This is a genomic window from Aeromonas sp. FDAARGOS 1402, from assembly GCF_019046925.1.
Classification (GTDB): Bacteria; Pseudomonadota; Gammaproteobacteria; order Enterobacterales; family Aeromonadaceae; genus Aeromonas; species Aeromonas caviae.
The window spans coordinates 2609240-2724582 of record NZ_CP077201.1 but is presented as its reverse complement, the minus strand read 5'-3'; the positions used below and the strand labels follow the sequence as shown (position 1 = coordinate 2724582).

At 61.7% G+C, this 115343-nt stretch carries 104 protein-coding genes, 9 tRNA genes and 2 pseudogenes (2 of these 115 running past the window's edge); 55 read left to right on the top strand and 60 right to left on the bottom strand.

Going from position 1 to position 115343, the window contains the following annotated elements; all coding sequences use genetic code 11:
• The 32 genes from I6L32_RS13070 to I6L32_RS12915 all read right to left on the bottom strand — a co-directional run.
• On the bottom strand, positions 1 to 37 hold the 5' end (the start) of the coding sequence (locus I6L32_RS13070; RefSeq protein ID WP_010673940.1) for a ParA family protein. It extends 758 nt beyond the left edge of the window; 37 of the gene's 795 nt are visible here — the first part of the coding sequence; its start codon is at positions 35 to 37; the stop codon falls past the left edge of the window.
• 4 nt (positions 38 to 41) lie between these two features.
• Positions 42 to 950, bottom strand: a complete 909-nt coding sequence (locus I6L32_RS13065) for an OmpA family protein (protein WP_010673939.1) — start codon at positions 948 to 950, stop codon at positions 42 to 44.
• A gap of 2 nt (positions 951 to 952) precedes the next feature.
• Complete coding sequence (locus I6L32_RS13060; protein WP_216943992.1) at positions 953 to 1690, bottom strand: flagellar motor protein; 738 nt, start codon at positions 1688 to 1690, stop codon at positions 953 to 955.
• Positions 1691 to 1692: 2 nt separating this feature from the next.
• On the bottom strand, positions 1693 to 2808 hold the full coding sequence (locus I6L32_RS13055) for a chemotaxis response regulator protein-glutamate methylesterase (protein ID WP_042865170.1): 1116 nt from the start codon (positions 2806 to 2808) through the stop codon (positions 1693 to 1695).
• Positions 2809 to 2839: 31 nt separating this feature from the next.
• A complete protein-coding gene (locus tag I6L32_RS13050) occupies positions 2840 to 4987 on the bottom strand; it encodes a chemotaxis protein CheA (RefSeq protein ID WP_216943991.1) in 2148 nt (715 codons plus the stop codon).
• An 11-nt stretch (positions 4988 to 4998) separates the two neighbouring features.
• Entirely contained in the window at positions 4999 to 5739 is a 741-nt protein-coding gene (locus tag I6L32_RS13045) for a protein phosphatase CheZ (protein WP_041212633.1), read from the bottom strand.
• Between the two features lie 12 nt (positions 5740 to 5751).
• Positions 5752 to 6135, bottom strand: coding sequence for a chemotaxis response regulator CheY (gene cheY, locus I6L32_RS13040; protein ID WP_010673934.1), 384 nt, complete (start codon positions 6133 to 6135; stop codon positions 5752 to 5754).
• A gap of 110 nt (positions 6136 to 6245) precedes the next feature.
• The gene (locus I6L32_RS13035) at positions 6246 to 6965 is read right to left on the bottom strand and encodes an RNA polymerase sigma factor FliA (RefSeq protein ID WP_041212632.1); all 720 of its coding nucleotides are present in this window, start codon (positions 6963 to 6965) and stop codon (positions 6246 to 6248) included.
• A complete protein-coding gene (locus tag I6L32_RS13030; RefSeq protein ID WP_041212631.1) occupies positions 6958 to 7833 on the bottom strand; it encodes a MinD/ParA family protein in 876 nt (291 codons plus the stop codon). Before I6L32_RS13030 ends, I6L32_RS13035 begins: the two co-directional genes overlap by 8 nt.
• 1 nt (position 7834) lies before the next feature.
• Positions 7835 to 9334, bottom strand: coding sequence for a flagellar biosynthesis protein FlhF (flhF, locus tag I6L32_RS13025; protein WP_216943990.1), 1500 nt, complete (start codon positions 9332 to 9334; stop codon positions 7835 to 7837).
• Between the two features lie 16 nt (positions 9335 to 9350).
• A complete protein-coding gene (gene flhA, locus I6L32_RS13020) occupies positions 9351 to 11453 on the bottom strand; it encodes a flagellar biosynthesis protein FlhA (RefSeq protein ID WP_010673930.1) in 2103 nt (700 codons plus the stop codon).
• A gap of 329 nt (positions 11454 to 11782) precedes the next feature.
• The gene (gene flhB, locus I6L32_RS13015) at positions 11783 to 12913 is read right to left on the bottom strand and encodes a flagellar biosynthesis protein FlhB (protein WP_041212629.1); all 1131 of its coding nucleotides are present in this window, start codon (positions 12911 to 12913) and stop codon (positions 11783 to 11785) included.
• A gap of 74 nt (positions 12914 to 12987) precedes the next feature.
• Positions 12988 to 13785, bottom strand: a complete 798-nt coding sequence (gene fliR, locus I6L32_RS13010) for a flagellar biosynthetic protein FliR (protein ID WP_010673928.1) — start codon at positions 13783 to 13785, stop codon at positions 12988 to 12990.
• Between the two features lie 85 nt (positions 13786 to 13870).
• On the bottom strand, positions 13871 to 14140 hold the full coding sequence (gene fliQ / locus I6L32_RS13005; protein ID WP_010673927.1) for a flagellar biosynthesis protein FliQ: 270 nt from the start codon (positions 14138 to 14140) through the stop codon (positions 13871 to 13873).
• Positions 14141 to 14263: 123 nt separating this feature from the next.
• The gene (fliP, locus tag I6L32_RS13000; protein WP_048207230.1) at positions 14264 to 15022 is read right to left on the bottom strand and encodes a flagellar type III secretion system pore protein FliP; all 759 of its coding nucleotides are present in this window, start codon (positions 15020 to 15022) and stop codon (positions 14264 to 14266) included.
• Positions 15009 to 15392 (bottom strand): flagellar biosynthetic protein FliO, encoded by a 384-nt coding sequence (gene fliO, locus I6L32_RS12995; protein WP_010673925.1) that lies wholly within the window; start codon positions 15390 to 15392, stop codon positions 15009 to 15011. The genes fliP and fliO overlap by 14 nt, the downstream gene beginning before the upstream one ends.
• Positions 15389 to 15784: a flagellar motor switch protein FliN gene (gene fliN / locus I6L32_RS12990; protein ID WP_010673924.1), complete on the bottom strand. Its 396-nt coding sequence runs from the start codon at positions 15782 to 15784 to the stop codon at positions 15389 to 15391. Before fliN ends, fliO begins: the two co-directional genes overlap by 4 nt.
• A 42-nt stretch (positions 15785 to 15826) precedes the next feature.
• Positions 15827 to 16900 carry a flagellar motor switch protein FliM gene (fliM, locus tag I6L32_RS12985; protein ID WP_010673923.1) on the bottom strand — a complete coding sequence of 358 codons (1074 nt, stop codon included), beginning with the start codon at positions 16898 to 16900 and terminating at the stop codon, positions 15827 to 15829.
• A 10-nt stretch (positions 16901 to 16910) separates the two neighbouring features.
• Positions 16911 to 17417 carry a flagellar basal body-associated protein FliL gene (gene fliL, locus I6L32_RS12980; RefSeq protein ID WP_010673922.1) on the bottom strand — a complete coding sequence of 169 codons (507 nt, stop codon included), beginning with the start codon at positions 17415 to 17417 and terminating at the stop codon, positions 16911 to 16913.
• Between the two features lie 57 nt (positions 17418 to 17474).
• A complete protein-coding gene (locus tag I6L32_RS12975; protein WP_216943989.1) occupies positions 17475 to 19394 on the bottom strand; it encodes a flagellar hook-length control protein FliK in 1920 nt (639 codons plus the stop codon).
• Between the two features lie 87 nt (positions 19395 to 19481).
• Complete coding sequence (gene fliJ / locus I6L32_RS12970) at positions 19482 to 19922, bottom strand: flagellar export protein FliJ (protein ID WP_039039911.1); 441 nt, start codon at positions 19920 to 19922, stop codon at positions 19482 to 19484.
• 16 nt (positions 19923 to 19938) lie between these two features.
• On the bottom strand, positions 19939 to 21270 hold the full coding sequence (gene fliI / locus I6L32_RS12965; RefSeq protein WP_029314163.1) for a flagellar protein export ATPase FliI: 1332 nt from the start codon (positions 21268 to 21270) through the stop codon (positions 19939 to 19941).
• 74 nt (positions 21271 to 21344) lie between these two features.
• On the bottom strand, positions 21345 to 22148 hold the full coding sequence (gene fliH, locus I6L32_RS12960; protein ID WP_010673918.1) for a flagellar assembly protein FliH: 804 nt from the start codon (positions 22146 to 22148) through the stop codon (positions 21345 to 21347).
• Between the two features lie 70 nt (positions 22149 to 22218).
• A complete protein-coding gene (gene fliG / locus I6L32_RS12955; protein ID WP_010673917.1) occupies positions 22219 to 23280 on the bottom strand; it encodes a flagellar motor switch protein FliG in 1062 nt (353 codons plus the stop codon).
• Entirely contained in the window at positions 23273 to 24973 is a 1701-nt protein-coding gene (gene fliF, locus I6L32_RS12950) for a flagellar basal-body MS-ring/collar protein FliF (protein WP_041212623.1), read from the bottom strand. Before fliF ends, fliG begins: the two co-directional genes overlap by 8 nt.
• Before the next feature lie 55 nt (positions 24974 to 25028).
• Positions 25029 to 25346 (bottom strand): flagellar hook-basal body complex protein FliE, encoded by a 318-nt coding sequence (fliE, locus tag I6L32_RS12945; RefSeq protein ID WP_216943988.1) that lies wholly within the window; start codon positions 25344 to 25346, stop codon positions 25029 to 25031.
• Positions 25347 to 25475: 129 nt separating this feature from the next.
• Entirely contained in the window at positions 25476 to 25862 is a 387-nt protein-coding gene (locus tag I6L32_RS12940; RefSeq protein WP_042865168.1) for a hypothetical protein, read from the bottom strand.
• Positions 25863 to 26001: 139 nt separating this feature from the next.
• The gene (locus I6L32_RS12935) at positions 26002 to 26778 is read right to left on the bottom strand and encodes a lipoprotein (RefSeq protein ID WP_041212621.1); all 777 of its coding nucleotides are present in this window, start codon (positions 26776 to 26778) and stop codon (positions 26002 to 26004) included.
• 103 nt (positions 26779 to 26881) lie between these two features.
• Positions 26882 to 27307 carry a glutaredoxin-dependent arsenate reductase gene (gene arsC, locus I6L32_RS12930; protein ID WP_216943987.1) on the bottom strand — a complete coding sequence of 142 codons (426 nt, stop codon included), beginning with the start codon at positions 27305 to 27307 and terminating at the stop codon, positions 26882 to 26884.
• Between the two features lie 51 nt (positions 27308 to 27358).
• Positions 27359 to 28423, bottom strand: a complete 1065-nt coding sequence (gene arsB, locus I6L32_RS12925) for an ACR3 family arsenite efflux transporter (RefSeq protein ID WP_201889850.1) — start codon at positions 28421 to 28423, stop codon at positions 27359 to 27361.
• Positions 28424 to 28507: 84 nt separating this feature from the next.
• Positions 28508 to 28876 carry a helix-turn-helix transcriptional regulator gene (locus I6L32_RS12920; protein ID WP_039039917.1) on the bottom strand — a complete coding sequence of 123 codons (369 nt, stop codon included), beginning with the start codon at positions 28874 to 28876 and terminating at the stop codon, positions 28508 to 28510.
• A gap of 392 nt (positions 28877 to 29268) precedes the next feature.
• Positions 29269 to 30360, bottom strand: coding sequence for an HD domain-containing phosphohydrolase (locus I6L32_RS12915; protein ID WP_216943986.1), 1092 nt, complete (start codon positions 30358 to 30360; stop codon positions 29269 to 29271).
• 267 nt (positions 30361 to 30627) lie between these two features.
• Between I6L32_RS12915 and rimO the strand changes: the two genes are divergently transcribed.
• The 11 genes from rimO (at position 30628) to I6L32_RS12860 (ending at position 45121) form a co-directional block, all read left to right on the top strand.
• The gene (rimO, locus tag I6L32_RS12910) at positions 30628 to 31956 is read left to right on the top strand and encodes a 30S ribosomal protein S12 methylthiotransferase RimO (RefSeq protein ID WP_010673908.1); all 1329 of its coding nucleotides are present in this window, start codon (positions 30628 to 30630) and stop codon (positions 31954 to 31956) included.
• Between the two features lie 545 nt (positions 31957 to 32501).
• A complete protein-coding gene (locus I6L32_RS12905) occupies positions 32502 to 34184 on the top strand; it encodes an ABC transporter substrate-binding protein (RefSeq protein WP_010673906.1) in 1683 nt (560 codons plus the stop codon).
• Between the two features lie 117 nt (positions 34185 to 34301).
• Positions 34302 to 35285, top strand: coding sequence for an ABC transporter permease (locus tag I6L32_RS12900; protein WP_010673905.1), 984 nt, complete (start codon positions 34302 to 34304; stop codon positions 35283 to 35285).
• 1 nt (position 35286) lies between these two features.
• On the top strand, positions 35287 to 36192 hold the full coding sequence (locus I6L32_RS12895; protein ID WP_010673904.1) for an ABC transporter permease: 906 nt from the start codon (positions 35287 to 35289) through the stop codon (positions 36190 to 36192).
• Entirely contained in the window at positions 36189 to 37211 is a 1023-nt protein-coding gene (locus tag I6L32_RS12890) for an ABC transporter ATP-binding protein (protein WP_042015838.1), read from the top strand. Before I6L32_RS12895 ends, I6L32_RS12890 begins: the two co-directional genes overlap by 4 nt.
• A gap of 11 nt (positions 37212 to 37222) precedes the next feature.
• Positions 37223 to 38221: an ABC transporter ATP-binding protein gene (locus I6L32_RS12885; protein WP_039040529.1), complete on the top strand. Its 999-nt coding sequence runs from the start codon at positions 37223 to 37225 to the stop codon at positions 38219 to 38221.
• Between the two features lie 107 nt (positions 38222 to 38328).
• Positions 38329 to 40056, top strand: a complete 1728-nt coding sequence (locus I6L32_RS12880) for a glycoside hydrolase family 9 protein (RefSeq protein WP_069784480.1) — start codon at positions 38329 to 38331, stop codon at positions 40054 to 40056.
• A gap of 104 nt (positions 40057 to 40160) precedes the next feature.
• On the top strand, positions 40161 to 41033 hold the full coding sequence (locus I6L32_RS12875; RefSeq protein ID WP_069784479.1) for a BadF/BadG/BcrA/BcrD ATPase family protein: 873 nt from the start codon (positions 40161 to 40163) through the stop codon (positions 41031 to 41033).
• Positions 41034 to 41101: 68 nt separating this feature from the next.
• Positions 41102 to 42958: a beta-N-acetylhexosaminidase gene (locus tag I6L32_RS12870; RefSeq protein WP_216943985.1), complete on the top strand. Its 1857-nt coding sequence runs from the start codon at positions 41102 to 41104 to the stop codon at positions 42956 to 42958.
• 192 nt (positions 42959 to 43150) lie between these two features.
• Complete coding sequence (locus tag I6L32_RS12865) at positions 43151 to 44704, top strand: PAS domain-containing methyl-accepting chemotaxis protein (protein ID WP_216943984.1); 1554 nt, start codon at positions 43151 to 43153, stop codon at positions 44702 to 44704.
• A gap of 66 nt (positions 44705 to 44770) precedes the next feature.
• Positions 44771 to 45121 (top strand): MGMT family protein, encoded by a 351-nt coding sequence (locus I6L32_RS12860; protein ID WP_039040524.1) that lies wholly within the window; start codon positions 44771 to 44773, stop codon positions 45119 to 45121.
• Between the two features lie 83 nt (positions 45122 to 45204).
• Here I6L32_RS12860 and I6L32_RS12855 read toward each other — a convergent pair whose 3' ends face one another.
• A complete protein-coding gene (locus tag I6L32_RS12855; protein WP_164882955.1) occupies positions 45205 to 45375 on the bottom strand; it encodes a hypothetical protein in 171 nt (56 codons plus the stop codon).
• A 115-nt stretch (positions 45376 to 45490) separates the two neighbouring features.
• A complete protein-coding gene (gene topA, locus I6L32_RS12850; protein ID WP_039040523.1) occupies positions 45491 to 48112 on the bottom strand; it encodes a type I DNA topoisomerase in 2622 nt (873 codons plus the stop codon).
• Between the two features lie 360 nt (positions 48113 to 48472).
• Here topA and astB point away from each other — a divergent pair, with 360 nt between their 5' ends.
• Positions 48473 to 49810, top strand: coding sequence for an N-succinylarginine dihydrolase (astB, locus tag I6L32_RS12845; RefSeq protein WP_216943983.1), 1338 nt, complete (start codon positions 48473 to 48475; stop codon positions 49808 to 49810).
• A 163-nt stretch (positions 49811 to 49973) separates the two neighbouring features.
• Here the strand turns inward: astB and sohB are convergent, their stop codons facing one another.
• Positions 49974 to 50981 carry a protease SohB gene (gene sohB / locus I6L32_RS12840; RefSeq protein ID WP_216943982.1) on the bottom strand — a complete coding sequence of 336 codons (1008 nt, stop codon included), beginning with the start codon at positions 50979 to 50981 and terminating at the stop codon, positions 49974 to 49976.
• 224 nt (positions 50982 to 51205) lie between these two features.
• Between sohB and I6L32_RS12835 the strand changes: the two genes are divergently transcribed.
• Entirely contained in the window at positions 51206 to 51961 is a 756-nt protein-coding gene (locus I6L32_RS12835; protein WP_049637265.1) for a YciK family oxidoreductase, read from the top strand.
• 89 nt (positions 51962 to 52050) lie between these two features.
• Positions 52051 to 52935, top strand: coding sequence for a LysR family transcriptional regulator (locus I6L32_RS12830; protein WP_049637266.1), 885 nt, complete (start codon positions 52051 to 52053; stop codon positions 52933 to 52935).
• Between the two features lie 71 nt (positions 52936 to 53006).
• On the opposite strand, the gene I6L32_RS12825 is transcribed toward I6L32_RS12830, so the two are convergent.
• A complete protein-coding gene (locus tag I6L32_RS12825) occupies positions 53007 to 54179 on the bottom strand; it encodes an MFS transporter (protein ID WP_069652864.1) in 1173 nt (390 codons plus the stop codon).
• Positions 54180 to 54343: 164 nt separating this feature from the next.
• On the opposite strand from I6L32_RS12825, the gene I6L32_RS12820 reads away from it, so the two are divergent.
• Positions 54344 to 55483, top strand: coding sequence for a MalY/PatB family protein (locus tag I6L32_RS12820; protein ID WP_216943981.1), 1140 nt, complete (start codon positions 54344 to 54346; stop codon positions 55481 to 55483).
• Positions 55484 to 55631: 148 nt separating this feature from the next.
• A complete protein-coding gene (locus I6L32_RS12815; protein WP_216943980.1) occupies positions 55632 to 56987 on the top strand; it encodes a TAXI family TRAP transporter solute-binding subunit in 1356 nt (451 codons plus the stop codon).
• 63 nt (positions 56988 to 57050) lie between these two features.
• Here I6L32_RS12815 and I6L32_RS12810 read toward each other — a convergent pair whose 3' ends face one another.
• Positions 57051 to 57953: a LysR family transcriptional regulator gene (locus tag I6L32_RS12810; RefSeq protein ID WP_041212603.1), complete on the bottom strand. Its 903-nt coding sequence runs from the start codon at positions 57951 to 57953 to the stop codon at positions 57051 to 57053.
• A 190-nt stretch (positions 57954 to 58143) separates the two neighbouring features.
• On the opposite strand from I6L32_RS12810, the gene I6L32_RS12805 reads away from it, so the two are divergent.
• The 4 genes from I6L32_RS12805 to ygjK all read left to right on the top strand — a co-directional run bounded on the left by I6L32_RS12805 (position 58144) and on the right by ygjK (position 63601).
• Positions 58144 to 59400: an adenylosuccinate synthetase gene (locus I6L32_RS12805; protein WP_010673886.1), complete on the top strand. Its 1257-nt coding sequence runs from the start codon at positions 58144 to 58146 to the stop codon at positions 59398 to 59400.
• A gap of 178 nt (positions 59401 to 59578) precedes the next feature.
• A complete protein-coding gene (locus tag I6L32_RS12800; protein ID WP_049637270.1) occupies positions 59579 to 60112 on the top strand; it encodes a YbhB/YbcL family Raf kinase inhibitor-like protein in 534 nt (177 codons plus the stop codon).
• An 11-nt stretch (positions 60113 to 60123) separates the two neighbouring features.
• Positions 60124 to 60936: an AraC family transcriptional regulator gene (locus I6L32_RS12795; protein ID WP_048207195.1), complete on the top strand. Its 813-nt coding sequence runs from the start codon at positions 60124 to 60126 to the stop codon at positions 60934 to 60936.
• A gap of 184 nt (positions 60937 to 61120) precedes the next feature.
• On the top strand, positions 61121 to 63601 hold the full coding sequence (gene ygjK / locus I6L32_RS12790) for an alpha-glucosidase (protein WP_216943979.1): 2481 nt from the start codon (positions 61121 to 61123) through the stop codon (positions 63599 to 63601).
• Positions 63602 to 63679: 78 nt separating this feature from the next.
• Here the strand turns inward: ygjK and tyrS are convergent, their stop codons facing one another.
• Entirely contained in the window at positions 63680 to 64879 is a 1200-nt protein-coding gene (gene tyrS / locus I6L32_RS12785) for a tyrosine--tRNA ligase (protein ID WP_216943978.1), read from the bottom strand.
• A gap of 114 nt (positions 64880 to 64993) precedes the next feature.
• On the opposite strand from tyrS, the gene I6L32_RS12780 reads away from it, so the two are divergent.
• Positions 64994 to 66304 (top strand): peptidoglycan DD-metalloendopeptidase family protein, encoded by a 1311-nt coding sequence (locus I6L32_RS12780; protein ID WP_069784477.1) that lies wholly within the window; start codon positions 64994 to 64996, stop codon positions 66302 to 66304.
• Positions 66305 to 66458: 154 nt separating this feature from the next.
• Positions 66459 to 67583: an anhydro-N-acetylmuramic acid kinase gene (locus I6L32_RS12775; RefSeq protein ID WP_216943977.1), complete on the top strand. Its 1125-nt coding sequence runs from the start codon at positions 66459 to 66461 to the stop codon at positions 67581 to 67583.
• A gap of 112 nt (positions 67584 to 67695) precedes the next feature.
• Here I6L32_RS12775 and I6L32_RS12770 read toward each other — a convergent pair whose 3' ends face one another.
• Together I6L32_RS12770 and I6L32_RS12765 are read right to left on the bottom strand one after the other, a co-directional pair.
• Positions 67696 to 68097 carry a hypothetical protein gene (locus I6L32_RS12770; RefSeq protein ID WP_254203825.1) on the bottom strand — a complete coding sequence of 134 codons (402 nt, stop codon included), beginning with the start codon at positions 68095 to 68097 and terminating at the stop codon, positions 67696 to 67698.
• A gap of 375 nt (positions 68098 to 68472) precedes the next feature.
• Positions 68473 to 69345, bottom strand: coding sequence for a hypothetical protein (locus tag I6L32_RS12765; RefSeq protein ID WP_216943976.1), 873 nt, complete (start codon positions 69343 to 69345; stop codon positions 68473 to 68475).
• A 1070-nt stretch (positions 69346 to 70415) separates the two neighbouring features.
• On the opposite strand from I6L32_RS12765, the gene I6L32_RS12760 reads away from it, so the two are divergent.
• Positions 70416 to 71681 (top strand): RidA family protein, encoded by a 1266-nt coding sequence (locus tag I6L32_RS12760; RefSeq protein ID WP_216943975.1) that lies wholly within the window; start codon positions 70416 to 70418, stop codon positions 71679 to 71681.
• Between the two features lie 291 nt (positions 71682 to 71972).
• Positions 71973 to 72497 (top strand): hypothetical protein, encoded by a 525-nt coding sequence (locus I6L32_RS12755; protein ID WP_216943974.1) that lies wholly within the window; start codon positions 71973 to 71975, stop codon positions 72495 to 72497.
• 103 nt (positions 72498 to 72600) lie between these two features.
• Here the strand turns inward: I6L32_RS12755 and tkt are convergent, their stop codons facing one another.
• Entirely contained in the window at positions 72601 to 74592 is a 1992-nt protein-coding gene (gene tkt, locus I6L32_RS12750) for a transketolase (RefSeq protein ID WP_216943973.1), read from the bottom strand.
• A gap of 340 nt (positions 74593 to 74932) precedes the next feature.
• Here tkt and metK point away from each other — a divergent pair, with 340 nt between their 5' ends.
• The 7 genes from metK (at position 74933) to ruvX (ending at position 80622) form a co-directional block, all read left to right on the top strand.
• Positions 74933 to 76084, top strand: a complete 1152-nt coding sequence (gene metK, locus I6L32_RS12745) for a methionine adenosyltransferase (RefSeq protein ID WP_216943972.1) — start codon at positions 74933 to 74935, stop codon at positions 76082 to 76084.
• 67 nt (positions 76085 to 76151) lie between these two features.
• On the top strand, positions 76152 to 76691 hold the full coding sequence (locus I6L32_RS12740; protein ID WP_041212594.1) for a SprT family zinc-dependent metalloprotease: 540 nt from the start codon (positions 76152 to 76154) through the stop codon (positions 76689 to 76691).
• A 73-nt stretch (positions 76692 to 76764) separates the two neighbouring features.
• The gene (locus I6L32_RS12735; protein ID WP_039040144.1) at positions 76765 to 77457 is read left to right on the top strand and encodes an endonuclease; all 693 of its coding nucleotides are present in this window, start codon (positions 76765 to 76767) and stop codon (positions 77455 to 77457) included.
• 129 nt (positions 77458 to 77586) lie between these two features.
• On the top strand, positions 77587 to 78318 hold the full coding sequence (gene rsmE / locus I6L32_RS12730) for a 16S rRNA (uracil(1498)-N(3))-methyltransferase (protein ID WP_216943971.1): 732 nt from the start codon (positions 77587 to 77589) through the stop codon (positions 78316 to 78318).
• Between the two features lie 119 nt (positions 78319 to 78437).
• The gene (gshB, locus tag I6L32_RS12725) at positions 78438 to 79388 is read left to right on the top strand and encodes a glutathione synthase (protein WP_104452499.1); all 951 of its coding nucleotides are present in this window, start codon (positions 78438 to 78440) and stop codon (positions 79386 to 79388) included.
• 154 nt (positions 79389 to 79542) lie between these two features.
• Positions 79543 to 80097 (top strand): YqgE/AlgH family protein, encoded by a 555-nt coding sequence (locus tag I6L32_RS12720; protein WP_010673864.1) that lies wholly within the window; start codon positions 79543 to 79545, stop codon positions 80095 to 80097.
• Positions 80098 to 80199: 102 nt separating this feature from the next.
• Positions 80200 to 80622, top strand: a complete 423-nt coding sequence (ruvX, locus tag I6L32_RS12715; RefSeq protein ID WP_010673863.1) for a Holliday junction resolvase RuvX — start codon at positions 80200 to 80202, stop codon at positions 80620 to 80622.
• Here the strand turns inward: ruvX and yidZ are convergent.
• From yidZ to I6L32_RS12695, 4 genes are all read right to left on the bottom strand, one after another.
• Positions 80619 to 81659, bottom strand: a complete 1041-nt coding sequence (yidZ, locus tag I6L32_RS12710; RefSeq protein WP_216943970.1) for an HTH-type transcriptional regulator YidZ — start codon at positions 81657 to 81659, stop codon at positions 80619 to 80621. The two genes, ruvX and yidZ, sit on opposite strands and share 4 nt — an antisense overlap.
• A gap of 10 nt (positions 81660 to 81669) precedes the next feature.
• The gene (locus tag I6L32_RS12705; RefSeq protein WP_216943969.1) at positions 81670 to 82836 is read right to left on the bottom strand and encodes an MdtL family multidrug efflux MFS transporter; all 1167 of its coding nucleotides are present in this window, start codon (positions 82834 to 82836) and stop codon (positions 81670 to 81672) included.
• A 292-nt stretch (positions 82837 to 83128) separates the two neighbouring features.
• The gene (locus I6L32_RS12700; protein ID WP_128343957.1) at positions 83129 to 84280 is read right to left on the bottom strand and encodes a CMY-1/MOX family class C beta-lactamase MOX-25; all 1152 of its coding nucleotides are present in this window, start codon (positions 84278 to 84280) and stop codon (positions 83129 to 83131) included.
• A 179-nt stretch (positions 84281 to 84459) separates the two neighbouring features.
• Positions 84460 to 85890 carry a sodium:alanine symporter family protein gene (locus I6L32_RS12695; RefSeq protein WP_043155782.1) on the bottom strand — a complete coding sequence of 477 codons (1431 nt, stop codon included), beginning with the start codon at positions 85888 to 85890 and terminating at the stop codon, positions 84460 to 84462.
• Between the two features lie 724 nt (positions 85891 to 86614).
• Between I6L32_RS12695 and tal the strand changes: the two genes are divergently transcribed.
• Positions 86615 to 87565, top strand: coding sequence for a transaldolase (tal, locus tag I6L32_RS12690; RefSeq protein ID WP_216943968.1), 951 nt, complete (start codon positions 86615 to 86617; stop codon positions 87563 to 87565).
• A 180-nt stretch (positions 87566 to 87745) separates the two neighbouring features.
• Positions 87746 to 87925: a DUF3545 family protein gene (locus tag I6L32_RS12685; protein WP_010673858.1), complete on the top strand. Its 180-nt coding sequence runs from the start codon at positions 87746 to 87748 to the stop codon at positions 87923 to 87925.
• Positions 87926 to 88021: 96 nt separating this feature from the next.
• Here I6L32_RS12685 and I6L32_RS12680 read toward each other — a convergent pair whose 3' ends face one another.
• Both I6L32_RS12680 and ung read right to left on the bottom strand, forming a co-directional pair.
• Positions 88022 to 88567, bottom strand: coding sequence for a hemerythrin domain-containing protein (locus I6L32_RS12680; protein WP_041212588.1), 546 nt, complete (start codon positions 88565 to 88567; stop codon positions 88022 to 88024).
• Positions 88568 to 88727: 160 nt separating this feature from the next.
• A complete protein-coding gene (gene ung / locus I6L32_RS12675) occupies positions 88728 to 89408 on the bottom strand; it encodes a uracil-DNA glycosylase (protein WP_010673856.1) in 681 nt (226 codons plus the stop codon).
• 614 nt (positions 89409 to 90022) lie between these two features.
• Between ung and grcA the strand changes: the two genes are divergently transcribed.
• Positions 90023 to 90403: an autonomous glycyl radical cofactor GrcA gene (grcA, locus tag I6L32_RS12670; protein WP_010673855.1), complete on the top strand. Its 381-nt coding sequence runs from the start codon at positions 90023 to 90025 to the stop codon at positions 90401 to 90403.
• A gap of 79 nt (positions 90404 to 90482) precedes the next feature.
• Here the strand turns inward: grcA and I6L32_RS12665 are convergent, their stop codons facing one another.
• The 7 genes from I6L32_RS12665 to hemA all read right to left on the bottom strand — a co-directional run bounded on the left by I6L32_RS12665 (position 90483) and on the right by hemA (position 97391).
• Positions 90483 to 91766 (bottom strand): dicarboxylate/amino acid:cation symporter, encoded by a 1284-nt coding sequence (locus I6L32_RS12665; protein ID WP_216943967.1) that lies wholly within the window; start codon positions 91764 to 91766, stop codon positions 90483 to 90485.
• A gap of 289 nt (positions 91767 to 92055) precedes the next feature.
• Positions 92056 to 92910, bottom strand: a complete 855-nt coding sequence (kdsA, locus tag I6L32_RS12660; protein ID WP_039039605.1) for a 3-deoxy-8-phosphooctulonate synthase — start codon at positions 92908 to 92910, stop codon at positions 92056 to 92058.
• Between the two features lie 11 nt (positions 92911 to 92921).
• Entirely contained in the window at positions 92922 to 93722 is an 801-nt protein-coding gene (locus tag I6L32_RS12655) for a SirB1 family protein (protein ID WP_041212584.1), read from the bottom strand.
• A gap of 11 nt (positions 93723 to 93733) precedes the next feature.
• On the bottom strand, positions 93734 to 94117 hold the full coding sequence (locus tag I6L32_RS12650) for a SirB2 family protein (RefSeq protein WP_042880800.1): 384 nt from the start codon (positions 94115 to 94117) through the stop codon (positions 93734 to 93736).
• Between the two features lie 42 nt (positions 94118 to 94159).
• Positions 94160 to 94993: a peptide chain release factor N(5)-glutamine methyltransferase gene (gene prmC / locus I6L32_RS12645; RefSeq protein ID WP_216943966.1), complete on the bottom strand. Its 834-nt coding sequence runs from the start codon at positions 94991 to 94993 to the stop codon at positions 94160 to 94162.
• A complete protein-coding gene (prfA, locus tag I6L32_RS12640) occupies positions 94993 to 96081 on the bottom strand; it encodes a peptide chain release factor 1 (protein ID WP_039039601.1) in 1089 nt (362 codons plus the stop codon). Before prfA ends, prmC begins: the two co-directional genes overlap by 1 nt.
• A 50-nt stretch (positions 96082 to 96131) precedes the next feature.
• Complete coding sequence (hemA, locus tag I6L32_RS12635; RefSeq protein ID WP_216943965.1) at positions 96132 to 97391, bottom strand: glutamyl-tRNA reductase; 1260 nt, start codon at positions 97389 to 97391, stop codon at positions 96132 to 96134.
• A 125-nt stretch (positions 97392 to 97516) separates the two neighbouring features.
• On the opposite strand from hemA, the gene lolB reads away from it, so the two are divergent.
• From lolB to I6L32_RS12565, 14 genes are all read left to right on the top strand, one after another.
• Positions 97517 to 98095 (top strand): lipoprotein insertase outer membrane protein LolB, encoded by a 579-nt coding sequence (gene lolB, locus I6L32_RS12630; RefSeq protein WP_042015579.1) that lies wholly within the window; start codon positions 97517 to 97519, stop codon positions 98093 to 98095.
• The gene (gene ispE / locus I6L32_RS12625) at positions 98095 to 98973 is read left to right on the top strand and encodes a 4-(cytidine 5'-diphospho)-2-C-methyl-D-erythritol kinase (protein ID WP_216945170.1); all 879 of its coding nucleotides are present in this window, start codon (positions 98095 to 98097) and stop codon (positions 98971 to 98973) included. Before lolB ends, ispE begins: the two co-directional genes overlap by 1 nt.
• Positions 98953 to 99027, top strand: a tRNA-Gln gene (locus I6L32_RS12620). The genes ispE and I6L32_RS12620 overlap by 21 nt, the downstream gene beginning before the upstream one ends.
• 239 nt (positions 99028 to 99266) lie before the next feature.
• Entirely contained in the window at positions 99267 to 100214 is a 948-nt protein-coding gene (locus I6L32_RS12615) for a ribose-phosphate pyrophosphokinase (RefSeq protein WP_010673845.1), read from the top strand.
• A gap of 249 nt (positions 100215 to 100463) precedes the next feature.
• On the top strand, positions 100464 to 101060 hold the full coding sequence (gene pth / locus I6L32_RS12610; RefSeq protein WP_139736738.1) for an aminoacyl-tRNA hydrolase: 597 nt from the start codon (positions 100464 to 100466) through the stop codon (positions 101058 to 101060).
• Between the two features lie 132 nt (positions 101061 to 101192).
• A complete protein-coding gene (ychF, locus tag I6L32_RS12605) occupies positions 101193 to 102284 on the top strand; it encodes a redox-regulated ATPase YchF (RefSeq protein WP_010673843.1) in 1092 nt (363 codons plus the stop codon).
• A 235-nt stretch (positions 102285 to 102519) separates the two neighbouring features.
• Positions 102520 to 102596, top strand: a tRNA-Met gene (locus tag I6L32_RS12600).
• 8 nt (positions 102597 to 102604) lie between these two features.
• Positions 102605 to 102679: transfer RNA gene (locus I6L32_RS12595), tRNA-Gln, on the top strand.
• A gap of 42 nt (positions 102680 to 102721) precedes the next feature.
• A tRNA-Gln gene (locus tag I6L32_RS12590) sits at positions 102722 to 102796 on the top strand.
• Positions 102797 to 102837: 41 nt separating this feature from the next.
• Positions 102838 to 102912, top strand: a tRNA-Gln gene (locus I6L32_RS12585).
• A gap of 39 nt (positions 102913 to 102951) precedes the next feature.
• Positions 102952 to 103028, top strand: a tRNA-Met gene (locus I6L32_RS12580).
• 46 nt (positions 103029 to 103074) lie between these two features.
• Positions 103075 to 103149: transfer RNA gene (locus I6L32_RS12575), tRNA-Gln, on the top strand.
• 36 nt (positions 103150 to 103185) lie between these two features.
• Positions 103186 to 103262 (top strand) — tRNA-Met (locus tag I6L32_RS12570).
• Between the two features lie 8 nt (positions 103263 to 103270).
• A tRNA-Leu gene (locus tag I6L32_RS12565) sits at positions 103271 to 103354 on the top strand.
• Between the two features lie 232 nt (positions 103355 to 103586).
• Here I6L32_RS12565 and I6L32_RS12560 read toward each other — a convergent pair.
• Positions 103587 to 105419: an SLC13 family permease gene (locus tag I6L32_RS12560; RefSeq protein ID WP_216943964.1), complete on the bottom strand. Its 1833-nt coding sequence runs from the start codon at positions 105417 to 105419 to the stop codon at positions 103587 to 103589.
• Between the two features lie 270 nt (positions 105420 to 105689).
• On the opposite strand from I6L32_RS12560, the gene yqfB reads away from it, so the two are divergent.
• From yqfB to I6L32_RS12545, 3 genes are all read left to right on the top strand, one after another.
• Entirely contained in the window at positions 105690 to 106022 is a 333-nt protein-coding gene (gene yqfB / locus I6L32_RS12555; protein WP_042014549.1) for a N(4)-acetylcytidine aminohydrolase, read from the top strand.
• Positions 106023 to 106109: 87 nt separating this feature from the next.
• Entirely contained in the window at positions 106110 to 107030 is a 921-nt protein-coding gene (locus tag I6L32_RS12550) for an alpha/beta hydrolase (RefSeq protein ID WP_216943963.1), read from the top strand.
• A gap of 61 nt (positions 107031 to 107091) precedes the next feature.
• On the top strand, positions 107092 to 107478 hold the full coding sequence (locus I6L32_RS12545) for a DUF1622 domain-containing protein (RefSeq protein ID WP_010673839.1): 387 nt from the start codon (positions 107092 to 107094) through the stop codon (positions 107476 to 107478).
• 104 nt (positions 107479 to 107582) lie between these two features.
• Here I6L32_RS12545 and I6L32_RS12540 read toward each other — a convergent pair whose 3' ends face one another.
• Complete coding sequence (locus I6L32_RS12540) at positions 107583 to 108947, bottom strand: MDR family MFS transporter (RefSeq protein ID WP_216943962.1); 1365 nt, start codon at positions 108945 to 108947, stop codon at positions 107583 to 107585.
• Between the two features lie 164 nt (positions 108948 to 109111).
• Between I6L32_RS12540 and I6L32_RS12535 the strand changes: the two genes are divergently transcribed.
• From I6L32_RS12535 to I6L32_RS12520, 4 genes and pseudogenes are all read left to right on the top strand, one after another.
• Complete coding sequence (locus I6L32_RS12535) at positions 109112 to 109738, top strand: HAD family phosphatase (protein ID WP_216943961.1); 627 nt, start codon at positions 109112 to 109114, stop codon at positions 109736 to 109738.
• A 120-nt stretch (positions 109739 to 109858) separates the two neighbouring features.
• Positions 109859 to 110338 (top strand): annotated as a pseudogene (locus I6L32_RS12530) (IS481-like element ISAs19 family transposase); the annotation flags it as partial.
• 66 nt (positions 110339 to 110404) lie between these two features.
• Positions 110405 to 111258, top strand: a protein-coding gene (locus I6L32_RS12525) for an IS5 family transposase (RefSeq protein ID WP_103261584.1) whose coding sequence is annotated in 2 segments (ribosomal slippage) — positions 110405 to 110747 and positions 110747 to 111258 — 855 coding nt in all. Because the reading frame shifts where the segments join, the coding sequence is not laid out codon by codon here.
• 10 nt (positions 111259 to 111268) lie between these two features.
• A pseudogene (locus I6L32_RS12520) lies at positions 111269 to 111829 on the top strand (integrase core domain-containing protein); the annotation flags it as partial.
• Positions 111830 to 112221: 392 nt separating this feature from the next.
• Here the strand turns inward: I6L32_RS12520 and I6L32_RS12515 are convergent.
• The 4 genes from I6L32_RS12515 to I6L32_RS12500 all read right to left on the bottom strand — a co-directional run.
• The gene (locus I6L32_RS12515; protein ID WP_201900723.1) at positions 112222 to 112572 is read right to left on the bottom strand and encodes a hypothetical protein; all 351 of its coding nucleotides are present in this window, start codon (positions 112570 to 112572) and stop codon (positions 112222 to 112224) included.
• 292 nt (positions 112573 to 112864) lie between these two features.
• On the bottom strand, positions 112865 to 113512 hold the full coding sequence (locus tag I6L32_RS12510; RefSeq protein WP_201900722.1) for a hypothetical protein: 648 nt from the start codon (positions 113510 to 113512) through the stop codon (positions 112865 to 112867).
• A 421-nt stretch (positions 113513 to 113933) separates the two neighbouring features.
• Complete coding sequence (locus tag I6L32_RS12505; protein ID WP_216943960.1) at positions 113934 to 114179, bottom strand: hypothetical protein; 246 nt, start codon at positions 114177 to 114179, stop codon at positions 113934 to 113936.
• 615 nt (positions 114180 to 114794) lie between these two features.
• Positions 114795 to 115343: the 3' portion of a hypothetical protein gene (locus I6L32_RS12500; protein WP_216943959.1), read on the bottom strand. Its footprint extends 111 nt past the window's final position; only the last 549 of its 660 coding nucleotides appear in the window; the start codon falls outside the window, past its right edge; the stop codon is at positions 114795 to 114797.

Here is a 115343-nt window from a genome sequence, read left to right as displayed (position 1 = left end):
CTCCACCTTTCTGATTGGCAACCGTCCAAACAATCACTGTATCAATCCTGCCTTGTTGTTATGCGTATGCCCCCACCGGGCAGCGCGATCACCCTGATCTTTTCACTGTCGACACTCTGCGGTGCGTCCTGCACCGGTGCCCCCGTCAGCGGTTTGACGGGGGCTGGCGGCACCCAGGCGAACCTGGATATGGCGACCACCACCTTGCGATTCTGTAATCGTCCCTGCTCGGTGCCATTGTCGACGAAGGGGGAAAACTCTCCGTACGCCTCGTAGGCGAGCCGACCGGGAGCCACCCCCTTGCCCACCAGGGCATTGAGCACTGCCTCGGCGCGGGCCGCTGACAATGTCCAGTTGGAGCGGAAAATTTCGTTGTTTATCGGTTGGTTATCCGTGTAGCCCCGCACCCTGACATAGTTATCGACCGGTTTGAGAATACCTGAAAGCGTATCGAGCACGGGTGCGGCATTGTTCCCCAGAAAAGCGCTGCCACTGTTGAACAGGAGACCTGAACTCAGCTCCACCGTCAGCCAGTTGTCATCCTGCGCAAGCTTCACCACCCCCGCATCGACCAGGGCGCCCATGGACTCCTGGATCTGCATGTCGATCTGCGCAAGAGCCGTGCCATCTTGCGAGACGGGCGTACCCGTGATGGGGGCACGCGAGGGGGACGCAGAGGCCTGGCTCTCCAGCAGGCTGGGGGCGGCCGAGACCGGGTTGTCCAGCAAGGAATTGCCCCGCCCTTCCAGCAGGCCGTCGCTGCGCGGCGCCTGGTTGAAGGCCTGGGTCATGCCCTCGATGACGGCGCGGTACTCCTCCTTGTTGACGATGGCAACGGAGTAGAGCACCACGAAAAGGGCGAAGATGAGCGTCATGTAATCGGCATAGGAGACCAGCCAGCGATCGAGATGCTCTCGCCCTTGCAGGTGCAAACGATAGCGCTTGCGCATGGCTACTCCCCTTTCAGATAAGCCCGTAACCGCCTTTCAACCTGCAGGCCGTTCTCCCCGTGGGCGATGGCCAGAAGCCCCTCCAGGGTCATCTCCTGATAGAGGCCGTAATGGTAGTGGAAGGCGCGCAACCGATTCGCAATCGGCAGATAGAGCAAGTTGGCAAAGCCCACCCCGTAGATGGTGGCGACGAAGGCCACGGCAATGCCCGCCCCCAGGGTGCCTGGCTCCTCCAGATGAAACATGGCCTGGATGAGGCCAATCACGGCCCCGATGATGCCGATGGTGGGACTGTACCCCCCCATGGACTCGAACACCCTGGCCGAGTGCTCGTTGCGCTCCTGCTCGATGTCGATGTCCGCCTCCAGCAGGCTGCGGATATCCTCGATGGAGACGCCATCCACAATCATGGAAAGCCCCTGGCGGGTGAAGGGATCGGGCTCGGCCTCGGCCTGGTTTTCCAGCGCCAGCAAGCCTTGCTGGCGGGCGAACTGGGCCCACGCCTTCAGGCGCTCGGCCTGCTCCGCAAGATCCAGCTGCGGCGGAAACAGCATCCAGGTTGCCTGCCTCAGGGCACTGAGCAGGTACCTGCGGGGAGTCTGCAAGATCACCGCCCCCCAGGTTCCCCCGACGACGATGACAAAGGCCGGGCCATCCAGCAGGGTCAGCAGGCTCCCGCCATGCCACCACTGGGCGATGGCGACGGCCCCCAGCGCCAGCACCAGGCCGAGCATGCCCATGGTCAGCGACCCAACTCGACCAGAATGCGCTGGGCCACCCGATCCAGCGGCAGGGATTCGCTTGCTATGCCCGCCTTGGCAACGGCCTGGGGCATGCCATAGACCACGCAGGAGGCTTCATCCTGCGCCCAGATGGTCGCCCCCTGCTCCTTGAGCAGACGGGCACCATCGCGGCCATCCGCACCCATGCCGGTCAGGACGATGGCCAGCACCTTGTCGCCATAGGTCTTGGCAGCGGAGGCGAAGGTGATGTCCACGCAGGGTTTGTAGTTGACCTTGTCATTGCCATCGATGATGCGAAGACGGGCACCGGGCCCACGCCCTTCCAGCAGCATCTGCTTGCCACCGGGGGCAAGATAGGCCTGACCCGGCTTGAGCACGTCGCCATCCTGCGCCTCCTTGACCCCTATCTGGCACAGCCCGTTGAGGCGGGCGGCAAAGGCAGCGGTGAAGGTGGCCGGCATGTGCTGGATCAGCAGAATGGGATGAGGGAAATCCCCCGGCAGCTTGGTCAGCACGTTCTGCAGTGCCACAGGCCCGCCGGTGGAGGTACCGATGGCAACCAGCTGGTAACTCTTGCCACTGCGCTTGAACGCGGCGGGAGCCGCCGCGGCTCGCGCAGGCTCGGGCTGGCGTTCGGCCAAGGGACGATTCAGGGCCCCCGTGACGGCGGGCCGGGCGGCAGGCTCGGGGGCACGGGGCCGGGTCGCCATCAGGAAGCGTTTGCGAGCGATCTCCTTGACCCGCTGCTGCAGCAGGTTGACGGCTTCGTCCTTGTCGCGGGCGATGTCTTCAAACTTCTTGGGCAGAAAATCGAGGGCGCCCGCATCCAGCGCATCCAGGGTTGCCTTGGCTCCCTCGTGGGTCAGGGAGGAGAACATCAGGATGGGGGTCGGACACTTGGCCATGATCTCGCGCACGGCGCTGATGCCGTCGAGCACCGGCATTTCAATGTCCATGGTAATGACGTCGGGCCGCAACTGCTGCGCCTTGTCTACCGCCTCCCGCCCGTTCTGGGCCGTGTCGATCACCGTCATCAGGGGATCCTGATTGATTATTTCGCTGACCCGACGGCGGAAGAAACTCGAATCGTCGACCACTAATACCTTGACTGCCATTGTTATTCTTTTAACTCCTTGAGCCTGGCGCTCAGTGGCGACGGGCATAGGCCTTGAGCAGGCTGGGCACATCCAGAATAAGGGCGATGCCGCCGTCGCTGGTAATGGTAGCGCCGGCCATGCCAGGGGTACCTTGCAGCAGGTTGTCCAGGGGCTTTATCACCACCTCTTCCTGACCGATGAGGTTGTCTACCACGAAGCCCACCTGCTGGGTGCCGATCTGGACGATGACCACGTGGCCCTGGTCCTGGCGGGCCGTCTTGCCGGCACCGCGTACCAGCCACTTGTGCAGGTAGAAGAGCGGAATCGCCTTGTCACGGACGATGATGGTGAGCTGGCCATCCACCACGTTGGCCTTTTTCAGATCCAGGTGGAAAATTTCATTCACGCAACCGAGGGGCAGGGCGAAGGTCTGCTGACCCACCTCCACCATCAGGGTCGGCAGAATGGCCAGGGTCAGGGGAACCTTGATCTCGAGACGGGTGCCCTTGCCCCAGGTGGAATCGATGTGCACCGAGCCATTGAGGCTGACGATGCTGGTCTTCACCACGTCCATGCCTACTCCACGGCCGGAGATGTCGGAGATCTCCGACTTGGTGGAGAAGCCGGGGGCGAAGATCAGGTTGTAGGCATCGTTGTCGCTCATGCGCGCCGCGCTGTCAGCATCGAGCACGCCACGGCTGATGGCGATGGACTTGAGCTTCTCCGGGTCCATCCCTGCGCCGTCATCCTCGATGCAGAGCAGAATGTGGTCCCCTTGCTGGGAGGCGCTCAGGGTGATGGTGCCCTGACGGGGCTTGCCCGCCTTCTCGCGCACGTCCGGCATCTCGACGCCATGGTCGCAGGAGTTGCGCACCAGGTGAACCAGGGGGTCGGCCAGGGCCTCCACCAGGTTCTTGTCCAGATCCGTGTCCTCACCCACCATCACCAGCTCGATCTCCTTCTTGAGGGTACGAGCCAGATCGCGCACCACGCGCGGGAAGCGGCCGAATACTTTCTTGATAGGCTGCATGCGGGTCTTCATGACCGCGCCCTGCAGATCGGCGGTCACGACGTCGAGGTTCGCGACAGCCTTGGACATCTCTTCGTCATTGCTGGCGATGCCGAGGCTCACCAGGCGGTTTCTCACCAGCACCAGTTCGCCCACCATGTTCATGATGACGTCCAGGGTCTTGGTATCCACCCGCACCGTGGTATCGCTCTGTACCGCGCTGCTCTCGGCGGGAGCGGCCTGCTTGGCAGGGGCGGCCTTGGCTGGCGCTGGGGGCTCTGCCGGCGCGGGTTTGGCGGCCACCGGCGCCTTGGGCGGCGTCACCGGGGCTGCGGGTGCCGGGGCCTTGGGTTCGGGAGCGGGCGTAGGAGCAGATGCCAGACTGTGCTGGGGCCCCTGCCCACGGCCGTGCAGTTCATCCAGCAGGCGCTCGAACTCATCGTCGTCGATGAGCTCGTCCACCTCTTTCTGGACCGACTGCAAAGGTGCCAGATCGGGGGCACCACCGTGCTGGCCCTGACCATGGAGCTGGTCGAGCAGGGCTTCGAATTCGTCGTCTGTGATGTCACCTGAACCGCTCAGCACGGGGGCGGCAGAGACCGTCGGCGCTTTGCCGACACCGTGCAGCTCATCGAGCAGGCGTTCAAATTCGTCGGCGGAGATCTCGTCGATGGAGCCACCGCCATTGACGGCGACAGGCGCCACCTCGGCGATGACCTCGGGTTCTGGTACGGGTTCGGGCTCAGGCTCGGGTGCTGGCTGGGCCGCCACGCTGGCGGTACGCAGCTGCTCCTGCCCTTCCGGCTTGCACAGCTCGTGCAGATCGTGCAGCAGATCGGGAGAGGCGGGGCTTATCTCTTCGCGGTTCTGGACCTGGGCAAACATGACGTTGATGGCATCCAGCGCCTGCAAGATGACATCCATCAGCTCGGCACTGAGGGTCCGCTTGCCGTTGCGCAGCATGTCGAACAGGTTCTCGGCACCGTGACAGACATCCACCAGTTCGGTGAGAGAGAGGAAACCCGCTCCCCCCTTGACGGTGTGGAAGCCGCGGAAGATGGCGTTCAACAGGTTCTTGTCATCGGGCCGCTTTTCCAAGTCGACCAGTTGTTCAGACAACTGTTCCAATATTTCTGATGCTTCGACCAAAAAGTCTTGCAGTATGTCTTCATCAACTTCGAAGGCCATGCGTCACTCCATTAGAATCCCAGGCTAGACAGCAGATCGTCCACATCATCTTGACCATTGACCACATCTGAGCGGGTCTGCGGGTTCATGATGGGGCCTTCCGCCTCGATGCCGCTCACTGGCAGGCTACGTGCCGAATTGTCGCTAACGCCCTCACCGAACATGGTCAGCATCTCTATCAACTTCGTTTCAACTTCCTGCACCAGTTTGATCACCTTGCGGATCATCTGACCGGTCAGGTCCTGGAAATCCTGAGCCATCAGAATTTCCGTCAGCAGTTGTCGTAACTTATCGGCATCCGTCTCAGAAGCCTTAATAAAATCATTCAGTTGATGGCACAGCGCCTTGAATTGACCCAGCTCGAGATCCCGGCTCATCAGGGCATTCCAGTTGGGCATGACCAGCTGAATGTTGTCGTTGAGTCGATCGGCGATGGGAAGGCTTGCCTCGACCGCATCCATGGTGCGATTGGCCGCCTTGTCCGTCATGTCGATGACATAGCTCAGACGCTCCCGGGCATCCGGGATCTCATGGGTGGCCAGGTCGGGGATCCTGGGATCCAGGCGAAAATCCTGCAATGAGTTGTGCAATTGGCGGGTCAGCTGCCCCACCTTGTCAAACAGGGCCGCCGCATTGGGGGCGCACACATCGGCGAGGATGGTATCGGCCTGTTCAAACTCTTCCCGCTCCAGGTGGGCAACCAGCATCCTTGCCTGGTCAAGCGAGATCATGGCACTCGTTTTGGCCTTCATCCCTGCCGCTCCTTAGCCGATACGTTCAAAGATTTTGTCGAGCTTCTCTTTGAGGGTGGCAGCGGTGAACGGCTTGACGATATAGCCATTGACCCCGGCCTGGGCGGCTTCGATGATCTGCTCGCGTTTGGCTTCGGCAGTGACCATCAGAACCGGCAGGTGCTTGAGCTTGTCGTCGAGGCGAATCGCCTTGAGCAGGTCGATGCCCTGCATGCCGGGCATGTTCCAGTCGGTGACCACGAACTGGAAGTCGCCATTTTTCAGCATCGGCAACGCCGTGTTGCCATCGTCTGCTTCATGGGTATTGTTGTATCCCAGGTCACGCAGCAAGTTCTTGATAATCCGGCGCATCGTTGAAAAGTCATCGACGATGAGGATTTTCATGTTCTTGTCCAAAGTTCCTCCTAAATAGCCGCCAAGACGGCTCACTTACATGATGCAGATCGCAGGTTTTATGGTGCGGATTATGCCTTAGAGTTGTGCTCCAGTGTAGCCAGTACAACCACTTATAAATTCCAATCTCGCAAACGGGCGCGCAGCCTGTGCATGGCCTGACTATGAATCTGGCTCACGCGAGACTCACTCACACTCAATACTTCACCGATCTCGCGCAGATTCAGCTCTTCATCGTAATAAAGGGACAGCACCAGCGCCTCCCGCTCCGGCAGGCGGGCGATGTGCTCCGCCAGGGCCCCCTGGAAGCGCTCGGCCGCCAGATCGTCGAATCCTCCCTGACCGTTGCCGTCATCGGGATGACCGATGACATCTTCGCTGACGCCCAGATCCTCGATGCCGATGATCTTGCCGCAGGAAACATCCTGCAGCATGGCATGGTACTCCCCGAGGGACACCCCCATATTGGCGGCCACCTCGGTGTCTCTGGCATCCCGGCCATGGGCCTGCTCCACGTTCTCGATCGCTTCTGCGATGGCACGGCTGTTGCGGTGCACCGAACGGGGCACCCAGTCCCCACGGCGGATCTCGTCGAGCATGGCACCACGGATGCGGATGCCGGCATAGGTTTCAAAGCTGGCGCCCTTGCTGCCGTCAAAGTTGCGGGAAGCTTCGAGCAGCCCAATCATACCTGCCTGGATCAGGTCATCCAGCAAGACACTGCTTGGCAGGCGAGCCAATAAATGCTGGGCAATCCGCTTGACCAGCGGAGCGTGTCGCTCAACCAGCACGTAGGAATCCTGATGACGCAAGTATGCTTGGGCTTTATTCACGGGAGTCTTCCTGTGTTATGACCGGCTTTTGCAACAAGTTTTCCAGGAAAAATTCGAGGTGGCCGCCCGGCTGATTCGGGATGGGCCAGCTCGCCGCCTTGTTCGCCAGGGCACGAAATGCCAGGGCGGCAGGGGATTTTGGAAACGCTTCAACTATCAGTTTCTGCTTGCGCACCGCGGCCCGCAGATTGGTGTCGTAAGGCACGCAGGCCACCAGTTCCAGGGAGGTATCCAGGAAGCGGTCGGTGACCCGGGTCAGCTTGGCGAACAGCTCCTGCCCCTCGCGCAGGGAGCGGACCATGTTGGCCACCACCTTGAAGCGGAACACACCGTGATCCTTGGAGAGGATCTTGATGAGCGCGTAGGCATCCGTGATGGAGGTGGGTTCATCGCACACCACCACCATGATGTCCTGGGCGGCACGGGTGAAACTCAGCACCATGTCGGAAATCCCCGCCGCCGTGTCCACCAGCAACACGTCCACCTGGGTCTTCATCTCGCTGAAGGCGCGGATGAGCTCGGCATGTTGTACCGGGGAGAGCTCGACCATGGACTGAGTGCCCGAGGTGGCCGGCACTATCATCATGCCGTAGGGCCCCTCGACGATGATGTCGTCTATGGTGCACTCCCCGGCCAGCACATGGGAGAGGTTGCGATGCACCCTCAGCCCCAGCATGACGTCGACGTTGGCCAGACCAAGGTCGGCGTCCAGCACCAACACCCGCTTGCCCTGGGCGGCCATGGCTCCCGCCACGTTCAGGGTCACGTTGGTCTTGCCGACGCCCCCCTTGCCTCCGGACACGGCGATCACTTTCACTCGATTGTTTTGACGCATTTTGCGCAGACCACTCGCCTGATCCATATACATGTTACTCATAAAACTCCGAATCTTCGGATTCGCCAAAACCCGATCCCCAGAAATAGGGATCTTCTGCTTCCCGTTCCAGCGACCCCATGGCGGCACCGACCAGCAGCGCCGCGTTGGCAACTTGAATATCTTCCGGCACCCGTTGCCCGTCGGTGATGTAACTGATGGGCAGGGCGTTTTGAATGCACACGTTGATCACTTCACCCAGATTCAGGCTCTCGTCGAGCTTGGTCAGAATGCAGCCAGAGAGCGGAATGCGCCGGAAGTGATCCACCGCCTCCTGCATCACCCGTCGCTGGGAGGTGGCCGACATGACCAGATAACTGCGGATGCGCACCTTGGCATTCTTCACCAGGGTGTCGAGCTGTTCGGTCAGGCGGATATCCCGCTGACCCACCCCGGCGGTGTCGATGAGCACCAGCCGGCGATGGCGGAACTGATAGAGGGCACTGGCCAGCTCTTCGGCGTCCCGCACCTGACGCACCGGGCAACCCATGATGCGACCATAGGTCTGCAACTGTTCGTGGGCACCGATCCGGTAGTTGTCCGTAGTAATGAGCGCCACCTGCTCGGCGCCATACTTCATGGCAAAGCGGGCCGCCAGCTTGGCGATGGTGGTAGTCTTGCCCACCCCGGTCGGTCCGAGCAGGGCCACCGCCCCCCCCTGACGCAGGATCTCGTCCTCGCTGATCTTGAGCTGGGCCGTCAGCACCTCGGCCAGCTGGGCCATGGCCTGATGGATCGGCATGTCTTCGGGGATGAGGCCCGCCAGCTGATCGGCGAAGGCATCGTCGAACCCCATCTTCTTGAGTTCCTTGATGAGCAGGGCGCGCATGGGTTCGCGGCGCTCCACCTCCTGCCACATCAGGCCGGAGATCTGGTGCTCCAGCAGCTTGCGGATGCTGGCCATCTCCTTGCGCATCCCCTCCATCTCCTGATCCCGCTGGGCGGACTGGGCCTGGCGCGGGGCGGCGGCAGGACGGGCCTTGGGCTTGGCGGGCTCGGGAGCGGCGCCCCACTGGCCCTGTTCGGCCAGGGTTCTGGGAGCACTGGCCGCGCCCGCCAGTCCGGCGGACTGGGTGCCGGCAGCGCTATTGGCGGGCCAGGAGGCCGAGGCTGGCTGACCGTTGCCCGCTCCGCTGCCAGACCATGATCCCGGGGCGCCATTGCCACCCGCCGGGTTGGCCGGATTGAGCTTCTGCTGGCGTGCCAGCAGGGCCGCCAGGGTATCGGCGTAGTATTCGTTCTGTTCCTTGGGTGGCGCCGACCTCGTCATCTGTTTGCCCGCAGACGAGATATTGACGCTCTCTTCATTCAACTGACGGCGAACCGGCGCGTCTTTGGGCCCCGGTACCTGGGATTGATAATCGACGGCCGCGACTATCTCCACCCCACCGGTGACCTTTTTGTTGGACATGATGACGGCATCGGGTCCGAGAGTCTCCTTGACCTCGGCCAGCGCCGTGCGCATGTCTTTGGCAAAAAACCGCTTAATCTTCACCCGTCATCTCCGCTAACTAGCCCTGTCCCACCGCACTGACGATGCGGATCTGCTTGTCGTCAGGCACTTCCTGATAGGACAGCACGCGTAATCCAGGAATGGCATTCTTGACAAATTTCGCCAGGGTATTGCGCAATATCCCCGATGTCAGAAGCACGGCCGGCTGGCCTTCCAGTTCTTGTCGTTGAGTGGCTTCCACCAGGGAGCGTTGCATCCGCTCCGCCAGTCCCGGTTCGATACCGGCGCCATCTCCCCCACCTGCTTGCAGGGATTGATGCAATATACGTTCCAGTTCTGGTGACAAGGTGATCACCGGCAGCTCGGGCTCGGGGCCGGCAATCTCCTGCACAATCAATCTGCGCAGGGCTATCCGGCAGGCTGCGGTCAGCACTTCCGGGTCCGGGCTGCGGGGCGCATATTCCACGAGGGTCTGCAGGATAGTGCGCATATCGCGAATTGGCACGCCTTCATTGAGCAAATTCTGCAATACCTTCACCAGGTTGCCCATGCTGATCACCTCGGGAACCAGTCCTTCCACCAGCTTGCTCTGATGCTTCCCTATCATGTCGAGCAGTTGTTGCACCTCGTCATGACCCAGCAGCAGCGCCGCATGGTTGGAGAGGATCTGGCTCAGGTGGGTAGCCACCACGGTGGCCGCATCGACCACGGTGTAGCCAAGGGTCTGGGCCTGGGAGACCTGCTCCTTGGCGACCCAGACCGCCTCCAGCCCGAACGCCGGGTCCTGGGTGGCGATACCGTGGATCTGGCCGAACACCTGCCCCGGGTTGATGGCCATCTCCTTGTCGTGATAGACGGTGGCTTCCCCCGTGCTCACGCCCATCAGGGTGATGCGGTACTGGTTGGGGGCAAGATCCAGGTTGTCGCGAATGTGGACGGCAGGCACCAGAAAGCCCAGCTCCTGGGAGAGCTTCTTGCGCACCCCCTTGATCCGGTTGAGCAGCTCTCCCCCCTGGTTCTTGTCCACCAGAGGTATCAGCTGATAACCCACCTCCAGGCCGATGATGTCCACCGGCATGACGTCGTCCCAGCTGAGATCCTTCTGCTCCACCGGGGCATCCCCCTGGGCCGGCATGAGTTCGCCGCTCGCCGCCTTCGCCTTGTTCTGCTTCTCGCGGCGCAGCAGCCACCAGGCGCCCGCCGCCGCCACCGCCCCCAGGCTCAGGAAAGCCAGGTGCGGCATGCCGGGTACGCTGCCCATCATCAGCAGGATGCCGGCGGAGATCACCAGCGCCTTGGGATTTTCGAACAGTTGGCCGAGTACCGCTGTCCCCATGTCCTGGTCGGTATTCTGACGGGTAACGATGATGGCCGCGGCAATGGAGAGCAGGAGCGAGGGGATCTGGGCGACCAGACCGTCACCGATGGCGAGCAGGGTATAGACCTGGGCCGCTTCGCCGAAGGTGAGCTGGTGCTGCATCATGCCGATGATGAAGCCGCCGATGATGTTGATGAAGAGGATCATGATGCCGGCGATGGCATCCCCCTTCACGAATTTGGAGGCACCGTCCATGGAGCCGTAGAAGTCCGCTTCCTGAGTCACGTCCTGACGGCGCTTCTTGGCCTCTTCCTGGTTGATGAGACCGGCGTTCAGGTCCGCATCGATGGCCATCTGCTTGCCGGGCATGGCGTCAAGGGTGAAGCGGGCGCTCACCTCGGAGATCCGGCCCGCACCCTTGGTGACCACCACGAAGTTGATGATCACCAGGATCATGAAGACGATGATGCCCACGGCATAGTTGCCGCCGATCACCACGTTGCCGAACGCCTCGATCACATGGCCTGCCGCCGCGCTGCCGTTGTGGCCTTCCAGCAACACCACCCGGGTGGAGGCGACGTTGAGGGCGAGCCGCAGCAGAGTGGCGATCAGCAAGACGGTGGGGAAGGCGGCAAATTCCAGGGGGCGGCGGGTATAGACCGCCACCAGCAGCACCACGATGGAGAGGGCGATGTTGAAGGAAAAGAGGATATCCAGCATCAGGGGCGGAATGGGGAGTACCACCATCCCCAGAGAGGCCAATACCAGCAGCGGCGTCCCTACCCCTCTGCTGAGCAGCCACTTGTACTCTTTGAAACGGCCCAGTCCCGCTTTGAATCCCATCGTGCATCTCAATGATAAACTGCCAATAGCGGATTAAAGCAAATATCAAGCCAAGGATTCAATGCATTGATCTATATGGTTTTTATTTTAACGCTGTCAGAAGTCCGTCGTTGGCGTCACGGGGAATGGTGACAGGGGGGAAGCTGCCTTCACCAAGCCGGCCAAAGGCCAGCCCAGGCCATGGGGCGAGGCGCCGCGCCTCGACAGGGAGATTGCGGCCTTGTTTGCGACACAGGGAGAGACCGGATGGTGGGGCCATCCCACCGCTTTATTTGCGAAACGCGGGGGGCACAAGGGAGAGCACCCGGGATCAGGCTGCCACCACTGCGTTATTTGCGAAACTCGGGGGGAATGGGCAGATCCTTGGCGATGGGGGTCGGGCGCCGGCCGCGGCCACGGCGGAACTTCTTGAGCTGATAGACATAGGCCAGCACCTGGGCGACGGCGGCGAAGAGCCCCTCCGGGATCTCCTGGCCAATCTCGGTGGCGTGGTAAAGGGCCCGGGTGAGCGGCGGGGAGGACATGACGGGGATGTCGTATTCGCGCCCGATCTCCCGGATCTTCATCGCCACCTCGTCGACCCCCTTGGCCAGTACCTTGGGCGCCGCCCCCGGCTTGCCCGCATCGTATTTGAGCGCCACCGAGTAGTGGGTCGGGTTGGTGATGATCACATCGGCCTTGGGGACATCCCCCATCATGCGGCGCATGGCCATCTGCATCTGCAACTGGCGTATCCGCCCCTTGACCTCGGGCTTGCCTTCGCTGTCCTTGAACTCGTCCTTGATCTCCTGCTTGGTCATCTTGAGCTGGCGATTGTGGTTCCAGCTCTGGAACGGCACATCGATGGCGACAATGGGGATCAGGGCGCAGCAGAGGATGATCAGCATCCAGAGCAGCAGGTCCAGGGCATCGACGATGCCGCCGGGAAAGCCCTCAAGAGAGAGATTCAGCAGATGGTTGAACTGGCTTGACAGCATCCACCAGGCGAACAGACTGATAAACACCACTTTCGCGATGGATTTGACAAGTTCCACCAGGGATTGCACCCCGAACATCCTTTTGATGCCGCTCAGGGGGCTCAGCTTGCTCCACTTGGGCAGCATGGCCTCGGAGGAAAAGTTCATCCCGCCGAGCAGGGTGTTGCCGACGAAGGCGGCGATGATCACCAGCATGAACAGCAGCCCCAGAGGCTGGATCAGCTCCCCCAGCAGGGCAGGCACCATGGCCCCCATGGCATTGGGGTCGAACGCCTGATCCCGGTCCAGGGTAAAGCCCATGGTGAGCACCTTGATCATGGCCCCTGCCAGACTCTCCTTGATCATCAGGAGGCCGAACACGGTCGCCAACAGGACGCTGGCGGTACCCAGCTCCTTGGAACGTGCAATCTGCCCTTTTTCCCGGGCTTGTTGCAGTCGTTTGCCCGTGGGTTGTTCTGTGCGTTCCTGATCGGTATCAGCCATGCTGGCCTCCTGCCGGCATCAGCCGACTGGCGGCCCGCCAGAGTGGCGGCAAAAGGACCGCAACCGGGAGGGCCTCAGTCATGCTGGCCCCCGAAGCACTGAACGTTGATGAGCTCGCAACTGGTCTCCTGCACCCGCTCCCAGAGCGCGTCGAAGTGTCCCATGAAGCCACCGATGGTGAGCCAGAGGATGAACAGGCCCGACATCATGCTGACCGCAAAGCCGATGCTGAAGATGTTGAGCTGGGGGGCCGCACGGGTCATCACCCCGAACGCGAAGTTGATCAGCAGCAGGGCGATGATGGCCGAGAGCGCCATCACCAGAGAAGCCTGATACATGACCCCGAGAAAGCTCACCAGGCTGCGGATGGCTGGCAGGGTGAGTCCGCTGTCAGATACCGGCAGGGTTTCGAAACTCAACACCACCATGCGCAACATCAGCAGGTGGCCGTCCACCGCGAGAAACACCAGGGTCGCCAGCATCAGGTAGAACTGGCCCACCACGGGAGCCGACTGGCCGTTCATGGGGTCCACCAGGGTGGCAAAGCCCAGGCTGGTCTGCATGGCGATGACCTGACCCGCCATCACGAAGGTCTCCAGCAGGAACTGGGTCATGAGGCCGAGCGCGATGCCGATGAGCAGTTGCTGCCCCAGCACCAGGAAGCTGCCGAGGGAGAAGAGCTCGATCTTCGGCATGGGGGGCAGCAGGGGGGCGATGATGAGGGTGATCGCCAGCGCCAGGCCGATACGGATATGAGCGGGAGCGAGCCGGCTGCCAAAGACCGCCATCACCATCAGGAGACTGCTTACCCGGGCCAGGGGCCAGAGGATGGAGGAGAGCCACTCCATGATGAGCGCCGTGGTGTAGGTCATGACAGCGGCACTCCCGGCAGGGGCAGGCCAACGGGAGGACGCAGGCACCGATCTGCCAGAGCGAAAGGGTGGCCCTTGGCTGGCATCAGCCCACCACCTCGGGGATCTGGCTCACCATCAGCTGGAAGAAGTCCATCAGACTCTGCAATCCCCAGTGAGCCCCCGCCCCCAAGGCCAGCAGGGTGACCACCAGACGGGGCAGGAAGCTCAAGGTCTGTTCGTTGATGGAGGTGGCGGCCTGGAAGATGGCGACCACCAACCCCACCATCAGGCTCGGCAGGATCACGGCGCACACCATGATGGTCACCAGCCAAAGCGCCTCGCGAAAGACGTCGACGAAGGTTTCAGGACTCATTGCTCGCTCCTTTTGATGGGTTTGCCCAGGGCCGCATCCTCCCGGCCTCCTCCTTCGAGAGAAAGAGAGGCCTCGCGCCCTCCCCGAGTGAAGGGGAGAGCCAGGGGGAGGGTCTGCCCTCCCCTAACCACCCGAGCCCAGCCCGAAGCTGGTGGCCAGGGAGCCCAGAATGAGGTTCCAGCCATCTACCATGACGAACAGCATCAGCTTGAACGGCAGGGAGACCAGCATGGGGGAGAGCATCATCATCCCCATGGCCATCAGGATACTGGCGACCACCAGATCGATGACCAGGAAGGGCAGAAACAGCATGAAGCCTATCTGGAAGGCGGTCTTGAGCTCGCTGGTGACAAAGGCCGGGATCAGCACCCGTAGCGGCACGTCAGCAGGCTCGGCCACCTGCACGTTCGCTATCTCCATGAAAGTATTGAGATCCTTGACCCTGGTCTGGGCCAGCATGAACTGGTGAATGGGCAGCTCCGCCTTCTCCAGGGCCTCCTTGGCCCCGATGGTCTCGGCCAGATAGGGCTGCAACGCCTCGTTGTTGATGCGATCCAGCACCGGCGACATGATGAAAAACGACATGAAGAGGGCGATGCCGATCAGCACCTGGTTGGAGGGGCTCTGCTGCAGACCGATGGCCTGGCGCAGGATGCCGAGCACCACGATGATCCGGGTGAAGGAGGTCATCATGATCACCATGGCCGGCAGGAAGGAGAGCGCGGTCATCAGCGCCAGTACCTGCAGGGTCAGGCTGTACTCCTGACTGCCATCCGCCATGGTCTTGACGGTGAGTGCCGACATGCCGTCCTGGGCCATCGCCAGGGGCGAGAGCACCAGAGAGAGCAGTGCCAGCCACCCGGTCCAGTTAACGTTTTTCATGCTTGCCCATCAGTTTGCCCAGTTGCTCGGAGAACGCCTGGGGCTGGCTCTCGTCCAGCGGCTCCTCCAGGCGATAGAGGAAGTTGACCTGCTGCGGCGTCACCCCGACCAGCAGTTGCTGGCCGCCCACCTTGACCACCATCAGCTTCTCCTTGTAGCCAAGGGGCAGGGTGGCGATGACCTTCATCTGGCCCCCTCCCATCACCTGGGAAAGCTTGCTCTTCTTGAGCAGGAAGCCGAGCACCAGGATGAGGCCGATCACCATCAGGCTGGAGAGCAGCCAGGAGGTGAGGCTGGGGGGATTGGCCCCTACCCCCGGGTTGGCCAGGGCTGGCAGGGAAAACAGCCACAACGGGAGCACACGGATCATTTGAGCTTCTTGATCCTTTCAATCTGGCTGATGACGTCGGTGAGGCGGATACCGAACTTGTCGTTCACCACCACCACCTCGCCGTGGGCGATCAGGGTACCGTTGACCAGCACATCCAGGGGCTCACCCGCCACCCGATCCAGCTCCACCACCGAGCCCTGGTTCAGTTGCAGCAGGTTGCGAATGCTGATCTGGCTGCGGCCCACTTCCATGGCGATGGTCACCGGGATGTCCAGAATGGTGTCCAGCTTGCGCCGCTCTTCAGCGCTGATGGGGGCTTCGTCCTTCAACTCCTCCAGGGGGGCAGGCTTGGCTTCGGCCGTGACCTGCTCCTCCAGTGCGGCCGCCCAGGCGTCAGCCATCAAATCCTGCTCGTCATCGGTTCCGCTCATCTTCAATTCCTCAGTGTTGCAACACCTCCCCCGGGGGGAGGATCAATCAGGGTGTTTGTCAGAGATGCTTCGCTCGAGCTCTTCCAGCTCGGCTTCGCCATCAATGCGCACGCCCCCGCGGGTCACCAGATGCATCTCTGTCTTGACCCCGTCAGGGCGCTTGATTTTGTCGGTGATCTTGAGCGCCACGTTCTCCTTGGTGCGCCCCATCTTGGCGTGGAAGGTGGGCAAGTCCTCCACAAAGACCAGCAGGTTCTCCGGCATCTCCACCGGGATGATGTCCCCGGGTCTGAGCTCCATCAGCTCACGCAAGGAGAGCTCGGTCTCCAGCAGCTTGGCCTTGAGCTCCACCTTGACGTCCATGATCTCGTCGCGCAGGGCCTTGCTCCAGCGCACGTCGGTATCCCCCTTGTCGCTCTGCACCCCCGCATCCAGCAATTCGCGGATGGGTTCCAGCATGGAGTAGGGCATGGCCACGTGGAAGTCGCCGCCACCGCCGTCCAGCTCGATGTGGAAGGAGCTCACCACGATCACCTCGGTGGGGCTGACGATGTTCGCCATGGCCGGGTTCACTTCGGAGTCGAGGTATTCAAAGCCCACGTCCATCACCGGCGCCCAGGCATCCTTGTAGTCCTCGAACACCAGCTTGAGCAGCATCTGGATGATGCGCCGCTCGGTGGGGGTGAATTCCCGCCCCTCGATCTTGGCGTGGTAGCGGCCATCACCGCCAAAGAAGTTCTCCACCAGGATGAAGACGAGCCGCGCCTCCATGGTGATGAGCGCCGTCCCCTTGAGGGGGCGGAAACGCACCATGTTCAGGCTGGTGGGCACGAACAGGGTGTGGACATATTCGCCGAACTTGAGCATCTGCACGCCGTTGATGGAGACCTCGGCAGTGCGCCGCATCATGTTGAACAGGCTGATCCGCATGTGGCGGGCAAACCGTTCGTTCACCAGCTCCAGGGTCGGCATGCGGCCGCGGACGATGCGGTCCTGGGAGGAGAAGTCGAACTGGGCGATACCGGGATCCCCAGCAGCTCCCAGCTCCTCCTCCTCGACATCGTCGACGCCGTGCAGCAGGGCATCAATCTCGTCCTGACTTAACAGATCGCTCACGCTTCACCTTTCATTGCATGACAAAGCCGGTAAACAGCACTTGTTCGATTACGGGAGAAGAGACCAGGTCGTTCAGCACCCGGCGGCACTCTTCCAGCGAATCCTGACGCAGCTTCTCCTTACCCTCGAAGGTCATCAGCTGTTCGGCGGTCGCCGAGCTGAAGACCCGCAGCAAGGTGCCTTCGATCAGGGGAATGTTCTGTTTGGCCAGGGTTTCGTCGGCGGTGCCACGCACCATCAGCTGGATCTTGATCTGCACCAGCCGATCCCGCTGGCCTCCCGCCACGTTGAACACGAAGGGACGGGGCATGCCCACATAGAGCGAGGGCTGGGGCGTGTTCGCCTCCGGCTTGGCCTCGCTTTTTTCGGCGGCGGGCTCATCCCCACCGGCGAGCATGAACCAGGCGCCGGCGCCACCCCCACCAAGGAGCACGACGGCCAGGGCGACTATCATGATCAGCTTCTTTTTCTTGCCTGCCGCCGGATCCTTCAGCGTCAGTTCGTTATCGTCTGCCATCCCTTGTCCACCCTAGTCTCAAACTTGTTCGGTATCATAAACTTACTTAAGAATGCATCAAGCATAGAAATCGATTCCGGCATCGTTTGCCGATTCCACCAGCAGCGTGAGGTTGCGAGCGCTCCCCTCGGCCTCTCTGCCATCGCTGCCGCCACCATTTCCCCCCTGTCGCCCCTGGTCACCGAAACCGGACTGACCCTGGGAGGATGACTGCCCCTGCTGCTGGAAGGCTTGCTGCTGCGCCTGTTGTTGCACCACGGTCTGGCCGAGCTGGATCCCCTGCCCTGCCAGCATGTCGCGCAGGCGCGGCATGGCCTGCTCCAGCATCTCACGGGTCTGGCCATGCTGCACCACGAAGTGCACGCTGGCCTGGCTGGAGGCATCCATCTGGATTTGGATCTTCATCTTGCCAAGCCCCAGGGGGTCTAGCTGGATCTCCGCCTGCTGCAGCTTGTCCGCCAGCATCAGGTTCACCTTGTGGTGCAGCTGCTCGGGGGCCTCAGGGGTCGCCAGCTTGAGGTGGGGCAGGCTCTGAGGCTCCCGTCTGACGGTCGCCTCGGCCAGCGGTCTGTTCTCGCCGACCTGGCTCTGTGCCTGATGCAAAGGCTGGCTCACCTCGGCGGGTTCACTGCCCTTGACCTCCATCCCCGACTGTTTACCCAGCTCATCGAGCCGGGACTTGTCCACCTCGGGCTTCACCGACACGGCAGCGCCGGCGGCCACCACGGGGGCGCTCTCCATCTGGTCCAGGCCCGCCGAGAGGGCCGTCAGGGGAGCCTGTGCCCCCTGGGATTCATGACGAGCCAGGATCTGCGGCGCCACCTGCAAGGGGGCCGGGTCCTCCGTCGTCACGGGCTGGCTGCTCCCTGCATTCACCGCAGGCTCGGCCCCTGCACGGGCTCCCTGCCCGCTCGCGGCCTCGGCCTGTCTGGCCTCACCGGCGACAGGGGCCTCCTTCTCTGCCCCTGCCGCCGTCGCGGGCGGGGCGGACTCCGGTGTGGCCGCAGGGGCCGGCCCCTGCGCCACCGTCCGGATCACGCCATCGCCATAGGCGCTGGTGGCACGGGAAGCGGTTGTCCCCTGTCCGGCCGACGCCAGGGGATCGGTCACCTGTGCCTCTTGCGATGAGTCAGCCCGGGTGACAGTGGGAGCCTGGGCGTTTTCTCCGGCCACCACTTTGGCGAGCAGGGCGGCACGCTCCTGACCCGAGAGAGGGGGCTCCCCCCCCTTGGCATCCGGCTCCGCTCCCTTGCCTGCCATGGGCTGGCGGGTCACCCCGCCCTGGTCGGCCACGGCGGTGTCATCGGCCAAGGGGTGCTCTTCTGCCCCCAGCGGCAGAGCCCCCTGACCGCTCGGCACGGCGCTGGCGCCTTGGGCCGCACCGGGGATGGCCTTCGTTTTGTTCCCTTCCTGCTGACGCTCTGGCGTCATCTGCGACAGGGAGGCGCTCCCCTCTGCCGCCTCCACGCCCTCTGCCATCCCCACGTCCTCTGCCATTCCCACCCCCTCTGCCATCCCAGGCGCAGCGGCGCCAGGCGGCAAGGGGTTGCCGTCCACAGGCGCCGCCGCCTCACCGGCCATGGCGGGCGATGTCGGGGGCACCACCAGGCTCACATCCTGGCGCAGGGAGGCTTGCAACTGTTGCAGGAAGTCGTCGGGAGGCAGCTCCCCCTCGTCGTCCGCCCCCTTCGAGGAAGACGCGGACTCGGTGGCGGGCTCGTCAGACGCCAAAGATTTGGCAGCCGGGGCAAGCCCCTCCCGGGCGCCCTCGGCGGGCCCCTGGAGCGCTGGATTGCCCTGACTGGCTGGCGCCTTGCCCATCAGCTGGGCCATGGCCATGGCTTGCGAGAAGGCGGCCTTGCCCTCGCCTGACGGCTGCACGCCCCCTTCGCCCCCGACGGTGGGAGCCAGCAGGGTGGCGCTGCCATCGGCAGAAGGCGCCTGGGGGAGAGTGCTAATCAAGGGGGTCTGTATCATGCTGGGATCCCTGACGACGATTCGGTGACGGCCGCACGTGCGGTCATGGCTTGGCCCATCGGCCTCGCATGACTGGAAGAAAGCAAATTACAGGCCAGATTGGTGATAACGACGCAGGATGGCGTAGTCATCCAGCATCTTCTGCTCCTGGCGCTGGGCCTTCTGGCGCACCTTGTCCGCCTTCTTCTCCAGCAGCAGCTCGACCGCCTTGCGCCGCTGCTGGGCTTCGAGCCACTGGGTGCGGCACTCGGCCAGCGCCTCGCGCACTTGCAACACCCCTTGGTACTGCTGGGTCGCCGCGTTTTCGAGCTTGTTGATGAAGGCGTGATACTGGCTGTTCTGCTGGGGGCTGATCCCCTGCAGACCGCGCTCCGTCCACTGCTGGTGGTAGATCTGGCGGTACTGGTTGAGGGCGTTTTGCTGATCCATGAACAGCTTGAGATCCTGCTGGGCCTTGGCCAGCGCCATGGCGGCCTGCTGTTCGGCCTCCTCCAGCCGACTCGCCAGCAACGTCAATCCTTTACTCATAAGGGCTCTCCACCGGTCAACGCATCAGGGGCATGGCCACCAGTTGCAGGGATTGCAGGCCTTCATCGTAGTGAATGACCTCGCGCATTTTCTGCTGCAAGAACTGATCCAGATAGGGTTTCTGGATGATGGCCCGGTCGATGCGCGGATCCGATCCCTGGCTATAGGCGCCGATGGTGATGAGATCCCGGTTCTGCTGGTAGAGGGAGTAGAACTGCTTGAAGGTGCGCGCCAGCTCCATGTGCTCCGGTGAGGTCACCATGGGCATGACCCGGCTGATGGATTTTTCGATGTCGATGGCCGGATAGTGGCCCGCATCCGCCAGCTCTCGCGCCAGCACGATGTGGCCATCGAGGATGGCTCGGGCCGCGTCGGCGATGGGATCCTGCAGATCGTCCCCCTCCGTCAGCACGGTGAAAAAGGCGGTGATGGAGCCCTGGCCGTCACTGCCGTTGCCGGCCCGCTCCACCAGCGCCGGCAATTTGGCAAACACCGAGGGGGGATAGCCCTTGGTGGCCGGCGGCTCCCCCACCGCCAGTGCAATTTCCCGCTGTGCCTGGGCGTAGCGGGTGAGGGAGTCCATCAGCAGCAGCACATTGAGCCCCTGCTCCCGAAAATACTCGGCGATGGCGAGCGCCGTCTCGCACCCCTTGAGGCGCATCAGCGGCGAGGCATCCGCAGGGGCGGCCACCACCACGGCGCGCTCGCGCCCCTCGGCGCCGAGGATCTCCTCGATGAACTCCTTCACCTCCCGGCCCCGCTCGCCGATGAGACCCACCACGACGACATCCGCCACCGAGCCCCGGGTCATCATGCCAAGCAGCACGGATTTGCCGACACCGGAGCCGGCGAACAGCCCCATTCGCTGACCCCGGCCCACGGTGAGCACGGCATTGATGGCCCGTACCCCCACGTCCATGGGTTGATGGATGGGGCGACGGGCCAGGGGATTGATGCGGTGCTGGGCGAACTGCACCGTCTGGGACGAGAGGATGGGGCCGAGCCCGTCCAGGGGCTGGCCGATGCCGTCGATGACCCGGCCAAGCAGACTCATGCCCACCGGGATGCCGTGATCTTCGGTGACGGGCACCACCCGGGCGCCGGGAATGACCCCCTTGAGCTGCTCGCTCGGCATCAAGAACAGGCGATCCCCGGCAAACCCCACCACCTCGGCCTCCAGGGCCCCATCCTGGGTATCGATGCGGCACAGGGAGCCGATGGCGGCGCGGCAGCCAATGGCTTCCAGGGTCAACCCCACCACCCGGGTGAGCTTGCCTGCCACCGGCGGTATGGGGGCCTGCTCGCGAACCCGGTAGCCTTTAAGCCGATCAAGAAGGGGTGCCGTCATGTCGCCTCCGACGATGAGTGCCTGATGATGCCGTCAGCAGGGCGCTGCACGACGGGTTCGAACCGGGCCATGGCTCAGCTCGCGTTGTCACGCAGGAAATTGCGCAGCAGTTGATCGATGCGCCCACAGAGGGTGAGATCAATGCTGGAAAGCTCGGTGGCCAATTGCAGATCGCCGGGGGAGAAGGTGGGCTCGCTTTGCAGCCGCCAGTGGCGCCTGGCGCACTCCTCGGCGCCAAAGGCGGCCTCTACCCGGGTCACATCCTCCGGGTGCAGCATCAGGGTGACCCCCTGCTCGGCGGCAGGGAGCAGGGCCAACCCCTGCTTGAGTGCCTCCAGCAACAGCGTGGGGGAGGTTTGCGCCTCATGGCGGATGAGGGCGCGGGCGAGCTGCTGCACCAGGGCGATGAGCTGCTGCTCCACCGCCTCGTCCATCTCGCCAAGGGGAGTGGCCAGGCGTGAGACCAGGGCTTGCCAGCGGGCTATCTCCAGCTCCACCTGCTCCCGCCCCATGGCGAGGCCCTCTTCCCTGCCCTGCTCCAGCCCGGCCTGGTGGCCCTGCTGCAAGCCTTCGAGCTTGCCCTCTTCCAGCCCCTTGGCAAAACCGGCCTCGCGCCCATCGCGCATCCCCTCTTCCCAGGCGGCCTGACGAATCGCCTCCACCTCTTCGGCGGTGATGCTGGGGGCGGGTTCTTCGGGTTGTTCTTCCGGCAGGGCCGCATCGGCCTGCTCCTGACGGTACCAGTCAGGAGCCAGCCCCAGGGCATTGGTCTCGACCTCGGCTTCGGTCTCCATCTCTGGCCAGCCCCAGGTCTCAATCTGCGCCGTGTCGGACTCGGGCCTCAGATAGCCGCGCAGTTTGCTGTTCTTGTCATTCATGTGCCGAAGAGACTCCTATCGAGGGCCGGGTACAGGGGCCGACATCATCGCACATTCCATGGCCCATGGCTTAGAGGAACTCTTCGCCACCACCCGCTCCCAACATGATCTCGCCCGCATCCGCCAGGCGGCGCGCCGTGGAGAGGATCTCCTTCTGGGCGGCTTCCACCTCGGAGACCCGGATCGGCCCCATGGCCTCGAGGTCGTCCGCCAGCATCTCGGCGGCCCGCTTGGACATGTTCTTGAATACTTTTTCCCGCATCTGGTCGTCCGACCCCTTGAGGGCCCGTTGCAGCAGATCCCCGGGCACTTCCCGCAGCAGGGTCTGGATGCCCCGATCGTCCACGTCGATGAGGTTTTCGAACACGAACATCAGATCCTGGATCTGCTGGCTCATCTCCTCGTCCGACTCGCGGATGGAGTCCATCAGCTGCCCTTCGATGTTGGTGTCCAGGTAGTTCATGATGTTGGCCGCCGCCTTCAGGCCGCCCATCTTGGCCGCCTGGGCACCGGCCGCACCGGCGAACTGTTTCTCCATGATGTCGTTGAGCTCCTGCAGCGCCGCCGGTTGCACCTCTTCGAGGTTGGCGATGCGCATCACCAGATCCAGGCGCACCTGCTCCGGGAACTGGCTCAGGATCTCGGCGGACTGCTCCGGCTCCAGATAGGAGAGGACGATGGTCTGGATCTGCGGGTGCTCGTTCTGGATGATGCTGGCCACCTGGCGGGCATCCATCCACTTGAGGGAGTCGAGGCCGCGGGCGCCTGACCCCAGGATGATCTGATCCACCAGGTTGCTGGCCTTGTCCTCCCCGAGCGCCGCCACCAGGGCCTTGCGCACGAAGTCTTCACTGCCGATGCCGATGTTGGTGTACTTCTGGATGTCGTCGATAAATTGACGATGCACCGCCGCCACCCGATCGTGGCTGAAATCCGACATGGAGGCCATGGACATGCCGAGCCGCTGCACCTGCTTGGGCTCGAGGTGGCGGAAGATCTGGGCCGCGTCCTCCTCGTTGAGGCTCAGCATCAGTACCGCCGCCATCTCCATGCCCCCCATCTGATCCAGGATCAGACGCTGGCTTTCGGTGATGTCGTTGCCGGTGACCTGGCTTTTATTCTCTTCAGGCATCTTTGGTTACCCATTCTTTGATGACCTGGGCGGCCAGGTCAGGTTCGTTCGCTACCAGGGCGCGCACGGCCTTGAGCAGATCCTCGTCACGGTGCAGGTCAGGCAGCTTGAGCTGACCATCCCGCAGACCGAATACCGGTTCGGCCTCGGCCTGGGCGGCCAGCAGGCTCAGTTCGTCGTCGCCACCCAGCACGGTGTGGTTGTCGAAGTCCAGCTCCCCTTCCGGCTTGGCGTCCGGGTAGAGCAGGCGCTTGAGCATGGGTCGCACCACGGTGACGATGAGCACTATGATGACCAGCACGGAGGCGGCGATGCGCACCGCGCGCCAGAACCAGGGCTGCTCGTAGAGGGGGATGTCGGCCACGGTCTCGAGTTCCGGGCGGTTGAACGGAATGGCGACCACCTCCAGGGTATCCCCCCGGGTCACGTCAAAGCCCAGACCGCCGCTCAGCAGACGGCGCAGGGTATCGAGTTCGGCCTGGCTGCGGGCTTCCCGGGTCACGGCACCGTCGGCGCCGGGGATGGCCTTGTAATCTACCGCCACCGACACCGTCATGCGGCGAATGCCGCCCTGCTGGCGCCGGATGTGGCTGACGGTGGTGTCCAGTTCGAAGTTGCGGGTCGCTTCCTTGCGGGAACGGCCGGAAGAGGCGGTTCCTTCCCCGCCGGCTGCCTGCTCGGGAATGTTGGACGCGGCGGGCGGCTGGTTGGAGAGGGCGCCGGGTACCCCGCCGTTGCTGCCGCTGGCGCTGTTCTCTTCCATGGTCATTTCGGAGCGCACCGCCGGCAGGTCCGGGTTGTAGGTCTTGCGGGTCTGCTCCTGCTGGGAGAAGTCGAGGGAGAGATCCACCTCCGCCGTATAGTTGTCGGCCCCCAGCACCGGGATCAGGATGGCGTCAATTTTTTGTTTGTATTCGAGCTCCTGCTTCTGCTGCATCGCAAACTCCTTGCGGGTCTGGGCAGAGAGGGGATCCTGGGAGCCGGAGTTGAGCAGGCGACCGTTCTGGTCGGTCACGGTGACGCGGGTCGGCTCCAGACCGTGAACGGCGGAGGCGACCATGTCGACGATGGAGTCCACCTCACCCTGGCCCAGGGCGTTGCCCTTGAGGCTCAGGACCACGGTGGCGCTGGGCTTGCGTTCGTTGCGGGCAAACACGTTGTCTTTCGGGATGGCCAGCAGCACCTGGGCCTTGGCGACGTTCTGGAACTGCTCGATGGCGCTCGCCAGCTGACGCTCGCGGCTCAGTTTCAGGCGCTCGCTCTCCATGCGCTGGCTGACGCCGAAGCTGGAGTCCTTGAGCAGGATGGCTTCGCCGTCGTTGCTGGCGTCGCTGTTGTTGGCCAGACCGGCGCGGGTCAGGCGCAACCGGATGTCCGCATAGTTTTCAGCACTGACCAGCACGCTCTTGCCATCCACCTGATAGGGGATCTTCTGCTGATCCAGGTAATCCAGGGTGGAGACCAGCTCCTGGGTGGTGAAGGTGCCGAGGGGACGCATCTCCGGCTCCTTGCCCCACAAGAGGATGAAGACGGCGATGGCCAGACAGATGGTCAGCCCCAGGATCAGGGTGATCTGGCGCAACACATCGGTGTTGGACAGGAAGCCCAGCGCCGAGCTCTTCTGCTCGTGCTCGTCGAGGGCGGCCGCCCCCTCGTTGTTGATCAGCAGATCGCCGTTTTGATCAGTTGCCACGGTTTATGTCCTTGTTGCTGACATGTTCATGATGCTCGGTCGCCATGGGCCCGAGTTACACCGGCATGTTCATGATGGTCTTGTAGGCATCGACCATCTTGTTGCGCACCTGCACCGTCGCCTCGAAGGCGATGGAGGATTTCTGGCCGGCGATCATCACCTGGGAGAGATCCACCGACTTGTCGCCGAGATCGAAGCGGGTACGCAGATCGTTGGCGGTGCCCTGCAACTCGTTGACGTTGTCCAGGGCCTGTTGCAGCATCTGGCCGAAATTCGAGCTGACCGGACGACCGGGCTGGGTCAACGGCGTGGCACCGGCTTCCACCTTGAGGGCCTGCATCTCTTGCATCAGGCTGCTTGCGCTAATTTCCATCTTCCCTTCCCAGACAAATCATTGACACTGACTGGCTTGAAGCAATAAAGGTGCCAACCAGAGCGAGATCTCGAGATCAGGGATAAAAGAGGGGCGCGATCAGGCCGGCGGGCACCGGCCATCCGGCGATCAGGTTGCAGAGCCGGGGGGATCGCCCAGCAGCAGCCGCAGGTAACTCAGGTGCAGATCGTAGTGCTCGCCTGCAGGCAGCTTGGCCAGCACCTCGTCGCGCAGGTAGCGGGCCTTCTCCCCCGCCTGCTCGGGGGCCACCAGCCCCACGCTCACCAGCCTGGCGATGATGGCATGGGAAAGCGCCAGGCTGGCCTCGTCGGCCTCCCCCCAACCGAAGGATGCCCCCTGATCACTCTGTGTCAGGCAGGGCTCGAGCGGTGCTACCAGATCCCCCCAGACCCAGAACGCGGCCGGGATCCCCTCCTGCAGTCGCAGATAGATGCTCTGCTTGTCCCACTCCCGGCGGTGGGCAGCCATCCGCTCCTGTTCGGCCTCATGGGTCATCTTGCTCTCCTTGTCGCTGGACTCTGTGCGGCGCCCATGAAAAAGAGGGCCCAAGGCCCTCTTTTTACTGCAAGTCCCGACAATTAAACAGAGTGCACCTCGATCTCCTCCAAGAAAAAACGAGTCAGATCGGCAGGGATCACTTGTTCAGGTCATCATCCAGCCAATACTTGGAGCCCGAGATGTTGGCGTCAAGCAACAGCCCCTTCTCGCCAATCTGGTAGATGGCCATGCCGCCATTGTACTTGGCGGTGAGCTCGGCGCTCTCCTTGCCCGCCACGGCGCCCACCTCGGAGGTGGCTTCCCACCCCTTGCTGACGAAGGCATCGAACCTCGCCTTGTCCTCGAACAGGATCACCTGCTGGTAGAACTTGCCGCCGATCCCGGCCGCAAGACCGGCACCGAACATCTTCATGTAGGTGTGCTTGCCACTGGTGCGATTGACGGCGACCCCGGCCCCCTGATTGGTGTGGATCATCAGGGAGAACTTGCGCGAGTCGAACACCGCATAGCCATAAGCCTTGTCAAACAGCAACTTGGCCGAGGGCTGTTCGTTGAACAGCCGCACCAGGGCGGTATCGGCCATGGTATCGAGGGCGGTTCTCGCCTCCTCCGGGGTCTTGGGCTCGAGCATGGTGTCGAGCTTCTTGTCGGCGGCGGTCAGCCACTCCTTGCCGGTGGCCGCGCTCTCTGCCGTCCAGGCCCCCGCCTTGTTGTAGGCTTCGGCCCCCCAGCTGGACACCGACTCCCAGGTTTCCTTGGAAAAATCGGTGATCCCCTTCCACGCCTCCTTGCTGGTATCGCTCACCGCGGTACCGAGTTCGGAGGCGGCCTCCTTCAGCTTTGCCCAGTCGGCCAGACCGGGGGTTGAGGCCAGCGCCAGTGCCGTGGCTATCACCAGGAATCGAATCTTCATTGTTTCCACCCTCTGTGATGAGTCGAAGGTCACAGTAGCAGATCTGGCGCCTGCCCGTTAAGGGCATCCCCCCGGCGCGGGTCAGACGCTGACGCGCAGGGGCTCAACGAAGCCGTTTGCCCTGACCGTCCACCACCTGCTCGCCATCCTCCTTGGCAAAGGCCCCTTGCTGCGGGTCGGGCAGGATATCGAGCACCACCTCCGACGGGCGGCACAGCCGGGTGCCGAGGGGGGTGACCACGATGGGCCGGTTGATGAGGATGGGGTGGGCCAGCATGGCGTCGATCAGTTCGTCATCGCTGAAGCGATCGTCTGCCAGCCCCAGCGCCTCGTAGGGGGGCACGTTCTTGCGCAGCAGATCGCGCACCGGCATGCCCATGGCGGCGATCAGGGCCACCAGCTCGTCGCGGGAGGGGGGTGTCTCCAGATAGTGAATGATGGTGGGCTCCACACCGCTGTTGCGAATCAGCGCGAGGGTGTTGCGGGAGGTGCCGCACTCCGGGTTGTGATAGAGGGTGATTGCACTCATTTGCCTGTCTCTCATGACTCAAGTGAATAGAAATGGGTTAGTGGCCATCCGTTAGCGCTTTAGTCCCGCCTCGTACCAGGGTTTGCTGGCGTTGACCACGCGCACCACCAGCAGCATGACCGGCACCTCGATGAGCACCCCGACCACGGTGGCGAGCGCCGCGCCCGAATGAAAGCCGAACAGGCTGATGGCGGCGGCCACCGCCAGCTCGAAGAAGTTGGAGGCCCCGATCAGGGCGGAAGGGCAGGCCACCGAGTGCTTCTCCCCCACCTTGCGGTTGAGCCAGTAGGCGAGCCCGGAGTTGAACAGCACCTGGATCAGGATGGGCACCGCCAGGAGAGCGATGACCAGCGGCTGCTCCATGATGGCGTTGCCCTGGAAGGCGAACAGCAGCACCAGGGTGAGCAGCAGGGCCGCCACCGACCAGGGCTGGATGCGGGTCATGATGCCGTCAAAATGGGCCTGCCCCTTTCTCAGCAAGGCCTTGCGCAGCAGCTGGGCGAGGATGACAGGGATGACGATGTAGAGCACCACCGAGGTGAGCAGGGTATCCCAGGGCACGACTATGCTGGAGACCCCGAGCAGCAGCGCCACCAGCGGGGCAAAGGCAAACACCATGATGAGGTCGTTCACCGCCACCTGCGACAGGGTGAAGTAGGGATCGCCGTTGGTGAGGCGACTCCAGACAAACACCATGGCGGTGCAGGGGGCCGCCGCCAGCAGGATGAGGCCCGCCACGTAGCTGTCCAGCTGATCCGCCGGCAGCCAGTCGGCAAACAGCACCCGGATGAAGAGCCAGCCGAGGAAGGCCATGGAGAAGGGCTTGACCAGCCAGTTGATGAAGAGGGTGACCCCGATTCCCTTGAGGTGCCCCTTCACCTGGTGCAGGGCGCCAAAGTCGATCTTGAGCAGCATGGGGATGATCATCACCCAGATAAGCAGCCCCACCGGCAGGTTGACCCTGGCCACCTCCATGGCGCCGATGGCCTTGAAGAGACTCGGCAACCCCTGCCCGAGGCCAATGCCCACCAGGATGCAGAGGGCGACCCAGGCGGTCAGATAACGTTCAAAAAAGCCGATGGCAGGGGCTGCCTTGGCCTCACAGCTTGCAGACATGATGACTCCCGGTGCGATCCACGCTCGCACCCCAGGTTGAATAGATGAATGACACGGCACATGGGCATCGACAGCCCTGGCCCGTTACGACTCGCCGCAGCAGGGCGACGACCCCTCGGCGCGGGAGGCGCTGCCGGGCCCGGCGGGCAGCAGGCCGCACGCCTCGGGATGGCCGGCGCAGCACTCCTCGGTGAGGTAGGCGATCACCCCCAGCATCAGGGGGATGTTGGCGCGATAGCGCAGAAAACGCCCCTCCTGCTCCACCGACAGCAACCCGGCGTTGAGCATCCCCTTGAGGTGAAACGAGAGGGTATTGGGAGCGATGTCGAGCTCGCCGGCCAGCTCCCCCGCGACCCGCCCCTCCAGCCCGGCCTTGACCAGCAGCCGCCACACCTCGAGCCGGATCCCGGAAGCCAGCGATTCAAAGACCTTGGTGGCCGTCTCTTTGTTCATGGGTCTCCCCCCTTGGATGCTTCATTTCAACTATACAAGAATTATTGAAATGATCAAAGTGTCACCACCGAGCCGACATCGCGACGGGACGGGCCGCCAGAGGCGCCGCCCCGGCCATGTCGTGCCCACTAGCGGCCTCATGTCAGTCATACGGCTAATATCTGGCCTCTCTTTATAAGGCACTCTTATGACCATACCCCGGACAATCCTCCCGTTGGCCGCCCCGCTCACCGCGGCGCCCTGCCCCGCCGCAAAGCCGCAATGCAGCAGAACAACCCCGGCGCCGGATGCACCAAAAGGCGATGAAACGAGAAATGGCCCCAGGGCCCTGCCGTCAGATGACGGGGCCTGGGGAATCCGGGAGAAGCCGGGGAGGAGAGAGGGGGGCGCAATCAGGTGATCACGGGATCCCGATATTGCCGGTGGATGGCACAAAACGCCTCCCGGCTTTGCAGCGCCGCCGCGACGCAGACAGGGTCGAACTGGCTGCCGGCATGGGTCTTGAGGTATTCAAAAGCCGTTTCGAGGGGCCAGGCCTGCTTGTAGGGTCGCTCGCTGGTAAGGGCGTCAAACACATCCGCCACCGCGACGATGCGGGCTTCCAGGGGGATCGCCTCCCCCGCCAGTCCTTCCGGGTAACCCTGACCGTCGAAACGCTCGTGGTGGTAGGCGATGATGTTCTTCAGCATGTCGGTGTGATGGATGCCGTCGAGGCCGAACTCGCGGATCATCAGGGCGATCATCTCCCGCCCCTTGAAGGGGTGGGTCTTCATCACCCCGTACTCCTCGGCCGTGAGCTTGCCCGGCTTGAGCAGGATGGCGTCGGGCACCGCAATCTTGCCGATATCGTGCAGCTCGGAGAAGAGGTGAATGAACTCCACCTCCTCGTCACTCAAGGGGTAATGGGCCGCCACCTCCCGGGCGATGAGCCGCGAATAGGCCGACATGCGGTGCAGGTGATTGGCGGTCTCCTCGTCCCGGTAGCGGCTGAACTCCCGCGCCGTGGTCAGGGCCCCGTTCAGGGTCTGGATGGAGAAGAACTCCACCGCGATGATGGCCGCCAGGATCTGGGCATAGGCCGCCAGCTCACCGCAAATGGCGCCATCGAAGTAACCGGGCTCTTTGGCATCGCAAAACAGAAAGCCGAACAAGCGACTGTTGAGCAGCAGCGGCTCGGTATAGCTCGACGCGTACCCGGCCGCCAGCACTTTGCGGCTGTGCTCGGAGGGGGAGCCCAGCAGGGAATCCAGGGTATCGAGCACCCTGGGCTGCTGGTGCTCGGCCAGGTAGCGCAGGGAAGGCACCTCGCTCAGCCTGACCTCGTACTGCAACAGCGGCGAGCCCCCGTCCGTGCTGTGGGCAAAGGTCTTGAGCTGGTCCGTCTGCGGGTCATAGATGGCGATCGCCACCCGGCTCAACTTGTCAAAGCGCAACCTGAGGGTGGCGTGCACGTTCTGCACTTTCTCACCAAATGAACTCTCCATCCCGCACATCCTTCTGATAGGCCTGTTGGGAGTATAGTGACACCCGTTTTGCCCCTCCTGCCAAATGGTGACGGTGCACAGGGATCGTGATCCCGCCCGCACTGGCGACGGCCCCCTCCCTGCCCGTGGTCATGTCACGCCCGCCCCACCCCGCGTCCCCGGACAAAGAGATTGTTCGCTTCCGACGTGTCGGCTGTATAGTTTTTGGTTAGCCATTCCGGTAAAATCCGCGCCCTTGAATAAGAGCCACCTAAGAGTGATTGAGCGATGTCCAACACAAAACAGGCCCCCAAAGTAGGATTCGTCTCCTTGGGTTGCCCCAAAAACCTGGTCGATTCCGAACGCATCCTGACCCAGCTGCGTACCGAAGGGTACGACGTGGTGCCCAGCTATGACGATGCGGAGCTGGTGGTGGTCAACACCTGCGGCTTCATCGACAGCGCGGTGCAGGAGTCCCTGGAAGCCATCGGTGAAGCCCTGGCCGAGAACGGCAAGGTGATCGTCACCGGCTGCCTGGGTGCCAAAGAGAACCAGATCCGCGAGATCCACCCCAAGGTGCTCGAGATCACCGGTCCCCACGCCTATGAAGAGGTGCTGGGCCACGTCCACAAATACGTGGAAAAACCCACCCACAACCCCTTCACCAGCCTGGTGCCGGCCCAGGGCGTCAAGCTGACCCCGCGCCACTACGCCTATCTCAAGATTTCCGAAGGCTGCAACCACCGCTGCACCTTCTGCATCATTCCCTCCATGCGCGGGGATCTGGTGAGCCGCCCCATCGGCGAAGTACTGGCCGAGGCCAAGCGCCTGAAAGAGGCCGGCGTGAAGGAGATCCTGGTGATCTCCCAGGACACCTCCGCCTACGGCGTGGACGTCAAGCACCGCACCGGTTTCTACGACGGCATGCCGGTCAAGACCAGCATGGTGGCCCTGTGCGAAGAGCTGGCCAAGCTCGGTATGTGGGTGCGCCTGCACTACGTCTACCCGTACCCGCACGTGGATGACGTCATCCCCCTGATGCGCGACGGCAAGATCCTCCCCTACCTCGACATCCCGCTGCAGCACGCCAGCCCGCGCATCCTCAAATTGATGAAGCGCCCCGGCTCCGTCGAGCGCACCCTGGAGCGCATCCAGAAGTGGCGCGAGATCTGCCCCGAGATCACCCTGCGCTCCACCTTCATCGTCGGCTTCCCCGGCGAGACCGAGGAAGAGTTCCAGATGCTGCTGGACTTCATCGACAAGGCGGAACTGGACAGGGTTGGCTGCTTCAAATACAGCCCGGTCGAGGGGGCCAAGGCCAACGAGCTGCCGGATCCGGTGCCGGCCGAGGTGCAGGAAGAACGCTTCCAGCGCTTCATGGAGCTGCAACAGCAGGTCTCCATCCGCAAGCTGGCCCGTAAAGTGGGCAAAGAGATGCTGGTGCTGATCGACGAGGTGGACGAAGAGGGTGCCACCGGCCGCTCCGCCGCCGATGCCCCCGAGATCGACGGCCTGGTCTACCTGAACGGTGAAACCGGCCTCAAGCCCGGCGACATGGTCAAGGTCCGCATCGACGAAGCGGACGAGTACGACCTCTGGGCCAGCCTGGTGGAATAATCACGCCACTCCCCCTCAAAGCCAGTCGGTCTCACCGACTGGCTTTTTTAATGTCCGCCGCCCGTCAGGCTCTTGCATGTCCCCCTGTCATTCCCTGTCCCACCCCTCATCACCGGTCTCCCTCCCCTTGCTCTTTTCGCACGCGCCCGTGAACCAGCGCACACTTCTCTCCTGCCACATGAGCCGCTTGTTTCCTGCGCAAAAATAAGCCGTGTCAACGGGGAAAAAACGAGCACGATCCAGCTCACATTATCGTTGTCACAGGGAGTGGCAAGGTGACTTTTTACTTTGTGAGAATTAATGCAACTGTATAATTTAAAAGGATTAAAAATACATTTTGACGATAATGACGTGCGCCGTGCAATTTTTACGATATCGACGAAATGAAGAGTTGTTGTTTTCCTGTTAATTCTGCTTTTCTAAGGGCGTTGGACGACACAACTACAAGGGTGCAAAACCTGACCAACAGCGAGGGCCGGTATCCAAGCATGCGATGTCGGTGCTCCATTCCAAAACCATGGAAGACCAATAAGAAAGGAAAAAATATGCTTGCCAAAGTATCCAAAATCGCAACCTCAGTCATGCTGGGAACTCTGCTTGCCGGTGCCACCGGCACAGCCATGGCCGCCGACAACAAGACGGTGCTGACCCTGGTTGCCCAGCAGGAAACCGCATGGGTCAAGAACTTCAACCCCTTCCTGCAAGCGGGTCTGCTCCACACCACCCGTCACTTCATCTATGAGCCGCTGGTGATCTTCAACGATATGCAGGGTGGCAAACCCGTCTATCGTCTGGCCACCCACTACGCCTTCAGCGATGATCTGAAATCCGTCACCTTCGACCTGCGCGAAGGGGTCAAGTGGTCCGATGGTGAAGCCTTCACCGCCGACGACATCCTCTTCTCCTTCAACCTGGTCAAGGCCAACAAGGCGCTGGACGAGCGCTCCATCTGGACCCAGATCAAGGGTGTCGAGAAGCTGGGTGACCACAAGGTCAAATTCGACCTGGCCGAGATCAACACCAACGTGGTGAACGACCTGGTGCTGGTGCCCATCGTGCCGGAGCACCAGTGGAAGTCGGTGAAAGACCCGGTGGCCTTCACCAACGACAAGCCGGTCGGGACCGGTCCCTTCACCGAAGTGGACAACTTCTCCGCCCAGCTCTACACCCAGTGCCGCAACCCGCACTACTGGGACAACGCCAGCCTCTCCATCGACTGCCTGCGCATGCCGCAGATGGCCACCAACGACCAGGTACTGGCCGCCGTGATGAAGGGTGACGTGGACTGGTTCGGCTCCTTCGTACCGGACATCGAGCGCCTCTACGTCGGCAACGATCCCAAGAACAACAAGTACTGGTTCCCCGCCTCCGGCACAGTGGCGTTCAACGTCAACTTCCAGAGCAAGAACCCGGGCAACCACGAAGCCTTCAACGACATCAACTTCCGCCGTGCCTTCTCCATGGCCATGGACCGCCAGTCCATGGTGGACATCGCAGGCTACGGCTACCCCACCGTCAACGAGTACCCGTCAGGACTTGGCAAGGCATTCGCCTCCTGGGACAACCCGGACGTCGAGAAGAAGTACGGCAAGTACAACAAGTTCGACCTGGAAGGGGCCAAGGCCCTGCTGAAACAGGCGGGCTACAAGGACTGTGACGGCGACAAGTTCCTCGACACCCCGAGCTGCAAAAAGATCGAGTTCAAGGTGCTGGTACCGAACGGCTGGACCGACTGGGTCAACACCGTCCAGATCGGGGTCGAAGGCCTGCAGGCCCTGGGCCTGAACGCCAAGACCGCCACCCCGGAAGCCACCGTCTGGACCGAGTCCCTGATCACCGGTGACTTCGACGTCGCCCTGCAGGGTTACTTTGCCGGTGCCAACCCGCACAAGTACTTCGAGACCGCCTTCCACTCCCGCAACATGGGTGAGCGCGGCAACCGCTTCGCGGCGCCCCGCTACAAGGATCCCGAGCTCGACAAGCTGATCGACGACTTCACCCAGACCGCCGATGCGGCCAAGCAGAAGGAGATCATGTTCGCCATCCAGGAGCGTGTCGGGGCCAACCAGACCATCATCCCGGTGTTCAACAACCCGACCTGGTACGAATACAGCACCAAGCGTTTCAACGGCTGGTTCAGTGCCGACAACCCGGTCGCCAAGCCGCAGGTTCACCCGGACACTCCGGAGCGTCTGCTGCACGTGCTGTCACTCAAGCCAAACAGCTAATCACCCCGGCCCCCTGCGGGGGGCCCTCTTCCCCGCCATGTCTTCCATCCCCCGCACCTGCCGGGGTTGGGGGGGCTTTGCCCGGCGCGGGGCAGGCTTGCAGTAAAAGGTATCACCATGGGATTTATACTTAGACGCTTCTCCTTCTATCTGGTCGCCTTCCTGGTGGCCGCCACCATCAACTTCCTGCTACCCAGAGCCATGCCGGGGGACCCCGTCTCCGTCATGTTTGCCCGGGCCGGCGCCATGATGGAACCCGCCGCGCTGGAAGCCCTCAAAGCCACCTTCGGTTTCGTGGACGGCCCCATCGGCACCCAGTTTCTCACCTATGTGAAGAGCGTCTTCACCTGGGATCTCGGCACCTCGGTGCGCTACTACCCCCAACCGGTTGCCGACGTCCTCGGCCGCGCCATCGGCTGGACCCTGTTCCTGGTGGGCACCTCCACCATTCTGAGCTTCTCCATCGGCTCCATCGTCGGCATCTTCGCCGCCTGGTACCGGGGCGGACGCATGGACAGCATCCTCTCCCCGCTCACCCTGGTGATGCAGGCCATCCCCCCCGTGGTGGTCTCCCTGCTCGCCCTCTTCCTGTTCGGCGTGAGCCTCGGCTGGCTGCCCATCGGCTACGCCTACAGCCCCGAGATCCCCGCCGATTTTGGCTGGGAACACATCAAGAGCATCCTGCTGCACGCCATCATGCCGGTGGGCACCCTGGCCGCGGTGCAGGTAGGGGGCTTTCTCATCACCATGCGCAACAACATGATCAACCTCCTGGGCGAGGACTACATCACCATGGCCAAGGCCAAGGGGCTCTCCAGCAACCGGGTGATCTTCAACTACGGCGCCCGCAACGCCGTGCTGCCCAGCGTCACCGCCCTCTCCATGGCGCTCGGTTTCGTCATCGGCGGATCCCTCATCACCGAGGTGATCTTCAACTACCCCGGCCTGGGACTGACCCTCTATCAGGGCATCCTGGCCCGTGACTACCCCCTCATCCAGGGGCAACTGCTCATCATGACCATCACCATGCTCAGCTTCAATTTCCTGGCGGACGTGCTCTACGTCTTCCTGGATCCCCGTCTGCGTACAGGAGGCAAATAAGATGCGTATGCCGACTATCTTGAAAATCCTGCTGGGCAACAAGAAGGCCGCCTTCGGCCTCGCCATCGTGGTCACCTTCGTGCTGATGGCCCTGTTCGCCCCGCTGCTCGCCAGCAACGAACCCACCAAGCGGGTCGCCCGCCCCCACCAGCCCCCCAGCGTGGAGCTGGTAATGGGTTCCAACCGCATGGGCCACGATCTCTGGGCCCAGTTCACCAACGGCGCCCGCATCTCCCTGATGGTGGGCTTCGGGGCAGGCCTGCTGGTGTGCGCCCTGGCCATCACGGTGGGCATCACCGCCGGCTACTTCGGCGGCGTGGTGGACGAGTGCCTCACCTTCTTGATGAACGTGGTGTTGGTGATCCCGAACCTCCCCTTGTTGCTGGTGCTGGCAAGCTTCATCGGAGAGGCCTCCCCCATGGTGATCGCCCTTATCATAGGGTTGACCTCCTGGGCCTATGGCGCCCGGGTCATCCGCGCCCAGACCCTGGCCCTGCGGGAGAAGGAGTTCGTCATCGCCGCCGAGGTGCTGGGTGAACCGGCCTGGCGCATCATCCTGGTGGAGATACTGCCGAACCTCATCTCCATCATCGGGGTGAGCTTCATCGGGTCCATCATCTACGCCATCGTCACCGAGGCGACCCTGGAGTTCCTGGGCCTTGGCGATCCGACCGTGGTGAGCTGGGGCATCATGCTCTACAACGCCCAGACCTCGAGCGCCATCCTGGTGGGCGCCTGGTGGGAGATCCTGGCCCCCTGCTTCGCCATCGCCACCCTGGGGGCGGGCCTCGCCATGCTCAACTTCGCCATCGACGAAATCGCCAACCCGCAGCTTCGTTCCCACAAGGGCCTGCGCCGCTGGAAGCAGCTTGCCACTCCCATCACTGCTCAGGAGAAGACAGCATGAAGCCGCAACAACCCCTGCTGTCGGTGCGCCAGCTCTGCGTCGACTACATCACCGAGAGCGGCGACGTGCGCGCCGTCAATTCGGTCAGTTTTGACATCATGCCGGGTGAGGTGTTCGGCCTCGCCGGCGAGTCCGGCTGCGGCAAGTCCACGGTCGCCTTCTCGGTGGCGCGCCTGCACAAACCGCCCGCCTACATCAGCGGCGGCGAGATCCTGTTCAAGGGAGAGAACATCCTCGGCTTCGATGACGAGCGGTTGCGCAGCTACCGCTGGCGCCAGGCAAGCGTGGTGTTCCAGTCCGCCATGAATGCGCTCAACCCCGTGCTGCGCATGGAGGAGCAGTTCTGCGACGTGCTCTTGGCCCACAACCCCGGCATGACCCGCTATGAAGCGATCAAGCGCGCCCAGGAGCTGCTGGAGATCGTCGACATCCACCCGAGCCGGCTCAAGGACTACCCGCACCAGTTCTCCGGCGGCATGCGCCAGCGGCTGGTGATCGCCATCGCCATGGCCCTCAACCCCGAGCTGCTCATCATGGACGAACCCACCACGGCGCTCGATGTGGTGGTGCAGCGGGAGATCCTGCAGAAGGTCTATGCCCTGAAAGAGAAGTTCAACTTCTCCATCCTCTTCATCACCCATGACCTCTCGCTCATGGTCGAGTTCTGCGATCGCATCGGCATCATGTACGCGGGAGAGCTGGTGGAGGTGGCGCCGGCCAAGGCGATCCTGACCGCGCCTCTGCACCCCTACACCCGGGGCCTTGGCAACTCCTTCCCCCCCCTGCACGGGCCCAAGACCGTGCTGGAGGGGATCCCTGGCAGCCCACTCAATCTGCTGGAGGTGCCGGTGGGCTGCCGCTTCCAGGCACGCTGCGCCAAGGTGCACGAGCGCTGCCGCCAGGAATACACCCGGCTGGCCGAGATCCGGCCCGGCCAACAGGCTGCCTGTCACCTTCATGAGGCAGCAGAGGAACAACCGGATCTTCCGATCCATCTGGACAAGGCCGCTGGCTGTTAAGGATGTCTGTCATGCAAATCGCCCAAACCGACGCGCCCATCATCGAGGTCCAGCACCTCTACAAGGACTTCGCCGTCAACTCCAACGCCATCAAGAGCGGCAAGATGCGGGCGCTGTCCGACATCACCTTCAACCTGCACCGGGGCCGCGCCCTGGCAGTGGTGGGGGAATCCGGCTCCGGCAAGAGCACCATCGCCAAGATCATCGCCAAGATGTACAAGCTCTCCAACGGCCGCATCCTCTACCGTGGCCGCGACCTCGAGGAGTTCAACAAGGGCACCGCCCTGCTGGACTATCGCCAGAGCGTACAGATGGTGTGGCAGGATCCGTTCGGTTCACTGAATCCGACCCACACCATTTACCACCACATCGCCCGCCCCCTGCTGCTGCACAGCAAGGTGAGCGACAAGCGGGATCTGCCCGACATGGTCTATGGCCTCCTTGAAAAGGTGGGACTGACTCCCGCCAAGGCGACCGCGGCCAAGTACCCGCACCAGCTCTCCGGCGGCCAGCGCCAGCGGGTCAACATCGCCCGCAACCTGGCGGTGGAGGCGGAAGTGGTGCTGGCGGACGAACCCACCTCCATGCTCGACGTCTCCATTCGCATCGGCATCCTCAACCTGATGGAGCAGATGAAGAACGAGCTCGGCGTCTCCATGCTCTACATCACCCACGACATCGCCACCGCCCGCTACGTGGCGGAAGATCTGGCGGTGATGTACGTGGGTCACATGGTGGAGTGGGGAGAGGTGGACGAGATCCTGCACCACCCCCAGCACCCCTACACCCAGTTGCTCATCTCGGCGGTGCCGGATCCCGAGAAGAGCATCCACGCCGAGCTGGAGGGAGGCCGCAAGGGGGAGATCCCGCTCTGGACCCCGGAATCCCGTGGCTGCCCCTTTGCCGGGCGCTGCCATCAGGCCATGCCCCGCTGCAAGGAGAGCCTGCCCCCGGTGACCCGGCTCGCCGACAACCACTTCGTGCGCTGCTACCTCCACGAACAGGGGTAAGCAGGCCCGCGGCCGGGCACCGTCGCCCGGCCATGCCTCGCGTCGGGGCCGCAAGGCCCCGCAATGAGCCTCGCCCGCCAGGGGCGAGCCTTCGGAGTAAGACCTTGATGGAACTTTTGATCAACCAGGTGGGTTACGAATGTGACGGGGAGAAGAGAGCCCTGCTGCAGTGCGGCGCCGACCTCGATATCCGCGGCCACGTCAGGTTGCTGCGCCAGGAAGACGACCACCTCCTGCTGGAGACGCCGCTGGTGGCGGCGGGAAGTGTCCCCGGCTGGCAGGGGCGCCACTACTGGCGGGCCGATTTCTCCGCCTTCACCGAGCCCGGCCACTACCGACTGGAGGCCGTCGTGACTACGGGAGCGCAGGAGCGCCTGGTGCGCTCCACCCCCTTTGCCATCGGCCGGGGGCTGCTGGCACGCCGCTGCCTCTCCGATGTCATCCACTACTTCAAGGGACAACGCGCCAGCGGCACCTTCGACCGGGCGGACCGCAGGGCACGCCTCTTTGGCACCGATCAGCGCCGGGACGTACATGGCGGCTGGTTCGACGCCAGCGGCGACATGAGCAAGTACCTGAGTCACCTATCCTACGCCAACTACCTCAATCCCCAGCAGACCCCCATGGTGGTCTGGTCCCTGCTCAAGTGCAGGGAACTCCTGGCGACACGTCGCGACATCGACGGGATGAACCTGTGCAAACGGCTCAATGACGAGGGGCTGCACGGGGCAGATTTTCTCTGCCGGATGCAGGACGAGAGCGGCTTTTTCTACATGACCCTGTTCGACAAGTGGAGCAAGGATCCCGAGCAGCGGGAGCTGTGCGCCTATTCGACCCAGCAGGGGATCAAGTCCGCCCACTGGCAGGCGGGCTTTCGCCAGGGGGGTGGCATGGCCATCGCCGCCCTGGCCCGCGCCGCCCGGGAACCGATTGGCGGCGACCTTGACACAAGCCAGTACGCCGACGCGGCCAGACGCGGCTACCTGCACCTGCGCGAGCACAACCTCGCCTACCTGGATGACGGGGTCGAGAACATCATCGACGACTATTGCGCCCTGCTGGCGGCGGTCGAGCTCACCAGAACGCTGGGCGCCGAGTGGCTCGCCGAGGCGCGGGATCGGGCCGGCCGGCTGTGCGCCCGCCAGCGCGCCCACCCCGATCTCGGCCACCATTGGGCCGCCAACGACGATGGCTCTCGCCCCTACTACCACGCCGCCGAAGCGGGCCTGCCGGTGCTGGCGCTGCTGGAGTATCTCGCCATCGAGCCGGATCCGGCGCGCCAGTGGGCGGCCAGGACCGTCGCCGAGCAGGCCCTGGCGGCCGAGCTGGCCCTCGCGGCCCGGGCAGGCAATCCCTTCGCTCTCGCCCGCCAGTATGTGAAAGGGGTCGATGAGGCACCCCGGGTGAGCTTTTTCATGCCCCACCACAACGAATCCGGTTACTGGTGGCAGGGGGAGAACGCCCGGCTGGCATCGCTCGCCACCATGGCGTTTGCTGCCGCACAGCACCTGCCCGGGCAGAGCGCACTGCTGCGCACCTTCGGCCAGCAGCAGCTCGACTGGATCCTGGGGAGAAACCCCTTCAACGCCTGCATGCTGGCGGGTCAGGGCATCAACAACCCGGAATACACCGCCGGCTACCCCAATGCACAGGGGGGGATCTGCAACGGCATCACCGCCGGCTTCGATGACGAAAATGACGTGGCCTTTATTCCAGAGGCGTACAAGGATCGACTGGATCAGAACTGGCGCTGGGGGGAGCAATGGATCCCGCACGCCGCCTGGTTCGCCCTGGCCATCACCTGGCAGAGCGCACAAGGAGGCCACCATGATTGAGAGCGGTTCACACATCACTGGCACCGGGGAGAGCCCTGGATCCTCCATACCGCCAGCCAGGTTTACCCTGGCCATCACCTGGCAAAGCGCGCAGGGAGGCCCCCATGATTGAGTTCTGGGTCGGGGTGGATGGCGGCGGCACCCACACCCGGGCCCGCATTCGCAACAACGCAGGCAAGCTGCTCGGCGAGGGGCGCGCCGCCGGCTCCAATCTGGAGCTGGGCATCGCCCTCGCCCACGGCCATGTGCTGGCTGCCATCGATCAGGCCCGCATCGAAGCGGGTCTGCCCAGAGAGAGCGTACAGCGGATGGGAGTCGGGCTCGCACTCGCCTCCGCCGAGCTCGCCGACTGCTACCACGCCATGCTGACCATGCCCTTCCCGTTTACGCGGGTGAAGCTCACCTCCGATGCCTTTGGTGCCTGCCTCGGCGCCTTCGACGGCCAGGAGGGGGCCATCCTGATCGCGGGCACCGGCTCGGCGGGACTCATCTACCGGGAGGGACGCCTTCGCACCTGCTCGGGTCGCGGCTTCCCCGTCTCGGATCTCGGCAGCGGCGCCTGGCTCGGGCTGCGCGCCATCCAGCAGTCCCTGCTCTGCCACGACGGCATCCTGCCCCCCAGCACCCTGGCGGTGCGCCTGATGGATCACTTCAAGCGGGATCAGGCCGAGGTGGTGCGCTGGGCCGCCCGCGCCATCCCGGCCGACTATGGCCGCTTCGCCCCCTGGGTCTTCGATGCCGCGAGCGACGGGGACGAGCTCGCCACCGCCCTGCTGGATGAGACCTGTGCCCAGCTCGGCATGCTGCTGGAGGGCATGACCCAGCTCGGGGCAGACCGGATCGCCCTGCTGGGCGGCATTGGCACGCGCCTCGCCCCCCGTCTGGGCCACTTCCATCTGGTCACCCCCAAGCGCGACGCGCTGGAGGGGGCCATCCTGTTTGCCAGGACGGAGGCGCTGCCATGTCTGCATCCCTGATGCTTGGTCGGGCCGACAACACCTGCGGGACAGGTTCCCGTTTCCTTCACCCCATCAGAGGAATTCCCATGTCCGCACCCCTGATCCACACCCGGGTCGATCACCGTGACGGTGACGATATCTGGTTTCGCTTCACCCTGAGCCAACTCCCGGCCACTCCCTGGAAACTCCACTTCTGCCTCGCCCGCCAGATCGATCCCCACTCGATCGAAGGGGGCGCTCTGGAGCGCCAGAGCGGCAGTTACAAGGTCATGGTGCCCCACGAGGGGGTGAGCGAGCTGCGCTTCTGCTGTCGCAACACCCCGCTCAAGCATGACTCCGATATGCCCAAGGGTTTCTTCCTGAGCCTGGAGAGCAAGGGACAGCTGCAACCCCTGGTGCTGGAGGGGGAAGACCTTGGCCTGACCAACCCGCCCTCCCCGGGCCCCGACCTGCCACAGGTGGAGGCCGTCAACGGCCTCGTGCCCCAGCCCGCCCACCTGATTTATACAGAAGGCAACTTCCGGCTGGCCGAGCGGGCCCACGTCGACGGCCCCGTTCCCCTCGCCTCACTGCTCGCCCATTTCAACGAGCTGACAGGCCTGGCCCTGACCCAGGATCACGATGCGGAGATCCACCTCGTCGAGGCGACACTTCCCCCCGAGGGGTATGAGCTCACCATCACCCCTGAGGAGATCATCATCCGGGCCGCCGGCGAGGCGGGCTGGCGACACGGACTGGTGAGCCTGGCCCAGTGGGCGCTGCAACACGGAGAGAGCCTGCCCTGCCTGACGGTGCGGGATGCACCGCGCTTCGGTTTTCGCGGCATCTTCCTCGACTGTGCCCGCCACTTCCACTCCCTCGCCACCCTCAAGCGCCTGCTCAAGCAGATGAGCCTCTACAAGTTCAACCGCTTCCACTGGCACCTGACCGATGACGAGGGGTGGCGCCTTGAGATCAAGGCCTTCCCCCAGCTGACCGCCGTGGGTGCCTGGCGCGGCCATGGCCTGGCGGTGGGGCCTCAGCTGAGCGGCGGCCCCGATCCCTACGGCGGCTACTACACCCAGAGCGAGGTGCGCGAGCTGGTCGCCTACGCCGCCGGGCTTGGCATCACCATCATTCCGGAAATAGACATCCCGGGGCACTGTCACGCCGCCATCAAGGCGCTGCCCGAGCTGCTGGTGGAAGAGGCAGACCGCTCCCGCTACCTCTCGGTGCAATATTTCGACGACAACGTGCTCAACCCGGCCCTGCCCGGCACCTACCGGTTCCTGGACGCCGTGATGGACGAGGTGTGCGATCTCTTCCCAGGGAGTCAGGTTCACATGGGGGGGGACGAAGTGCCCACCGGCGTCTGGACCGACAGTCCCGCCTGCCAGCAGCTGATGGCCGAGCAGGGGTATCAGGATTGCCGCGAGCTGCAGGGGCACCTGCTGCGCCACTGCCAGCAATACCTGGCCAGCAAGGGCAAGCAGATGCTGGGGTGGGAAGAGATACTGCACGGTGACAAGGTGAGCCGGGAGGCCACCGTCTTCGCCTGGACCAGCTTCCAGGCCGGCCTGGATGCCGCCGCATCCGGTTACCCCGTGGTGATGGCGCCTGCCCAGCACCTCTATCTGGATCTCGCCTGGAGTCAGGACATCCACGAGCCGGGACTCTACTGGGCGGGTACCCTCAACCTGGCGCAGGTGCATGCATGCGATCCTGCCCCGACCGATTTCCATGCCAACGATAACATCCTGGGGGTGCTGAGCCCCTTGTGGTCGGAACTGATCACCTCTCGCGATCGTCTCGACTACATGTTGTTCCCGCGCATGCTGGCCACGGCAGAGGTGGCCTGGAGCACTCCCGCCCGCAAGGTGTGGGAGCACTTCGTCGCCCGTCTACCCGGCCAGCTGCACATCCTCGACCAGTTGCAAGTGCGTTACCGGGTGCCACAGAGGTAGTGTTATCTTTTTCTTTTCGGCGACCTTTTGGTCGCCGTTTTTTTACCCATCAACAACAAAAACCCAACCTAGCCCCTACTTTTCATCTGCCTTTGTTGGCAAAATAAGGCCCCCGATGAAACCAGACAGGGGATGCACCTCCCTGCGGTTCCGCCACAATAACAATCAGCAAACAGATCGGAGCTTACCCTTATGGCCCGCAAACACGCCCAGGTCGTGGACAGTGAAGTGGAATTTCCCGCCGACGTGCAACTCGTCTCCACCACGGATCTGCGCGGCGTCATTACCTACGCCAACCCCGCCTTCTGCCGCATCGCCGGTTATCAGGTCGATGAACTGGTCGGCCACAACCACAACCTGGTTCGCCACCCCGACATGCCCAAGGCCGCCTTCGCCGACCTCTGGGATCGCCTCAAGGAGGGCAACCCCTGGCGGGGAGTGGTGAAAAACCGCTGCAAGGATGGCCGCTATTACTGGGTCGACGCCTACGTCACCCCCATCTACGAGCACGGCAAGATAAGCGGCTACCAGTCGGTGCGCTGCAAGCCCGACCCCCAGCTCAAGCAGGCAGCCGCCCAGGCCTATCGGGTCCTGCTTCAGGCCGAGCAACGGGGCACCCCGGCCCGCCCCTCGCTGCGCCGTTTCAGGCCGCTGATGCTCGGCCTGCCGCTGCTGGCGCTGCTGGTCTGGGCCGCCCTCATCCAGGGCCCCCTCACCGCGCTGCTGATGCTGCTTCCCCCCCTCGCCATTGCGGGCGCCTACTGGCGCGAACTCATCGCCCTGCCCCGCTATCTCAGGCAGCTCGGTCAGCAATATGACAGCCTGACCCGGCTGGTCTATTCGGGGGATGCCCCGGGTGCCATCGCCGATTTTCACCTGAAGATGCTGCAGGCCCGAATCCGCACCGTGCTGGGGCGGGTCGACGATGCCACTCATCCGCTTCAGGCCCTGGCAACCGATCTGCAGGACTCCTCACACCGCGCCTTCCTCGACATCAACGAGCAGGATGCCCAGACCCAGCAGATGGCGGCCGCCATGACCCAGATGGCCAGCACCGCCCACGAGATTGCCCGCAATATCCAGGACACCAACGGCCAGGTGACCGAGGCACGCAGCAGTTGCCAGAGCACGGTGGAACAGCTGGATCAGACCCAGCAGCAGATGACCAGGCTGGCCAGCCAGGCGGAGCAGGCCTTCCACTCTGCGGTGGAGCTCGCCAGCGAGTCGGAGCGCATTGGCAGCGTGATGGGTGAAATCCAGGGCATCGCCGAGCAGACCAACCTGCTGGCCCTCAACGCCGCCATCGAGGCCGCCCGTGCTGGCGAGCAAGGGCGCGGCTTTGCGGTGGTGGCGGACGAGGTGCGCACCCTGTCGACCCGTACCCACAAGGCGACCGAGCAGATTCAGGGCAGCATCAGCCAAATCCAGCACACCCTGGAGCGCTGGCAGGGCATGATGCAGGACAACCTGGCCCAGACCCGGGAATGCGTCGAGATGACCCGCCAGGGATCAGGCAACCTGCACCTGGTGCTGGGTGAAATCGATCAGGTGACCGAATTCTCCACCCAGATCGCCGCCGCTGCGGAGCAGCAGCAGGTGGTGGTGGAGGAGATCAGCCGCAACATCCACCAGATCTCCGAATACTCCCGCGCCAACAGCCAGAAGATCCAGGCGGTGGACGACTCCAGCCAGGAGCTGCTCAGGCGGGCCTGCGAGCTCAGGGGACTGAGCCAGACCTTCGGCTGACAGATTGCAAGCCCCATGACAGAAGCGCCACAATGGCGCTTCTGCTGTTTTTGACGAGCCATCATCATGAGAACGAACGCGCCCCCCCTGGACAAGACGGCCCGCATCGAGGCGATCCTGGCCCTGATCCCCCCCGGCCGCGTGGTGAGCTACGGCCAGGTGGCGGATCTCGCGGGCCTGCCCGGACGAGCACGACTGGTGGGCAAGGTGTTGCGGGAAACCGACAAGGTGCTGCCCTGGCACCGGGTGCTGGGGGCGGCAGGCACCATTTCGCTGCCAAAAGGATCCGCAGGCTTTGACAAGCAAGCGGGGCTGCTGCAGGAGGAGGGGGTGCCCGTGATTGGCGGGCGGGTCAGGATGCGGGAGTGGCAGTGGCAGCCCGACCTGGCCGAGCTGCTCTTTCTGGTTCCCTTCTGACGAGGCTGGCACGCCCCGAAGGGATGGGGGCTCTTGCAACAAAGGGAGGGCCTCTGTGATCGCCCTCCGTCACGTTCTCTTCCCTAGTCGCCGGCAATGGGTCCCAGAATGTCATCGCTGCGCACCTGTACCGGGATGGTCTCATCCTCCCGTTGCAAGAGCACCAGCAGACTCTGTCTGTCCACCTCCAGCACATAGGCCGTCCCTTCACGGGTCAGGCAGGTCATGCCCGGCCGTATTTCATGTATCTCCATGACAACTCCCTGTCTTGCGCTGCCATCCATGCAGCCATTCCAGTATATCGCCATCCACCAACAAAGAAGCCCCTCGCAAGGGGCCTCTTTCATCATGCGGTGAGCGGCGTCGCCATCAGGCTTTCTTCGCCTTGGGCAGGCTCTCCTGCCATTTTCCGTTGTCGTAATGGGCTGTCCAGCCGGTCGCCTTGCCGTTGACCTCGGTCATCACGTACTGCTCCTTGGTCTTGCGGCTGAAGCGCACCACGGAGGCGTTTCCGTCAGGATCTGACGCCGGGGCGTCCGCCAGGTACTGGTGCTTGGGAGAGAGGCGATCGCGGAAGCGCTTGAGCTCCTCCACCAGGGGCGCACGGGTCTCGCGGGATTTGGGGAAGTTGCTGGCGGCCAGGAAGAGGCCGGCGGCGCCATCCCGCAGCACGAAGTGGGCGTCGGACTGGGTGCATTTCAGCTCGGGCAGGGGTACCGGATCCTCTTTCGGCGGTGCAATGTCGCCATTTTTCAGGATCTTGCGGGTGTTCTTGCAGCTCTCGTTGGTGCAACCCATGTATTTGCCGAAGCGGCCGTTCTTGAGCTGCATCTCGGAGCCGCAGCGATCGCACTCGATGCTCGGCCCTTCGTAGCCCTTGAGCTTGAACTGCCCCTGCTCCACCTCGTAACCATCGCAATCCGGGTTGCGACCGCAGACGTGCAGCTTGCGGCTGTCGTCGATGATGTAGGCGTCCATGGCGGTGCCGCAGATCCCGCAGCGATGCTTGGCACGCAGCGCATCGGTTTCCGCCTCGTCCCCGTCGGTGGCGGAGACGAACTCGTCCGCACTGACCAGGTTGATGGTCTTCTTGCAGCGCTCCTTGGGCGGCAGGGCATAGCCGGAGCAGCCGAGGAAGACGCCGGTGGTGGCGGTACGGATACCCATCTTGCGGCCACAATCCGGGCAGTCGATATCGGTCAACACCATCTGGTTGGCACGCATGCCTCCCTCTTCATGGGGCTTGTCGGCCTGCTCCAGCTCCTGGGTGAACTCGGCGTAGAAGGCGTCGAGCACCTTCTTCCACTCCAGGCTCCCCTCGGCGATGCCGTCGAGCTTGTCTTCCATCTTGGCGGTGAACTCGTAGTTCATCAGCTCGACGAAGTTTTCCACCAGGCGGTCGGTGACGATCTCCCCCATCTTCTCGGCGAAGAAGCGGCGGCTCTCGACCCGCACATACCCACGGTCGACGATGGTGGAGATGATGGAGGCGTAAGTGGATGGACGGCCGATGCCGCGCTTTTCCAGCTCGCGCACCAGGGCCGCTTCGGTGAAGCGGGCGGGCGGCTTGGTGAAGTGCTGGCGCGGATCCAGCTTGACCAGTTTCAGCACCTCGCCGACGGTCACCGCCGGCAGCTGGCTGTCTTCACCCTTGCGGCCCATGGGCGGCAGGGCCTTGGTCCAGCCGGCGAAGCGCAGGGTGCGACCGCGCGCCTTGAGCTCGAACTCCCCTGCCTTGACGGTCAGGGTGGAGGAGTCGTACTGGGCCGGGGTCATCTGGCAGGCGACAAACTGGCGCCAGATGAGGTCATAGAGCCGCATGGCATCGGGCTCCATCCCTTCCAGCATTTCGGCAGTCACCTGGACGCTGGAGGGGCGGATCGCCTCGTGGGCCTCCTGGGCATTGGCCTTGGCGCCGTAGAGGTTCGGATCGCTCGGCAGGTAGGCGGCACCATACTGCTCGCCGATGTATTCCCGCACCGCGTCCACCGCCTCTTTGCTGAGGTTGGTGGAGTCGGTACGCATATAGGTGATGTAACCCGCTTCATAGAGACGCTGGGCCATCATCATGGTCTTCTTGACCCCGAAGCTCAGACGAGTAGAAGCGGCCTGCTGCAGGGTGGACGTGATGAAGGGAGCGGAGGGCTTGGAGCCGGTCGGCTTGTCTTCCCGGTTGACCACCTTGTAGTCGACCCCTTCCAGGGCCGCCACGGCGGCGAAGGTCTCGGCCTGGGTCACCGGCTTGAAGTCGGCACCATTGCGGCTGACCACCTCCATGCGCAGCTCGCTCTTCTCGGCGGTGAGCAGGTCGGCGTTGAGATCCCAGAACTCCACCGGCACGAACGCCTTGATCTCCCGCTCCTTGTCGACGATGAGGCGCACCGCGACGGATTGCACCCGACCGGCGGAGAGGCCGCGGGCCAGCTTCTTCCACAAGAGCGGGGAGACCATGTAGCCCACCACCCGGTCGAGGAAACGACGGGCCTGCTGGGCGTTGACGCGATGAATGTTCAACTCGGACGGCTGGGCGAACGCCTCCTGGATGGCGCTCTTGGTGATCTCGTTGAACACCACGCGCTTGTAGCGGCTGTCGTCGCCACCGATGATCTCGCGCAGGTGCCAGGCGATCGCTTCCCCCTCTCTATCCAAGTCGGTTGCGAGATAGATGGTGTCGGCCTTGGCGGCCAGACTTTGCAACTCGCTGACCACTTTTTCCTTGCCGGGCAAAATCTGGTAGTTGGCCTGCCAGCCTGCGGTCGGGTTGATGCCCATCCTTGAGAACAGGGCGTTGCGATCCTTGGCCGCCTTCTCGGATTCGCTGAGCTTGATGCCGCGAATGACAGGTTTTTTGGGCTCGGTGCTGGCGCTGCCGCTGGTCGGCAGATCGCGCACGTGGCCTACGCTGGATTTCACCACGTAGTCCTTGCCCAAATATTTGTTGATGGTCTTGGCCTTGGCCGGAGACTCCACGATGACCAGTGATTTGCCCATGCTGTAACTATTATCCTCATTGCACCCGACGGGGTTGGCGTGCGGTTTTGTGGGGCTGTATAAGAGATTTGACGGGAAAAAGCAATCTTGCGGGTCAATTTGCCCGACAGCCCGAACCGCACTGCTTCTTTATTTATTAATGCGAAGCCGGGGCGCGGGAAGCAACCGCTTTTTTGTTTTTATGCTATATCCCCCCCTTTTTTAGATTGGAAATGACATATCCAGCCACCCTTGTGACATAAAAACCCATTCTGGTTATCAGCTTGTTACAAAGGATGAAATCTCTTTATAATGGCCGCACACCGCAGCTTTGTGCGCGGAAGGAACCGCTCCCCATATAAAAATCGAAAGGATGTGATCATGAAGCACTTCGAGGTCAACTTCGACGGCCTGGTCGGCCCCACCCACAACTATGCCGGCCTCTCCTATGGCAACGTCGCCTCCCAGAGCAACGCCAAAGAGGCCTCCAACCCCAAGGAAGCGGCCAAGCAGGGGCTGCGCAAGATGAAGGCGCTGACCGACCTCGGCATGGTGCAGGGCGTGCTGGCCCCCCAGGAGAGGCCGGATCTCGCGACCCTGCGCCGCCTGGGCTTCACCGGCAACGATGCCAGCGTCCTGGCCCAGGCCGCCAGACAGGCCCCCGCCGTGCTGGCCGCCTGCTACTCCGCCTCCAGCATGTGGACTGCCAACGCCGCCACCGTCTCCCCGAGCGCCGACACCCAGGATGGCCGCATCCACTTCACCCCCGCCAACCTGACCAACAAGTTCCACCGCTCCCTGGAGCCCGAGGTGACCGGGCGCATCCTGCGGGCCGTGTTCAACAACGATCGCCACTTCTATCACCACCAGCATCTGCCGGAGAACGACCACTTCGGTGACGAAGGCGCCGCCAACCACACCCGGCTGTGCCGCGCCTATGGCGAAGCGGGGGTCGAGCTGTTCGTCTATGGCCGCAGCGCCTTCGACGTCTCCCAGCCCGCCCCCAAACGCTATCCGGCCCGCCAGACCCTGGAAGCGAGCCAGGCCATCGCCCGCCTGCATGGCCTGGGGGATGAGAGTGCGGTCTTCATCCAGCAGAACCCGGACGTGATCGATCAGGGGGTGTTCCACAACGATGTCATCGCGGTGGGCAACCAGAACGTGCTCTTCTTCCACCAGCAGGCGTTCCTCCATACCGAGGCGGCGCTGGCCGAGGTGCGTACCAAGTTCGGCGACGGGGAACTGCACTTCATCGAGGTGCCGACTGCAGAGGTGTCGGTGCAGGATGCGGTGAAGTCCTACCTGTTCAACACCCAGATCCTCACCCTGCCATCCGGCGAGATGGCGATCATCGCCCCCACCGAATGCCGCGACAACCCGGCGGTGTCCGCCTATCTGGCCAGGCTGGTGACCCTGGGCACCCCCATCAAGGACGTCCACTACATGGACGTGAAGCAGAGCATGAGAAACGGCGGCGGCCCCGCCTGCCTGCGCCTGCGGGTCGCCATGAACGACACCGAGCTCGCCGCGGTCAACCCGGCCTGCCTCATCACCGACAGCCAGTTTGCCCGCCTGGATCAGTGGGTCGAGAAGCACTATCGCGACAGCCTGGCGCTGGACGATCTGCGCGACCCCTCCCTGGTGCTGGAGACCCGCACCGCTCTGGACGAGCTGACCCAGATCCTGAAACTCGGCTCCGTCTACCCCTTCCAGTGCTGAGGATCTGTCACGATCTGACTGCCAGGTCGCGTTCAAGACTCCTGCACTGCTCTTTGCCTTGCTGACGACCTCTCGCGACAGCTCGTAGACAGGTGCCAAACCGCAACAAAGCCATCAAAAAGCCGGGCAATGCCCGGCTCTCTTTTTTCTTCAACAAGACGCCTCAGCGCCAGGGGCTTTGTTGCCACAGCCGACCAAGGCCGGCCTCCAGCCCCAGTGCCGCCTGCTTGCCAAGCTTCTGGGTCAGGCTCCTGGGTTTGCTGTAGCGGATGCCGACCACCTTGTGATGGCTGGCCTGGGCCAGCAGGTAGTCATCGCTGGTGCAAAGCGCATCCACCAGACCGAGCTGCTTGGCCTGGCTCGCAAGCCAATGCTCGCCGGTGGTCACCTTGTCGATGTCGAGACCGGGTCTGTGCTCGGCCACGAAGGCCTTGAACTGTTCGTGGATGGCCCCCAGCTCCTCGCGAAACTTCTCCCGCCCCAGATCGTCGTTCTCGCCGAACATGGTGATGGTGCGCTTGTACTGGCCTGCGGTGTGCATCTCGAATTCGATGTCGTGCTTCTTGAGCAGCTTGTTGAAGTTCGGCATCTGGGCAATGACACCAATGGATCCGACGATGGCGAACGGCGCCGCCAGGATCTTGTCCGCGACGCAGGCCATCATGTAGCCACCGCTCGCCGCCACCTTGTCGATGGCCACGGTCAGCGTGATGTCCTTGTCCCGCAGCCGCTGCAACTGGGAGGCGGCCAGGCCGTAGCCATGCACCACACCGCCGCCGGATTCGAGGCGCAGCAGCACCTCGTCCCCGGGCCGGGCCACGCCTATCACGGCACTCACCTCTTCCCGCAGGGAGGCCACTTCCTTGGCATCCATGCTGCCGTTGAAGTCGATGACGAACAGCCGGCTGCGCTCATCCTCCCCCTTGGCTTTGGCCTTGTGCTCGGCCTTGCGGGTCTTCTCCATCTGCTTGCGCTCGGCCTTGCCCGCCAGGGCTGCCTGCAGTTGATGGCGCCCCTGCTCCAGCTCGCCGGAGAGATCGGTCACCACCAGCTCCCCCTTGCGGGATTTGGGCTGGCGGCTGCTCACCACCATCAGGATGACGGCGCCGATGGCCAGCAGGAAGGTGAGGGTCTTGGCCAGAAACAGGCCGTATTCGGTCAAAAATGCCACTTGATGCTCCGCTCAATGTCCGGTTTTTTCACATAGTAAGGAGTTTGCCCCCCTCGCGCAAAAACTCTGCCATCTCCCGTGCCAAGGGCGGAGGGATCGACGCTATCGCCCTGTTTTATTCACATTTTTGCCGTCTCATACTGGTCAACTGCCGGGCCGGATCAGTACACTTGCCCACTCGATTCGTTGCGCCAAGCCGCCAGGCATTGTTAACAGGAGTCCACATGCTCGACTATCAGGCCCCCCGTGATCTGCTCAAGGACAAGGTCATTCTGGTGACGGGTGCCGGTGACGGCATCGGCCGCGAAGCGGCCCTCACCTATGCGGCCCACGGTGCCACCGTGATCCTGCTCGGGCGTACCAGTGCCAAGCTGGAGGCGGTCTACGACCAGATTGAAGCGGCCGGTCACCCCCTGCCCGCCATCGTGCCGGTGGACTTGAAAGGAGCTACTGCCGCCCACTACCGCGGCATGGCGGAGACCTTCGCCCAGCAGTTCGGCCGCCTCGACGGCGTGCTGTTCAACGCCGGGCTGCTCGGCACCCTGTCGCCGTTCGAACACATTCAGGAGCAGGAGTGGGACGAGGTGATGCAGGTCAACGTCAAATCCGAATTCCTGCTGACCCAGGCGCTGCTGCCCCTCATTCGCCAGACCGCCAAGGAGCGCGGCGAGGCCTCCATCGTCTACACCTCCTCCAGCGTGGGCCGCAAAGGGCGCGCCTACTGGGGCACCTATGCCATTTCCAAGTTCGCCATCGAGGGGATGATGGAGGTGCTGGCGGACGAGCTGGAGAACACCAGGGTGCGGGTCAACACCCTGAACCCGGGCGGCACCCGCACCAGGATGCGAGCCAGCGCCTTCCCGGCGGAAGATCCGCAAACCCTCAAGACCCCGGCCGATCTGATGCCCCTCTATCTCTACCTGATGGGGCGTGACAGTCAGGGCCAGAGCGGCAAGACCTTCGTGGCCCAGCCCAAATAAATCAACAAATCAACCAGATGGGATTACAGTGAAGAGGGGGTGCCAAGGCGCGCCCTGTTGAATCCCATCGGCCCCAGACAGGTTGCACTATGTTTCGTCCCAAGAGCACGTTTGAGCAATGGCGGATCTTTCAGGCAGTGGTGGACTGCGGCGGTTATGCCCAGGCTGCCGAGGCGCTGAACAAGAGCCAATCCTCCCTCAATCATGCGGTTGCCAAGCTGCAACAGAGTCTGGGGGTGGCCCTGCTGGAGGTGCGGGGACGCAAGGCGGTGCTGACGCCGGCGGGGGAGATCTTCCTCAAGCGGGCGCGCCAGCTCAGCCAGCAGGTGGAAGAGCTGGAGAACCTGGCCAACAACCTGGAGCGGCAGTGGGAGCCGCAGATCAACCTCTATGTGTCCGTGGTGCAGCCGCGGGAGCGCCTCTACCGGGCGCTGGCCCACTTCTATCCCCGCAGCCGCGGTTGCCGCATCAACCTGCATGAGCGGATCCACTGCCACTTCAATGCGCTGCAGGCAGGAGATCTGATGCTCTCCGAGCACCTGCCCCAGGATCGCACCGGCCTGCCGCTGGACGAAGTCTGTCTGCTTCCTCTGTGCGCAGCGGGCCACCCTCTTGCGGAGCAGGGAGAGCCCATCACCGCCGAGGTGCTGGCCAGCCACAACCAGATAAGCCTGCATCCCCCCATCCACCGCTCGGTGGACTGGAACGATGCGGACGACACCGGCTGGAAGGCGACCCACTATCATGAGGTGCTCAACATGGTGCGCCTTGGCATGGGTTACGCCTGGGTGCCCCGCCACCTGGTGCAGGAGGAGCTCGCCGAGGGCTCGCTGGTGCAGCTCGATCTCACCGGCGGCAGCGAGCGCTATCTCTACACCTACCTGCTCACCCCCTCGGTGGAGGCGCTGGGACCGGCGGCCGAGCTGCTGCTGCGCTGCCTGCGCATCGAATACCAGGGAGACAACCCCAGGTAAGGCCGCTTCTTCCCCGCACGACCGGGGCACAGGTGCCGGCACCTCCGGGCATCGGCTCCCCTTTGCATCCCCTATACGTTGGGGACCCGCCAGCAGGCGGCCAGCGCCATCAGCGCCAGGGCCGCCGCCACCATGAAGACCCCGTGGAAGCTCCAGAGCTCCGCCACCGTCCCCGCGATGGCCCCCGCCATGATGGAGCCGGTGCGGATGCTGTTGGAAAAGAGCGTGGTCGCCACTCCGGCGCGCCCCGGCATCAAGTCCTGGAAATAGGACATGCCGATGCCGGCCACGATGCCGATGAAGATGGCATTGAGCAGTTGCAGCGCAATGAGGGCATGCTGGCTAGACAGGGTCACGAGACCGCCATAGAAACCGACCCCGGCCAGCACCGCCAGCAGCATCATGGGCCGCTTGCCGAAGCGCCGGGTGTAGTAGCCCGCCAGCAGCATGAAGGGGATCTCCAGGGCCGCCGCCGTGCCCATCAGCAAACCGGCCAGCTTCTCCTCCAGCCCCAGCTCGCGGGTGATGTAGAGGGGCATGTTGATGAGGTACATGCTGTTGCAGGTCCACATCAGGGTGGAGGCGATGAAGAGCGCCCGCACCGACGGGTCCCGCCAGCTGCTCACCCGCTCCACCTCGCTGTCCATCACCGGCAGCGGCAGGGAGGGAAGCCAGCGCCACACCACAAAGGCGCAGATGACATAGGCCAGCGCCGAGGCCAGATACATCACCTTGAAGCCGTAGCCGATGGCGAGCGCGAAGGCGATGGGCGGCCCTATCACCCAGGCCAGGGAGAACTGGGCCCGCAGCACCGAGCTGAACATGTCGGCCTGTTTGTTGCGGCTGTCGGCGTATTCCCGCGCCAGGGCGAACAGCTGCGGGCTGGCGGTGGCGGTCAGGCTCGCCAGCAGCACCCCCAGGCTCACCAGCAACCAGTACTGCCGGTTCCAGGCAAACAGCAGGGAGAGCACGATGCCGGCAAAGCAGCAGCGCAGGATCAGCTGCTTGCGATCCCCCTTGTTGTCGGAGCGGTGGCCGAGCCACTGGCTGATGAGGATGCCGATCACCGCGTTCACCGTGTAGAAGAGCCCCACCAGGAAGGGGCGCACCTGCACCTCCTCGGCCAGAAACAGGCTCAAGGTCGGCACCTGCAGCGCCACCGCCACCCCGGTCATGAAGGTCACGGCGAGAAACGAGAGAGAGACGGGATCCGGCCTCTTGCGGGCAACAGACAGCAAACTCATAGAGATACCATTGACATGGAAGAAAAAAAGGAGCCAGATGCGGGCGGGCTTGGCGTATGGCGGCGGCTATTTTATGTCATTATCAACAGCCACCTCAAGGGTTGCGGGGGGGCGTCCAAGTCCGTACATTGGAAGCCCATCCAGCGCCAGTACAAGGATTTAACATGTTTGATTTTGACCGGGAAATAGATCGCAGCGGTACCATGAGCCTGAAATGGGACAAATACAAGGGTCAGGATGTCCTGCCCATGTGGGTCGCAGACACCGACTTCGTCTCTCCCCCCGCCGTACTGGAGGCCCTCACCAAACGGGTCGCCCACGGCATCTTCGGCTATTCGCGCCCCTCTCCCCGGCTCATCGAACTGATCGTATCGCGTCTGGCCAGCCGCTATGGCTGGACCATCCAGCCCGAATGGCTCGTCTTCCTGCCCGGGGTGGTGCCGGGCCTCAATCTCGCCTGCAAGGCCTGGAGCCAGCACGGGCGCGGCATCATCACCCCCAAGCCGGTCTACTACCCCTTCCTGCAGGCACCGGGCTTCAATGACCGCCCCCTGCTCACCGTCCCCGTGGTGGAGGAAGAAGGCCGCTGGGTGCTGGATCTCGAAGAGCTTGAGCGTCAGGCCCCCTCGGCGGATCTGCTGCTGCTGTGCAACCCCCACAACCCGGGTGGCACCGTCTTCACCCAGGAAGAGCTGCTGGCCATCGACGCCATCGCCGAGCGCCACAACCTGGTGATCTGCTCCGACGAAATCCACTGCGACCTGCTGCTGGACAAAGATGCCCGCCACATCCCCTATGGTGCCCTGAGCCCGGAGGCGGCCGAACGCTCCGCCGTCATGATGGCGCCGAGCAAGACCTTCAACATCGCGGGGCTGTGCTGCTCCTTCGCCGTGATCCCCAATGCCCGCCTGCGGCTCAAGCTGCAACAGGCGATGCGCGGCATCAGCGCCGACGTCAATCTGCTGGGGTTCGTGGCGGCCGAGGCGGCCTATGAGGGGGGCGAGCAGTGGCTGAATGAACAGCTCGACTACCTGGCCGGCAACCTGGCCCTGATCGAGCAGGCCGTGGCCCGCTGGCCCGGCGTCAAGCTGGCCCGCAACCAGGCCACCTACCTCGCCTGGATCGACATGAGCGCCCTGGGCCTGGACGATCCCGTCGCCTTCTTCGAACAGGCGGGCGTGGGTCTCTCCCCCGGTGCCCAGTTCGGCAACGGCCAGTTCGTGCGGCTCAACTTTGGCTGCACCCGGGCCCGTCTCACCGAGGCCCTGGCCCGCATGGAGAAAGCCATTCTCCAGACCCGCTAGCGAACCGTCCCGGGCGGCGGCCCCAGGCCGCCCGGTGTGCGCAAAAGCGGTAAAATCCGTTCAGCTTCCCGTCTGATACGGATAAGATGAGGCTCATCACCGGATGAGCCCGCCTCCTCCTCATGTTCAGCCACGGTTTCGGTCCACTATGCGCCCATTCGCCTTCTCTGCCCTGTTGCGTCTGTCACGTACCGCCCTGCCCTGGCTTGCGGCCGTGCTGGCGCCCTCCCTCTTCGCCTCCCCCGCCTATGTCACCATCGGTACGGGAGCCCTCAACGGCGTCTACTACCCCACAGGGGGCGCCATCTGCCGCCTGCTCAACGAGGAGAGTGCCCGCCACGGCCTGCACTGCACGGTGCAGAGTACCTCGGGCTCCATCGCCAATCTGGCGGCCCTCGCCAAGGGGGAGGTACAGCTCGCCCTGATGCAGTCGGATGTGCTCTACCATGCGGTGCACGGCACCGGCCCCTTCGCGGGCCAGGCCCCGGACGATCAGCTGCGCAGCCTGTTGCGGCTCCACAAGGAGTCCCTGACCCTGATTGCCAGCGCCACCAGCAACATCACCACCCTGGCCGACATCAAGGGCAAGCGGGTCGATGTCGGCGCCCCCAACTCCGGGGACAGAGTCACCAGCCGGGCCCTGCTCGATGCCATGGGGTGGCGGGTCGCCGATTTCAGCCGCCCGCCTGTGATCTCCCCGGGCAACCGGCTGGAGGGGCTCTGTGACGGCACCCTGGATGCCGCCTTCGTGGTCGCCGGTCACCCCAATCAGGCCATCGGCGATCTCACCGGCCGCTGTCAGGCCCGCCTCATTCCCATCGAGGGGGAACAGGTGGACAAGCTGCTCAAGCAGCACCCCTACTACGATCGCAGCCGCATCGGCGCCAACCTCTATCCGGGGCAGACAAGCGGCGTCAATACCTTCGCCGTCACCGCCGAACTGGTGGCGCTGGCCAGTCTGCCCGAGAGCGAGGTGCGCACCCTGCGGGACGTGCTGAACGAGCGGCTCAAGCAGTTCACCCGGCTGCATCCGGCACTGACCACCCTCACCTGGGAAGGCATGCAGGCGGGCAGCATCGCCCTGCTCCATCCCGGCATGCTGGATGCCGTGCCCACCCTCCCGGCGGACACCCTCACGGCATCCGGTGCCGTGGCGACCTCGGGTGCCCTGCCAACCTTGCCCCCGGCGAGCAGCGCGGCCACACCGACCGATGGGACAGACCCCCTGGAAGGCACCGCGCCACTGGAGGGGTCCGACACCTTGCCGGAGCAGCCAGCCGCCGCGACCCTCTCAACCAGTTCGGAGGCGGCCTCCACCAACCAGGCCCCGGCCCTGCCCGAGCCGCCCACACCGGGCAGCGCAACCCTGGCGCCAGGCCATCCCCTGAGCCCGCCTGAGGCGCCCGCCTCGGCGGCAACGCCGCTGGAGGCGCCATCACCGCAGGCCATGCCGGCCAGCCCGCCCAGCCATGCGGTGGAGACCACAGCCCCCGCCGGGCAATGAACACCAACCAAGAGGCCACCCCAGGGGTGGCCTCTTTGTTATGGGGAACGGGCGCCTGGCCTGTCACGGCGCCAGCAGCAGCGCCGGATTCTGGATCTCCTCCTCCACCCAGTGCAGCAGCTGCTTGATGGCCCGCGACAGCACCTGGTTCTGGCGCACCACGTACCCCAGGCTGGTACCGGGAAAATCGGTGAGCCGGGTCACCGGGGCGGTCAGCTTGAGCCTGGGGTGCAGGGAGAAATCCGGCACGATGGCGACGCCAAAGCCCGCCTCGGCCCAGTCGAGCTGGGCATCCACGCTCCCCACCTCCATGATGCGGCAGCTCGGCAGGCCGAGCAGGGGCAGGGAGGGGTCGATCAATGCCCGGGTCCGGGTGTCGTGCCCCAGCAGGATCAGGGTCGGCTCGTCCAGAGGATCGCTCTCCCCCGAGCTGGCCCGCGCCTGCCAGCGGGCCAGGCCGTGCCCCAGGGCACACCAGGTCACCTGCTGCAACTCGGTGTAGAAGAGCGGCTCGCTGCGCTTTTGTGCCATCACGAAGCCCAGATCCGCCTTGCCCGCCCGCACCAGATCCGCCGCCTGATCCGAGGTGGTGTTGAACAGGGTGAGGTCGATGCCGGGGAAGGCCTGCTTGAAGCGCTGGAACGGTTGGATGAGCAGCAGGCGCGAGATGATGTCGCTGGCGGCGATGGCGAGCGTCCCCTGGCTCAACTGGCTCAGGGCATTGAGATCGGACTGGCAGAGCTGCAACTCGTTGATGGCGCGCTCGGCGCTTTGCAGCAGCCGCTCCCCCGCCTGGGTCAGGCGAAACGGGCTGCGCTCCACCAGCTTGACCCGGGTCGCCTGCTCCAGGTTCTTGAGATGCAGGCTCACATTGGGTTGCGTCATGTGCAGTTCGGTGGCCGTCTGGCCGAAGTGCTGCAACCGGGCCAGGGTGACGAAGGTGTGCAGCCAGTGAATGTCCAGCATGGGGTTCCTCTTCTCCCGGGTCGATGGCAGGGCCAGCGCCGCCAGGGCACGGGCACCACGCAAGGGAGCGCGGTGTCGATAATGGCACCGGAATTATATGGCTTTCTTATCGGAATTATAAAGATAATTAATTTTTCTAATCCTCACGGGGCTCCTAGGATGGACGCCTAACGTCTTAGGAGAAAGAGTCATGTCGTCTATCGTAGTCGTAGGTGCTAACTGGGGTGATGAAGGCAAAGGCCGCATCGTCGATTATCTGGCAGGCCAGGCTGGCGCCAGTATTCGTTTCCAGGGCGGCAACAACGCCGGCCACACCGTGGTCAACGATCTGGGCACCTTCAAGCTGCACCAGGTGCCGAGCGGCGTCTTCAACCCGGATTGTCTGGTCGTGCTGGGCCCCGGCATGGTGATCAGCCCCGAGAAGCTCACCGTCGAGCTGGAAGAGGTCAAGGCCTCCGGCGTCATTCCCAAGCTCGCCATCTCTGACCGTGCCACCCTCTGCCTACCGCTGCACGCGCTGGAAGACACCCTGGAAGAGCAACGCCTGGGTGACGGCGCCTACGGCTCCACCCGTCAGGGCATCGCCCCGGCTTACGGTGATCGGGTCATGAAAAAGGCGATCCTGGTGGGCTGGCTGAAACAGCCGGACGTGCTGGTCGAGCGCATCCAGTTCATGCTGGACTGGAAACTGCCGCAGATGAAGGCTCTCTATCCGGACTTCGAATTCACCCAGACCGCCCAGGAGATGGCCGACTGGCTGCTGGAAGTGTCCGCTCCCTGGCTGGACGCCGTCTGCAACGTCAGCATGCCCCTCAAGGCACTGCAAGCCGAAGGCAAGACCCTGCTGTTCGAAGCCCAGCTGGGCGCCGGTCGTGATCTCATCTACGGCGAATACCCCTGGGTCACCTCCTCCCACGTTTCCGGCGCCTACGCTGGCATCGGTGGCGGTCTGCCGGGCCTGCGCCCGGAGCGCGTCATCGCCGTGGCCAAGGCCTTCAGCTCCTCCGTCGGTACCGGCACCCTGCTGACCGCCATGGAGAACCAGGACGAGTTCCGCAAAATCACCAACGAGTTCGGCGCCACCACCGGCCGTCCCCGTGACGTGGGTTACTTCGATGCCGTCGCCACCAAGAACGGCGTCGAGCTGCAGGCGGCCACCGAAGTGGCCCTGACCAAGCTGGACTGCCTGACCGGTCTGCCGGATCTGAAGATCTGCGTGGCCTACGAAGGTGCTCACACCGAGAACCCGATCTGGCCGCAAACCGCCGCCCTCACCCCCGTCTACGAGAAGATGGAGAGCTGGAGCGAAGACATCAGCGGCTGCCGCACCTTCGCCGAGCTGCCCAAGGCTGCCCAGGACTATGTGCTGCGCATCGAAGCCCTGCTGGGCGTGCCGGTGCCCATGGTCTCCGTCGGCCCGGGCCGTGACGAGATGATCCTGCGCTAAGGCCCCTCGCCTCTCCCAAAAACCGGCATCCCAGGATGCCGGTTTTTTTATGCCCCTTCAAAAGCCCCGAACAGCTCACAAAAGCCGTCTCAATGGCATAATTTGAGCCATACGGGCACTCTGTTTTGAGCCAGCCCCCTTAGAGTGAATGCCATATTCACATAAAGGAGTGCCCATCATGAGATCCCCCATTATCCCGCTGCTGCCCCTGTTCTGCCTCGCGGCCCTGCCCGCCGGCGCCATGACCCTCAAGAGTACCGACATCCGCGAGGGTGAACCCATGGACAAGGTCTTCAGCTTCAACGGCTTTGGTTGCAGCGGCGAGAACCGCTCCCCCCAGTTGAGCTGGCAGAGCCTGCCCGCCGGCACCCAGAGCGTCGCCATCACCGCCTATGACCCGGACGCCCCCACCGGCAGCGGCTGGTGGCACTGGCTGGTGGTGAACCTGCCGGCCAGCCAGAGCGAGCTGCCGAGCAATGCCTCCGGCAAGATCAAGCAGGGGCTGGAGCTTGGCACCGACTACGGTACCCAGGGTTATGGCGGCCCCTGCCCGCCCGCCGGTCACGGCATGCACCGCTACCAGTTCACCGTCTGGGCCCTGCCCAAGGCGCTGGAGGTGAAGGCCAACACCCCGCCCGCCATGGTAGGCTACATGCTCAACAGCCTGGCCCTTGGCAAGGCCACCCTGACCGCCACCTTCACCACCCCCTAGGAGCCCGCCCGATGAGCACGCCCCTGCTGCAACTGAATCACTACTTCGGGATCCGCCAGCAGCCCCTGCGCCGGGTGCTCATCTACGCGCCGACCCTCATCTGGGTGCAGCAGGGCCGCAAGCAGCTGTGGTGGCGGGAGCAGCGCCTCTCCTTTGACAAGGAGAGCTGGCTGCTGATCCCGGCGGGTCACCGGCTCACCTTCGTCAACCAGCCGGAGCAGGGCACGTTTCGCTCCCAGGCGCTCACCCTGCTGGCCCCGCCACCGGCCGAGTGGCTGGCAGAGAGCACCCTCGATCTCCTCAAGCCACCGGCCATCAGGGTGACGTCGGCCCTCGCCTTCTGCTTCGATCTCGTCACCACCATGGCGCAGCGGCAGCTCTGCGAGACGGCCCAGACCCAGCTGCTGCAAGGGTTTTATGGCGAGCTCAGGGAAGCGGGGGGCCTTGGCCTGCTCTTTCCTGCCACCACCATGACCCTGGGGGAACGGCTGGCCCGTTACCTCAGCGTGGAGCCTGGTCTCGATCACCGGCTGGAGACGGTAGCGACCCACTTCGCCATGAGCCGCGCCTCTCTGGTCCGCAAGCTGGCCGCCGAGGGGCGCAGCTTTCGCCAGGTGCTGACCCAGGTACGCCTGGGGCACGCCCTCACCCTGCTGCAACAGGGGCTCACGCCGCTTCAGACCGCCCTCGCCTGTGGCTACGACTCCCCCGGCCGCTTTGCCGCGCGCTTCAAGGAGGAGTTCGGCCTGACCCCCCACCAATACCTGCGTACCTGCCCCTCCTCTCTCTCACTGACTGCCACCACAAAAGTAAATAATTACTAAAACACAGAGTTATGTAACCTCGTGTAACCGGGTGATCCGGCTCACACTCGCCCCTCCTGCACTGTGACACAGCGCCAATAATCCCGTCAGAATCGCCCTATAATGGCTCTCGCAAACGCTTTCACTAAAATAATCACTAAAAAACACCTTCCTTAACCTACAAAAACTGTCATTGGAGCGAGAGATGTTTCGTAAAAATTTACTTTCCATCACCCTGAGCGTCGCCCTGTTCGGCCTCACTGCCTGCAACGGCAATGACTCCAGCAGCCCGGCCGCCCCCAGCGCCACCCTGGCGAACCAGTATCAGAACGTGATCGACCGCAGCGGCACCCCGCTCCAGTTCCGTGACTTTGACAGCTACGCCAACCTCAAATACAACCCGCTGCTCGATCTCGGCGCCTGGCACGGCTTCCTGCTGCCCGCCAGCGACAGCGAATGGGGCGGCTTTACCGGTCCCATGGTCATCGCCGAGGAGTACAGCCTGTTCTTCGCAAGCGAATTGGACAAGCTGACCCTGAGCGACGAGAGCGGCCGCGCCTTCCCGCTCACCAGCGCCAGCAAGCAGGCGCTGTACGCCATCCCGGGGGCGCTGGTGCAGCGCTTCGAATTCGACCCCTTCACCCTGGAGCTGGAGCTGCGCTACGGCGATGCCCGCACTGCGCTGGTTCGCACCCGCCTCATCAACCACACTGACGCCCCCCTCACCCTCAAGCTCAACTGGCAGGGGGAGCTGCTCAACCAGTGGGATGCCAACAAGACGGTCGCCGAGCAGTACCCCGCCTGGACCCGCACCATCAGCCAGACCGAGCGCGGCGTGGCATTCCAGTTCGGCAAACTGCGCAGCACCTGGAACATCATGCAAAGCGGCAGCGCCAGCTACCGCATCGATCGCACCCTGCCCAGTCGCACCACCCTCGACGAGCAGGGGCTCGGCTACGTGAGCGAGGCCAGCCTCACCCTGGCCGCCAAGGGCCAGCAGGATATCTACACCCTGCAGAGCTATGTCCACAGCAGTGCTGACGCGAGTCGCTTCGAGCGAAGCCGCCAGGCGCTGCTGGCCGACCCCGCCAGCCATTTCGACGACTCCATCCGCCGCTGGGAGGATTACCTGGCGCGCGGCCTCTCCAATCAGGGGATCCCGGAATCGGAGCGGCGCATCGCGGTCAAGGCGATGGAGACCCTCAACGGCAACTGGCGCTCACCGGCCGGCGCCATCCTGCACGACGGGGTGACCCCCTCCAACACCGCCCGCTGGTTCGACGGGGTCTGGGCCTGGGACAGCTGGAAGCACGCCTATGCCATGGCCCACTTCAACCCGGAAGTGGCCAAGAACAACGTGCGCGCCATGTATGACTACCAGATCCAGGCCGATGACCCGGTCCGGCCGCAGGATGCCGGCATGGTGATCGACGCCGTCTTCTACAACAAGCTCGCCGATCGCGGTGGCGACGGCGGCAACTGGAACGAGCGCGACACCAAGCCGCCCCTCTCCGCCTGGGCCATCTGGGAGATCTACAGCGCCACCCAGGACAAGGCCTTCATCGCCGAGATGTATCCGAAGATCCAGGCCTATCACGACTGGTGGTATCGGGCGCGGGACAACAACCGCAACGGCATCATCGAATATGGCGCCACCCGCCACGTCGAGCACAACGACGAGTTCGGCAACATCACCTTCAAGGTGCAGTACCCGACGGGGGCACCGGTCGGGCTGGATCTGTCGAGCTGTACCAATGAGGGAGATGGCTGGTATGGCTGCGCCGGCATGGCGCTCTATCAGCAGGTATTGAGCGTTGGCGGCTACGCCGACATGGATATCGGCGCCCAGCACGGGGCCGGCTGGGAGTCCGGCATGGACAACGCCGCCCGCTTCGGCTTTATCGAGCCGGATCAGCTCAAGCGCTATGCCGACAAGACTTATGGCGGCGACATGGCCAGGGCGCGCCAGGACTGGAACGTCTTCTTCTTTGAAAACCATCAGGACGACGGCAGCCTCATCGGCTTCTCCATCGATCAGGAGTCGGTGGAGCTCAACGCCTTCCTCGCCAAGGAGAAGCGCATCCTGGCCGACATGGCCGAGCTGCTCGGCAAGCCTGACGAGGCGAGCCGCTACCGCGAAGGGGCGACCCAGCTGGCTGGCTACATCAACAGCTGCCTGTTCGATGAGGCCTCCGGCTTCTATTACGACCGCCAGATAGCCCAGGGGGATCTGCCCGACGCCAACGGCTGCGTCGGCAAGCTGTTGACCGCCCGCGGCCGTGGCCCGGAAGGGTGGAGCCCGCTCTGGGCCGAGGTAGCGGACAAGGAGAAGGCGGCGCGGGTGCGCGAGGTGATGCTCAATGCCCAGGAGTTCAACACCAAGGTGCCGCTCGGCACGGCGGCGCTGACCAACCCGGCCTACGACCCCGACATCTACTGGCGCGGCCGGGTCTGGCTGGATCAGTTCTACTTCGGGGTGAAGGGGCTGGAGAACTACGGCTATCGCAGCGATGCCCAACAGCTCGTCAACAAGCTGTTTAGCAATGCCGAGGGGCTGGCGGGCAGCGGCCCCATCCGCGAGAACTACAACCCGGAAACCGGCGCCATGCAGGGGGCCAGCAACTTCAGCTGGAGCTCGGCCCACCTCTACATGCTCTATCGCAACTTCCTGAAAACCGAGGGTTGATCCCTCTTTGCAGCAATGAGCCAACAAAAAGGCCTCCGCAAGGGAGGCCTTTCTTATGGCTGCGCCGCAGGTGGCGACTTACTTGACGGTCACCCGGGCAAACTTGCGCTTGCCGACCTGGTAGACGGCGGTACCGGCACCGATGAGGGCCTTGCCATCGTCCAGCTTCTCGCCATCCACCTTGACCGCGCCCTGCTTGATCATGCGCAGCGCTTCGGAGGTGGTGGCCACCAGATCGGCGTCTTTGAGCAGGTTGGCGATGGCCAGCCCTTCCCCTTCCAGTGCCAGCTCGACTTCCGGCATGTCGTCCGGAATGGCGTTCTTGGAGAAGCGCTGGGTGAAATCTTCGTGGGCCGCTTCAGCCGCAGCCTCGTCGTGATAACGGGCGATGATCTCCTTGGCCAGCCAAATCTTCACGTCACGTGGGTTAAGGGTGCCGGCGGCAATGCCCGCCTTGAACTCTTCGATTTCAGCCAGCGGACGGAAGGAGAGCAGCTCGTAGTAGTTCCACATCAGCTCGTCGGTGATGGACATGATCTTGCCGAACATCTCCCCCGGGGCATCGTGCACACCGATGTAGTTGGCAGCGGACTTGGACATCTTCTTGACACCGTCCAGGCCTACCAGCAGCGGCATCATCAACACGCACTGGGTCGCCATGCCCGAATCTTTTTGCAGCTCGCGACCCATCAGCAGGTTGAACTTCTGATCGGTACCGCCGAGCTCGACGTCCGCCTTCAGCGCGACCGAGTCATAGCCTTGCAGCAGCGGATAGAGGAATTCGTGAATGGCGATGGACTGGCCGTTGCTGTAGCGCTTCTTGAAGTCGTCGCGCTCCATCATGCGGGCCACGGTCTGCTTGGCCGCCAGCTTGATCATGCCGGTCGCGCCCAGCTCACTCAGCCAGGTCGAGTTGTACTCGATGCGGGTCTTGGCCGGGTCGAGGATCTTGAACGCCTGCTCGGCATAGGTGAGGGCGTTGTGCTTGATGGCCTCTTCGGAGAGCGGCGGACGGGTGGCGTTCTTGCCGGAGGGGTCACCCACCATGGCGGTGAAGTCACCGATCAGCAGGATCACTTCATGGCCCAGATCCTGGAAGGTCTTCAGCTTGTTGAGGATCACGGTATGACCCAGGTGGATGTCCGGCGCGGTCGGGTCCATCCCCAGCTTGATGCGCAGGGGGCGCCCTTCCTTCAACTTGGCGATCAGTTCTTCTTCAACCAGAATTTCTTCCGCTCCGCGCTTGATCTCGGCTAGCGCCACCTCGAGCTGGGACATTTTTTGACTCTCCAATCACGATTCCACAGGGCCAGACATATTACTGGAATGGCGGGCCAATTGGAAAGGCGGTAAACTCCGACCTTCTTCCGGGTTCAACTTTGTCTGCTTCTCATGGTCCTTTGGCACGCCTTCAACTCTCTCCCTCACTGGCACCGCAAGATGGTGCTGATCCTGAGCATCATGGTGATGATGCTGGCGGCCTGGCCGAGCGAACAGGCAGTCGCCACCCGGGTCGATGACAACGACAACGAACTGGCCGTCGAGCAGCAGGTCGACGAGGAGGCGCAGCTGGCACGGGCCGAGCCCGTCACCCCGCCCAAACCGCGCTATGTCACCAGACAGGTGAAGGTGCGCAGCGGCGACAACATGGGGGTCATCTTCCAGCGCCTGGGCCTCAGTACCACGGATCTGCACCTCATCGACCAGCTCGAGGGCACGGATACCCTGCGCCTGCTCAAACCCGGTCAGGAGCTCACCTTCAAGCTCACCAAGGGCGGCGAGCTGCACAGCCTCTATTACCCCCACAGCCTGGAGCAGGCGCTCAAGGTGAACCGCCGGGATGACGGCTTCGTGGCCAGGCCGGTGAAGATCGAGCTCGACACCCGCGAACAGGTGGCCCAGGGGGAGATCCGCTCCAGCTTCTGGGGCGCCGCCGTCGAAGCGGGCATGACGGAAGACCAGATCATGGATCTCGCCGCCATCTTCGGCTGGGACATCGACTTTGCCCAGGACCTGCAACCGGGGGACAGCTTCCGGGTGGTCTACCAGGACAAATACCAGGATGACGAGCGGGTTGCCTCCGGCGACATCCTGGCCGCCGAGTTCATCAACCAGGGGGCCATCTACCGCGCCGTGCTGAATGAGGATGGCAACTACTACACCCCGGACGGCAAGGCGATGCGCAAGAGCTTCCTGCGCGCGCCGGTCAACTTCAAATACATCAGCTCCAACTTCAATCCGCGCCGCCTTCACCCGGTCACCGGCAAGGTGCGTCCCCACAACGGCATCGACTACGTGGCGCCGGTGGGGACCCCCATCATGGCGGCGGGCGGCGGCAGCGTGGTGGCCGCCGGCTATAACCAGTTCAACGGCAACTACGTCTTCATCAAGCACGCTGGCAACTACGTGACCAAGTACCTGCACCTCTCCAAGCGCACCGTCAACAAGGGGCAGCGAGTGAAGCAGGGGCAAACCATCGGCCTGCTCGGCGGCACCGGCCGGGTCACAGGCCCGCACCTGCACTATGAATTCGTGGTGGGCGGCGTGCACAAGAACCCGCGCACCCTCAACCTGCCCCAGGCGGAGTCTCTCAGCGGGCGGGCGCTGGCCAGCTTCAAGGCCCAGGCCATGCCCCAACTGGCCAAGCTGGACAGCCCCGAGCTGCAACTGGCCAGAAACAAGGGCAACGGCGACGACAGCTGAGCGCTGTCGACCAAGGTGGAACACGGTATCAGACCGTTCCTCTGCATCACTGAAGAGGTGATGTCATGAGCGGGCCATATATCCGATTGATGCCGGGGACCAAGGCGGAACACGGCATCGGACGGTTCCTCTGCATCATTGAAAGGGGGTTGTCATGACGGAACGCTATATAGGCTTGATGTCCGGTACCAGCATGGACGGTATCGACGCCGTGCTGGTGACGATGGATAGGGAAGCGCTTCGAGTAGAGGCGGCGCTGTGCCATCCCTGGCCAGCGGAGACCGCCCACGAGCTGCACGCCCTCTGCACCCCGGGGGAGAACGAAATCGACCGCATGGGGGTCGCCGACAACCTGGTGGCCCGCGAATTTGCCGCCGCCACCCAGGCCCTGCTCGCCAAGGCGGCGCTGACTCCCAAGGAGATTCGCGCCATCGGCAGTCACGGCCAGACCATACGCCACCGCCCTGCCCTCGGCTTTACCCTGCAGATTGGCAACGCGGCCTTGCTGGCGGCCCTGACCGGCATCGACGTGGTGGCCGATTTTCGCACCATGGACATGGCCCTCGGCGGTCAGGGGGCGCCCCTGGTGCCCGCCTTCCATCAGGCGCTCTTTGCCCGCCCCGGCGCCCTGCGGGTCGTGCTGAACCTCGGCGGCATTGCCAATATCTCGGTGCTGCCCGGCCAGACCGACGGGGGGGCTGGTTCAGGGGTATATGGCTTCGATACCGGCCCCGCCAACACCCTGCTCGACGGCTGGTATCGCCGCCATCAGCCCCACGGTGACAGCTATGATGCCGGTGGCCAGTGGGCCGCCAGCGGCAAGCCTATCCCTGCGCTGCTGGAGCAGTTGCTGGCTCACCCCTACTTCGCCGCCCCCGCCCCCAAGAGCACGGGGCGTGAGATGTTCACCCTCGACTGGCTCGATGGCGAGCTGGGCGGCTGCACATACGCCCCCGCAGATGTGCAGCGTACCCTGCAATCCCTCACCTGCCACAGCATCGCCCGCCAGTTGCCCGCCCACCGTGATGCGCCAACCCGGCCCGAGCTGTTTGTCTGCGGCGGCGGTGCCCACAACGCCCCGCTGCTGGCGGAGCTGGCAGCCCTGCTGCCCGACTGGCATCTGACCAGTACCGCCCAGCTCGGCCTTGCACCGGACTGGGTGGAAGGGGCCGCCTTTGCCTGGCTGGCACAACGCTTTATCCAGCGAAAGCCGGGCAACCTGCCTGCGGTGACCGGTGCGAGTCGCCCGGCGGTGCTGGGCGCCCTCTATCCCGCCTGAGCCGCTTCCCGAGCGCCCTCCCCCCTAATGGAACAAGCCCGAACAGGTGCACCTGATCGGGCTTGTTGTTATGCCTGGCGCCAGATGGCGCAGACCCGTCACTCTGTGCTCCCTACCCGAGCCGCTCTTTCAACCTGGCCGCCTGCGCCTTGAAGGTCTCATAATCGGCGACATGCCGACTCCTGGCGGCGGTGATCCACTGCACGCCCGTCTCGTCGGCGTGGGAAAATTCGATGCAAAACTCATATTTCGCGCTGGAGAGCAGCCCCATCAGGGCGCCAGACAGAAAACCCACCAGGGGCAGGAAGAGCACGATGAGCCAGTTGCCCGCCTGCTCGTAGGAAGGGGTGAAGTAAAAGAGCACACTGGAGGTAACTACTCCCAGCAACAAGGTCTTCTTGAGCCGCTCCATCCAGCCGAGTGCTTTTACCTGCACGCCGACGATGCGGCCCAGATCGTAGCGATCCTTGTTCACCCTCAGTGTGTTGTCCGACTGCTCAATGGCAATGGCCATCCTGATACTCCGTCCTGTTGGCTATGGCGATAAGGGGTTGCCGTGGCGGCCCCGGATTGTGCATCCCGTGATCATGACGGACCAGCAGCCAGCCACGGGGCGATGGGCGGCACCTCCCCCAACAGGAACACACGCTGCGCATGGTATCGTATGGCGCCAAACATCAAAAGACGTTCACATCAAAAGGCGAGGTGGATCACCTTCTACCCGCCCCTTGTCCCCCGTGCAGCCGTTGGCTTTTCTGGCCATCCTCTCATGGGCAAGGTAGCCGGGGGATCAGGGGTCAGTGAGATTACAGCCCCGTGATGACCCTCAGGAGGGGCGGGCCGATGGGATAGCGCCATGGGCCCACACCTCGAGAGCACTCCCATGGCCCTAGAAGGCCCACTTCAGGAAGCGGTTTACCTGGCGCTTGACCGGTGCACAGAGCGGCGGTTTGGGAGGCTCCAGGTTGATCTGTCTGCGGCCCACCCTGGCTTCGCCCCGCAGCAGGATCTGGAGATAGTGGGGATGCTGGCGCTGGATGAATCGAGAGATCTCATGGGCCCAGGGTTTGGGGACTCCCCACAGGGTCGAGGCCAGGGCGCCGACGATACAGAAGAAGGCGGGCTCGTGCATGCCCATCCTGACGCCATTCTCCAGCGCCTCCTTGAAGGAGCCCGAATGGGCGATGCAGGTCATCACATTGACCATGAAGGCAGCATAGTCATCTTCCCCGCCGTGGCCCACCCTGGCCACCAACCCGGCCTGCGGTCTGTAGCCGAACTGGTGGCCGATGTGCTCAAGCACTTCATTGCGCTGGCGAATGACCTTGGCATAGAACATCAGCATGGCGGTACAGTCGAGCGCCTGGCTCAAGGCCGCCTGATGAGGATGGCTCTGGGTGGGACGGGGGGTGGTCAGCAGCGCGATCTCCTCCGAGATGGCGAGCAGACCGATGGGCACCGCCGTGCTGATAAAGGCGAGATCGATGGCGATCGCCAGGTCCTGGCCCTCCTCCATCCGGCCAATGACCACCTGCTCGGCAAAGAGGCGACGCTGGCGCTCGATAAAGGCGCCATAGATCAGGGCCCTGAACTTCTTCTGGGGATAGGGGGTATCGAGCAGGGTCTCCATGGTCAGGATGGCGGCACCGGTGCGACCGCGCAGTTGATAGTCGGGGGCGAGGGGGAAGTGCTTGCCTAGGCGGGGGGGTGGCCGAAACCCGCTGGTGCGGCTGTACATGTCACCCAGAATGAATCCAAGCATAAAACCTCCGAAGTCAGATGACGGGGATCGCGATGCGATCGCATGTGCCACTCCCGGGCAGATGAGTGCCGATCCGTGCTGCTCGTCGGCAGGGTCCCTGATTTCATTATTAATCATACAGTTAATAATCCACCCAAACCCCGACCCAGGTCGCAATAACGGCAGTTGATGATAAAGAACACAAATAAGGGTGGTGCGGGGAAGATGAGCCGGCTGCATCGCAAGGAGTGCGGGATACGTCAGGGCGGCAAAGCAGGGCGGACTCCGGGGCCCCCTCACAGGAAAGGTCATGACAGGAGTGATATGCATCGGGGGGCGGCAAGTCGGGCCAGGCAAGGGGAAGGCCCCCTCCCCTTGCGTATGAGCCTTGTTGGCGGGCTGCGTTCGCGCCGCTGAAAAGATATGGCATAGGCGGCGCGGTGACCCGCCCATGTCAGCCTCCGCTGCAGGGGCTAAAAAGCGCCCTCTCTTTCTCCCGTATTTATGTCATGACCTGTGGCCATGCAAAGAGGGTGAATGTTATTTCAGTGTGCTCACCGCAGCATATTTTGGCGGCGCTGAACAGGGCGTCGAGAGAGCGATAAATAGATAGCTATGCAAAACCGGGAGAATAAGCTGCAATTTCGCCAAAAGTATTAACGGAGGATTCACAGGCTGTAACCCTGATGCGCGACAATATGGCGCTATCTGGTTCCACTTTCATGGTAAAGCGGGATCATCATCACCTTTATTTGCCATACCCGTCATGAATTGAATCGCAAAATGAATATATTTCACTCTGTTGAGCCACTTCATAGAAACAGGATCCCGGTTTGCATCCCCGGATAACCGCCCCCTAGAATTCTCCCGTCTGAATCATCAGGCCAACTTCTCTCCCTTGTCTGTTGCACGCGCTGTCTGCATCGAAACAGGGCTCGACACTGTGATGATCGTTCTCCTTTTCTCCGTCGCCCTGCGGCGGGAACGGGCAACTGTTGCCGCAATATCACGAGTCATCAGCGTGCCGTATTCGGCCAGGGAAGAACAATGCGGCCCGGACCCTACATCAAAAACGAAAAAGGAGTATCGCCATGAGTGGTACCATCATCAAGTCAGCCAGAAATACCCCCAATGCGCCTCAGGATCTGGGGCCCTATACCCAGAGCGTGGCCTTCTCCCACTACAACAATATTGCCGCCCAGCTCCCGGTCGATCCGAAAACGGGCGCGCTGGTCGCAGGGGATATCCAGGCGCAGGCCAGACAGTGTCTCACCAATATCCAGGCCATCGTCCAGAGCGTTGGCCACGGCATGGAGGACATGGTGAAGGTGACCCTGTTCCTCGCGGACATCGCCGACCTCGATGCCGTCAACGCCGTCTATCGGGAATTCTTCCCCCACTCGCTGCCGACCCGCACAGTGCTCGCCGTCGCCAGTCTGCCGCTCGGCGCCAGGGTGCAGATGGACGCCCTGCTCTCCAACGGGGAAGGCACCTTCCCCCAGGCCCCCTGCCCGCTGCTCAAGATCTCCCGAAACAGCGACCGCGCCCCGCAGGATCCGCTCTCCAGCCAGAGCGTCGCCTTCTCCCACTACAACAATATCGGTGCCCAGCTGCCCCTCGACCCCGCCTCCGGCGCCCTGGTTGACGGTGGCATCCGCGAGCAGGCGGCCCAGTGCCTGCGCAATATCAAAACCGTGCTGGAGAGCATCGACGTGCCCTTTGACGACATCGTCAAGGTGACCGTCTATCTGACCAATCTGGCGGATCTCGACGCCGTCAACGAGGTTTACACCACCTTCTTCCCGGACTCCGCCATCGCCCGTGCCGTCGCCTATCTGCCCGCCCGCTCTGTGGTCAGTGCCGCCGCCCTGCCGCTGAGCGCCCGGGTGCAGATGGATGCGGTCATCTCCCACGGTGACGGCACCCCGCCCCAGCTGGTGGAAGACAGGCACAACCTGGTGATCCGTGCCCGCAATACCGACAAAGCGCCGAGAAGCCCGCTGCATACCCAGAGCGTCGCCTTCTCCCACTACAACCATATCGCGGGCCAGCTGCCGCTCGACATGACCACAGACAAAGTGCTGACCGGTTGCGTCCGTGAGCAGACCGCCCAGTGCCTCGGCCATATCAAGACCATCGTCGAGAGCATCGGCCACGTGATGGACGATATCGTCAAGGTCAATATCCAGGTGAAGAACATCGAGGATCTGGACGCGGTCAATGCCATCTACACCCAATACTTCCCGGCCTACCTGCCCGCCCGCACCGTGATTGGCGTCAGCGAGCTGCCCGCAGGCGCCCTGGTGCAGATGGATGCCGTACTCTCCAATGCGGAAAGCACCCCGCCGCAGGTGTAAGACATTGCTTTAACGATAAAAAGACACCGGCTTAGGCCGGTGTCTTCGTTCACTTATAGTAGATTTCTCTTCTAATCTAAAACTTATATCCATCTGAATAAACCTATCTAATTATAAATATTTGCAGACAGTTACACATTTATAGTCACAGTTGTAGCCACAGTCGCGAGTAACATCTCATTTATTAAACTCTAGGAAATCCTCACCACCTATGGCATGCTTCATCTAACTACCAGCCTTCAACTTAACCTGTGAAAACAAAGTAAATAATCGACAGGGGATTTTATATTTATGTCTGAACGTTCCATAGAGTTAATAAAGCAAAGCATTAATGGGGCAAATAAATATGACTATTTTATAGTTGGCATCGGAGCTGCAACATTCTCTTATTTTGCCAAAGATTTCAAGGTTAGTGATAATTTCTATATTAATGAAAGTACATTGACTTTGTTAGCGTTAGCTTTGCTATCTATATCAGTTGTTTGTGGGTTAAAGACAATATCACTTTACAATGTTTACCTAAATAAAAATGGCAAATACCTTGATCTTTCAGAACATCTAGCAGGATACAAAAAGAATGCAATAGAAGGCGGCGTTGCAATCAACGAAGAGAATGGGGACATTCTCTATCCAGATGAATCAGAGTTAAAAGCTCAGGTATTATCAGAACTACTTCCAGAGCGAAAGTATCAGCTACTCAAGCTAGGAAATAAAATAGAAATTGGTTACAAAATTAGAGATTACTCACTATTTCTATCTTATATATTCCTAGCAATGAGCAAGTCTATTCCGCTTTTTATTCACTTAATACCATAGAACTAACATTAAGGCTTAGTTATATATTGCAAGCCATAATTATTATATAAAAAAGCGCCTCCCGAGGGAGGCGCTTTTCAGTTCAGTACCAAGCAATCAGCGATTACAGGGATTCAGCGGTCGCAACCACGTTTTCCACGGTAAAGCCGAATTCCTTGAACAGCAGCTCGGCCGGGGCGGACTCACCGAAGGTGCGCATGCCGATGATCTTGCCGCCAAAGCCCACGTACTTGTACCAGTAGTCGGCGATGCCCGCTTCGATGGCCACACGCTTGGTGACGGCGGCTGGCAGGACAGACTCCTTGTACTCGGCGGACTGGGCATCGAACACGTCGGTAGAGGGGATGGAGACCACGCGCACGGCACGGCCCTTGGCAGTCAGCTGCTCATAGGCAGCCACGGCCAGCTCCACTTCGGAACCGGTGGCGATCAGGATCAGCTCCGGGGTACCGGCACAATCCTTCAGCACATAACCACCCTTGGCGGCATCGGCCAGTTGCTGGGCGGTGCGGTCCATCTGGGCCAGGTTCTGACGGGAGAAGATCAGGGAGGTCGGGCCGTCGGTACGCTCGATGGCGTGTTTCCAGGCGATGGCGGACTCTACCTGATCACACGGGCGCCAGGTGCTCATGTTCGGGGTCAGACGCAGGGAGGCGATCTGCTCGACCGGCTGGTGAGTCGGACCATCTTCACCCAGACCAATGGAGTCGTGGGTATAGACGAAGATGGCGCGCTGCTTCATCAGGGCGGCCATGCGCAGGGCGTTGCGGGCGTACTCCATGAACATCAGGAAGGTGGCACCGTAGGGGATGAAACCACCGTGCAGGGCGATGCCGTTCATGATGGCGGACATGCCGAACTCGCGCACGCCGTAGTGGATGTAGTTGCCTGCGGCGCTCTCGGGAGTCAGGGACTTGGAGCCGGACCACATGGTCAGGTTGGACGGCGCGAGATCCGCGGAGCCGCCCATGAATTCCGGCAGCAGCTTGCCGAAGGATTCCAGGGAGTTCTGGGACGCTTTACGGGTCGCGATCTTGGCCGGGTTGGCCTGCAGGGTTTCGATGATCTTGGCGGATTCAGCAGCCCAGTTGGCCGGCAGCTCGCCAGTGGTGCGGCGCTTGAATTCGGCAGCCAGGGTCGGGTGAGCGGCTTCATAGGCGGCGAACTTGGCAGCCCAGTCGGATTCGAGCTTGGCACCCTTCTCCTGACCGTTCCACTCGGCGGCGATGTCGGACGGGATGACGAACGGCGCGTGGTCCCACTTCAGGAAGGCACGGGCGGCGGCGATCTCGTCATTGCCCAGCGGTGCGCCGTGGCAGTCGTGGGAGCCGGACTTGTTCGGGGAACCGTAACCGATGATGGTGCGGCAGCAGATCAGGGTCGGCTTGCCGGTCTCGGCCTTGGCGGCTTCGATGGCAGCGTTGATGGCTTCCGGGTTGTGACCGTCAACGGCCGGGATGACGTGCCAGCCGTAGGCTTCGAAGCGCTTGGGAGTGTCGTCGGTGAACCAGCCTTCTACGTGACCGTCGATGGAGATGCCGTTGTCATCCCAGAACGCGATCAGCTTGCCCAGACCCAGGGTGCCGGCCAGGGAGCAGGCTTCGTGGGAGATACCTTCCATCAGGCAGCCGTCGCCCATGAAGGCGTAGGTGTAGTGGTCGACGATGTCGTGACCCGGCTGGTTGAACTGCTCGGCCATGGCCTTCTCAGCGATCGCCATGCCCACGGCGTTGGTGATGCCCTGACCCAGCGGACCGGTGGTGGTTTCAACGCCCGGTGCATAACCGTACTCCGGGTGACCCGGGGTGCGAGAGTGCAGTTGGCGGAAGTTTTTCAGATCGTCGATGGAGAGGTCATAACCGGAGAGGTGCAGCAGGGAGTACAGCAGCATGGAGCCGTGGCCGTTGGAGAGAATGAAACGGTCGCGGTCGGCCCACTTGGGGTTGTTCGGGTTGTGTTTGAGGTGGCTGCGCCACAGCACTTCAGCGATATCCGCCATTCCCATGGGGGCGCCCGGGTGACCGGAGTTGGCTTTTTGAACGGCATCCATACTCAATGCACGAATGGCATTGGCAAGCTCTTTACGAGAAGGCATCTGTATCTCCTGCGATTGCTTCATTTGATGGCCAAGATTAAGGCGCGTTATTGTCCCAGCAGGGGGCGCGGCGTGCAAATATTATCTGGGCGAATAAAGTGGCTTTGGGAGCACAATCGCTTTTCTGGGCGGGGAAAACGATTCAATCCGCCCCCTGCCTTACCTCCATGGAGGTGGATCCCTTCCCCGTCCCGCCCCGGGCGGCTCCACCCCCAAATAGTGCTGGCAATCACCGGATGACCTATTTAAAATAGACGTCCAGATGTAGATACCTCTACAGTCATCCTGTCATTATCCGGTTATGGCCAAGGCGATAACCCTTACGAATCGAGAACCAAACATGGCAAAGCTGTTTACTTCCGAGTCGGTCTCCGAAGGCCATCCCGATAAAATCGCCGACCAGATCTCCGATGCGGTGCTGGACGCCATCCTGCAGCAGGACACCAAGGCGCGCGTCGCCTGCGAAACCCTGGTCAAGACCGGCATGGTGATGGTAGCCGGCGAAGTGACCACCTCTGCCTGGGTCGACATCGAACAGATCGTGCGCGACACCGTGCGCGAGATTGGTTACACCCACTCCGACATGGGCTTCGACGCCGACTCCTGCGCCGTGCTGAACGCCATCGGCAAACAGTCTCCGGACATCAACCAGGGCGTCGACCGTACCGACCCGCTGGAGCAAGGTGCCGGTGACCAGGGCCTGATGTTCGGCTACGCCACCAACGAAACCGACGTGCTGATGCCCGCGCCCATCACCTACTCCCACCTGCTGGTGAAGCGTCAGGCAGAAGTGCGCAAGAACGGCACCCTGCCGTGGCTGCGTCCGGACGCCAAGAGCCAGCTGACCTTCGCCTACGACGACGCAGGCAAGATCCTGGGTGTCGATGCCGTGGTGCTCTCCACCCAGCATTGCGACTCCATCAGCCACAGCGATCTGGTGGAAGCGGTGCGCGAAGAGATCATCAAGCCGGTGCTGCCGGCCGAGTGGATCAACAAGGACACCAAGTACTTCATCAACCCGACCGGTCGTTTCGTCATCGGCGGCCCCATGGGTGACTGCGGTCTGACCGGTCGCAAGATCATCGTCGACACCTACGGCGGCATGGCCCGTCACGGTGGTGGCGCCTTCTCCGGCAAGGATCCGTCCAAGGTGGACCGCTCCGCCGCCTACGCCGCCCGCTACGTGGCCAAGAACATAGTCGCCGCAGGTCTCGCGGATCGCTGTGAAGTGCAGGTCTCCTACGCCATCGGCGTGGCCGAGCCCACCTCCATCAGCGTCGAAACCTTCGGTACCGGCAAGGTGGCCGAAGCCCTGCTGGTCAAGCTGGTGCGCGAGTTCTTCGAGCTGCGCCCCTATGGCCTCATCGAGATGCTGGATCTGAAGCGTCCGATCTACCAGGCAACCGCCGCTTACGGCCACTTCGGCCGCGACGAGTTCCCCTGGGAGAAGACCGACAAGGCCGGGCTGCTGCGCGCTGCCGCTGGCCTGTAAGGCTCGAGGTTGTGATAAAAGGGGAGCCTGGCTCCCCTTTTGCTTTTGTGTCCGTCCCGAGGATCCCATGCCTGCCACTGCCACCCGGCTTGACCCCGCCCTCATCGAGACGCTGCTCGCGCGCGTCGAGGCCTGCTTTGTACAGGCCGAAACACGCCTTGGCCGCACCTTTCCCCGCCCGCAAGTCCATTGCAACATGCGGGGCCGGGCGGCAGGGTCTGCGCGGCTGCAAACCTGGGAGCTGCGTTTCAATCCGGCGCTCTATCAGGCCAATCAGCAGGCGTTTCTCAGGGAAGTGGTGCCCCACGAGGTGGCGCACCTGCTGGTCTATGCGCTCTGGGGAGAGGGGCGCGGTAAGAGCCGAGTACTGCCCCATGGCCGCCAGTGGCAGTCGGTGATGCGGGAGCTGTTCGGCCTCGAACCCAGCACCACCCACAGCTTCGATCTGGGGGTGCTGGCCCAGCGCACCTTCGTGTATGCCTGCGCCTGCCAGCAGCATCCCCTCTCGGTGCGCCGCCACAACAAGGTGATGCGCGGCGAGGCCCGCTATCACTGCCGCCGCTGTCGCCAGCCCCTGGTGTGGCAGCGCGACACGACGGCGGATTGAGTCACCCCGTGTCGCGCTCCTGTGATAGGGTGCGCGCTTACTTCATTCAACTGTCTCATTGCCAAGGATATTCATGTTTCGCCCTCTGCTCTCCCTCTGCCTGGCCCTGCTGGTCAGCGCCCCGGCCCATGCCGACAACATCCAGACCTTTCGCGCCGCCAAGCAGGATCTGAACAAGCTCTACCAGAGCCACCCCGTCACCTTCTACTGCGGCTGCAACATCAAGTTCAGCGGCAAGAAGATGGCCCCCGACTGGGAGAGCTGCGGCTACCTGCCGCGCAAGCAGGCCGAGCGGGCCTCCCGCATCGAATGGGAGCACGTGGTGCCCGCCTGGGAGTTCGGCCACCAGCTCCAGTGCTGGCAGGACGGGGGTCGCAAGAATTGCGGCAAGAGCGACGAGTTCAACAGGATGGAGGGAGACATGCACAACCTCTTCCCCGCCATCGGCGAAGTGAACGGTGATCGGGCGAACTTCCGCTTCAGCGACTGGAACGGCAAACCGAACCAGTACGGCAAGTGCCAGATGCTGGTGGACTTCAAGGAGCGCCAGGTGCAGCCGCCCAAGGGGCCGGTGCGTGGACAGATCGCCCGCGCCTACCTCTACATGAGCCAGCAGTACGGACTGCGTCTGGCGGCCCAGCAGCGCAAGCTTTACGAAGCCTGGGACAGGCAGTATCCGGCTGATCGCTGGGAGTGCGAGCGCAACCGCCGTATCGGCAAGCTGCAGGGCAATACCAATCCCTTCATTGAAAAGCAGTGCCAATAACCCCATTTGACCAGGGAGGGGGAGCGTCCCCCTCCTCCTGAATCCCTTCACTCTCTGTCTCGCGAGCCTTGCTCGCCGCCGTGCAGTAGGGTATTGAAGGGTTTCCAAGCAAGAGACTGACTATCAGCCATGCGCATTCCACGTATCTATGAACCGGCCAGCCTGCTGGTGGGCCAGACCCTCGCCCTGTCGGAAGACGGTGCCAATCACATCGGCCGCGTGCTGCGCATGCAGCCGGGCCAGCAGCTCGAGCTGTTCAACGGCGACGGCCACCAGTACCCCGCCACCATCACCAGTGTGGGCAAGAAGTCCGTTGAGGTGACCATCGACAGTTGCGAGACCCGCTCGGTGGAGTCCCCCCTTGCCATCCACCTGGGTCAGGTGATCAGCCGCGGCGACAAGATGGACTTCACCATCCAGAAATCCGTGGAGCTCGGCGTCACCTGCATCACGCCCCTCTTCTCCGAGCGCTGCGGCGTCAAGCTGCCCGCCGATCGGCTGGAGAAAAAGCGCGAGCAGTGGCAGAAGGTGGTGATCAGTGCCTGCGAGCAGTGCGGTCGCAATACCGTGCCCGAGGTGCGCATGCCGATGGAGCTGGACGCCTGGCTGGCGGAAGAGACCCAGGAGCTCAAGCTCAACCTGCACCCGCGCGCCCCTTACAGCATCAACACCCTGCCCATCCCCGAGCACGGCGTGCGCCTGCTGATCGGCCCGGAAGGGGGCTTGTCCAGCGACGAGATCGCCCGTACCGTGCAGGAAGATTTCAAGGAGATGCTGCTGGGGCCGCGGGTGCTGCGTACCGAAACCGCCGCCCTGACGGCGATTACTGCGCTTCAGTGCCGCTTTGGCGATCTCGCTTGATACTATCTGGCGGTGTCGATAAGCCGTGTGGCGCATCACATCATGGCAGCCTCAAACGGCCGATTACGCTGCGCTAATCGACCCTACAACCCTATCGAGCCATTAGGAAGGAAACTCGGATGACCATTAAACTCGGCATCGTGATGGACCCCATCTCGGCCATCAACATCAAGAAGGACTCCAGCTTCGCCATGCTCGAAGAGGCGCAAAAGCGCGGCTACGAGCTGTTCTATCTGGAGATGAAGGATCTCTACATGGAGGCCGGTCGCGCCTTCGGTACCATGCGTCCGCTCACCGTCAAATATGACTATGCCGACTGGTATAGCCTGGGCGAGGTGGTGGATCAGCCGCTCTCCAGCCTGGACGTGATCCTGATGCGCAAGGATCCCCCCTTCGACACCGAGTTCATCTACGCCACCTACATGCTGGAGCGAGCCGAGGATGAGGGTTGCCTCATCGTCAACAAGCCCCAGAGCCTGCGCGACGCTAACGAAAAGCTCTACACCGCCTGGTTTGCCGAGCACACCCCGACCACACTCGTCACTCGCAGAGCCGACAAGCTGCGGGCTTTCCACGCCAAGCACAAGGACGTCATCCTCAAGCCGCTCGACGGCATGGGCGGCGCCTCCATCTTCCGCATGAAGGAGGATGACGCCAACGTCGGCGTCATCATCGAGACATTAACCTCTCACGGCAGCCAGTACTGCATGGCGCAGACCTATCTGCCTGCCATCAAGGATGGCGACAAGCGGGTGCTGGTGGTGGACGGCGAGCCGGTACCCTACTGCCTGGCCCGGATCCCGGCCCAGGGTGAGACCCGTGGCAACCTGGCGGCCGGTGGCCGTGGCGAGGCGCGCCCCCTGAGCGAGGCGGACTGGGCCATCGCCCGCGCAGTGGGCCCGACCCTGAAAGAGAAGGGGCTCATCTTCGTCGGCCTCGACATCATCGGCGATCGCCTGACCGAGATTAACGTCACCAGCCCTACCTGCATCCGCGAGATTGAGGCGGCCTTCGACGTCTCCATTACCGGCATGCTGATGGACGCCATCGAGCGCCGACTGGGCCGCTGACCCCTTCGTTGCTGCGGCGAGGACACACACACAAGGGGCCGTGAGGGCCCCTTTGACTACCGCCCTCCTGCCGGCAAAAAGCGGTTTTGCCCGCCGCCATCAACTGCCATAATCACCCCAAATACCTTTGCACGCTTAGAGATACATACGCTCCATGCAAACACTGCAAAATCACTTTCTGCTCGCCATGCCGAGCCTCACGGACGCCTATTTCCAGCGCTCCCTGGTCTATCTGTGCGAACACAGCAGCGAAGGCGCCATGGGACTGGTGGTCAACATTCCGGTCGACATGTCCCTGGACGCCATGCTGACCAAGCTCAACCTCAATCCCCCAGCCACCGCCGAGATGAAACAGCCGGTGTTGCAGGGGGGCCCGGTGCACGGGGATCGCGGCTTCGTGCTGCACAGCTTCCGCCCGGGGTTCAACTCCACCCTGCAGGTGAGCGACGAGATGATGGTCACCACCTCCAAGGACATCCTGGAGACCCTGGGCACCGACGAGGCGCCGGACCACTGGCTGGTGGCGCTCGGTTACGCCGGCTGGAGTGCTGGCCAGCTCGAGCAGGAGCTGGTGGATGGCGCCTGGTTGGTGATCCCCCCCAATCCCAAGCTGGTCTTCGATACCCCCATCCACCTGCGCTGGCAGCAAGCCGCAGCGAGCATTGGGGTCAACCCCCTGCACCTCTCCAGCCAGGTGGGCCATAGCTGACACTCCGTACCTCCCCTCCGCGGCACGCTCCCCCCTCACGAGCAGGGGGAGACAGGGAGGGGGCTTCCCCCTTCATTTATCCATCCATTTCGAGGAGACCCCATGTCATCACGCAGCATCATGGGCTTTGACTACGGCACCAAGAGCATCGGTGTCGCCATCGGCCAGGAGCTCACGGGCAGCGCCCGCCCCCTTCGCTCCCTCAAGGCCAACGACGGCATCCCCAACTGGGACGAGATAGAAAAGCTGATCAAGGAGTGGCAACCGGATCTGCTGATCGTCGGTCTGCCGCTCAACATGGATGGCACGGACCAGGAGATCACGGTGCGAGCTCGCAAGTTCGGCAATCGCCTGCACGGACGCTTCGGCAAGCCGGTGGAGTTCAAGGACGAGCGGCTCACCACCACGGATGCCCGCGCCCGCCTGTTTGAACGTGGCGGCTACAAAGCGCTGGACAAGGGGAGCGTGGACGGCGTCTCCGCCCAGCTCATCGTCGAAGCCTGGATGGAAGAGCAGTACGACTAAACCGGAGGGCTTCCTCCCCCTTGCTTCTCTTTCGCCGCCCCGATCTCCATGGGCCCGCCCCAGGCAAAACGCGTCATCCCCGCCGCGGCCAGGCCATAGAGCCGCCGGATCTCCCCCCGCAACCACATCACCTTGGCATCCTGATTGTGGCGCTTGTGCCACAGCAGGATGAAGGAGATCTCCAGCTGGGCATAGAGGGACTCTTCCAGCGGCAACGGCATGGGGATGAGGTCGGGGTGGTGTCTGGTGGCATAGTCCGCGCAATATGAAGGCACCACGGCGATCAGCTCGTGGCTCTTTTGGGCGGCGATGTGCAGCGCCTGCTCGAAGCTCGCCACCATGATGGGCACCTGCCGCCTGTGGCCTTCGTCCTCCAGCAGATCATCCAGTGCCCAGCTGTCGCTGGCCTCCCACACCACGCTCACCTGGGGGCAGGCCAGAAAGCGGGTCAGCGACCACGTCTGCCCGAGCAAGGGGTGATCCTTGCGCAGGAACACCACGGGACGATCGCAGAACAGCACCTCATGATCGATGTAATAGGGCAGCCGGTTGACCCTGGCATGGGAGCGGCCGTGGGTCTCCCGGGCACAGAAGCCGAGATCCGCCTCCCCGTTGACGATGTCGTTGAGAGAGTGGTGATCCCAGCCCAGCATCCTGACCACGGAGTGGGGGTACTTCTGGTAGATGGTCGTGGGCAGCTCGCTCAGGAAGCTGATGCCAAAGGGGGACTCCATCACCAGACTGAAGCGGGCCCCCTCGGGGATCGCCTCGCTGTTGAGGGTGCTGATGCTCTCGGTGAGCTGGAACCAAGTCTTGAGCTCCTCCGCCAGGGTCAGGGAGAGATTGGTCGGCTGCAAACCCTGGCGCACGCGCACGAAGAGGGGATCCCCGAACCAGTCCCGCAGCTTGCCGAGCGCCTTGCTCACCGCCGACGGGGTGACACACAGCTTCTTGGCCGCCCCCGCCACGCTGCGCTCCTGCATCAGGTGCCTGAAGACCACCAGCAGGTTCAAATCGAGTTCACCCAGATTGCGCATCGCGTCTCTCTTATCCCCGAGCCCGGACTCGCCGGATCGCACGCCATGGTAGCAGCACCTTCACCACCAGGTAACCGAGCAGCGCCAGCAGGAGTGCCAGGATCAGCATCCAGAGCGCAGGCATCCCCAGATGGCCCATCCCCCAGATGAAGAGCCCGGACAACCCTATCTGCATGATGCAGAGCAGGGCACTGGCCGATGCCACCTGATCCCCGCACACATCCAGCGCCTCCCCCATCGCCACCCCGAACCCGCAGGAAAAACCGATGCAGACCAGGGCACACCCCGCCAGCAGCCAGGACAGGCCGCCTTCGGGCCCGCTGCTGCACAGCAGGGCGAGCAAAGCCAGCAGGTAGGCGAGATGGGAGAGCGCCAGCACCTTTGCCTTGCCGAGCCAGCGCAGCAGCAAGGGGGTCAGGAAGGAAGCGGACATGCTCACCCCGGCCATCGCCATCATCAGCCGGGTGTACTGCTCGGGAGGCAGGCCGAACATGGTCATCAGGACGAGGGGCGAGACGCTCACATAGACCAGGATGGCGGTCACGCTGGCGCTGGTCAGCAAGGCGCGCTGCATGAAGGGGGCCATGCCCAGCAGGGCCAGCGGCGATGCCCCCGCAGGCTGGCGGGTGGGGCGGGTCTCCTTGAGCAGTCGTAGGTTGACCAGGGCACTGATGGCGGCCACCAGCGCCATGCCCACGAAGATGCCGCGCCACTCGAAGTGCGACAGGATGAGATAACCGAGTACGGGAGCCAGCACCGGAATGACGCAGATCACGCCGTTGATGAGGGAGAGAGCCATCGCGAGGCGCGCCTGGTTCAGCACATCCCGCAGCACGGTGAAGGTCATGATGTAGAGCGCTCCAGCGCCCACCCCTTGCCAGAAACGCCCCAGATAAAACTGGGCGATGCCGGTCGCCTCCGCCGCCACCAGGGAGGCGACCACGAAGATGAGGGCGCCCCCCAGTACCACGGGGCGCCTGCCATGGCGATCCGCCAGCATGCCCCCCGGCAGCACGGTAGCCGCCATGCCCAGCAGATAGATGGAAAAAGCGGTGTGGATCTGCGCCTCGCTCCCCTGCAGGGTTTGCGCAATGCGGGGCACGGCCACCAGATAGAGATCGATCCCGAGGGGATAGAGGATGATCATCAGAAAAGTACACAGCAGAAACATACCCATGAAGGCTCCATAGCAGCAGGTTTCACCATCACAGGTGCGCTGTCAGCGAGATGGACAACTCAATCCTGCAAAAGCAGAGGAAGATGCCGGGCACTATAGAGCGGGCGGCCTGCCGGGACCTAGTGACGAGATGGCACTCGGTGGATGCCAATCCGGACATCTCCCGCAGGAGAGGTCCGGATTGGCATGCTCATCGACCCGCCCCCTGCCAGGTCGCCCTTGAGGGGTCGGGTCCGAGGTAACGGGCACGCGGCGATGCGGCGTGCCCTCAAGGCTCAGCGAAGGCGCTCCATTACCTGGCCAGTTGCGTCAGGATGGCGTGGGCCGCCTTGATGCGCGCCTCGTTGGGGTAGTTGCGATTGGCCAGCATGACGACGCCGATCCCTTTGGCCGGCACGAAGGCCACATAGGCCCCGAAGCCGTTGGTCGAGCCGGTCTTGTTGAAGAGCACAGGGTGCCCTGTTGCAGCGGGCGCGGGCGCCGCCGGGTTGGCATTGTAAATCATCGCCGGGGAGTTGCCCGCCAGCAGCGTCTGCTCGCTGACGGGATAGGCGTAACGCTCCCAGCCCAGTCCCTGGGTCATCTCCCCCACCGCATACTGGCCCTGGTGAGTCAGATCGATGGCCTGCTGCATGGCCGCATTATCCACCCCGCTGATGTTGGCCTTCACAAAGCGCAGCAGATCCGCCGAGCTGGTCTTGATGCCGTAGGCCTCGTCCGCCAGCATGCCGGGAGTGACGCGGATGGGCTTGTCCTCCTTCGAGTAGCCGTAGGCGTAGTGCCCCATGGCCTGCTCGGGCACATTGAGGTAGGTATGGTACAGGCCAAGCCCCGGCAGGATCGTCTGCTCCATCAGGCGATCGAACGGCTGCTTCATGCTGCTCGCCGCCAGATAGCCAAAGAGCCCGATGCTGGGGTTGGCGTACTGGCGATGGGAACCCGGCGAGTAGGCTGGGGTCCACTGGCGGTAGTAGGCCTGCATCTTCTCGAGCGAATCCACCTCCTCGGGGAATTGCAGCGGCAAGCCGCCCGCGCTGTAGGTAGCCAGCTCCCCCATGGTGATGTTGTCAAAGGCGGATCCCTTGAGCCAGGGGGCGAACAGACTCGCCTTGTCATCGAGCTCGAAGCCCCCCTGCACCACGGCGTAGGCCCCCAGCGTCGCGGTCAGGGTCTTGCTCACGGAGCCTATCTCGAACAGGGTCTGCTCGCTGACACCGACCGCGCGCTCCCGATCGGCCACACCGTAGTTGAAATAGTGGGCCTTGCCATCCTTGAGCACGGCCACCGCCATGCCCGGGATCCTGTGCTCCTTGAGTAGCGGCCGGATGCTGGCATCCACCACGGGGCGCAGGGGATCGGTCGCCGCCTTGTCACCGGCATGAGCCAGACCGGCCCACATCAGGGTGGCCAGAGCGCCCCACAGGATGGATTGTCGTTGTTGCATTGCATGTCTCCTGACTGTCGTTAGCAAGGTATCGCCATGGCGGCGAGTGATGAACCCAGCATAGTCCCGCGAGGTGTGCTGCCGATGAGGCTCTGTGAAGTCAGTGTGAAGCCGCCCCCTCTTTTTACCCATGAAAAAGGGGAGCCATGGCTCCCCTTCAATCACCTTGCAACGCAGGCTTATTTCTTGCCCGGGTTGTCCCAGATCCCCTCTTCCAGCTGGCTGCGCAGCTCGGGGTATTTGTTGGCATCGAAGGTCGGCACGCGGCCCACCTTGAGCTGGTCGTTGTAGTCCTTGGCCAGCTTGATGGCGACGCCGGAGAGCAGCAGGATGGCCACCAGGTTGACGATGGCCATCAGCCCCATGGAGACATCCGCCAGAGCCCACACGGTCGGCAGTTCGCCCACGGATCCGAACATCACCATGCCCAGCACGAACATCCGGAACAGCATCAGGCCGCCCTTGTGGTTGTGCTCGAGGAACACCAGGTTGGTCTCCGCATAGGAGTAGTTCGCCACGATGGAGGTGAAGGCGAAGAAGAAGATGGCCGCTGCGATGAAGATGTTGCCACCGCCGCCCACCTGGGAGGAGAGCGCACGCTGGGTCAGCTCGACACCGGTCACGCCGGAACCCGGCTCGAACTGGCCGGACATCAGGATGATGGCGGCAGTACAGGTACAGATGACGATGGTATCGAGGAAGACCCCCAGCATCTGCACATACCCCTGGGAGGCCGGGTGCGGCGGATAGGGGGTGGCGGTGGCGGCAGCGTTGGGGGCAGAGCCCATGCCCGCCTCGTTGGAGAAGAGGCCGCGCTTGATGCCGTTGATCATCGCCTGGGAGATGGCATAGCCCATGGCGCCGGAACCTGCCTGCTCGATGCCGAACGCAGACTTGATGATGAGGGCGAAGATACCCGGCAGCTCGCTGATGTTCATGAACACCACGAACAGCGCCATCAGGATATAGGCGATCGCCATGAAGGGCACCACCAGCTCGGCAAAGCGGGCGATGCCGCGAATGCCGCCGAAGATGATGAGACCGGAGAGCACCACCAGGGCCAGACCGCTCACCCAGTCAGGGATGCCGAAGGCGACGTTCATGGCCAGGCTGATGGAGTTGGCCTGCACCGCGTTGAACACCAGACCGAAGGCCAGCAGCAGGCAGAGGGAGAAGACCACCCCCATCCAGCGCATGCCGAGGCCGCGCTCCATGTAGTAGGCGGGGCCGCCGCGGTAGTTGCCATCCTCATCCTTGACCTTGTAGAGCTGGGCCAGGGTGCTCTCCACGAAGGCGGTGGCCATGCCGATGAAGGCGATCAGCCACATCCAGAAGACGGCGCCAGGGCCACCCAGATAGATGGCGACGGCCACACCGGCCAGATTGCCCGTCCCGACGCGAGCCGCCAGGCTGGTACACAGAGCCTGGAAGGAGGAGATGCCAGCGCTGTCGGATTTGCGACTGTTGCGCAGGACCGAGAACATGTGGCCGAAGTGGCGGATCTGGATAAAGCCCAGGCGGAAGGTAAAGAAGATACCGACCCCGATCAGCAGGTAAATGAGCACGGCTCCCCACATCAGGTCGTTAATCATTGCAATCAAGGTGTCCATAATTCTCTCGTTGTTATCACATCCATGGCCAGTCTGCGCTGACCGCTCTCTGTCAATTTCCGAACCAGCATTGCGCCGAAGGGGCGGAATCTAGCATAGCGAGGGAATTCAGAATAGTGACAGAGCTCACTGGGGAGACAAAAAACGAGCAATTTGATGCAAAAAAGCTTCATTTAGCACGCAATAAATCAACAAAAATTGATGTGCAACCCAGCCCCTCACAAATTAGATCCAATAGAGAACCATTTTACAACTCATCCCATGGGGGTAAAAACCGCTGAGTGAAACGACATCAGGGAGACAAGCGTTTGCCTCTCATGCCTCATCGGCAAGGGGTTGTAACGCAAAACGTTTTACACGTAATTAAATTTCAAGTAGCTGACAAAACTATTTATGTGACCTCCCGCACAAATTCATGAATCCACCAAAATAATTGCGCTTTTCCATGTCGGAGCCAGCCGCCACACCATGAATAAAACTCGTTTTTTATCAAACACTTTCACTCGACAGCCGGTACCGCTTTCACCACCTGGCTGATTCGCATACAAGCCCCCCTATTGCAGGATGCGCCACATCCGTATTAATTAGGCAGGCAATGACGATGGGGCCTGCCCATCGCCCCTTTCTGAGCCTGAGCCGCCGGGATCTTGTAATTTAATTTCAGAACTGCCGTCTCATGCCCACCACCCTGGGATTGCTCCCTCATAAAGAGATGATATTTGCCATGGCCGATAAATTGACCCAGCTGAAAGCCCTGACCACAGTGGTTGCCGATACCGGCGACATCGAAGCCATCAAGCGCTACCAGCCCATCGATGCCACCACCAACCCCTCTCTGGTACTCAAGGCCTCCGAGATCCCCGAGTACGCAGCCCTGATCCAGGACGCCATTGCCTGGGCCAAATCCCAGAGCCAGGACAAGGCACAGCAAATCATCGACGCAGGCGACAAGCTGGCGGTCAACATCGGCCTCGAAGTGCTGAAAATCGTCCCGGGCCGCATCTCCACCGAAGTGGACGCCCGCCTCTCCTTCGACACCAATGCCAGCATCGCCAAGGCCCGCAAGCTGATCCGCCTCTACAACGAAGCCGGCATCAGCAATGATCGCATCCTGATCAAGCTTGCCTCCACCTGGGAAGGGATCCGTGCCGCCGAGGTGCTGGAGAAAGAGGGTATCCAGTGCAACCTGACCCTGCTGTTCTCCTTCGCCCAGGCCCGTGCCTGTGCCGAAGCCGGCGCCTTCCTCATCTCCCCCTTCGTCGGTCGCATCCTCGACTGGTACAAGGCCAAGAACGGCCGTGATTACACCGCCAGTGAAGATCCGGGCGTGGTCTCCGTCACCGCCATCTACAACTACTACAAGCAGCACGACTACCCGACCGTGGTCATGGGCGCGAGCTTCCGCAACACCGGCGAAATCCTGGAACTGGCCGGCTGCGACCGCCTGACCATTGGCCCCGCTTTGCTGGAAGAGCTGAGCAAGGCCGAAGGCGCCGTGGTGCGCAAGCTGGACTACACCGGCGAGCGCACAGCCAAACCGACCCCGATGACCGAAGCCGAATTCCGCTGGGAGCTGAACCAGGACGCCATGGCCGTCGAGAAACTGGGGGAAGGCATCCGCCTGTTCGCCATCGACCAGGGCAAGCTGGAAACCATGCTGGCAAGCCACCTGTAAGGCCGCTCGCCACACGGCTCTCACAGAGCGAAGTGGCGCCGCAAAAACCGGGCTCCCGAAAGGGCAGCCCGGTTTTTTTGTGCCTGTTTCCGGTTGTCACAACTTCGTCATAAAAACGTTTTATTTTCAAAGGCGTCGTGTTATACGGATGGTGAAAACCATAAAACCAAGGAGGGAGCCATGGACATGTTCAACTTCGATTTTGACGAGGTCGTTGAGCTGGGTTCACGTAGCCGCGGGACAACGGGAAAAAAACGCAAATGGCGTGAGATTGAGGCGCTTAAAGACAAGCACCGCCTGCAAAAGGAGCTGCAGGCCATCGACATCGCCTATGAAGGATCGGACGACCTGGAGCTCTGATACGCCCACGTCGCCCATGTTTCACTCCAGCGAGTGGAGCCATAAAAACAGCGCCCCGGATTGACCGGGGCGCTGTTTTTATGGGTGAACCTACTGTCAGGCTGCAGGCAGCGAGAGCTGTTTGGCCAGCGCCTGGAAATGCTGGCTCACCTCCGCCCCGAACAGGGGATCATTGATGGCCCGGTTCTGCCAGAGCTGTTCGAGATGACGCCAGTCATCCTCGGTCAGGGAGTCGCGCAGATGGGGGAAGATGACCCCTTCCTCATAGTTCATGTGCGCCTCCTGCTGCTCGATGAACTGCTCCAGACGGGCCACGAACTGATCCAGCGGGATGACCGCATCCATCAGGATCATCTCCACCATCTCCTTGAGCTCGGTCCCTGCATCCAGCAGACGGGCGTGCTCTTCGTGCAGCCGGTTGGCCACCTCTCCCTCCACCACCCTGTATTTCAGGTAGTAGTCATAAATCATGTCTTCCTTCGGGTGGTGGTACTTGTCGGATACCTCGCGCAGATAATCCACCACATCCCGCAGCAGGAAGTAGCTTACCGGCTGCTCATTGCGAATGGCCGCCAGCTTTTGCTTGAGCAGCGTCAGCAACCGGGTGATGTTGAGGTGGTCCTTATGCAGACTGGATAACATGGGCACTCCTTGCACTGAAATGAGAAAACGTCTGTCTCGAGTATACGGTCATTTATTGCCTGAACTTTGCACTCAATCAAGTCGGATGCAGACAGCGGCTGCACCAGCCTCTCACCACAGGAGGCACAGGGGAGACCATTTCCCCTGTGCATGCACGGCGTCAGGCCGCCGGATCGGCGCAGACCGAGAGCCAGTCGATGGGACTGCGTCCTTGCTGGACCAGCAGGCGATTGGCCTCGGAGAAGTGGCCGCAACCGATGAAACCGCGATGGGCAGAGAGCGGGCTGGGATGGGGGGCGCTCAGCACATGGTGGCGCGACCGGTCGATGAAGCGCCCTTTCTTCTGGGCATGAGCGCCCCACAGCAGGAAGACAACTCCCTGGCAATGGGCATTGATCCGCTCGATGACCCGATCGGTAAAGGTCTCCCACCCCAGGTGGGCGTGAGAGTGCGCCATGCCCGCCTGTACCGTCAGCACCGTATTGAGCAGCAGCACTCCCTGTCTGGCCCAGGATTCCAGGAATCCGTGATTGGGTGTGACAAAACCCGGCAGATCCCGCTGCATCTCCTTGTAGATGTTGACGAGGGACGGCGGCGTGCGCACTCCGGGCAAGACGGAGAAACAGAGGCCGTGCGCCTGGTCCGGTCCGTGATAGGGATCCTGCCCCAGGATCACCACCTTGACGTCATCCAGCTCGGTCAGTTTGAAGGCATTGAAGACCTCGGTCGCCGGGGGATAGATCACCTTGCCCGCCTCCCGCTCGGCCCTGACGGTGGCCAGGGTGTCCATGAAATACGCCTGCTCTTTCTCCGAACCAATCACATCTTTCCAGGTCAGCACACCCGTCTCCTCTCGTTGCGAATCCACTCCTTCCATCCTGGCTGGCATGCCAGCCTCTCCCTCTCCCCACTCCCCGCCTTCTGTCCAGCTTGGCACCGCTATCTCCTCGGTCAATAGAGCAAGGGGCTCAGGATAGGGTCCTCGCCCCCAAGACGCAACCGCATGGAGGTCAGGCTCAGCCTGGCCAGCCTGGGAAGTGGCGGCGGCGTTCACGGGCAATGACCGGGGCTGCGTCGACACAGGAATAACAGGATGTCCTTCGGACAGGCCTCATGGGCAGGCCGGTTTTCGCTGACGCCAGAAATAAACCCTAAAGGTGTAGTTAAATTACTAGATATGAATAATAAAAAATGCATAATTCATATATCTTACAAAAACAGAAAAATGATCTGTTTTTGATTCAACTCAATGATTTAATCCCTTTCAATGCGCGCAAAATGGGGTTTTATTGATTTGGATCAATTTTCGTAATATTACCGTCGTGGTATATATGGCCCCAACGAAGTAAAGGTGTAAGGCAAGGCCCCGTTAAATCATTCCTTCCAAGAGGTGGTTTAAAAACATCAGGGTAATGTGCTTACCGTTGAATCCGCTTTCCTATGAGGAGTCATACCATGATCAAGGGCATCCAAATCACCCAGTCCGCCAACGCCGCTCTGCTGAACTCTTTCTGGCTGCTGGACGAAGAGAAACAACAGGCTCGCTGCATCTGCGCCAAGGGCGACAGCTTTGCCGCCGATCAGGAAGTCAGCCTCTCCGACCTGGGTCAATTCGAATACCGTGAACTGCCGGTTCAGCAAGAGCCTGTGGTCGAAGGGGGTCAGCACCTGAACGTCAACGTACTGCGCCGCGAAACCCTGGAAGACGCCATCGCCAACCCGGAAAAATACCCGCAGCTCACCATCCGCGTCTCCGGTTACGCCGTGCGTTTCAACGCCCTGACCCCGGAGCAGCAGCGTGACGTGGTCACCCGCACCTTCACCCAGAGCCTGTAAGGCGCCCTGCGTAAAGAGATAAAAAAACGGCCCCCTCGGGCCGTTTTTTCATGGGTGATGATCACCGCCGGAACCTGGCTCAGCTTCGCAGGTCCACCGGCCTTGCCACCACGGGTTTCGCCAGGGCGTCCTGCATGGTGGCCTCGTCGAGCTGATCGCAGTAACGGGCCACCACCAGGGTCGCCACCCCGTTGCCAATGAGGTTGGTCAGGGCGCGCGCCTCCGACATGAAGCGATCAATCCCGAGGATCAGCGCCAGCCCGGCCAGCGGCAGATGCCCTACCGCCGAGATGGTGGCTGCCAGCACGATGAAGCCACTCCCCGTGACTCCGGCCGCCCCCTTGGAGGAGATAAGCAGCACCACCAGCAGGGTGAGCTGATGGAACAGGTCCAGCGGGGTGTTGGTTGCCTGGGCGATGAAGACGGCGGCCATGGTCAGATAGATGGAGGTGCCGTCCAGGTTGAATGAGTAACCGGTCGGGATCACCAGACCCACCACCGATTTCTTGCAGCCCAGCGCCTCCATTTTCACCAGCATGCGCGGCAATACGGATTCCGACGAGGATGTTCCGAGCACGATCAACAGCTCTTCCCGGATATAGGCAATAAAGCGCACAATGCTGAAGCCATTGGCTTTGGCGATACTGCCGAGCACCAGGAAAATAAACAGCAGGCAGGTCAGATAGAAGCTAGCAATTAATTGCCCCAGCTGAACCAAAGAACCAATACCGTATTTCCCTATGGTGAATGCCATGGCGCCAAATGCCCCGATCGGCGCCAGTTTCATGATCATGTTGATGATGCCGAAAATAACCTGGGAGAAACCATCGATGATATTGAAGATGGGTTTTCCCTTCTCCCCGATATGATGCAGGGAAAATCCGAACAGGACGGCAAACAGCAACACCTGGAGTATATTGCCGCCGGCAAAGGCACCGATGACGCTGGCCGGTATCACATCCAGCAGGAAGGGAATTATCCCCTGGGACTGGGCCTGATCCGCATAGACGGAGATGGCGCTGGCGTCGAGTGAGGAGGGATCCACATTCATACCGGCCCCCGGCTGCAGCACGTTGACCACGCACAGACCGATGATCAGGGCCAGGGTGCTCACCACTTCAAAATAGATCAGCGCAATGGCACCGGTTTTGCCCACCGCCTTCATGCTTTCCATGCCGGCAATGCCGGTGACCACGGTACAGAAAATGACGGGGACGATGATCATCTTGATTAATTTAACGAAGCCATCACCAAGGGGTTTCATATCTGCGCCCAGACTCGGATAGACATGTCCCAGACATATTCCGATGGTGATTGCCAATATCACCTGAAAATAGAGGCTACTGACAATTTTCTTGTGCATGCTCAACGTCCTGTTAATAAGTGTGACTCCACTGACAGCAAATAACGCATGCAGCAGTCTGCGGCGAGAAATAGGGTTATCTCACCCGCTTCATACCTTTTTGCCATCCTGACGGTCGCTACTTTTGCATGTCATAAGAAGCAAATAAGAGACATCAATCACACAATATATTTAACATCATTAACACCACGAAAACATGGTCGCAATGGACGCCGAAGAGCACCAAATGAAAATGACGGAAATAAAAATGCCCCGCATGGCGGGGCATTTTTGATAGTAAAAATCGCGATCAGGCGGAGGTATCGAGGGGCTCGAAGCCCTTGACGAGATCGTCGATGGCCTTCATCTGCTTGAGGAAGCCTTCCAGCTTCTCCAGCGGCAGAGCGCTCGGGCCGTCGCAGCGGGCAATTTTCGGATCCGGGTGGGATTCGATAAAGAGACCGGCGAGGCCCACCGCCATGCCGGCACGGGCCAGCTCGGTCACCTGCTCGCGGCGACCACCGGAGGCCGCTCCCAGGGGATCACGGCACTGCAGGGAGTGGGTGACGTCAAAGATGACCGGATAGCCGCCGGTGCTCTTCTTCATGACGCCCAGGCCCAGCATGTCCACCACCAGGTTGTCATAGCCGAAGTTGGCACCGCGCTCGCAGAGGATCAGGCGATCGTTGCCACACTCCTCGAACTTGTCGGTGATGTTCTTCATCTGGCTTGGGCTCAGGAATTGCGGCTTCTTGATGTTGATGACGTTGCCGGTGCGGGCCATGGCCTCCACCAGATCGGTCTGGCGCGCCAGGAAGGCGGGCAGCTGGATGACGTCGACCACCTCGGCGACCGGTTTGGCCTGATGGGGCTCATGCAGATCGGAGATCACCGGCATGCCGAAGGTCGCTTTCAGCTCCTGGAAGATCTTCATCCCCTCTTCCAGACCCGGGCCGCGATAGGAGTGGATGGAGGAGCGGTTGGCCTTGTCCCAGCTCGCCTTGAACACGAACGGGATGCCGAGCTTGCTGGTCACTTCCACGTACTTCTCGCACACCGCCATCGCCATGTCGCGGGATTCCAGCACGTTCATGCCGCCGAACAGCACGAAAGGTTTGTCGTTGGCGACGTCGATCTGGTTGACCTTGATATTCTTCTGTTCCATCTCAGGGATCCTTAATGGAGGGGCTTGGGACTGAGGTCCAGGGTGGCCAGCTGGGTTTTCAGCACATCGGCCACGGGATCATCAGGGCATTGTTCAATAAAGTATTCGAAATCGTCGGCGGCAAAGCGCGGGCAATCGAGTTGCTCATAGATGAAGCCCCGATCCCGCGTCTCCAGCGGATCGCCGGGCTTCATGCGCAGCAGCAGCTCGCTGCAGCGCAGCGCCTCCGTCATGCGCTCCTCGCGCAGCAGGGCGCCCTTACTGACATTGAGCAAGCGCTCGATGATCTCCCACTGCCCCGATGGCTGCAGATGATCATCGCTCAGACTCGCCAGGTTGCCGAGGGCACCGCGCAGCAGCAGTTCGATGCGGTGCCGGCTCAGTTCATCACCGTTGAAGGGGTCTACATAGACCTCCCCGTCCAGACCAGCAAAACTCAGAAGGAAATGGCCGGGGAAGCAGATCCCCTCCACATCCAGCCCTATCTTGCGACCCAGCTGGATGAGGAGGATGCCGAGACTGACCGGGATCCCCTTGCGCCTTGCCAGCACCTGGTCCAGATCGCAGTTGGCGGACGAGAAGTAATCCTGCCAGTCGCCACGAAAGCCCAGGGTCTGGTAGAAACCCTGCAACAGCTGACGGCGCACCTCGTCGCAGTCTCCCTCGGCAATCGTCTCGTCCAGCCAGGCATCGAGGCGGGCAAGCTCGGCCTCTCCCGTGCCGCCATGACCCCGGATCTCGTCGCTCACCGACAGCGCCAGCTCGGCCAGATCGTGAGCCTCGAAGTCGGTCCACTCATCCACACGTATCATCGTCATCCTTCCTAGCCGAACAGGCTGGCCTGCTTTTGCACCGCAAGCTTGGCGATAAAGAAGATCCACCCCAGTGCGCCCAGGAAGGCAAACCAGCGGATGCCGTTGCTGCGGGCCAGGCGCAGCGCCATCATGGCCAGAAACGCCACCACCAGGATGGACGTCAGCTTCTCGGCCAGCCAGGGGATGGCGTTGTTGAGGGGGTTGAGACCCAGCACCATGCAGAGCAGCGCACCGGAGAGCACCACCAGGCCGTTGAGCCAGCCGCTGATCTTGAGGGTGCGGGCGCCCCCTGCCAGCGCGGAGCCGGTCTGCAACCAGTAAAAGCGCAGGATAAACATCAGCACGGCCCCGGCAATCAGGGTGAGGTGCAGATGCTTGAGAACAACATACATAAGATTTCCTTGAACAGGGGCAGACCGGGCCAGCCCGTCATATCACTGAGCCAGGCGCCCCAGGGTCACCCGCTCGTTATCGCCGTAATCGCGCACGGTTTCCACCTGGACGTAGCCTTGTTGCAGCAGGAGTTGACGCACCGCCTCCCCCTGAGCCCAGCCGTGTTCCAGCAACAGCCAGCCACCTGGCACCAGATGGGCGGGCGCCTGGGTGACGATGAGGCGGATATCCGCCAGCCCCTGCTCCTCCGCCACCAGGGCGGAGCGCGGCTCGAAGCGCACGTCCCCCTCGTGAAGATGGGGGTCCGTCCCGTCGATATAGGGCGGGTTGGAGACGATCATCGCAAAGCGCGGTGCATCCGAGAGCGGCGCAAACCAGCTGCCGTCGCGCACCTCGATGGGCAACCCCAGGGCGGCGCTGTTGGTGCGGGCCAACGCGGCCGCGGCCGGCATCCTGTCCACCGCCCATACATCGGCATCCGGTCGCTCAGACTTGAGTGCAAGGGCGATGGCACCGGTGCCCGTGCCCAGATCCAGCAGGGCGCAGGGGCCGCCCGGCAGGCGGGCCAGCGCCTGTTCCACCAGCACCTCGGTATCGGGGCGCGGGATCAGGGTGGCCGGGCTCACTTTCAGCGGCAGCGACCAGAACTCCCGCTCGCCGATGAGGTGGGCAATGGGCTCACCATTGAGGCGACGGGCAAGCCAGCCCGCCAGGGTCGCCTGCTGGGCGGCATCGAGCTCGTGCTCCGGCCAGGTCATCAGATAGCTGCGCCGACAATCCAGCAGATGACAGAGCAGGGCATCGGCGTCGGCACGGGGGGATTCCCCGGAGGCCAGGGTCGCCATGATATGGGCGCGGGCCTGCTGGATCTGCATCAGTTGCTCTCGGCCAGGGAGGCGAGCTGATCCGCCTGATACTCCTGCACCAGGGGGGTGATCACGCAGTCCAGATCCCCTTCCAGGATGTCGCCCAGACGATAGAGGGTGAGGTTGATCCGGTGCTCGGAGAGACGCCCCTGGGGATAGTTGTAGGTGCGGATGCGCTCGGAGCGATCCCCGGAGCCCACCAGGTTGCGGCGGGTACTCTGCTCGGCGGCGCGGTGGCGTTCGTCCTCGGCCGCCTGCAGGCGGGCAGAGAGCACCGACATCGCCTTGGCGCGGTTCTTGTGCTGGGAGCGCTCGTCCTGGCACTCCACCACCAGCCCGGTGGGCAGGTGGGTGATGCGGATGGCGGAGTCGGTCTTGTTGACGTGCTGGCCGCCGGCACCGGAAGCGCGGAAGGTGTCGATCTTCAGCTCGGAGGGGTTGATCTCCACCTGCTCGGCTTCCGGCACTTCCGGCAGCACGGCCACGGTACAGGCGGAGGTGTGCACCCGGCCCTGGGATTCGGTCTCGGGGACTCGCTGCACCCGGTGGCCGCCGGACTCGAACTTGAGGCGGCCGTAGACGTGCTCGCCGTCCACCTTGGCGATCACCTCCTTGTAGCCACCGTGTTCGCCGTCATTGCAGCTGACGATGGAGACACGCCACCCCTGACGCTCGGCGTAGCGGGAGTACATGCGGAACAGATCCCCCGCGAAAATGGCCGCCTCGTCGCCACCGGCACCGGCGCGGATTTCCAGATAGCAGTTGTTGTCATCCTTGGGGTCGCGCGGCAACAGCATCACCTGAAGCGCCTGCTCCTGCTCCTCGAAGGTCGCCTTGGCGAGCGGCAGTTCCTCCTGCGCCATCTCCCGCAGCTCGGCATCCTCTTCCTCCAGCATCAGCCGGGTGGTGTCGAGGTTCTCTTCGGCCTGGCGGAAACGCTGGAAGGCGTGAACGATATCTTCCAGCTGGGCGTATTCCCGGGTCAGGGCGCGGTATCTGTCCTGATCCGAGGCGACCCCGGGCTCCCCGAGCAGGGCCTGTACTTCTTCATGGCGCTCGATGAGGCCTTCCAGCTTTCTGATCAATGAGGGGTTCATGACTCTTGGATTCTCGATGGAGGACGGGACGGCAAAGGGCCGTCCCAACACTATGATTCTTGTGACAATCCCAGCACCTGACGCAGTTGGGCCAGCTTGTGGCTGTCCCCCTGGGCGGCGGCCTGGCGCAGGGCCTGGGTCGGTGCGTGGATCAGCTTGTTGGTGAGGCGATGGGCCATGGCCTTGAGCGCCTGCTCGGCATTTTCACCCTGTTGCAGGGCCAGCAGGGCCCGCTGCAACTCTTCGTCGGCGACCTGCTGTGACTGATGGCGATAATCGCGAATGAGATCCACCGAGTGCTGGCTGCGATACCAACCCATGAACTCGTCGCGCTCTTCCTGCACGATGAGTTCCGCCTCGGCGGCCGCCCGCTTGCGGGTCTCCAGGTTCTGCTCGATGATGCCCTGCAGATCGTCCACCGTGTAGAGATAGGCATCGGAGAGCTCGTCCACCTCGGCTTCGATGTCGCGGGGCACGGCGATGTCCACCAGGAACATGGGCTTGAAGCGACGCGCCTTGAGCGCCCGCTCCACCATGCCCTTGCCGATGATGGGCAGGGGGCTTGCCGTGGAGCTGATGACGATGTCCGCCTCGTGCAGGTAGTCCGGGATCTCTTCGAGCGTCATTACCTGGGCACCGAACTCCTCTGCCAGTAACTGGGCCCGTTGCAGGGTGCGGTTCGCCACCATCATCCGGGTCACGCTCTGCTCGCGCAGGTGGCGGGCCACCAGTTCGATGGTTTCGCCGGCGCCCACCAGCAGCACCTTGGTCTGGGAGAGATCGGAGAAGATACGGCGGGCCAGGCTCACGGCGGCGAAGGCCACCGACACCGCGCTGGCGCCGATCTCGGTGTCAGTGCGCACCCGTTTGGCCACCGAGAAGGATTTCTGGAACAGGCGCTCCAGGGATCCTTTCACCGCATCCGCCTGCTGGGCGTGGGCGTAGGATTGCTTGATCTGCCCCAGGATCTGCGGCTCCCCGAGCACCAGGGAGTCGAGGCCACAGGCCACCCGCATCAGGTGTCGCACCGCTTCCTCGTCCTGGTGCCGGTAGATGGCTGAGAGCACCTCGCTCGCCTCCAGCGCGTGGAACCGCTGCAACCAGTTCAGCACCTGCTCCCCCTGCCCCTGCACCAGGCTGCAATAGAGCTCGGTGCGGTTGCAGGTGGAGACGATCACCGCCTCGCTGACGCCAGGCTGCTCCACCAGCTCACGCAGGGCGCGATCGATGCGGTCCGGACCAAAGGCGACCCGCTCCCGCAAGGCGACACTGGCGGTGTTGTGGTTGATTCCGAGGGCAAGCAGACTCATGGGTGGGTGATGATCGTTTCATGCACAGGGTGTAGAGGCCGACAATTGTACGAGAAAGGGTAAGTCTTTAAAAGCAATACGGCCGCCCCTTATACTGTCGCAAACCTCATCTGCGGAGCTCCACCTTGTTGTTGCGTATCTTCTCCCTCGCCTGCCTGCTGGTGCTGGCGGGCTGTACCACCACCCAACCCCAGCGGGATCAGGTCAACTGGCAGCAGGAGCGCGCCCGCCTCGAACGCCTCACACACTGGCAGTTGTCGGGCAAGATGGCCATCATCACCGCCCGCCAGAAGGGCAGCGCCCGCCTCAACTGGCAGCAGAACGGCGACGACTATCGCCTCAACCTCACCAGCCTCATCGGCACCCATATTCTGGAACTCTCCCGCACCGGCGGCGAGGTGACTCTGCTCGACAACGACGGAAAACAGCACCAGAGCCAGGATGCCGAGCTCCTGGTCTATCAGCTCACCGGCTGGCACATTCCGGTGGCCGGGCTGCCTGAGTGGATCAAGGGATTGCCGGGGCAGGCCGAATTCGAGCTCAACCCCGATGCCAGCCTCGCCAGCGTGCGCGACGGCCAGTGGCAGATCGTCTACGGGGACTATCGGGATCAGGACGGCTATCGCCTGCCCCACCTGCTCACCATGACCGGTCAGGAGAGCCGTCTCAAGCTGCAGATCAACGAGTGGACCCTGACACCATGATGCACGACCAGACGCCGATCCGCTGGCCCGCCCCGGCCAAGCTCAACCTCTTCCTGCACGTCAACGGCCGCCGCCCCGATGGCTACCACGAACTGCAGACCCTCTTCATCTTTCTCAACCACGGCGACTGGCTCGAATTCGAGCCGATCCCCGGCAGCGACCAGCTCACCTTGAGCCCGGCCATTCCCGGCGTGCCCGATGAACAGAACCTCATCATCCGGGCTGCGCGACTGTTGCAGAGCCGGTTGGCCAGTCCGCAGGGAGCCCATATCCGGCTGAAGAAGGTACTGCCCATGGGCGGTGGCATCGGGGGCGGCTCGTCGGACGCGGCCACCACCCTCGTGGCCTTGAACCACCTCTGGCAAGCTGGCTTGAGTGAAGACGAGCTGGCCGAGCTCGGCGTGCAGCTGGGCGCCGACGTGCCGGTGTTCGTGCGGGGCAAGGCCGCCTTCGCCGAAGGCGTGGGGGAGCGGTTGCAACAGATCGAGGTGCCGGATGCCTGGTACCTGGTACTCAAGCCGGATTGCCATGTGGCCACCGCCGCCGTGTTCCAGGATCCCGACCTGCCCCGCAACACCCCCAAGATGACCCTGGACAATCTGCTGGCAGGAGAGTGGAAAAACGATTGCGAGCTGCTGGTGAAAAAGCGCCACCCCGAGGTTGCCAATGCGCTCGGCTGGTTGCTAGAATACGCGCCGTCAAGAATGACGGGCACTGGCGCCTGCGTCTTTGCTCGATTTGAAGACGAAATGGCTGCTCGGAAGGTGTTGGCAAGAGTGCCGGAAGGCTGGGATGGGTTTGTCGCCAGGGGCGAGAACATATCACCACTCTTCGTCACTTTGCAACAAGTGAGTGATTGGGGTATCGCCAAGCGGTAAGGCAGCGGGTTTTGATCTCGCCATTCCTAGGTTCGAATCCTAGTACCCCAGCCAACTCTCTCCCTGTTGAGGCCGTATCGGGAGGTGTTGACCTCGTCGATGTGTCTTGGGCCAATCTGACGCGATGGCGCTCAAGGTGGATTCCCGTCCACCCACCCTGCGGGTGATGAGACGCCATCCTCGACATCGCCCAGAGACCTTGTCCGTCATCTTGCTAAATCGTTTGCCCCCAAACGATACGGGTCTAAAATCAGACTCCCCACATACTGGATGCAACCCCGAGGTTTCAAACCGTGCCTGACATGAAGCTGTTTGCTGGTAACGCAACGCCGGAACTAGCCCAGAAGATCGCAGATCGCCTGTTTATCAAACTCGGCAATGCTGCCGTAGGTCGCTTTAGCGACGGCGAGATCAGCGTACAGATCAACGAGAATGTACGCGGTGGCGATATCTTCATCATTCAATCCACCTGTGCCCCGACCAACGACAATTTGATGGAATTGATCGTCATGGTGGATGCACTGCGTCGTGCTTCAGCTGGCCGTATCACTGCCGTTATCCCCTACTTTGGTTATGCCCGTCAGGACCGCCGCGTCCGCTCCGCCCGTGTGCCCATCACCGCCAAGGTCGTCGCCGACTTCCTCTCCAGCGTGGGTGTGGACCGTGTGCTGACCGTTGACCTGCATGCCGAGCAGATCCAGGGCTTCTTCGACGTCCCCGTCGACAACGTGTTCGGCAGCCCGGTGCTGCTGGAAGACATGAAGGCCAAGAACCTCGAATCCCCCGTGGTCGTGTCACCGGACATCGGTGGCGTGGTCCGTGCCCGTGCCATCGCCAAGCTGCTGGACGACACCGACATCGCCATCATCGACAAGCGTCGTCCCCGTCCGAACGTCTCCCAGGTCATGCACCTGATCGGCGACGTGGCCGGTCGTGACTGCGTCATCGTCGACGACATGATCGACACCGGCGGCACCCTGTGCAAGGCGGCCGAAGCGCTGAAAGAGCGTGGTGCCAAGCGCGTGTTCGCCTATGCGACCCACCCTGTCTTCTCCGGCACCGCCGTTGAAAACATCAAGAATTCGGTCATCGATGAGCTGATCATCACCGACTCCATCCCGCTCACCCCGGAGATGAAGGCAGTCGGCAAGGTCAAGCAGCTGACCCTCTCCTCCGTGCTGGCCGAAGCGATTCGCCGCATCAGCAACGAAGAGTCCATCTCTGCCATGTTCGAGCATTGATAGACCCTGTCGTGACAAAAACCGCCAAATGGCGGTTTTTGTTTTTTTGGGTGCCTGGCGCCAACCGCCAGCCTTCACTCGGCAAGAGACGAAAACCTCGGACGAGCCACCCCACCCGAACCCTTCTGTCCGGCTTTTCCCCGACCTTGCCGCACTTTGGTTGAGTGATCGCCACTCGGCGGCTAGAATATTGCGTCCCATTGCCCCGGGTCATCCGCCCATGGCAAGTAGCGAGTGAAGACATCAAGCGTGACAAGTCAAATCAAACTGATTGTCGGGCTGGGTAATCCCGGCCCCGAATATGCCAAGACCCGCCACAATGCGGGCGCCTGGTATGTGGAGCAACTGGCACGCTGGCACAATGTCAGCCTGCGCGAAGAGCCCAAGTTCTTCGGCCACACCGCCCGCATCCAGGTGGACGGGCAGGATGTGCGGCTGCTCATCCCGAACACCTACATGAATCTCTCCGGCAAGGCCGTGGCGGCGCTCGCGCGCTTCTACCAGATCGCCCCGGAGGAGATCCTGGTGGCCCATGACGAGCTGGACCTGCCTCCCGGCATCGCCAAGTTCAAGCAAGGGGGCGGTCACGGCGGCCATAACGGCCTCAAGGACATCATCGCCAGGATGGGCAACAACAATAACTTCTTCCGGCTGCGCCTTGGCATCGGCCATCCGGGCGCCAAGGAGCTGGTCGCCGGCTTCGTGCTGACCAAGGCGCCCAGCAGTGAGCAGAGTCTGATCGAGGCCGCACTGGACGAATCCTTGCGCGCCACCGACATCCTGTTCAAGCAGGACATGACCAAGGCCATGAATCGCCTGCACAGTTTCAAGGCCGAGAAAGTCTAGGCCTTCAGCCTGCATCGCCAGGCAGTTCAAGATGACCGGCCCCCTGGCGAGATCCTTCGCCTCGGGGTCAAGCAACACGACACGGGCCGCCCGCGCGGCCCCTTGAAGCATCCATCAACAAGGTAACAATCCATGGGTTTTAAATGCGGTATCGTGGGCCTGCCCAATGTAGGCAAATCCACCCTGTTCAATGCGCTGACCAAGGCCGGCATCGAAGCCGCCAACTTCCCGTTCTGCACCATTGAGCCGAACACGGGTGTGGTCCCCATGCCGGATCCCCGCCTCGACCAGCTGGCGGCCATCATCAATCCGCAGCGTGTCGTGCCGACCACCATGGAGTTCGTGGACATCGCCGGCCTAGTGGCCGGTGCCTCCAAGGGCGAAGGCCTTGGCAACCAGTTCCTGGCCAACATCCGTGAAACCGAAGCCATCGGTCACGTGGTGCGCTGCTTCGAGGACGAGAACATCGTCCACGTGGCGGGCAAGGTCTCCCCGGCCGACGACATCGAGGTGATCAACACCGAGCTGGCCCTCTCCGACCTGGATGCCTGCGAGCGCGCCATCAATCGCCAGTCCAAGCGTGCCAAGGGCGGCGACAAGGATGCCAAGCTGGAAGTGGAAGTGCTGGAGAAGATCAAGGTTGCCCTGGAAAACGGCCAGATGATCCGCGGCATGAAGCTGGACAAGGATGAGCTGGACGCCGTCAGCCACCTCAACTTCCTGACCCTCAAACCCACCATGTACATCGCCAACGTGGCGGAAGATGGCTTCGAGAACAATCCCTATCTGGATCAGGTCCGTGAGATAGCCGCCGCCGAGAACGCCGTTGTCGTGGTCGTCTGCTGCGCCATCGAGGCGGACATCGCCGAGCTGGACGACGAAGACCGCGCCGAGTTCATGGCGGATCTGGGCATCGAGGAGCCGGGCCTGAACCGGGTGATCCGCTCCGGATACGAGCTGCTCAAGTTGCAGACCTACTTCACCGCCGGTGTGAAAGAAGTGCGCGCCTGGACCATTCCCGTAGGTGCCACCGCCCCGCAGGCCGCTGGCAAGATCCACACCGACTTCGAAAAAGGCTTTATTCGCGCCCAGACCATCGCCTTCGACGACTTTATCACCTACAAGGGTGAGCAAGGCGCCAAGGAAGCAGGCAAGATGCGCGCGGAAGGGAAAGACTACATCGTCAAGGATGGCGATATCATGAACTTCCTGTTCAACGTCTAACCCCATGAGAGGCCAGCATTTGCTGGCCTCTTTTTTATCTGGCCAGAGGCGCGATCTGGGTGCGAATGTCGTAAAAAAAACCAGATTGTTGGGCTTTTGCACGACAGCGGCCAATAACTCGCCAAACGCACCCAAATTCGTTTTTTCAAACAAAAAAAGGGTTGACGCCCCAGAGCCAGATACGCATAATTCCGGCCGCACAGTGACGAGGCAACGACTCACTGGAAGCACGGTTGGCTATGTAGCTCAGTTGGTTAGAGCATCGCACTCATAATGCGGGGGTCACAGGTTCGAATCCCGTCATAGCCACCATCTCTAGTTGGGGTATCGCCAAGCGGTAAGGCAGCGGGTTTTGATCTCGCCATCCCTAGGTTCGAATCCTAGTACCCCAGCCATTTTTTGAATGATGTTTGATGGTCTCTGTCAGGCATCGTCGTTGGGGTATCGCCAAGCGGTAAGGCAGCGGGTTTTGATCTCGCCATCCCTAGGTTCGAATCCTAGTACCCCAGCCATTTTTGAATGATGTGTGACAGTCTCTGTCAAGCATCGCTGTTGGGGTATCGCCAAGCGGTAAGGCAGCGGGTTTTGATCTCGCCATCCCTAGGTTCGAATCCTAGTACCCCAGCCATTTTTATGTTCTCTTCCACCTATGTGGTTGACAACAAACGGCTATGTAGCTCAGTTGGTTAGAGCATCGCACTCATAATGCGGGGGTCACAGGTTCGAATCCCGTCATAGCCACCATGTTTGAAAAACGTTCCTTCAATCATCCGATTGCAAAGAACACTGTTGGGGCATCGCCAAGCGGTAAGGCAGCGGGTTTTGATCTCGCCATACCTAGGTTCGAATCCTAGTGCCCCAGCCATTTTTGCTTGTATTCGACGCAAGTCGTGCACAAGACGGCTATGTAGCTCAGTTGGTTAGAGCATCGCACTCATAATGCGGGGGTCACAGGTTCGAATCCCGTCATAGCCACCATTATTCTTGCGGAAGTGGCGAAATTGGTAGACGCACCAGATTTAGGTTCTGGCGCCCTAGGCGTGAGAGTTCGAGTCTCTCCTTCCGCACCATCGAAAGCAGTACCAAACAGACCAGCTCAGGCTGGTTTTTTTGTATCCGGCGTTTGCCGCTCTTCTTCCCCTCTCCACGCCATCGCACGCCTGCAACGCCACCTCATGTCTCAACGGCTGCGCCTTGTGCTCTCCTCTGCTACGCCTCTCGCGTGATGCAGCCCTTTTCATCTCGCTGAGCGCTGCAGGCAATAAAAAGGCGGCCCACAGGCCGCCATATCGTTTGCTGTCGTCAGAACGGGAAGAACCAGGGGATGGCGATGACGCTCACCACCATCACCAGCAAGGTGAAGGGCACGCCAATGCGCACGAAGTCCATGAACTTGTAGTTGCCCGGGCCCAGCACCAGGGTGTTGACCGGCGACGAGACCGGCGTCATGAAGGCTGCCGAGGCGGCGATGGCGATGGTCATGGCAAAGGGATAAGGCGACACCCCCATCTGATGGGCCGTCCCCAGCGCGATGGGCGCCATCAGCACCGCCGTCGCCGTGTTGGAGATGAAGAGCCCGATGACGGCACAGAGCGCGAAGAGGCTGGCCAGCATCACCCTGGGGCCCATCTCCCCCACCGCCGAGATGAGCGCGCCGACGATGAGATCAACCCCGCCGGTCTGCTGCAATGCAAGGGCAAAGGGCAGCATGCCCACGATGAGGATCAGGGTCGGCCAGTGGATGGACTTGTAGGCACTCTCCAGATCGATGCAGCGGAACTTGCCCATCAGCAGGCAGGCGATGAGCGCCGCGATCACGTTGGGCACGGGATCCGTCACCATCAGTACTATCATGACCCCGAGGGCAATCAGGGCGTGAATGGCCTGGCTGCGAGCCGGCGCCATCTCGTCCACTTCCGCAGGCAGGCCCAGCAGCAGAAAATCGCGATGATGGGTCTGCAACTGACGAATGAGGCTCCAGTTCCCCACCACCAGCAGGGTATCCCCCATCTGCAGCGCCTCGTCCACCAGCTTGCCGGTCAGCGCCTCTCCATCCCGGCGGATCCCCACCACGCTCAGGCCGTAACGGGAACGGAAGGTCACCTCGCGGATGCTCTTGCCGAGCAGCCGGGAGCCGGGGATGGGGGAGACCTCCGCCATGCCCACCTCCCGCGCCTGGTCGGAGAAATACTCCCCGCGCAATATCATGGGCTCGAGCCGCGCCTCGCTGCAAAACTCCCGCACATCCACCTCGGGATCCGACATGTCGATGAGCAGCACATCCTTGGCCTGGAACTCGGTCACCCCGGTGACACTGACCATCACCCGCCTGAACTTGCGCCAGCGCTCCATCCCGATGACGTTGGCCCCGAAGCGGGCACGCAATTGCAGCTCGTCGAGGGTCTGGCCGATCAGGGGGGAGTCGGGCCGGATCGCCAGTCGGCGTGCGCGCCCCGCCAGCCGGTAGTCACGGATGAGATCCCGCATGGTGCTGCGTCCCATCTGCTTGCCCTTGCCCTCCTCTCCTTCACGCACCAAGGAGGTGCGCATCAGCAGCATGTAGAGGATCCCCATCCCCAGAATGATGACCCCCATGGGGGTGAAGCCGAAGAAACCGAACCCCTGGATGTCGTGGCGCATCAGTTCACTGTTCACCACCATGTTGGGAGGGGTTGCCACCAGCGTCATCATGCCGCTGATAAGGCCGGCAAAGCCGAGCGGCATCATCAGTCTGCCCGCCGGGATCCCCATCCGGTTCGCCACGCTCAGCACCACGGGGATGAAGATGGCCACCACCCCGGTCGAACTCATCACGGCCCCCAGGGTCGCCACCGCCACCATCAGCAGCACCAGCATGCGGGTTTCGCTGCTGCCGGCCACCTTCACCAGGGCATCCCCCACCTGATAGGCGATACCGGTACGCACCAGCCCCTCCCCCACCACGAACAGGGCGGCAATCAGAATGACGTTGGGATCGCTGAATCCTGCCAGCGCCTGCGGCAGGGTCAGGGTGCCGCTCAACACGAACAGGATGATGATCAACAAGGCGACCACGTCCATGCGTACCTTGTTGGTAATAAACAGGAGAATGGCACCCACCAGCATGCTGAGCACCCAGATCAACTCGGAATTCACACTTGCTCCTTTTGTTCAACGTCAACCACGGCCGGCCCCGGACGCCATCAGACCACAGAGCCCGTCCCTCTGATTTGTTACATATCAAGAAAGAGGAGGCCGCATCATCTCACATCCAGGTTCAGTTGCGGCCATTTTACCGGTCCGTGAACGCAGTCGGTCGCCCTTCACATGTCGGGGTAAAAAGTGCTGCACTCTCCCCCCTCCCCTCCTAAAATGGGCCCGCCGCGGCCTGAGCCGCCCTCTCACCCCTTGCCCTTCGGAGACGACATGACCCAGCACACCCCGGCCTACCCGGCATTCACCTTCTTCAGCCGCTTTGTCGCCGACATCCAGGCTGGCCGAAAGACCATCACCATCCGCGACGAGAGCGAGGCAAACTGGCGGCCCGGCCAGCGCCTGGCCCTGTTCACCAACCCGGAACACCAGCCTTTTGGCACCATTGAAGTCATCTCGGTCAAGGCGGTCGCCTTCGAGGCGCTGAGCGACGAGCACGCTCGTCAGGAGAACATGACCCTCCCCGAGCTTAAAGATGTGATCCGCGATATCTACCCCGCACTGCCGCCCCTCTATGTGATTGAATTCGTGCTGATTGAAGCCTGATTTTGTGAGCTGCCTCAGCTAACGCCGGTTGCGCTCACGGGCCAAAAGCGCACAATGACTGTTTTTATATACAGTCATTGGTGTCTTTTGGAAAAACAACTCGAACCGGCCATCGCGGCCATGGTGGCTGACTTCATCGCCGCAGGTCGTCCCAAGGCGAGCCAGCTGAGCTGGCAGGTGCGCCGTGACGGCTACCTTGCCTCTGCCCTGTTGGGCGGTGAGCGGGAAGAGGTGGGCGCCATCGAAGAGTGGCAGGCCGATCACCACGCCATCCGCTGCTATCGGCCCGCAGACAAACCGGACCCCGCGTATCCGGTGCTGATCTATTTTCACGGCGGCTGTTTTGTCAGCGGGGATTTCGAGACCCACGATCGCCAGATGCGGATGCTGTGCAACCGGGCCAGTGCCCTGATCTTCGCCGTACACACCCGCCTCGCCCCGGAACACACCTATCCTGCGGCTCACGACGATGCGCTGACCGCCACGCGGGCCATCATGGCCGAGGTGGAGAAATGGCATGGGGATCCGACACGTCTCGCCATTGCCGGCGACAGTGCAGGGGGTCATCTCGCCCTGATCACCACCTTGCGGATCAAGGCTGCCAGCGCCCCCTTGCCCAAGGCCCTGCTGCTTCTCTATCCCATGCTGGATGCCCTCTGCGAGAGCCAAAGCTACCGCGATCTCGGTGACGACTACCTCATAACCCGGGACATGCTCGCAAGCGGTTTTCACGCCTACCTGGGCAGCCTGCCCCCCAGCCATCCCGAAGCCAGCCCGCTCCACCATCCCACCCTGTCAGGATTGCCGCCGACCCATATCGTCACGGCGGAATATGATCCGCTGCGCGACGAAGGGGAAGCCCTGTATGGCAAGCTGGTGCAGGCTGGCGTCGATGCCACTTGCCAGCGGCAGCATGGCGTCATCCACGGCTACTTCCAACTGGCGGCCATCAGCCCTGCCGCTCGTCAGCTCATCGACCAGATAGCCATGATGCTCAGAAGACTCTGAGTTGGAACCGGCCCCCAAGCCGTGTTAAAAGTGTCTCTTTTGAATCAGGGAGGTAACCCGAGTGTTCGAGATAGCGAGCCTGAAAGAGGGCATGATGCACGGGGTGGAGCTGTTCCAGCTGCTGCTGGAGATCATCTCCATCGCCTGCGTGGTCATCGGCCTTGGCAAGACCCTCTGGCTGGCGGCCAGAGTGCGGGATCACGAGCCCGGCTTTCCCCGTATCCGCCTCTGCTTCGGCAGCTGGCTCATCCTGGCGCTGGAGTTCCAGCTCGCCGCCGACATCCTGGCCACCACGGTGGCCCCCAGCAAGGAGGAGCTGGTGCGCCTCGCCATCATCGCGGTCATCCGCACCTTCCTGAACTACTTCCTCGGCAAGGAGCTCGATGCCCAGGCCGAGCGCCAGCAACCCGAGCCTGTCAGGTCACCTTCCCGCCCCGACGCCCGATGAGCGGGCTGAGTGGCACAAGGCCACGACACGGAAGGAAAGGCACCAGCCTGATCCCATGAAGAGGGCTCCCCGCGGGGAGCCCTCTTTGTATCCGATAGCAACCATCAGGCGTGCTTGCTGGCCAGCTCGTGGCGCTTCAATGCCAGCAAGGTGACCAGCAGGGCGGCGGTGGCGATCAGCGCCATGCCGATATAGGTGGCGCTGAAACCGGGTGCCAGTTCGGCCGGGCTCAGGCTGACCAGATTGGGGCTGCTGCCCGCTGGCAGGGCGGCATGGAACAACACTGCGCAGATGGCCACCCCGACCGCCCCACCCAGCTCCCGGCCGAAGTTGAACAGGGACATGCCGATGCCGCGATCTTCCCGCGGCAGGGCATTTTGCACCACCACCGACAGCGCCGGCAGCACCAGACCCAGCCCCAATCCGGCAAACCCCAGTCCCACTCTGGCCCAGAGGTCGAAGTGGATCTGCCACAGGGCCAGCGCCGCCAGGGCAAAACCTGCCACCACGAAACGCTTGTAGTGACCGGTGCGACCGATGAGCTTGCCGCCGACGAAGGCCCCTGCCGTGATGCAGACCATGAAGATCACCATGATCCCGCCACTGTCACTGGCGCTCATCCCCTTTTGCCACTGCATCTGCAACGGCAGGTAGACCAGCACGGCAAACATCAGCAACTGCGAGGCCAGCGCCAGCAGCACGCTCACCAGATAACCCGGCAGGCGCACCAGGTGGGCAGGCAGTATGGGGTCGTGCGCCCGCCGCTCAGTCAGGACGAGCAGCAACAAGGCCGCCCCCAGCGCAGCCGCGAGCCAGACGGCGGGCAAGGCCGCCTCCGGCGAGAGCAGCAACAGGGTGAGGGTGGTGACCGTGATGAGCAGCGCCGCTCCCTTCCAGTCGAAGCGGCTGTGGCGACGCACATTGAGGTGACCCAGATTGCGGTTCACCAGCCAGAGGGCGATGGCACCGAGCGGCAGATTGATCCAGAAGATCCAGCGCCAGCTGAGCTGCTCGGTGAAGTAGCCGCCGAGCAGCGGGCCTGCGATGCTGGAGACCGCATAGACCGCCGAGATATACCCCTGATACTTGCCCACCTCCCGTGGCGGAATACAGTCGGCGATGACGGTGAAGGCGAGCGCGATCAGCCCCCCGCCCCCCAACCCTTGCAGCACGCGGGCGGCCAGCAGGGTCGGCAGATCCTGGGCCAGGGCGCAGGCCACGGATCCCGCCAGAAACAGGCCGATACCGATGTTGAGCATGCGTACCCGGCCGAACATGTCGCTCAACTTGCCATAGATGGGCAGGGCCGCAGTGGCCGCCAGCAGATAGGCGGTCACTACCCAGGTGAGGGCGGCACCGGCGTTCAGCTCAACCCCTATGATGGGCAAGGGCGTGGTGACGATGCTCTTTTCCAGTGAGCCCAGGGCGATCACCAGGGCCACGCTCGAGAAGACGGTTTTGGGGGACATAGGCAGGCTCGCTCATGTGAGATATCGGCACAGGGGGTGCAAGGCACATTATTGTCTCATAAGTCATTAGCCGATGGTCAAAACCACTGCCAACCATGATGAAGGTCGCGACATCTGCGAGCCGGATCTGCTAGGGTGAGTCTTTGCCGAAGAGGACGCCCCCCATGCCCCAGTCATCCCCCTGCGATCATCACCAGAGTGAACAGCCCCGATTCGACGAGTACGACGCCCTGATCTTCGACATGGATGGCACCCTGGTGGACTCCATGCCTCTGCACCTGGATGCCTGGGAAATCACCAGTGCCGAGTTCGGCCTGCCGTTTGATCGGGCACAGCTCAACGAGTACGGCGGCATCCCCACCCGCAAGATAGTGACCATGCTGGCAGAGCAGCACGGGATGACCATCGACGTGGAAGCCTTTGCCCGGCGCAAGGTGGCCCTCTACCTGGCACGGATCGACGACGTCCGGGTGTTTCCCGCCATGTGGGAGCTGGTCAGGCAGTACCACGACAAGGTGCCCATGGGCATAGGTACCGGCTCAACCCGGGAACATGCGGCGCACATCCTGCGTCAGACCGGGCTCGATGCCTTCATCTCCGTGCTGGTGAGTGCCGATGATGTGGTCAATCACAAGCCCCACCCGGACACCTTCCTGAAAGTGGCCGAGCAGCTCGGCGCCAACCCGGCCAACTGCCTGGTGTTTGAAGACACCCGGATAGGCATTCAGGCGGGCAAGGCCGCCGGCATGACCACCTTGCTGGTCGATCAGGGCGCACTTTACCCGCGCTAGTATGGGTAAACGTGTATGGAGATGGTATTCACCTGACAGTTGCCCACAAAAGGGAGTGGTCATACGGATTCAAACCGGATAACAAAACGGTACCCCTACCGTGTTATCCGGAGTCACCGTATGACCACCAACGAGAAAGTAGCACGTCGCAAACTCAGCCTGCTAGAGCTCGCCAAAGAGCTCAATAATGTCAGCAAAGCCTGCAAGCTCATCGGCTACAGCCGTCAGCAGTTCTACGAAATTCGCCGTAACTACCAGACCTATGGGGCTGAGGGCTTGCTTGACAAACTCCCCGGCTGTAAAGGGGGGCATCCCAACCGGGTCGCTCCCGAGATTGAACAGGCCATCCTCGATTACTCTCTCACCAGACCAACCCATGGCCCGCTGCGGGTCGCGCAAGAACTCGCTCTGCAAGGCATCAACGTCAGTGCGGGCGGTGTGCGTGGCGTGTGGCAACGTCACGATTTGCTCTCCAAACATGACCGCTTGTTGCGCCTCGAGAAAACCCATAGGGAGCAGACGATTGAGCTCAATGACGAGCAAATTCGCCTGCTCGAGCGCTTCAGCCCCGAGTTCCGCGAACGCCAGATAGAGGTCCACTAGGCTGTGTTCTTAAAGTGATGAAGATATAATCTCACATCTTCTCAACAGCTTAAGATCCATTCCGTGTCCCGCCGTTATCAGCTGACTGATGCACAATGGGGGCTTATCGAGCCCCAGTTTCCTTCTCGAAGCCTGATCGGGCGCCCTACCCGTGAACCGCGCCAAGTGCTCGATGGCATTCTCTGGATACTCCACACCGGAGCTCCTTGGCGAGACCTTCCAGAACGTTTCGGACCATGGAATTCGGTCTACAACACCTTCCGGCGTTGGCAGGATGCAGGCCGGATTGATGCCATTCTGGAAGCGCTGCAACTCAAGCTCAATGAAGAAGGGCTCATCGATTTCGACCTGTGGTGCCTGGACGGCTCCAATGTCAGAGCATCCAAAGATGCTGCCGGTGCACGTAAAAAAACACCTCAATGAATCAAGCCCTTGGCCGTTCGCGGGGAGGTTTCGGCAGCAAAATTCACTTGGTCACGGACGGTCATGGCTTACCACTGAGCTTCTGCCTGTCACCGGGGCAATCAGCAGAAATCAGCTATGCAACAAGCGCGTTGGCCATGGCGAGGATACCAACGTCATCAGGTCGCTACCGAACACGGCCAGCGCATCTTGCCGCAGACAAGGCCTATAGCAGCAAAGCCTTTCGAGCCGAGCTACGGCGGAGAAGGATAAAAGCGGTCATTCCGCAACGCAGCGACCAGCAACGGCGCCATAAGGGGCGTCCATTGGTACTGGACAAAGTGCATTACCGCAGGCGCAATGTCGTGGAGCGGTGCTTCGGTTGGTTGAAGAAGTTTCGCCGGTTTTCAACGAGATATGAAAAGCTAGCCAAGAGTTTTGCAGCCTTTATCAAACTGGCTTTCTGCCTTCGCTACTTGCGCGAGTTATGTGTGGACAGAAAACCAGCATTTTGAGAACACAGCATACACCGGGGAACTGGTGGCGGTCGACACCTTCTTCGTCGGTACACTCAAGGGGGTGGGCAAGGTGTATCTGCAAACCGTGCTCGATTGCTACAGCCGCCACGCCTGGGGACGGCTCTACACCAGTAAGCTGCCGGTGACGTCGGTCCATGTACTCAACGAAACGGTGCTGCCGTTCTTCGAAGCCCATGAGGCACGGGTCTATACCATCTTGTCGGACAATGGGCGCGAGTTCTGCGGGCGCCCTGACCATCATCCCTACGAGCTGTTCCTGCAACTGGAGGGAATTGAACACCGGACAACCAAGGTACGCAGGCCGCAGAGCAACGGTTTTATCGAGCGACTGCATCGCACACTGCTGGATGAACACTTCCGTATCAAGGGGAGAACGACCTGGTATGAGTCGGTAGAACAGATGCAGACAGACCTGGATAGCTACCTGGAACACTACAACACCCAGCGGCCACATCAGGGCAGGATGATGGAGGGACAGATGCCTTACAGCATGTTCAAGAAGGGTCTGAAATTGATACCGAAGGAAGTGTACACTAAAGTAGCGTAAACAAGACACCGGTTTGAGGCCGGTGTCAGGTGATAACTAGATCTGTACAACTTTTATATAGGTCAATCGACATTTTATTTAAGGCCCTGCTTTCGCGATGATATACCAGTCATCTAAACTGTCATATCTAGGTACGTCTTATACCCCATCCTTCTGGCAGTATTAGTGGGTTAGATAAAAAATCTATCCAGACTAACTTTCTCCATGACATAGTCACGACCAAAAATAATTTCACACCACCACTCGCACTATAAAATGCGTCTAAATCCCTGGAAAAAAATGAGTATTTTAATGTTCATCAAACCAGATAACCTCAAAACGTTCCATTACGTTTTCGTCAGCCACTCAGAAAACTGCTTCTCGTTATTAAAGGTTGATGGTTCATCATTCCATCACGAAATTCTATAATACCTAAACAACTCTGCAAGCTTACCTTTTGAGTACTCACCTCTCTGACAAAACTGGCTTTCAATTACTTCCCTATTCTCGACAAGAGCATTCGGCACTTCAGTTGTTTGGCTTTTGCTTGCAAGACCTATAATCGTTTGCAATATTTCGCAAGCGGTAGACTCATCATCTTCCCTGATTAAAAATTCGATAGTTTCACTTATAAAGCAAAATGCTTCAGATGGACTCATTTTGCCGATGACATCATCTCTAAACTTTTCAAAAAACCACTCATCCTCTATAGAGCCTGAGTTCCAATGCTGAATAGCCTCATTCAGTGCATCACGATATGACATAATCAATCCCTAATTTTGACACCACCCAAAAATCCTGACATCACATTTAAGAAGAGTTCAAATTTTCCAAGATCATTATCTATACTTATGAAAATATTAAACCATAAATCAATGCACTTCTGCATACTCTCTTCACAAAGTCTCGACTACCCACATGGTCAAGATTTTAGATCTACCCATATCTCTGTATAAAAACTCGCACATCTGGTACCGACAAAGGCGAAGTCCGTCACCATACCTTTCTTATTTATTATATCAGTACCCTGCTCTCGTCCTTGACTCTCTTATAGAGTTACGCAACTAACACCTTCACCATCTCTGGCGACCCTATTCCGACGAACCCTGACTCTGGATCATCAAAGGCACCAACCATTTTAAGAACCAGACCATTACTTTTAACAATCTCGCACAATAACCTTGTATCTATCAATTCACTAGCATTCCACCCTCTGCATATTAACGCATGAACTTCAAACTCTTCTGGCACAGCAATAAGATAGGAGCATGATTCCTCCTCCATCAAACTCACCACTGATTCAATTGACAACTCAGATAATTGAGCAGCACCAAATAACTTCAACTTTCCATCTGATTCTACTAGTTCTTCCAAAAAGTGAGCTGCGTGGCTTATCTCTACCCCTCGTTCCTTTAATCTCTTAAAAAGTTTATTGTGTCTTATAATCCGTGTATCACTTTGCCAAACTGAGTCACCAACAACACACCACAACTTAAATCCAGGTATTTTTTTAACAATAAGACTAAAAATAAACCTTAAAACTATAATTCGCGCTTCAAGGCGATTTCGAGAAGAAATCTGCCATCGAACGGCAGCTACCTTCAAATTAACCATTTGAGAAATTTCACTGAGATTGTACGTTTCGTTTTCTCTTGAAACGTCCAACGTGCATACAACATTAATATTAGTCATCAATGTCTTCACCAGCCTTGTCATTCAAGTGGGCCATCTATTGTCATGATCGCCATGGGTCCTGTTCATGACCTACAGTATTATCACTGATTTTACCGTTCTGGTATTTATTCCAGAGCCTAAATCTCATGTTGCAACGCACCTTCTTTGCAATCCTCGTCACCTCCTATGTAATGCTGGCAACGTTAGCAGCACTCGCCGTTGATCCGGTAGTCTTGATATCGATGAAACCAATATGAAGCATCTTGGCTCCTGAATCCAGCCTTGGAAGAGGGAAACTCTGCGATATGGCGATATGGATATGAGATTTACGATCAGGGATTACTTGTATTTTTCCATCCCCTCCCTTTACAACAGGATTTTCAGTGAAGTGTGAGAAAGAGTGATTCAGCAAGCTGCATATTGAAAGCATCAAAGATATGAGCTTGAATAACTACAGGTTAATATCATCAAGAATTCTTTGAAGCTTATCGGGATCAGCAGCATTACCAAAATAATACACTTTTCCTCCGTCAGCTTTAAATTCTTCAGGAGTTTTCATTTCATAAAGGACATCATATTTTCCTGACAATAAATCCTCCAACCCATCGGCATCATTCCAAGTTGATACTCTGATGTATGGACCTGAATCATCGTTGATCAATACAACTATTCGCTCACCTGTTTTTGAATCAATCATAGCCTTACCAATCAATACTCTTAAACCAACCTAGTTCTTCCTGGGCTGGGGCTATTTTCGTACTAAAACATCTTAATTCCGTTTAGGTCTCGTACGATCTGGTTTTTAGGAATTTACTTCCGTTTCTTTAACACGAGTTTTTGTCATATCGAACTCAGAGCCATCTTTGTATGTAATATTAACTCCAAACTCACCTGGTTGACCACCTAATAGAATTGTATTTTTTGTGGTGCGAGTGGAGATTGTTCCAATTTCGTCTTCCCCCTTTACAACCCCCCAGAGTCTCCTCTGCCTTGGTGGTAACTTTAACAGCACTCGCCGTTGATTTGGTAGCCTTTATCGATGAAACCAATATGAAGCATCTTGGATCCTGAATCCAGCCCTGCGAGAGAGAAGCTCTGCCGATACTACTCAAGAGCAGTGACTCATATATCACGTTGAATGCTATAGAGTCAGGCATCAACCAGATCTTCAACTACACCCAACCAACTCGATTCTCGCTTCCTAGAATAGGAAACGGAGGCATCTTGCCATAATCACAGTGATCTTTCTTTTCGTGAACTACTTTAGCGATAGCTATATCTGCACAATCATCGTAACTCTTTGCAATGTCATTTAATCGGAGGTTACATCTCCAATATCAAACAGACCTAATTCTTTCTTATCCTTTGATTGATACCGAACAGTCGTTTTGTCACCCCATCTAATATCACCAATACGAGCATTAAATAAAAACTCATCCGGTTCTTCAGAGAAAAGGTGTTCATTAAGAAGCTCATTACCATCATTATCTTTTATCACAATGAAACCGTTAAACGCTTCTTCATCATGACTTCCAACCAACTCAGCTGACATGCTTTTATTCCGACTTAACTTACGTTTTATTGTGTATAAATTGACAAAATTTTCTCGAACAACCATCTCGTACGCTTCATGAAAGGGGCTCTTCGGCCATCCTTCCATATCGCACAATGAAATAAGTGAGCTGTATAGTGCATCAAGAAGAAACCTTTTCTTGGCGATTATATTCAACCCCTCAAAATAGTCAAAATCGAACGTCTTATAATACTTAATCACTGAGCTACTTAACTCAGTGGTACCAACTCTTTCATCTGGCCCACAAAGTTTTACAACAACCCTATAAACACCATCTGTTTCTATAGG

Coding starts and splice junctions, on each gene's coding strand:
- I6L32_RS13045 (WP_041212633.1), bottom strand. CDS start 5,739: ATGAAGGCCAAAACGAGTGCCATGATCTCGCTTGACCAGGCAAGGATG.
- rsmE (WP_216943971.1), top strand. CDS start 77,587: ATGCGCATTCCACGTATCTATGAACCGGCCAGCCTGCTGGTGGGCCAG.
- I6L32_RS12780 (WP_069784477.1), top strand. CDS start 64,994: ATGGTCCTTTGGCACGCCTTCAACTCTCTCCCTCACTGGCACCGCAAG.
- I6L32_RS12720 (WP_010673864.1), top strand. CDS start 79,543: ATGCAAACACTGCAAAATCACTTTCTGCTCGCCATGCCGAGCCTCACG.
- tyrS (WP_216943978.1), bottom strand. CDS start 64,879: ATGTCCCAGCTCGAGGTGGCGCTAGCCGAGATCAAGCGCGGAGCGGAA.
- fliQ (WP_010673927.1), bottom strand. CDS start 14,140: ATGAGTCCTGAAACCTTCGTCGACGTCTTTCGCGAGGCGCTTTGGCTG.
- I6L32_RS12890 (WP_042015838.1), top strand. CDS start 36,189: ATGAAGCCGCAACAACCCCTGCTGTCGGTGCGCCAGCTCTGCGTCGAC.
- ychF (WP_010673843.1), top strand. CDS start 101,193: ATGGGTTTTAAATGCGGTATCGTGGGCCTGCCCAATGTAGGCAAATCC.
- prfA (WP_039039601.1), bottom strand. CDS start 96,081: ATGAACCCCTCATTGATCAGAAAGCTGGAAGGCCTCATCGAGCGCCAT.
- I6L32_RS12515 (WP_201900723.1), bottom strand. CDS start 112,572: ATGTCATATCGTGATGCACTGAATGAGGCTATTCAGCATTGGAACTCA.
- I6L32_RS12935 (WP_041212621.1), bottom strand. CDS start 26,778: ATGAAGATTCGATTCCTGGTGATAGCCACGGCACTGGCGCTGGCCTCA.
- tal (WP_216943968.1), top strand. CDS start 86,615: ATGGCCGATAAATTGACCCAGCTGAAAGCCCTGACCACAGTGGTTGCC.
- I6L32_RS13060 (WP_216943992.1), bottom strand. CDS start 1,690: ATGGGCATGCTCGGCCTGGTGCTGGCGCTGGGGGCCGTCGCCATCGCC.
- I6L32_RS12505 (WP_216943960.1), bottom strand. CDS start 114,179: ATGATTGATTCAAAAACAGGTGAGCGAATAGTTGTATTGATCAACGAT.
- I6L32_RS12770 (WP_254203825.1), bottom strand. CDS start 68,097: ATGGCCATTGCCATTGAGCAGTCGGACAACACACTGAGGGTGAACAAG.
- fliI (WP_029314163.1), bottom strand. CDS start 21,270: ATGACGGCACCCCTTCTTGATCGGCTTAAAGGCTACCGGGTTCGCGAG.
- I6L32_RS12795 (WP_048207195.1), top strand. CDS start 60,124: ATGAGCACGCCCCTGCTGCAACTGAATCACTACTTCGGGATCCGCCAG.
- I6L32_RS12895 (WP_010673904.1), top strand. CDS start 35,287: ATGCGTATGCCGACTATCTTGAAAATCCTGCTGGGCAACAAGAAGGCC.
- I6L32_RS12825 (WP_069652864.1), bottom strand. CDS start 54,179: ATGAGTTTGCTGTCTGTTGCCCGCAAGAGGCCGGATCCCGTCTCTCTC.
- fliL (WP_010673922.1), bottom strand. CDS start 17,417: ATGGCAGACGATAACGAACTGACGCTGAAGGATCCGGCGGCAGGCAAG.
- I6L32_RS13055 (WP_042865170.1), bottom strand. CDS start 2,808: ATGGCAGTCAAGGTATTAGTGGTCGACGATTCGAGTTTCTTCCGCCGT.
- I6L32_RS12900 (WP_010673905.1), top strand. CDS start 34,302: ATGGGATTTATACTTAGACGCTTCTCCTTCTATCTGGTCGCCTTCCTG.
- fliG (WP_010673917.1), bottom strand. CDS start 23,280: ATGCCTGAAGAGAATAAAAGCCAGGTCACCGGCAACGACATCACCGAA.
- fliN (WP_010673924.1), bottom strand. CDS start 15,784: ATGAGCGGAACCGATGACGAGCAGGATTTGATGGCTGACGCCTGGGCG.
- grcA (WP_010673855.1), top strand. CDS start 90,023: ATGATCAAGGGCATCCAAATCACCCAGTCCGCCAACGCCGCTCTGCTG.
- metK (WP_216943972.1), top strand. CDS start 74,933: ATGGCAAAGCTGTTTACTTCCGAGTCGGTCTCCGAAGGCCATCCCGAT.
- prmC (WP_216943966.1), bottom strand. CDS start 94,993: ATGCAGATCCAGCAGGCCCGCGCCCATATCATGGCGACCCTGGCCTCC.
- I6L32_RS12820 (WP_216943981.1), top strand. CDS start 54,344: ATGTTTGATTTTGACCGGGAAATAGATCGCAGCGGTACCATGAGCCTG.
- I6L32_RS12880 (WP_069784480.1), top strand. CDS start 38,329: ATGGAACTTTTGATCAACCAGGTGGGTTACGAATGTGACGGGGAGAAG.
- ispE (WP_216945170.1), top strand. CDS start 98,095: ATGCACGACCAGACGCCGATCCGCTGGCCCGCCCCGGCCAAGCTCAAC.
- I6L32_RS12695 (WP_043155782.1), bottom strand. CDS start 85,890: ATGGACACCTTGATTGCAATGATTAACGACCTGATGTGGGGAGCCGTG.
- I6L32_RS12865 (WP_216943984.1), top strand. CDS start 43,151: ATGGCCCGCAAACACGCCCAGGTCGTGGACAGTGAAGTGGAATTTCCC.
- flhA (WP_010673930.1), bottom strand. CDS start 11,453: ATGGGATTCAAAGCGGGACTGGGCCGTTTCAAAGAGTACAAGTGGCTG.
- I6L32_RS12875 (WP_069784479.1), top strand. CDS start 40,161: ATGATTGAGTTCTGGGTCGGGGTGGATGGCGGCGGCACCCACACCCGG.
- I6L32_RS12650 (WP_042880800.1), bottom strand. CDS start 94,117: ATGTATGTTGTTCTCAAGCATCTGCACCTCACCCTGATTGCCGGGGCC.
- I6L32_RS12805 (WP_010673886.1), top strand. CDS start 58,144: ATGTCGTCTATCGTAGTCGTAGGTGCTAACTGGGGTGATGAAGGCAAA.
- I6L32_RS12685 (WP_010673858.1), top strand. CDS start 87,746: ATGGACATGTTCAACTTCGATTTTGACGAGGTCGTTGAGCTGGGTTCA.
- I6L32_RS13065 (WP_010673939.1), bottom strand. CDS start 950: ATGCGCAAGCGCTATCGTTTGCACCTGCAAGGGCGAGAGCATCTCGAT.
- rimO (WP_010673908.1), top strand. CDS start 30,628: ATGTCCAACACAAAACAGGCCCCCAAAGTAGGATTCGTCTCCTTGGGT.
- fliP (WP_048207230.1), bottom strand. CDS start 15,022: ATGAAAAACGTTAACTGGACCGGGTGGCTGGCACTGCTCTCTCTGGTG.
- fliE (WP_216943988.1), bottom strand. CDS start 25,346: ATGGAAATTAGCGCAAGCAGCCTGATGCAAGAGATGCAGGCCCTCAAG.
- I6L32_RS12740 (WP_041212594.1), top strand. CDS start 76,152: ATGCCTGCCACTGCCACCCGGCTTGACCCCGCCCTCATCGAGACGCTG.
- yqfB (WP_042014549.1), top strand. CDS start 105,690: ATGACCCAGCACACCCCGGCCTACCCGGCATTCACCTTCTTCAGCCGC.
- I6L32_RS12705 (WP_216943969.1), bottom strand. CDS start 82,836: ATGGGTATGTTTCTGCTGTGTACTTTTCTGATGATCATCCTCTATCCC.
- I6L32_RS12540 (WP_216943962.1), bottom strand. CDS start 108,947: ATGTCCCCCAAAACCGTCTTCTCGAGCGTGGCCCTGGTGATCGCCCTG.
- I6L32_RS12860 (WP_039040524.1), top strand. CDS start 44,771: ATGAGAACGAACGCGCCCCCCCTGGACAAGACGGCCCGCATCGAGGCG.
- flhB (WP_041212629.1), bottom strand. CDS start 12,913: ATGGCTGATACCGATCAGGAACGCACAGAACAACCCACGGGCAAACGA.
- I6L32_RS12815 (WP_216943980.1), top strand. CDS start 55,632: ATGCGCCCATTCGCCTTCTCTGCCCTGTTGCGTCTGTCACGTACCGCC.
- I6L32_RS12535 (WP_216943961.1), top strand. CDS start 109,112: ATGCCCCAGTCATCCCCCTGCGATCATCACCAGAGTGAACAGCCCCGA.
- I6L32_RS12885 (WP_039040529.1), top strand. CDS start 37,223: ATGCAAATCGCCCAAACCGACGCGCCCATCATCGAGGTCCAGCACCTC.
- I6L32_RS12870 (WP_216943985.1), top strand. CDS start 41,102: ATGTCCGCACCCCTGATCCACACCCGGGTCGATCACCGTGACGGTGAC.
- I6L32_RS12760 (WP_216943975.1), top strand. CDS start 70,416: ATGAGTGGTACCATCATCAAGTCAGCCAGAAATACCCCCAATGCGCCT.
- I6L32_RS12680 (WP_041212588.1), bottom strand. CDS start 88,567: ATGTTATCCAGTCTGCATAAGGACCACCTCAACATCACCCGGTTGCTG.
- I6L32_RS12765 (WP_216943976.1), bottom strand. CDS start 69,345: ATGCTTGGATTCATTCTGGGTGACATGTACAGCCGCACCAGCGGGTTT.
- I6L32_RS12665 (WP_216943967.1), bottom strand. CDS start 91,766: ATGCACAAGAAAATTGTCAGTAGCCTCTATTTTCAGGTGATATTGGCA.
- tkt (WP_216943973.1), bottom strand. CDS start 74,592: ATGCCTTCTCGTAAAGAGCTTGCCAATGCCATTCGTGCATTGAGTATG.
- ygjK (WP_216943979.1), top strand. CDS start 61,121: ATGTTTCGTAAAAATTTACTTTCCATCACCCTGAGCGTCGCCCTGTTC.
- arsC (WP_216943987.1), bottom strand. CDS start 27,307: ATGAGTGCAATCACCCTCTATCACAACCCGGAGTGCGGCACCTCCCGC.
- I6L32_RS12940 (WP_042865168.1), bottom strand. CDS start 25,862: ATGACCCATGAGGCCGAACAGGAGCGGATGGCTGCCCACCGCCGGGAG.
- fliO (WP_010673925.1), bottom strand. CDS start 15,392: ATGATCCGTGTGCTCCCGTTGTGGCTGTTTTCCCTGCCAGCCCTGGCC.
- I6L32_RS12830 (WP_049637266.1), top strand. CDS start 52,051: ATGTTTCGTCCCAAGAGCACGTTTGAGCAATGGCGGATCTTTCAGGCA.
- I6L32_RS12775 (WP_216943977.1), top strand. CDS start 66,459: ATGACGGAACGCTATATAGGCTTGATGTCCGGTACCAGCATGGACGGT.
- kdsA (WP_039039605.1), bottom strand. CDS start 92,910: ATGGAACAGAAGAATATCAAGGTCAACCAGATCGACGTCGCCAACGAC.
- gshB (WP_104452499.1), top strand. CDS start 78,438: ATGACCATTAAACTCGGCATCGTGATGGACCCCATCTCGGCCATCAAC.
- I6L32_RS13030 (WP_041212631.1), bottom strand. CDS start 7,833: ATGTATATGGATCAGGCGAGTGGTCTGCGCAAAATGCGTCAAAACAAT.
- fliR (WP_010673928.1), bottom strand. CDS start 13,785: ATGACCTACACCACGGCGCTCATCATGGAGTGGCTCTCCTCCATCCTC.
- hemA (WP_216943965.1), bottom strand. CDS start 97,391: ATGAGTCTGCTTGCCCTCGGAATCAACCACAACACCGCCAGTGTCGCC.
- I6L32_RS12975 (WP_216943989.1), bottom strand. CDS start 19,394: ATGATACAGACCCCCTTGATTAGCACTCTCCCCCAGGCGCCTTCTGCC.
- I6L32_RS12810 (WP_041212603.1), bottom strand. CDS start 57,953: ATGCTGGACATTCACTGGCTGCACACCTTCGTCACCCTGGCCCGGTTG.
- I6L32_RS13050 (WP_216943991.1), bottom strand. CDS start 4,987: ATGGCCTTCGAAGTTGATGAAGACATACTGCAAGACTTTTTGGTCGAA.
- I6L32_RS12855 (WP_164882955.1), bottom strand. CDS start 45,375: ATGGAGATACATGAAATACGGCCGGGCATGACCTGCCTGACCCGTGAA.
- fliH (WP_010673918.1), bottom strand. CDS start 22,148: ATGAATGACAAGAACAGCAAACTGCGCGGCTATCTGAGGCCCGAGTCC.
- I6L32_RS12700 (WP_128343957.1), bottom strand. CDS start 84,280: ATGCAACAACGACAATCCATCCTGTGGGGCGCTCTGGCCACCCTGATG.
- I6L32_RS12800 (WP_049637270.1), top strand. CDS start 59,579: ATGAGATCCCCCATTATCCCGCTGCTGCCCCTGTTCTGCCTCGCGGCC.
- I6L32_RS12655 (WP_041212584.1), bottom strand. CDS start 93,722: ATGATACGTGTGGATGAGTGGACCGACTTCGAGGCTCACGATCTGGCC.
- I6L32_RS12905 (WP_010673906.1), top strand. CDS start 32,502: ATGCTTGCCAAAGTATCCAAAATCGCAACCTCAGTCATGCTGGGAACT.
- I6L32_RS12735 (WP_039040144.1), top strand. CDS start 76,765: ATGTTTCGCCCTCTGCTCTCCCTCTGCCTGGCCCTGCTGGTCAGCGCC.
- ruvX (WP_010673863.1), top strand. CDS start 80,200: ATGTCATCACGCAGCATCATGGGCTTTGACTACGGCACCAAGAGCATC.
- astB (WP_216943983.1), top strand. CDS start 48,473: ATGAAGCACTTCGAGGTCAACTTCGACGGCCTGGTCGGCCCCACCCAC.
- I6L32_RS12755 (WP_216943974.1), top strand. CDS start 71,973: ATGTCTGAACGTTCCATAGAGTTAATAAAGCAAAGCATTAATGGGGCA.
- I6L32_RS12920 (WP_039039917.1), bottom strand. CDS start 28,876: ATGAACAAAGAGACGGCCACCAAGGTCTTTGAATCGCTGGCTTCCGGG.
- fliJ (WP_039039911.1), bottom strand. CDS start 19,922: ATGAGTAAAGGATTGACGTTGCTGGCGAGTCGGCTGGAGGAGGCCGAA.
- topA (WP_039040523.1), bottom strand. CDS start 48,112: ATGGGCAAATCACTGGTCATCGTGGAGTCTCCGGCCAAGGCCAAGACC.
- yidZ (WP_216943970.1), bottom strand. CDS start 81,659: ATGCGCAATCTGGGTGAACTCGATTTGAACCTGCTGGTGGTCTTCAGG.
- arsB (WP_201889850.1), bottom strand. CDS start 28,423: ATGTCTGCAAGCTGTGAGGCCAAGGCAGCCCCTGCCATCGGCTTTTTT.
- I6L32_RS12915 (WP_216943986.1), bottom strand. CDS start 30,360: ATGGAGAGTTCATTTGGTGAGAAAGTGCAGAACGTGCACGCCACCCTC.
- I6L32_RS12835 (WP_049637265.1), top strand. CDS start 51,206: ATGCTCGACTATCAGGCCCCCCGTGATCTGCTCAAGGACAAGGTCATT.